The sequence below is a fragment of the Rothia sp. HMSC075F09 genome (assembly GCF_001810515.1).
GTDB lineage: Bacteria > Actinomycetota > Actinomycetes > Actinomycetales > Micrococcaceae > Rothia.
Window position 1 is genome coordinate 170,059 of sequence record NZ_KV801792.1, and the last position, 84,588, is coordinate 254,646.

The following is an 84,588-nucleotide window of genomic DNA, read 5'->3' on the forward strand; positions in this document are numbered from 1 at the left end:
GCGGCGACGCACAACACGTGCCTTCATCGGGAGCTTGTGGATTGCCAGGCGCATTGCCTCGCGAGCCACTTCTTCGGACACACCGGAGAGTTCAAACATGACTCGACCCGGCTTGACATTTGCGACCCACCACTCGGGCGAACCCTTACCGGAACCCATACGGGTTTCAGCGGGCTTCTTGGTCAGCGGACGGTCGGGATAAATGTTGATCCAGACCTTACCGCCACGCTTGATGTGACGGGTCATTGCGATACGTGCAGCCTCAATCTGGCGGTTGGTCACGTATGCGGGCGACAGGGCCTGAATGCCCCACTCACCGAAGCTAACCTCGGTGCCGCCCTTTGCGAGACCACTACGCTTGGGGTGGTGCTGCTTGCGGTACTTTACTCGACGGGGAATAAGCATTTATGCCTCACCGTTCTCTGCAGTCTTGGCCTCGACCTTTGCCGAAGCGTTCTCGTTGCGGCGCTCGCGACGAGGACCACGGTTGCCCTGGCGGCGGCGGTCACCATCGCGGCGGTTGCCACGGCGGTTGTTTGCTGCCTGCTGAGCTGCCAGCTCCTTGTCGGTCAGGTCGCCCTTGTAGATCCAGACCTTCACGCCGATGCGACCGAAGGTGGTCTTAGCCTCGAAGAAGCCGTAGTCGATGTTCGCACGCAGGGTGTGCAGGGGCACACGGCCTTCGCGGTAGAACTCGGAACGGGACATTTCAGCGCCACCCAGACGGCCGGAGCACTGGATACGGATACCCTTTGCGCCTGCACGCTGTGCGGACTGGATTGCCTTCTTCATTGCACGGCGGAATGCAACACGCGATGCGAGCTGCTCTGCGATGCTCTGTGCAACCAGCTGAGCGGAGAGGTCGGGGTTAGCAACCTCGAGGATGTTCAGCTGAATCTGCTTGTTGGTGAGCTTCTCGAGCTCGCCGCGGATGCGGTCTGCTTCTGCGCCACGGCGGCCAATCACGATACCGGGACGAGCGGTGTGGATGTCCACACGCACGCGGTCACGGGTACGCTCGATCTCGACCTTTGCAACGCCTGCGCGATCCAGGTTCTTTGCCAGCAGCTCGCGGATCTTTACGTCCTCGCGGACGAAGTCAGCGTAACGCTCGCCGGGCTTGTTGGAATCAGCGAACCACTTGGAGACGTGGTCAGTGGTGATGCCCAGTCGGAAACCGTTCGGGTGAATTTTCTGACCCATTTAGCGGTCCTCCTCCTTCTCCGGGGTAGCAACTACCACGGTGATGTGGCTGGTGCGCTTGTTGATTCGGTATGCGCGACCCTGAGCGCGGGGCTGAATGCGCTTCATGGTCGGGCCCTCGTTCACGAATGCTTCGCTGATGAACAGCTCTTCCTCGCGGAAGGGCAGACCCTGCTGGGTTGCCTTCTGACGAGCGTTAGCTACTGCCGAAGCAACGATCTTGTATACCGGCTCCGAAGCTGCCTGGGGGGCGAACTTCAGAATCGCCAGAGCCTCTTCCGCCTGCTTACCACGGATCAGGTTGACGACACGGCGGGCCTTCATAGGCGTAACGCGAACGAAACGCGCTGATGCCTTGGCTTCCATTGCCTATCTCTCTTTCGTCTATTGCCGAAAGGGAAACGTTAGCTTATCGGTGTGAACCGATTAGCGACGCTTGCCCTTACGGTCGTCCTTCACGTGGCTGCGGAAAGTGCGGGTCGGAGCAAACTCACCGAGCTTGTGACCAACCATCGACTCGGTGATGAACACCGGCACGTGCTTGCGACCGTCGTACACTGCGATGGTGTGACCGAGCATGTCGGGGATAATCATCGAGCGACGCGACCAAGTCTTGATTACGTTCTTGGTGCCCTTCTCGTTCTGAGCTGCAACCTTCAGGTAGAGGTGCTGATCAACGAAAGGGCCCTTCTTCAAACTACGAGGCATGTTTCAGGCTCCTTAGCGCTTCTTGCCAGTACGACGGCGACGAACGATGAGCTTGTCGCTTTCCTTGTTGGGACGGCGGGTACGACCCTCGGGCTTACCGTTGGGGTTAACCGGGTGACGACCACCGGAGGTCTTACCTTCACCACCACCGTGCGGGTGGTCAACCGGGTTCATGACCACACCACGGACGGTCGGGCGGATGCCCTTCCAGCGGTTACGGCCTGCCTTACCCCAGTTGATGTTGGACTGCTCAGCGTTGCCAACTTCACCAACGGTTGCGCGGCAGCGAACATCCACGTTGCGGATTTCTCCGGAGGGCAGACGGAGCTGACCGTACTTACCTTCCTTAGCAACCAGCTGTACAGAAGCACCTGCGGAACGAGCCAGCTTTGCGCCGCCACCGGGGCGGAGCTCGACACAGTGAATCACGGTACCAACGGGGATGTTGCGCAGGGGCAGGTTGTTACCGGGCTTGATGTCAGCTGCGGGGCCGGACTCGACGATGTCGCCCTGAGCGAGCTTGTTCGGAGCGATGATGTAGCGCTTGGAACCATCGAAGTAGTGCAGCAGCGCGATGCGAGCGGTACGGTTGGGATCGTACTCGATGTGTGCAACGCGTGCGTTAACGCCGTCCTTGTCGTGACGACGGAAGTCGATCAGACGGTACTGGCGCTTGTGGCCGCCACCCTTGTGACGGGTGGTGATGCGGCCGGTGTTGTTACGGCCGCCGGTCTTGTGAAGCGGACGAAGCAGGGACTTTTCCGGGGTGGAGCGGGTGATCTCGGAGAAATCAGCAACGCTCGAACCGCGGCGACCCGGGGTCGTCGGCTTGTACTTACGAATACCCATTTAGATATTTCTTCCTTCGTTAAAGTGGTCTCCGCGGGGCTTATGCCTGCGGACCGCCGAAGATGTCGATGGTGCCTTCCTTGAGGGTCACAATCGCACGCTTGGTGTTCTTGCGAGCGCCCCAACCGAAACGGGTGCGCTTGCGCTTGCCCTGACGGTTGATGGTGTTGACGGAAGCAACCTTGACGTCAAAGATCTTCTCGATGGCCTGCTTGATTTCCAGCTTGTTGGAATCGGTAGCGACCTCGAAGGTGTACTTACCTTCGTCGAGCTGACCGTAGCTCTTCTCGGAAACGACGGGAGCGATAATCACGTCGTATACAGACTTGGTGGAAACGCTCATTACTTAGCGCCCTCCTTCTTCTGAGCTGCAGCAACGAATGCGTCGAATGCTGCCTTGGTGAAGACCACGTCGTCAGAAACCAGCACATCGTAGGTGTTGAGCTGATCTGCGTACAGAACGTGGACGTTCTCCAGGTTACGTGCGGACAGAGCCACAACGTCCTCTGCACGAGCAATCACAAGAAGGATGTTCTTGCGCTCGGTGATAGCTGCGAATGCAGCCTTTGCAGCCTTGGTCGAGGGGGTTTCACCGGAGATGAAGTTCTCGACAACGTGGACGCGGTCGTGACGAGCGCGATCAGAGAGAGCACCGCGCAGTGCAGCGGCGATCATCTTCTTGGGGGTGCGCTGTGCGTAGTTACGCGGGGTCGGACCGTGAACAACGCCACCGCCGGTCATGTGCGGTGCACGGATGGAGCCCTGACGTGCGTTACCGGTACCCTTCTGCTTGAAGGGCTTACGGCCTGCACCGGAAACCTCGCCGCGGTTCTTGGTCTTGTGGGTGCCCTGGCGTGCAGCAGCGAGCTGTGCAACGACAACCTGGTGCAGCAGGGGCACGGATGCCTGCGCGTCGAAAATCTCTGCGGGCAGGTCTACCTTAAGGGTCTTAACAGCCATGATGTATTAGGCTCCCTTCACAGCGGTACGAACCAGAACAACGCCGCCCTTGGGACCGGGGATTGCGCCCTTGATCAGCAGGACATTGTTCTCTGCGTCCACACCCTGGATAGTCAGGTTCAAGGTAGTGTGACGTGCTGCGCCCATACGGCCAGCCATGCGCATACCCTTGAACACGCGTGCGGGGTAGGATGCGCCACCGATGGAACCGGGCTTACGGTGGTTCTTGTGCTGACCGTGAGACGCGCCAACACCCTTGAAGCCGTGACGCTTCATAACACCTGCGAAGCCCTTACCCTTGGTCTTACCAACGACGTCGACCTTCTGGCCTGCTTCGAAGAGCTCAACGGTCAGTTCCTGACCGAGGGAATACTCAGAAGCATCTGCGGTACGCAGCTCGACGATGTGGCGACGGGGGGTAACACCGGCCTTCTCGAAGTGACCAGCCAGGGGCTTGGTAACCTTGCGAGAGTCGATTGCACCGAAACCGATCTGAACAGCTTCGTAGCCGTCAGTTTCCTGGTTACGGATCTGGGTAACAACGTTAGAATCAGCCTTGACGACGGTGACGGGCACGAACTTGCCGTCCTCGTCCCAGACCTGGGTCATGCCGAGCTTGGTGCCCAGCAGGCCCTTCACCTGGCGCTCGAATTTGTTAGTCATTAGATGCGATCCTCTACAGCTTGATCTCGATGTTTACGTCTGCCGGCAGGTCGAGACGCATGAGGGCATCAACAGCCTTGGGGGTCGGATCAACAACGTCGATCAGACGCTTGTGCGTACGCATCTCGAAGTGCTCGCGGCTGTCCTTGTACTTGTGGGGAGAACGAATAACACAGTAGACGTTCTTCTCGGTCGGCAGCGGCACGGGGCCAACTACAGTTGCGCCTGCGCCCTTGACCGTTTCGACGATTTTCCGTGCCGAAGAATCGATGACCTCGTGGTCATAGGACTTCAGACGGATGCGGATTTTCTGTCCCGCCATCTGTCGGACTCTCTTTCTTGATGTATTCCCTGTATCGGAGCTTTTGCCCCTTTGTTATAGCGCTTAAGGAACGCGATATATTCATCACGTGCGCCACTCAGAACGGACTGAATCCGGCTTTGCCGGGTTCCTCACCCCGCCTGAGTACCGACCCCCGAACTCGGGCGTGTCGCCTATTTTCTAGACAAACTCGTCCCGTCATCCTTCGGACCGGGTCATACGTGGGCCTACCTTTAGTGCAGGTAGACGCTTTGACAACGTCGTCAATTCTCTCAGAGTTAGAGCCCTGATGCAATACGAACACAAGTTAAGTGCTTAAGAACACTTAACTGTCGCTGTCAACCTGAGGATACTCCCGCGATGTAACTCTCAGGGAGCTTTCAATCTACTTTCAGTAAGTTCCATGCGCTTTATTGCTCTTAATAAAGCTTTTAGGCCTAAAGACTCTCGTATCGTAGAAGTATCACTACAGCCTAAGGAGAAACCATGTCTCAGCCGACACAACCTCATCAGGCATCCTCTAGCTCTCACTCTTCGTCTCAGAGCCCTCAGTATGCTCAGCCGCAAGGTCTCGGCTTGTACGTTCCCCCGTCCCTATCGAGTCCGTATCCTCAGCCTCCTGCGCAGCGACGCCGGGTCAATGAGGATATCTTCCTCAATATTGTTCTGTACATCGGCTCGCTCCTGCTCATCGGCGCTGCAGGTCTTTTTGTCACCTCGGTGACTTCTTCTCAGGATGAAACGGCTATCTTCCGTGTCCTCGCAATGGCGCTTGGAGCAATTGTCTTCTACGGAGCCGGTCTGCTCACCTACCGTTTCGTAGAGCGCCTGCGTATTGCCTCCTACTCTTTTGCAGCAACGGGTCTTGCGTTTATTCCTCTGACCGGCGTTGCTATCTATGTCCTCAAGATTTGGACTGAAGGACGCTACATCTGGCTCCTCACGTCTCTGGTTGGCACTGCAGCTATTGTTGGAGCCTGCGCCCTCATGCGTAACCGTGTGATGGCGTACCTGCTGATTTCGTTCATCGTTTCGGACTCGTTGGCAGCTACGAAGGTGGCGGCTCTGCCTTTCGTTTGGTATTTCGTTTCTCTGACTGCCGTTGCCACTGTTCTGGGTTTGATTCTGCACTTTGCCCCGAATGCTGCCCCGAAGGGTATCCGCGAAGGTCTTGTTGATTCTTCCCGTATTTTCGTCCCGGCTACTGCCGTCGCCATTTTCTTCTTTACCAACGATCTGAGCTACACGGATGCAGGTATTGCCTTTGCGGTCATGTCTGTGCACGCCATTCTGTTCACCTGGCTGAACGGCACGGCGGATTACTACGCCCAGGCACGCATCTACCCGATTGCATCCATTCTCTCCTTCATCATGGACTCGGATCACGGCCCGTGGTTCCCCAGTATCTTCTTCGTCTCTGTTCTGGTTGTTAACCTGATTTCTGCCTACGTATTTATTCCTCGTCTGCAGAAGACTATTGCTGGTTCCGCTCCTGCTGCCGCTGAACAGTCCGAGCAGGTGCAAAGCACCCCGGCTATCCCCTGGGCGAAGGAAGCTCTTCACCAACCCGCTCGCAAGATAGAGTGGTTGCCGGCAATTGACGCATGCGTCGGCGTATTCTTCTCCTTCTTTGCTCTCCTTGATGCCTTCTACACTGCTCACGTCGCTGATAGCGTTACCTACGCAACGCGCTGGAGCACTTTCCTTCCCTATGCAGAGGGTAATCAAGGTGTCTTCCCCGCGCCCTGGGTTATTGGTGTCCTCTGCATTGTCAGTTTCTTGCTGTACCGCAAGGCAATTCAGCCTCTGGTGCTCATGAGTTTTGTAGCGCTCATCCCGGTCATTGGCATGTATGCTTCCCCTGGCAACCAGGGAACGTTCTACCTCTTCTTTGCCGCGGCTGTAGTCATCTATCTGGTCACTGCTAAGGCTCCCGAGGCACGTACTGCTGGAGCGGTACTGAGCAACATCGGTTATGCCATTGGTATGATTCAGCTCTTCCTCGCTCTCATTCCTGAGATGCAGACTTCTGAGTCACTTTTGATGTTTGCGTTGGTCTGCGCCGCTATTGCGCTACTGACTTTTGTCCTCTCTCAGGGCGTTGCAGCGCAGAACGCAAGCTACCGTCTTGTAGAGATGTCGACGTACCTCTTCTTGGGCGTTTTTGCTCTCTTCGTGGGGTACGTAGCTAACCATGCTGATGGCGGAGCACATGGCCGATTCTGGGTTGGTTTCCCTCTCTTCTCGGGTGCCGTCCTCTTCTTGAGCGTCCTGAGCGCTCTTATTCTGGCCCGCGCGCTACGACTTTCGGATGTTGGTTCCTTCCGCTCCACGCTTGTCATGTTTGTCCGTATCGCGTTCTACGCGACTCTGCTTATCGCGACGATTGGCTCGCGACACTACCTGCTGTACGACTTGCAGAAGGAGTACATTGCTGTAGCATTGCCGGCGCTCCTGACCGTCGTTTATGGTGCGCTTGGTTTCTTTATGCCGGTTGGCTCTTCGATTCGTTCGGAGCTACTCACCGTTGCGCGGTTCCCCATCTGCTGGTCGGTCATTCTGCTCGCGATCACCGGCAATATGAAGGAATCGCTCGTAGACTTCCTCGTACTTGCGCTGCTGGCGGTTCAGGCTCTGTGCAGCGTGCTACTCTACGCGTACTCCAAGCGAAACTACGAAGCATACGCGGCGGCGATTTTCTTCACGCTCGGTTCTGTCCTGAGCGCAGGCCGTTTCATTGGCGATTTTGATAATCTTCTGTTCGCGGTAGCAACTCCTGCTATCTTCATCTCTGTATGGGTGCTTGCCCTTATCTTCAGGGTCTCCCGCATGCAGATTGGTGCCTCCATCAGCATCACGACTTTCTGCATCGGTGCTCTGTGGAATCTCTTCAACACGAGGGAAAGCACAATGGAGATGACTCTTCTGGGCTACTACGCTCTGATTGCCGTCATCATCCTGTTCGTTCTGAAGGTCACGCTCCCGGTTGAGGTCTTCGGTGTGAGGGCAAATGTTCGTCCTCGCATCGCTGTTCCGGCCGGTAATACGATGGTTGATTTGCCGATGCACGGCCCGCTGGGTGCCCCCTACGCGCGTTTCATGTCTCGCCGCCCCCTGAGCCAGGGCATCTATGCACCGGTCAATACGCTGCTGATGATTCCCGCTCTGGTGGTGCTGGGATTCTACACTTTCGTTGGGCTGGCTTTTGAGCCCAAGCAGGTAGAACTCAACGCACTTCTCTGGGGTCTTGGCGCTCTGTCTTTCGTGTCTGTCACCAAGGCGAAGAACCTGCCGACCGTCTGCACTACGGCGTTCAGCCTCTTCATCGCCCGTCTGGTCATTGATTACTCAAAGTCCAATCCCCTGAGCGTCATTCTTGAGGTTGCTCTCCTGATTCTGCTGGCTGTTGTAGCTGCCAAGGTTCTCAAGAACTTCATCGCAAAGAGGCCTGTAGACGAGCAGGTATCGGATTCTCCTCTGTACTGGGCTTTGGGCCTGCAGGTGTTCCTCACCCTGGTAACGTGGGCAGTTCCCGCTGACGGTCCGGATATCGTAGTGCTGGTACTCGGCATTGCCCTGACTCTCCTGAGCGCTCTGCTGCTCGACCGAGTCTGGACCTATATCGCAACTGCGCTAGTCACCCTCGACCTGGCGATTTTGCTCAACGGTCTGAACCCGCTGACCTTGCTGATCATTTCTATTCTGCTCATTGCCGGCGTTATCTGGCGCCTGCTGGTGCGACAGAACAAGCAGGATGCAGCAGCTCCGCACCAGGATTCTGAGCAGCTCGGGAATTTCCCGCACACTCAAGATCAGCCGGATATGTATCCGCAGGGCAACGTCCAGATGCAGCAGCCCCCGGCTCCTCAGCAGGGCTACCAGCCTCTCCACGAGGAAAACCTCTAGCGATCAGCACACATAGGTTCTATTCCTACGGCATTCTGTAGTAGGATTAGCTATGTCCCTTCCGAGGGGCAGTCATTCGAATTGCGGTTCCCAGCCTTCGGGCTGGGAACCGTTTTTCTTTGTCCGCAGATTCTATATTCCATCTACAGGGTCTGTAGTCGCTCCCCCGCCGCAAGCCGGTCCGCATGACCCAGATTCTGTCTCGAGCCAGCAGATCTCTGAACGGAGTAGGCAATCGTTCCCCTACCCAGGTTCTTTCCATGTCCAGCTTCTTTCCATATCCAGGAGTTCAGAATCTACGGCTAGAAGGTACGGACATGTCATACCGCCGCCGAGGAGGGTGTTCCCTGCCGCTACAGATTCACCATGAACTCCGCTATCGGCCACGTATACCCCTTCAGAAGCCTTGAGCGGCTGCTGAGACGAACTGATAACGCTCAGAGCGGGGTTTTTATACAGCCCAGCAGATAATGCCGCTCTCTCCTTCGCCGGAGCCTTCAGCAACCCGCAAAAGGGCATAACAAAAGGACCCCCGCAGATGCGGGGGTCCTTGAGTATCGCTACCTGATGGAGAGTTACCTCTCCGGCAGATCTTTAGCGAATTGTCGTAAATTTACGGCAATTACTTGATGATCTTGGTAACGCGACCCGAACCAACGGTGCGGCCACCCTCACGGATAGCGAAGCCGAGGCCCTCTTCCATTGCGATGGGCTGGATCAGGGTAACGGTCATCTCGGTGTTGTCACCGGGCATAACCATCTCGGTGCCCTCGGGGAGGGTGATAACGCCGGTCACGTCAGTGGTACGGAAGTAGAACTGAGGACGGTAGTTGGAGTAGAAGGGGTTGTGACGGCCACCCTCATCCTTGGAGAGGATGTAGACGTTTGCCTCGAACTCGGTGTGGGGGGTGATGGAGCCCGGCTCCACGACAACCTGACCACGCTCAACATCGTCACGCTTCAGACCACGCAGCAGCAGACCACAGTTCTCGCCTGCCCATGCTTCGTCGAGCTGCTTGTGGAACATCTCGATACCGGTAACGGTGGTCTTCTGAATCGGACGGATACCGACAATCTCGACCTCGGAGTTGATCTTCAGGGTACCGCGCTCTGCACGACCGGTAACAACGGTGCCACGACCGGTAATGGTGAAGACGTCCTCGATGGGCATGAGGAAGGGCTTGTCCTTCTCACGCACGGGGTCCGGAATGTAGGTGTCGACTGCGTCCATGAGCTCCTCGACCTTAGCAACCCACTCGGGGTCGCCTTCGAGAGCCTTCAGTGCGGAAACGCGAACAACGGGAGCGTTGTCGCCGTCGAACTCCTGCGAGGAGAGGAGGTCACGGACCTCCATCTCGACGAGGTCGAGGAGCTCTTCGTCGTCAACCATGTCTGCCTTGTTCAGTGCAACCAGCAGGGTGGGGACGCCAACCTGGCGAGCGAGCAGAACGTGCTCGCGGGTCTGTGCCATGGGGCCGTCGGTAGCAGCAACCACGAGGATTGCGCCGTCCATCTGAGCCGCACCGGTAATCATGTTCTTGACGTAGTCAGCGTGGCCGGGAGCGTCAACGTGTGCGTAGTGGCGCTTCTCGGTCTGGTACTCGATGTGAGCAATGTTAATGGTAATACCGCGCTGGCGCTCCTCGGGAGCGGAGTCGATCATACCGAAGTCGCGCTTCTCGTTCAGGTCCGGGTACTTGTCAGCCAGAACCTTGGAGATTGCTGCGGTCAGGGTGGTCTTACCGTGGTCAACGTGACCAATGGTACCGACGTTAACGTGAGGCTTGGAGCGCTCGAACTTAGCCTTAGCCAAGAGTGTTCCTCCTAGAACGATTGAAAACATGCACGCGGATCTTCGCTCCGGCGCATCCCGTTATAAAACGGTCTAGCGTCTACAATAGCGGATTACGCCGCAGAGATGAAACTGTTCATGCTCTCAATAATGGATTTAATTGAAAATTTTAGCGTGGGCCACAGGTTTTTAGCCCGTGGCCCACGGGTGAGACGCGAAAATTACTCGCCGCGGCTCTTCTGGATGATCTCGTCAGCGACGTTCTTGGGAACCTCGCCGTAGCTGTCGAATGCCATCGAGAACACTGCACGACCCTGGGTCTTACCACGCAGGTCGCCAATGTAACCGAACATTTCGGTCAGGGGCACGATAGCCTTGATGATCTTAACGCCGGATGCGTCCTCCATGGAACGAACCTGGCCACGGCGGGAGTTCAGGTCGCCGATAACGTCGCCCATGTACTCCTCGGGGGTACGAACCTCAACGTCCATCAGCGGCTCGAGCAGGACCGGGTTAGCGCGCTTAGCGCCTTCCTTGAAGACCATCGAACCAGCGATCTTGAACGCCATTTCGGAGGAGTCGACGTCGTGGTATGCGCCATCGATCAGGGTTGCCTTCACGCCCACCATCGGGTAGCCAGCGAGGACACCGAACTTCATAGCGTCCTGGATACCAGCGTCGACCGAGGGGATGTACTCGCGAGGAACGCGGCCACCGGTGACCTTGTCCTCGAACAGGTACAGCTCTTCGCCATCCAGGGGCAGGGGCTCGAAGGAGACCTGCACCTTTGCGAACTGACCGGAACCACCGGTCTGCTTCTTGTGGGTGTAGTCGACCTTCTCGACTGCCTTCTTGATGGTCTCGCGGTAAGCAACCTGAGGCTTACCAACGTTAGCCTCAACCTTGAACTCACGCTTCATACGGTCAACGATGATGTCCAGGTGCAGCTCACCCATACCACCAATTTCGGTCTGACCGGTTTCTTCGTTCAGCGAAACGGTGAAGGTGGGGTCCTCAGCGGAAAGCTTCTGGATAGCGGTGGACATCTTCTCCTGGTCACCCTTGGTCTTGGGCTCAATAGCCACGAAGATCACGGGATCGGGGAAGGTCATCGACTCGAGGACAATCGGGTGTGCGGGGTCGCACAGGGTGTCACCGGTGGTGGTGTCCTTCAGACCGATTGCTGCGTAAATGTGACCTGCGGTAATCTCCTCAACAGGGTTCTCCTTGTTGGAGTGCATCTGGAAGAGCTTACCGATACGCTCCTTCTTACCCTTGGTGGAGTTCAGAACCTGCTGGCCCTGAGCTGCGGTACCGGAGTACACACGGGTGTAGGTCAGCTGACCGTAGAACGGGTGAGCTGCAACCTTGAACGCCAGTGCTGCGAAGGGCTCGTCTGCGGATGCCTTACGGGTCAGCTTCTCTTCCTCGTTGGAGGGGTTGGAGCCGACAACGTCCGGAACGTCCAGCGGGGAGGGCAGGTACTCGATCACAGCGTCCAGCATGGGCTGAACACCGCGGTTCTTGAATGCAGAACCACAGAGAACGGGGAATGCCTCGCCGGAGATAACCAGCTGACGGATACCCGACTTGATCTCGGGGATGGTCAGCTCGCCCTCTTCGAGGTACTTCTCCATGAGCTCTTCGTTGGCCTCAGCAACAGCCTCAACCAGCTCAGCGCGGTACTGCTCAGCCTTCTCAACCAGGTCAGCAGGAATGTCCTGAACCTCGTAGGAGGCACCCATGGACACGTCACCCTTGGCGTCGCCGGGCCATACGTATGCCTTCATTTCGAGCAGGTCAACGACACCGATGAAGTCGCTCTCAGCACCGATGGGGAGCTGAACAACCAGCGGGCGAGCGCCCAGGCGGTCGATGATGGTCTGAACGGTGAAGTAGAAGTCCGCACCCATCTTGTCCATCTTGTTGACGAAGCAGATACGGGGGACGTCGTACTTGTCAGCCTGACGCCAAACGGTCTCAGACTGGGGCTCAACACCTTCCTTGCCGTCGAACACAGCAACTGCGCCATCGAGGACGCGCAGGGAGCGCTCAACCTCAACGGTGAAGTCAACGTGACCGGGGGTGTCGATGATGTTGATCTGGTTGTCCTTCCAGAAGCAGGTGGTTGCTGCGGAGGTAATGGTAATACCTCGCTCCTGCTCCTGAGCCATCCAGTCCATGGTGGAAGCGCCGTCGTGGGTCTCACCGATCTTGTGGTTAATACCGGTGTAGAACAGAATGCGCTCAGTGGTGGTGGTCTTACCGGCGTCGATGTGCGCCATAATACCGATGTTGCGGACCTTGTTAAGGTCGGTGAACACGTCAAGTGCCACGTTATTCTCCCTAAATGAGATACTCCGAAAGCCTGCCGACTCGAATCGACTCGGCAGGCTCTAAACGGAGAATTACCAGCGGTAGTGTGCGAAGGCCTTGTTGGACTCGGCCATCTTGTGAGTGTCCTCGCGACGCTTCACAGCGGCACCGAGACCATTGGATGCATCCAGGATCTCGTTCATCAGACGCTCAGTCATGGTCTTCTCGCGGCGCTGCTTGGAGAAGCCAACGAGCCAGCGGAGAGCCAGAGCGGTGGAACGGCCGGGGCGAACCTCAACCGGAACCTGGTAGGTTGCACCGCCAACGCGGCGGGAGCGAACCTCGAGAGAAGGCTTAATGTTGTCCATAGCCTTCTTCAGGGTTGCGACCGGGTCAGAACCGGTCTTCTTCTCGACGCCCTCGAGGGCACCGTAGACGATGCGCTCTGCGACGGACTTCTTGCCATCCAGCAGAACCTTGTTGATCAGCTGAGTGACCAGAGCAGAACCGTAAACAGGATCGTTTACGAGGGGACGCTTGGGAGCGGGACCCTTACGAGGCATTACTTCTTCTCCTTCTTAGCGCCGTAGCGGGAGCGAGCCTGGCCGCGACCCTTAACACCCTGGGTATCCAGAGCGCCACGAACGATCTTGTAGCGAACACCGGGGAGGTCCTTCACACGACCACCGCGAACGAGCACGATCGAGTGCTCCTGCAGGTTGTGACCCTCACCGGGGATGTATGCGGTAACCTCGACGCCGCCGTTGAGCTTGACACGAGCGACCTTACGCAGTGCCGAGTTCGGCTTCTTCGGGGTGGTGGTGTACACACGGGTGCACACGCCACGCTTCATGGGGTTGCCCTTCAGTGCGGGCGCCTTGGTCTTAACGACCTTGGGAGTCCGGCCCTTACGGACCAGCTGCTGAATAGTAGGCACGTTTTCTCCGTTGCTTGATCGGGTTCTTCGTTAGAAAATCCCGTATAAACTTACTGGCCCCCATCACGTTGGATGGGTGCTCTCGGTTATCAGAAACGCTCGGATGCATATCCGGTTGGTTTCTATAGGTTCCTCGACATCTCGGCGAGTTCTCAAGGCTAAAATTCCCCACCATCAGAGGTGAAAAAGTTTTTGGGCACGCTTAAAAATGGCATTTAGGCGTCAGCAAAAAGCAACGCCAAAGGACGGTATCCATACTGCCATTGATTCATCATGCCCGTGCCCTCGGGAAATATCCCGCGTAAACCCACCGGGGGTGGATCCTTGTGCACCGAGCTCAAGTACTTCGGATAAGACTATACAGGTTAAATCCCGCTTAATCTAGCGCCAGAGCAGGGATTCTTTGCTTTTAAGCCCCCATCTAAGGGTAAAAACTGATGATTTACCTCACTTAATTACATCTTTGGGATTTACCGCTCCCCCGCGGCCTCCTCCACCACCTCTGTTTCTTTTGCCTCTTTGACGCAATTTAAAGCAGAAGGCCGCCAAGAACCTCTCAATGATTCTTGGCGACCCCAACAGATACGGGAGGCGAGCGCATATCTACACCCGCCTCCCGCAAGAGAATATTCAGTTATTGGTCTGCCACAGTAGCTACTGGGCTAGGCCACCTGGAAGAGACTACGCCACCTGGAAGACTCGAGTCTGACCCTCAAACGGGGTGATAGTCTTCGAATTCTTCTTAGCATTGCCGTAGTAGCGGATGCGGTACTGCCCCTTAGGAGTATTAGCCGGCACCTTCCAGCGAACCGTCACCTGAGACGCCGAAACGCCAATGCGCTTCCATTCAAAGAAGGTATCCGGGTTGTTATCCCCGGTGTAGTACCTCCAGGTATTACCCACACGACGCTCAATCACGAAGTAGCTACCATCGTGATGCATGTTGTTATTGGGGTGAGCACCAGCAAAACGAGCCGTTACCTCTTCGCGGCCGGCAATAGCGTCCTGAGGCTGCTGAGTGACCTGGCCGTAACGCATACCAAACATGGGGGTATCGTAGACGACCTTACCCTGCAGGCTGGCTACCGGGCGACGATCATTCGGACGGTCGCCAATACCCAGTGGAGTGCCGTTCTTCAGCGAAGTTCCAACAACATTAATGGTCTGACGGAACGCACTGGAGGTGTAACGACCGAAGAGGGTCGCACCACCTTCATACTGCTGAGAGTCATACTCCTCAGGAGTCGTCACGTAGTGGTCGTAGGCGTTGGTGTAGCCCTGCAGAATAATATGCGATTCGGGAACACCGAAAAGCTTGGCAGCATCCTGGCGGTATTGCACACCTACCGCACCGGTGAACTCACCGGGCATACCCAGCAGGTAGTAGTCACCGAAGCGCATAATCTGCACCGGATACTTTTCCTGAATGATCGTTCCATTTTTTGCAGAGAAGAGAATACCCTTCGGCTGCTGGCAACGCGCCTGCGCGGCGCTCGGAGTGAACACCAAAGTACCCAGAATAGAGGGGCGACCAGAGCCTTCCTTATAAACAGCCCAACCACCACCGCCGTCCTCAGTGGAACCGGCACCAAACGGAGTACCCAGGAAGCCCTGGCAGGTGCGCTCATTATGGCCGCTACCGGTGTACTTGGCATCCACGTTCATACCCGAGAAATTGAAGTACGAAATACGCGAATCCAGACCCTTACCCACCGGAGTACCCGCGCTCTTGAGCTGAGAACGCACAGCATTAGCCTGCTTCTCACCCTGAATCTTCACATTCTTGAACTGGTCATTAGTGGGACCCTGACCAGGCCTCAACCAAGTATTCGGGGAAACATCACCAGCATTAGCATTTGCAAACGCCGCAACGAAACCATCACCGCTACCGGGAACATTGCGATCAACACCATGATCCTGAGTCTCCAGCAGATACTCCGCATAACCCTTGTTATCACTCGAAATCAGAGTATTCTTCGAGGTCAAAGACGTCGGATGAATCGCATACCAGTTCAACACCGCACGAGTCTTACCGTTGCGCTCCAGACGCAGAGTCATATTGGTCGGATCGGTACCGCCGGGCAACTTAGAACGCAACTGGGGAGAATCCAGATTAAACGCCTCGCGGGAACGGTTAGCACCAACACCGGTCAGCTTCGAAGACGAAATCGTCAGGTTACCCGGTGCCAGATCCTTGGTCGCCTGGCGGATTGCCTTCAGCGAACCGTCCACCTGGGCATTGAAGGTGTCCTGATGGAAACCCAGAGTCGTAATGTTGTACAGGCTCTGGTGCGTAATGCCACCCGGAGTCGCATGAGTGTGGGTCGCGGTAATCATAATGTTCGACTCGTCGTACGCGGAGCCAAACTCTGCACGGATGCGCTTCACCAGTTCATCACGCAGAGACTGCCAACCGGTCAGAGAGTCCAGAACAACGATGAGGTTGCGCTTACCCGAGGCGCGATCCACCGCAATAAAAGCACGAGCATACTGGCGAGTATGCACACCGCTACCCTTCTGGGAAGAGTCACCATAGCCCATGAAGCCGACTTCACCGGGCTCACCGGTAATATCCGCCGCACCCGCACCCACCAGGTAGGGGGTGGCGCTAGAGCTCTGAGAAGCAGGGGCTGCGGTCGCAACCTGACCGGCAGGAAGAACTGCGGAAGCCGCAATAAGGCATGCTGCACCAATGCGAGCAAGAGAGTGGGTGGGTGCCTTAAAACGCGAAAAAACAGAGGAGCGCTTTTGCTCCCCTGCAGACAAGGAGGAATTCTGTTCAGACATCTGAGGTCGAGATGCTCCGGAAGACAGTCGGGTACCCTGATTCGTCACCCGTCCGGAAGAGAATGGAGTGATATGCATGCTTTCAAGAATAGAACCTAGTCAAAGGGCTTTCCAAGTTGAATTAGCATTATTCAAATATAGAATATTTATTCTTTATATAACCCAAAGAAAAACGAGCAAGTATTCTATATATGGCATTATTAGGGCGAATTACAAGGGGTCTCACAATATTTGACCGCCATCTAATTTCTTGCCCATTCAAGAAATTTTCCCAGTTTGAAAAATCATGCACTCCAATAATTTTTTCATAAATAAATCCGTCCACTAGGCAAAAAATATGCAACCTTCCCCTGAAGGATAAAGAATATTAAAGTACCGGTTAAAAGAAAGTCGCCTCTCCCCCACCTATTCGTTAAACAACAAAGAACGCGGATACCCGAGACAAACTCGAATATCCGCGTTCTTTATCAAGGACCAAGCCGGGTCTCTAAACCTCCAACCTGCCCCTCACGGCAGAAGCCTTAGTCCAGACCACGACCGTACTCATCCAGCGAAACAGCCATAAAGCCGCCGTTGCCGTAAGTGTACACCTCGTTATCCATCTGGAATGCGCTCGGGTAACCACCAAAAGTGTCCAGAGCCTGCATACGCTCAGCAGTAGCCTGGGCGCTGGGCTCAACCTCAATATCGTTGTAACGTGCCAGACCGGTACCGGCGGGAACCAGCTTACCGATGATCACGTTCTCCTTCAGGCCGAGCAGCGGGTCAGTCTTCGCCTCCATAGCTGCCTGAGTCAGGACGCGGGTGGTCTCCTGGAAGGAGGCCGCCGACAGCCAGGACTCGGTAGCCAGCGAAGCCTTGGTAATACCCATCATTTCCGGACGGCCAGCTGCGGGCTTCTTACCCTCAGCCAGTGCCTTGCGGTTAGCAGTCTGGAAAGCAATGTTATCAACCAGCTCACCAGGCAGCAGATCGGTATCACCGGACTCAATCACGGTCACGCGACGCAGCATCTGGCGAACAATAACCTCAACGTGCTTGTCGTGGATTTCCACACCCTGCGACTTGTACACGCCCTGAACCTCGCTCACCAGGTGCTTCTGAGCCTCACGAGGACCACGAATACGCAGAACCTCCTTCGGATCAACAGAACCGGTAGCCAGCTGATCGCCAACCTGAACGTGATCGCCGTTCTGCAGCTTAGAAGCTGCACGACGCAGAACAGTGTAGGACTGGGGCTCGGAACCATCGTCCGGGGTCACCACAATCTTGTAGGACTTCTCAGTATCCTCAATGGTCACGCGACCAGACACCTCAGAAATCGGGGCAACACCCTTGGGGGTACGAGCCTCGAACAGCTCCTGAATACGGGGCAGACCCTGAGTAATATCGTCAGCCGAAGCCACACCACCGGTGTGGAAGGTACGCATGGTCAGCTGGGTACCGGGCTCACCAATCGACTGAGCCGCAATAATACCAACAGCCTCACCAATGTCCACCAGCACGTTCGAAGCCATCGAACGACCGTAGCACAGTGCACACACACCAATAGCGGACTCACAGGTCAGAACCGAACGGACGCGAACATCCTTCACACCTGCCTTGAAGAGCTTCTCAATGAGCTCATCAGAGACATCGGAACCAGCAGCAGCCAGAACGTTGCCAGCCTCGTCCTTCACGTCAACCGCAAGGGTACGACCGTGAATCGAAGTCTCAACATCCTGGTGCAGACCGCCATCCTCATCAATCAGAGGCAGAACCAAACCGCGGCGAGTGCCACAGTCGTGCTCGCGAACGATAACGTCCTGCGAAACGTCCACCAGACGACGAGTCAGGTAACCCGAGTTAGCGGTACGCAGCGCGGTATCAGCCAGACCCTTACGTGCACCGTGGGTCGCGATGAAGTACTCCAGAACCGACAGGCCCTCACGGTACGAGGACTTAATCGGGCGAGGCATAATCTCGCCCTTCGGGTTCGACACCAGACCACGGATACCCGCAATCTGACGGACCTGCATCCAGTTACCACGTGCACCGGAGGTCACCATACGGTAAATGGTGTTCAGACCACCGTGAGAGCTCAAGTTCTCACGCATAGCCTCTGCAACCACGTCGGTAGCCTCGGTCCAAACCTTAATCAGCTCCTGACGACGCTCTTCGTCATCGATGGTACCAATCTCGAAGTCGTCCTCAATTGCAGCAGCCTGCTTCTCGTAGCGCTCCATAATTGCCGGCTTCTCAGAAGGAGTAGCAATATCGGAAACAGCCACGGTCACGCCCGAACGAGAAGCCCAGTAGAAACCGGAGTTCTTCAGGTTATCCAGGGCACGAGCCACAACATCCATCGGGTAACGCTCAGCCAGATCATTAATCAGGCTACCCAGACCCTTCTTATCTGCCACGCCAGAGAACCAGGGGTAATCCTTCGGCAGAGCCTGGTTGAACAGAACCTGACCAACAGTGCAGTCCAGCAGCACAGAATCGCCGGGCTGGTAACCCTCCGGTGCTTCCCAATCCTCGGGAGCAACAAACTGGTCACCATCAAGGCGAATCTTCACCTTGGTGTACAGCTCAATCTCATGACGATCCATCGCCATCAGAGCCTCAGACACCGAGGAGAATGCATGACCCTCGTTCTTCTGACCATCGCGAGGAGTAGTCAGGTGGTACAGACCAATAATCATATCCTGCGAAGGAACAGCCACAGGGCGGCCATCCGACGGCTTCAGGATGTTGTTCGAGGACAGCATGAGGATACGAGCCTCAGCCTGAGCCTCAGGAGACAGCGGCAGATGAACTGCCATCTGGTCACCATCGAAGTCAGCGTTGAACGCGGAGCAAACCAGCGGGTGCAGCTGAATAGCCTTACCCTCAACCAGCTTCGGCTCAAACGCCTGAATACCGAGGCGGTGCAGGGTAGGTGCACGGTTCAGCAGAACCGGGTGCTCAGCAATAACCTCTTCCAGAACGTCCCAAACCTGCGGGCGGAAACGCTCAACCATACGCTTAGCGCTCTTAATGTTCTGAGCGTGGCTCAGCTCCACCAGACGCTTCATAACGAAGGGCTTGAACAGCTCCAGCGCCATCTGCTTGGGCAGACCACACTGGTGCATCTGCAGCTGAGGACCAACCACAATCACGGAACGACCCGAGTAGTCAACACGCTTACCGAGCAGGTTCTGACGGAAACGACCCTGCTTACCCTTCAGCATGTCAGACAGAGACTTCAGGGGGCGGTTACCGGGGCCGGTCACCGGGCGACCGCGACGACCGTTATCGAAGAGCGAGTCCACAGCTTCCTGCAGCATACGCTTCTCGTTGTTCACGATAATCTCGGGAGCACCCAGCTCCAGCAGACGCTTCAAACGGTTGTTACGGTTAATCACACGACGGTACAGGTCGTTCAGGTCGGAGGTCGCGAAGCGGCCACCGTCCAGCTGAACCATCGGGCGCAGTTCCGGCGGAATAACCGGAACGACATCCAGGACCATACCCAGCGGAGAGTTGTTAGTGGTCAAGAAGGCGTTAACAACCTTCAGGCGCTTCAGGGCGCGGGTCTTCTTCTGGCCCTTACCGGTCTGAATAATCTCCTTGAGAGCCTCAGCCTCAGCCTCCAGGTCGAAGGACTCCAGACGCTTCTTAATAGCCTCTGCGCCCATCGCGCCCTCAAAGTACAGGCCGTACTTATCAATCATGGAACGGTACAGCGCCTCGTCACCCTCAAGGTCAGCGACCTTCAGGTTCTTGAAGCGATCCCACACACGATCCAGGTGCTCAGCCTCACGCTCGTAACGCTTACGTACCGACGCGAGCTGACGCTCAGCGTTATCACGCAGCTTACGCTTCTCAGCAGCCTTGCCGCCTTCTGCCTCAATACGAGCCAGCTCCGCCTCAACCTCACGGCTGATAGCGTTCACGTCAGCGTTCAGAGCAGCCTCAAGCTCCTGCTTCTCACGGTCGTGAGCAGCCTGCAGCATCGGCAGATCCTCGTGACGAGCTTCCTCGTCAACCTTAGTGATCATGTACGCAGCGAAGTAAATGACCTTCTCCAGGTCCTTCGGAGCCAGATCCAGCAGGTAACCCAGGCGGGAAGGAACACCCTTGAAGTACCAAATGTGGGTAACAGGAGCAGCCAGCTCAATGTGACCCATACGCTCACGACGTACCTTAGAGCGGGTCACCTCAACACCACAGCGCTCACACACAATGCCCTTGAAGCGCACGCGCTTGTACTTACCGCAGTAGCACTCCCAGTCCTTGGTGGGGCCGAAGATACGCTCGTCGAAGAGGCCGTCCTTCTCGGGCTTCAGGGTACGGTAGTTGATGGTCTCGGGCTTCTTAACCTCACCAAAGGACCAACGACGGATGTCGTCGGCGGTGGCGAGGCCAATTCGCATCAAACCAAGCGAAGATTCGTTGGACATATCGGTCCTAATCTCTTTCTGTAAGTTTCTGAAGACTTGGGTTAGCGGGCGGGAACCCCACAACGCACGCGAGCGCATGCGGGGTTCCCCACCCTAGAAGGAGGCGGTGCTTATGCCTCGTCGACGGAGCTAGGCTCGTCGTGGGTCAGGCTCACGCCCATATCTTCTGCTGCCCGGAAGCCTTCTTCCTCCGAGTCGCTCATCTCAATAATCTTGCCGTCGGTGGAGAGCACCTCGACGTTCAGGCACAGAGACTGCATTTCCTTGATAAGAACCTTGAAGGATTCGGGGATACCCGGCTCAGGGATGTTCTCGCCCTTCACGATAGCCTCGTAAACCTTCACACGGCCCGCCACGTCATCGGACTTGACGGTCAGGATTTCCTGCAGGGTGTATGCGGCGCCGTATGCCTCCAGCGCCCACACTTCCATCTCACCGAAGCGCTGACCACCGAACTGCGCCTTACCACCCAGGGGCTGCTGGGTAATCATCGAGTACGGACCGGTGGAACGAGCGTGAATCTTGTCATCCACCAGGTGGTGCAGCTTCAGGATGTACTGGTAACCAACCGAAATCGGGTCCGGGAACGGCTCACCGGAACGGCCGTCAATCAGACGTGCCTTACCGGAACGGTTGATCAGACGGTCGCCATCGCGGTTCGGGTTCGAGTGATCCATGAGGTCGAACAGTTCGTCCTCGTGGGCACCGTCGAACACCGGGGTTGCCAGGCGGGTCGGGCCGGATTCCTTCGGGAAGTTCGGCATGTGCTTGAGCCATTCGGGCTCGCCCTCAATCTTCCAACCCTGCTTAGCCAGCCAACCGGTGTGGACTTCCAGAACCTGACCAATGTTCATACGACCGGGCACACCCAGCGGGTTCAGGATAACGTCCACGGGGGTACCGTCTTCCAGGAAGGGCATATCCTCGATCGGCAGGATCTTGGAAATAACACCCTTGTTACCGTGGCGGCCTGCGAGCTTGTCGCCGTCGGTAATCTTACGCTTCTGAGCCACGTACACGCGGACCAGCTGGTTCACGCCCGGGGGCAGATCGTCCTCATCGTTGCTCTCGCGGTCGAAGATGCGGATACCGATGACGGTACCGGACTCACCGTGAGGAACCTTCAGGGAGGTGTCGCGAACCTCGCGAGACTTCTCACCGAAGATTGCGCGCAGCAGGCGCTCCTCGGGGGTCAGCTCGGTCTCGCCCTTGGGGGTGACCTTACCAACCAGGATGTCGCCAGCCTCAACCTCAGCACCGATGTGGATGATGCCGCGCTCGTCCAGAGCCGAGAGAACATCCTCGGACACGTTCGGAATGTCGCGGGTAATCTCCTCGGGGCCCAGCTTGGTGTCGCGGGCGTCAATCTCGTGCTCCTCAATGTGAATCGAGGTCAGCACGTCCTCAGAAACCATGCGCTGGGAGAGGATGATCGCATCCTCGTAGTTCAGGCCTTCCCACGGCATGTATGCCACGAGCAGGTTCTTACCCAGTGCCAGCTCGCCGCCGTCGGTGGAGGGGCCATCAGCAATAACGTCGCGGTATTCGACGCGCTGGCCTTCCTTCACCACAACGCGCTGGTTGTAGCAGTTACCCGGGTTCGAGCGGGAGAACTTCATGATCGGGTAGGTGGAGACAGAGCCGTCGTCGTTACGGACGATAACGGTCTTAGCGTCCACGGAGGAAACCACACCGGGCTTCTTCGCGAGCACGGAGTCACCGGAGTCCAGTGCTGCGTACTTCTCCATACCGGTACCAACCACGGGAGCCTCAGACTCCAGCAGGGGCACAGCCTGACGCTGCATGTTAGCACCCATCAGTGCTCGGTTAGCGTCGTCGTGCTCCAGGTAAGGAATCAGAGCGGTAGCAACAGACACCATCTGGCGCGGGGAGACGTCCATGTACTGAACGGCGCCGGGAGCAACCAGAACAGCTTCGCCAGAACCATCGCCCGCACGGCAGAGAACCTCGTTTTCAGCGAAGGTGCGGTCAGCGTTCAGCGGTGCGTTTGCCTGTGCGATAACAACAGACTTCTCGTCGTCAGCGGTCAGGTAGCGGACCTCATCGGTCACGCGGCCGTCAGTCACCACGCGGTAGGGGGTCTCAATGAAACCGAAGGAGTTGATGCGACCGTAGGTCGCCAGCGAACCAATCAGACCAATGTTCGGGCCTTCAGGGGTTTCAATGGGGCACATACGACCGTAGTGCGAGGGGTGGACGTCTCGAACTTCCATGCCTGCACGGTCACGGGACAGACCGCCCGGACCCAGTGCGGACAGACGACGCTTGTGGGTCAGACCTGCCAGCGGGTTGTTCTGGTCCATGAACTGCGACAGCTGAGAAGTACCGAAGAACTCCTTGATAGCTGCCACGACGGGGCGGATGTTCACCAAGGACTGCGGGGTGATAGCGTCCACATCCTGGGTGGTCATGCGCTCGCGAACCACACGCTCCATACGGGACAGACCGGTACGGATCTGGTTCTCAATCAGCTCGCCCACGGTGCGGATACGACGGTTGCCGAAGTGGTCAATATCGTCGATATCAATCTTGAGGGAGATTTCCTCGCCGTCACGAACACCGGGGATGGTGGTCTCGCCTGCGTGTAGAGCGCAGAGGTAACGAATCATCTGGGCGATGTCGTCCTGGCTCAGAACGGAAGCCTCGGGGGAATCCATGGGAACGTCCACGCCGAGCTTACGGTTCAGCTTGTAACGACCAACCTTCGCCAGGTCGTAGCGGCGCGGGGTGAAGTACATGTTGTCCAGCAGAGCCTGGGCAGCTTCAACCGTCGGGGGTTCGCCCGGACGCAGCTTGCGGTAGATATCCAGCAGAGCCTCGTCGCGGTCCTTAACGGAGTCCTTCTCCAGGGTTGCGCGGATGGAGTCGTACTGACCGAACTCAGCCAGAATCTTGGACTCGGTCCAGCCCAGAGCCTTCAGCAGAACAGTCACAGACTGCTTACGCTTACGGTCCAGACGCACGCCCACCTGGTCGCGCTTATCAATCTCAAGCTCAAACCATGCACCGCGGGAAGGAATCACGCGGGCAGAGTAAATGTCCTTATCGGAGGTACGGTCGGGAGCCTTCTCGAAGTAAGCACCGGGGGAACGCACCAGCTGAGAAACGACCACACGCTCAGTACCGTTAATAACGAAGGTACCGGCCTCGGTCATCAGGGGGAAGTCACCCATGAACAGGGTCTGCTGCTTGACCTCGCCAGTAGCGAGGTTCATGAATTCAGCCTTAATGTACAGCGGAGCCGAGTAGGTTGCGTCGCGGTCCTTGCACTCCTCAACAGAGTACTTGGGGTCAGCAAACTCAGGCTCAGAGAAGGAGAGCTGCATAGTCTCCTGGAAGTCACGGATCGGGGAGATTTCTTCAAAAATCTCAGCCAGACCGGACTGGGCGGGGACAGAATTGTCACCTGCAGCCTGCGCCTTTTCCAGACGCTCCGCCCAGCGCTCGTTACCCACGAGGCGGTCGAAGCTATCGGTCTGGATAGCAAGCAGGTTGGGAACCTTCAGCGGTTCGTTAATCTTCGCGAATGAAATTCGGCGGGAGACGTTCTCCGCGCCGTTAGCGGCGTCATGATTCGAGGTGCTCGAAGCGACCAAAATGGGGATCCTTCCACAGACATGTCTGTTAGCAATCAGCCTCCCGGCGACATTACCGGCGACACGACAACCTCAGCCCCCGAATAAAACGGTGCTCGAAGCTATAGAGTCGGACGGAAAAACGTCACCTTCAGCCCGTGCCCACCGCTATATGAAGGCACAAAGGTTAGGGAAAGCGTAAATACTAACAATACAGGAAGAAAGCCTTTCTGTCTACCACACCCACATCAGGAGTGCAAACCTGCCACGGCATGCACCTAGCATTCCACCACATTCACAGCCAAACCGCCCATAGACGTCTCCTTATAGCGGTGAGACATATCCAAACCGGTCTGACGCATCGTCTCAATCACCTGATCCAACGACACACGGTGCGTACCATCACCACGCAACGCCATACGAGCAGCCGTCACAGCATTCGACGCCGCCATTGCATTACGCTCAATACACGGAATCTGCACCAAACCACCCACCGGGTCACAGGTCAGACCCAAGTTGTGCTCCATCGCAATCTCAGCAGCATTCTCAACCTGCTCAGGAGTACCACCCATCACCTGCGCCAAACCGGCAGCAGCCATCGATGAGGCACTACCCACCTCGCCCTGGCAACCAACCTCAGCACCAGAAATCGACGCGCGCTTCTTATACAGCACGCCTACAGCAGAAGACGCCAAGAAGAAATCAACAACCGCCTGATCACGAGCAGCCTGACCGCAATGGCGAATACCCTGCGTGTAGTTCATCGCATAATGCAACACCGCCGGAATAATACCCGCAGCACCATTCGTCGGAGCAGTCACCACGCGACCGCCAAAAGCGTTCTCCTCATTGACCGCCAAAGCAATCAGATTCACCCAGTCAATAGCGAACTCAGGAGACTTCGAAGGATCCTCCACCATCAAATCGCGATGCCACGCACCCGCGCGGCAACGCACCTTCAGCGGGCCCGGCAAATAACCCACACGTGCCAGGGAAGAGCCAATGCACTCCTTCATCACACGGTAGATATGCAAGATGCCATCACGGACCTCCTGCTCAGAACGCAGAGAACACTCATTCGCCATCTTCAACTGCGCAATCGACAACCCAGCCTCATTCGCCATCTCCAGCAGCTCAGTAGCCGAACCGAACGGATACGGAGGGTTCATCAGCGACGCACCACCGGTCGCCTCCTCATCACCCTCAACAATGAAACCGCCACCAATGGAATAGTAGGTACGCTCCAACAGCAGCTGCTCACCGGCAAACGCCGCGATCTTCATGCCGTTCGTATGGCGCGGAAGAACCGTCAGAGGGCGCAGAGTCATATCCAGCTCACGGTACTTCACCACCGGGCCGTACACCTTCTGCTCCTCACCGCCTGGCGCAGTCACACCGTACGCAGAGGACGGGTAACCAGCAAGCGGCAAAGTACCATCCACGCTATTGCGCTCAATCATCGCCTCAGAATCAGCGATATTGATAGTCTCCGGAACAAAACCACACAGGCCCTTCAACGCAGCACTCATCGTACCGTGACCAGCACCCGTAGCCGCCAACGAACCATACAAATCAACATGCACACCCGTCACACGGTCCAGCAGACCCTCATCAATCAGCTCCGCCACAAAACGGTTCGAAGCGCGCATCGGCCCCACCGTATGCGAACTCGAAGGGCCCACACCAACGCTGAACATCTCAAAAACACTGATGTCATACGGCAGAGCCTCTGCCTTCTTCTGGGCGCTGCTGGGCGCGCTCTGGTTAATAGCCACATTCTGTCCTTCAAATAAATAATGTCTGTGCACCGCACCAAAAGATACGCGCCCCTGAATGGAGGAACCACACATCAATCTGCGGTCTATAAGTGCGGACAATCACCCTTGACTGGCCGCTCTAATCCTAACGCACTTCAGAACCATCACAAACTAAGGTTCAGAACACCTCACGCCCTCCCTCGCTATTCAACGCCCACCTCACGGCGCAGAAAAGGCGCCGTGCCCACACGGGACACGACGCCTCTACCCTACAGATTATCTGCAGAAAAACTCTTACTTCTCACGCTTGTAGAACGGCAGAGCCACAACATCAAACGGAGCACGCTTACCGCGGATATCAACATCCACAGTAGAGCCAACCTCAGAGAACTCACGGTTCACCAGCGCCATAGCAATCGGGAAGCCCAAAGTCGGGGAAGGAATACCGGAGGTAACCTCACCAATCTCATTACCTTCAGCATCCACCAGCTTAGAACCGGCACGAGCAGGACGCTTCGCCTGAGCCTTCAGACCAACCAGGATACGCTTCGATTCACTCTTAGCCAACTCAGTCAGAGCCTCACGACCCACAAAGTTAGCAGCCTTCTTCTCCAGAGCAATCTCAACCAGGCGACCCAAACCGGACTCAAACGGAGTAATCTCAAGACCCAGCTCGTTACCGTACAGCGGCATACCAGCTTCAAGACGCAGGGAGTCACGAGAAGCCAGACCGGCAGGAATCATACCGAAAGGCTCACCGGCAGCAGCCAGCTTATCCCACAGCTCAACAGCGTTCTCATTCGGAACGAACAGCTCGAAGCCATCCTCACCGGTGTAACCGGTACGAGCCAGCAAAACATCAACGCCGGCAACAGTCAGCGGTACCGAAGCGTAGTACTTCAGCTCACGGACAGCCTCTTCATCAGACACGCCAGCAGCCAGCAGAATCTCCTCAGCACGAGGACCCTGAACAGCCACCAGAGAAGTCTGATCCGACTCATTCACAAACTCAACGTTAAAATCGCCCAGGCGCTCGCTCATCGCCGCGAAGTCAGTGTCAATGTTCGAAGCGTTCGGAACGACCATGAATTCCTCATCGCCCAGACGGTAAGTAATCAGGTCGTCAATCACGCCGCCCTTATCGTTGACCAGGATCGAGTACTTCGCCTTACCAACCTTCAGGATGGACATGTTCGACACCAGAGCGTAATCCAGGAACGCACCCGCATCCGGGCCGGTCACACGGAACTCACCCATGTGAGACAGGTCGAAAATACCGGCACGAGTACGGACAGCCTCGTGCTCAGCAACGTCGTTAGCATACTTCAGGGGCATATCCCAGCCACCAAAGTCGGTGAAAGAAGCGCCCAGCTTCTCGTGAACCGGGTACAGGGAGGTCTTCTTGGGGGACATTAGGTTCTCCTCACGCACAGCCTTGTGCTGTTATCGTTCAATCGTCGTAGATTTAGTTCACCCCCACAGACACGAGATACGCTGCGGAGGCGACCCCCACCCGCCCCCAGAAACCTGAGGACGGGTGAGGCAGGTAGACCGCTACAGCCTACCCAGGAGCGTTACAGGCTCCTTATGCTTCCAGGTCGAAAGCCTCCATCGGGGGGCATTCGCACACGAAGTTACGGTCACCGCCAGCGCCATCAATACGACCCACCGAGGTGAAGTACTTGTTAGCGCGCAGGCTCGGGACAGGGAAAGCTGCCTGAGTACGGCTGTAGGGGCGATCCCACTCATCAGCGCTCACCACATCAACGGTGTGCGGTGCGTTGCGCAGAACCGAATCATCCACAGCGACCTTGCCCTCAGCCACCTCGATAATCTCGTCGTAGATGGTCTCCATTGCCTCAATGAAGCGGTCCAGCTCTTCCTTCGACTCAGACTCAGTCGGCTCAACCATCAGGGTGCCCGGAACCGGGAACGCCAGAGTCGGAGCGTGGAAGCCGAAGTCCATCAGACGCTTGCAGACGTCCTCAGCAGTCACGTGAGACTGATCGGTCAGCTGACGCAGGTCCAGGATGCACTCGTGAGCGACCAGACCGCCGGGGCCGGTGTACAGCACCGGGTACTTGTCGTTGAGCTTCTTCGCAATGTAGTTAGCGTTCAGCACCGCGTACTGCGAAGAGTCCTTCAGACCCTGAGCACCAGTCATCGCAATGTACATCCAGCTAATCGGCAGAACACCGGCAGAACCGAAGAACGCCTGAGAAATCGGCAGTGCAGCATCGTTGGGGAGCTTACCTTCAGCATCAGCGCGGTATGCGTCGCCGGGCAGGAACTTCGCCAGGTGCTCACGAACAGCCAGCGGGCCAACACCGGGGCCGCCACCACCGTGAGGAATGGAGAAGGTCTTGTGCAGGTTCAGGTGCGAAACGTCGCCGCCGAACTTACCGGGCTGAGCGAAGCCCATCTGAGCGTTCAGGTTCGCGCCATCCAGGTACACCTGGCCGCCAGCCTCGTGAACCAGCTGGCAAACCTCAGCAACCTGCTCCTCAAACACACCGTGAGTGGAAGGGTAGGTAATCATGATGCCGGCAACCTTGGGGCCGTACTTCTCAATCTTTGCCTTCAGGTCGTCAACATCAATCGAACCGTCAGCCGCAGTTGCCACACCGGCAACCTTCAGACCAGCCAGAGCAGCAGATGCCGCGTTGGTGCCGTGAGCAGACAGCGGAATCAGGACGGTATCGCGCTCGTGGTCACCGTTAGCCTCATGGAAGGAACGGATAGCGCGCAGACCAGCGTACTCACCGGTCGCACCCGAGTTCGGCTGCAGCGAGATAGCATCGTAACCGGTAATAGCAACCAGCCACTCGCTCAAATCCTTAATCAGCTCGTGCCAGCCCTCTGCCTGGTCCTCCGGGACCAGCGGGTGGATGTTCGCGAACTCAGGCCAGGAGATGGGCTCCATCTCAGCGGCCGCGTTCAGCTTCATGGTGCACGAACCCAGCGGAATCATGGTGCGGTCAAGTGCCAGGTCCTTATCAGCGAGGTGACGCAGGTAGCGCATCATCTCGGTCTCGGAGCGGTACTTGTGGAAAATCGGGTGCTGCATGTACTCATCGGTACGCAGCAGCTCAGCGGGCAGATCGTACTGTGCATCTGCCTCACCCAGGGTGCCGCCCAGAGCCTCAACCAGGCCCTTGAGCAGCTCCTCACCATGAGACTCACCCACGGAAATACCAACACGGTTCTCGTCGAAGCGGCGGATGTTCACGCCAGCTTCCAGAGCCTTCGCAACCAGCTCGTCAGCACGGCCAGCAGCCTCCACCACAACGGTGTCGAAGAAAGTATCGTGGGCGATACCGTAGCCCGCAGCCTTCAGCGCGGTAGCAACACGAGCGGCGTTGGTGTGCAGGCGGTTCGCGATAGCGCGCAGGCCCTCAGGACCGTGGTACATCGCGTAAGCGCCAGCAACAATCGCCAGCAGAGCCTGAGCAGTACAAATATTGGAAGTAGCCTTCTCACGGCGGATGTGCTGCTCACGAGTCTGCAGAGCCAGACGGTAAGCAGGCTTACCGGCAGAGTCCTTAGAAACACCCACCAGACGGCCAGGCATGGTACGCTCCATACCCTTGTGAACAGCCATGTACGCAGCGTGGGGGCCACCGAAGAAGAAAGGCAGACCGAAACGCTGAGTATTACCCACAGCGATATCAGCGCCCAGCTCACCAGGGGACTTCAGCAGGGTCAGAGCCAGCAGGTCAGCAGCAACGGTAACCAGAGCGTTACGCTCCTTAGCAGCCTTAATCAACGGCTCAATATCGCGGATATCGCCTTCATTGCCGGGGTACGCCAGGATGACACCGTACAGGTCACCCTCGGGCAGACCCTCAGAGAAATCAGTAATCACGAAAGGAATGCCGAGCATCTCTGCACGTCCACGAGTCACCGAAATAACCTGAGGCAGGCAACGGGAGTCAATAGCGAAGAAGCCGTTCTTCACCTTGCGGTTTGCACGGTGCATCATGACAGCTGCTTCAGCCACTGCGGACGCCTCATCCAGCAGGGAGGAGTTTGCAATCTCCAGGCCGGTCAGCTCCATCACGGTGTTCTGGAAGTTCAGCAGAGCCTCCAGGCGGCCCTGAGAAATCTCAGCCTGGTACGGGGTGTAAGAAGTGTAGAAACCGGGGTTTTCCAGAATGTTACGGCGCAGAACCGCGGGAGTTACAGCGTCATAGTATCCGGCACCAATCATCTGGGCGAGAACCTTATTCTTCGCAGCGTAGCCGGCAATCTTTGCCTGAGCCTCATGCTCCGACAGCGGAGCAGGCAGCTGCAATTCGCCGTCAAGGCGAATCTGGGAGGGGACGACAGCGTCCATCAGCGCATCCAGGGAAGAGTATCCCAGGGTTTCGAGCATCTGCTCTGCGTCTGCGGAACGGGGGCCGAGATGACGATCAATAAAGGACATAGGATTCTCCTATTGGTCGGCGCAAACCGTAGAGGGGTCACGTCGCGCTATTGCGACGAGTCGAACACTTTAAAGTGTCCCACATCTCCACAAAGTTTCGCCAGCTTTACCAACATTCGACATGCCCAAACATCAAACTCTTCTGCCCCGCCAAAGCCCACCCCTGTTAGAGGACAAAACAGCAGAAAAGCACAAAGTCCGGCTCGTTCCCTCCGAAGAGAAAACGAGCCGGACTCAGTCAAAGCAAACTTCATATACACCCTGCAGAAGGATGTACTAGAAGACCCTACTTAGCGTGGTTAGGCTTGCCACCGTGCGGCACGAGGAATGCCGACAGGAAGGCGAGGAACGCGGTCACGGCCAGCAGCATCAGACCGATGAAGTAGTTGTTCTCAGCCTGGTTGTAGGTTGCACCCATCACCAGCGGCGGGAAGAAACCACCCAGAGCGCCAGCAGCAGCAACCACACCGGACACCGCACCAACGTTCTTCGGATCAGCCGCACGAGCCACCCAGCCGAAGACCGAGCCGTGGCCCAGACCCAGAAGAGCAGCCATCAGGATGAAAACAGCACCATACACGTGCTCAGCATCAGGCTGGAACGCGGTAATAACTGCCAGGATCACCACACCACCCAGGGAGATGAGGGTGATAATCTTCGGACCGAACTTATCAGCCAGCACACCACCGAAGGGACGAGCAATCACGGCAGCAGCCGCGAAGCCAGCCGCACGCATACCAGCGTCGTTAGCGTTGAAGTTGTAGATGTTGCTCAGGTAAGTGGGCAGGTAGTTCGAGAATGCCACGAACGCACCGAACACAACAGCGTAGAGGAAGCACAGCTGCCAAGTGGTCTTCACCTTGAATGCCTGAACAATCTTCGGCATCAGCGGAGTAACCTCACGGCCGATGGTTGCCGGAGAATCCTTCAAGAAGAAGAAAGAGATAGCAGCGGTTACAGCACAGATAACAGCAATCAGAACGTGAGTCTGGAAGTAACCAATACCCTGCACCAGGCGGGGGGTAGCGAATGCAGAAATTGCAGTACCCACCATGCCGGCACCGAACACACCGGTCGCAAAACCCTTCTTGGAAGCGTCATACCATGCGGAACTGAAGGGAATACCCACAGCGAACACGGTACCCGCAATACCCAGGAAGAACGCCACAACAAGCAGCATGGGCAGCGAGTTCATCTGACCAGCAACACCAACCAGGAAGACCAGGGGTGCGCTAATCGCCAGAACAGCGGTGAACATAATACGACCACCGTAGCGGTCAGTCAGACCACCAACGGGAATACGGCCGATAGCGCCGATGAAAATCGGCATAGCAACCAGAAGGCTGGTCATACCAGCGTCCAGGTGCATCTGCTTTGCGTACATCTTCGCCAGCGGGCCAACGATGGTCCATGCCCAGAAACCAATGGTCGAGATGAACGTTGCCAGCAGAACGTTACGGAGCTGACCATTCTTCAGGTCGTAGCTCGGTGCAACAGGGGTGCTCATATTTCCTCTTTTGCAATATGGATATGTGTATTAGCGGTCGGCGCGCTCACGCGGGAGAGTACCTACCGGATCCCAACCTCGACGTGCACCAACACGCTGGCCGCCACGAGAGCGGTACACGGTGTAGGGGCGGAAGAGGTAGTGCAGGGGCACAGTCAGTGCGTGCACCAGGCGGGTAAAGGGCCAAATGATGAACAGAACCATAGCCACCACGATGTGAATCTTGAAAGCCACGGGAATATTCACCATCAAAGCTACCTCAGGGTGGAAGTAGAACAGCGAACGGAACCACACAGAAATGGTCTCACGGTAGTTGAAGTGAACCTCGTGACCATTCACCGGAGGCAAACCGCCCGAGGGGTTCACTGCCGAAATCAGAGTAGCCGCAGTACCGGCGAGAATCACCAGAACCAAAACGACATACATGAAAACGTCATTACGAGTGGTAGCCGAACGCACACGAGAGTTCGAAACACGGCGACCAATCAGAACGAACATACCAACAATGGTTGCGACCGCAGCAACAGAACCGCCGACCAGCGCCACAATGTGGTAAGTGTCATCCGAAACGACCAGGTCGGTGAATGCCTTAGGCACCACCAGACCACCAACGTGGCCAAGGAAAACGGCCGCAAGACCGTAATGGAACAGGGGCGAAGCGATGCGCAACAGCTTCGATTCATAGACCTGGGACGAGCGGGTAGTCCATCCGAACTGGTCAGTACGGTAACGCCAAATGGTGCCACCAATCAGAATGACCAGTGCAACATAGGGCAGAACGCCCCACAGCAGGATGTCAACAATACCCGGATCGGCTACAGCCTGTGCAGCATGTCCTGCGTTCTCAGAAGCAAGTACGTACACGTGTTGTCTCCTCACAAGGGATAAAACTAGTTAGAACGAGCCGAAGCCTGCTGGAGCAGCTGATGATCAGCGTAGCCATTCAGGCCAACAGTCTCGACGGGAGGGCCGTAGCCAGCCATCTTCTGGACCTCCTCCTGAGTCTGCGGAGAGACGCCAGGAAGGGTATCGCAGATGCTCTGCAACAACCCGTAGTGGGGCAGATTTCCGTCCTTCATGGACAGACGAAGAAGCTCAAGGGACGGACGGTACGCCTGCAAAGCGGAACGGCCCTTACGGCGATCCACCAACGCACAGAACTCCAGCACCAGCGGCAGGTAGTCCGGAAGCTCACCATTCAAAACGGTCAACATACCGGAGTCGCGGTACATCTGCTTAAAACGCAGAAGAGTCTCACCACGGCGGCGGGTATCGCCATCGGTCCAGTAGGACAGATGCAGAGAATGACGACGCGAAAGGTCGTACTCCTGCACGTACTCGGACTGCACATCCTCCAGGTCCTTAGAAGTCAGCCACTGCTGAACCGCATCAACGGCAGCAATGAAAGCCTCATCCTGGGTGGAAGCGGTAATCTCCACCAGTTCAGGCAGAACCTTCAGAGTCTCCTCATCGGGGTAGCCCAGGAGCATACCGCTCACCTGGTAAATCACCGAGTCCTTATCCTCGCCGGGACCGTAATCGATATCAAACGGGTTCTCCGGCTGAGCCGGCTCCGAGACAGTAGCCTCGGAACCGGCCTTGCCCATGAGCTTGGAAAAGAATCCAGCCACTTATTACTTCTTTCCGGTGGTATTCGGGAAGAGGCCGTCAGGACGGGAAGAACCATCCCAGCTGAACAAGCTGACCTTGTTGTTAGCCTCGTAGACACCGGTGGACACGGGGGTCGGGCGACCCTCCATGTCGTTGAACGCATCGCCGTACATGCCGGGTCCGCCATCCACGCTCAGGGAGCAGCCCATTTCCTCAAGGTTGTGGGCGTCTTCCATGTGAGCCTTCGGAATGACGTAACGCTCGTTGTACTTAGCGATAGCCATCAGGCGGTACATCTCGTACACCTGCTGACCAGTCATGCCAACTGCCTGAGCAATCTCCTCGTTGCCTTCGCCACCGAGGTTGATGTCACGCATGTACGAACGCATCGCAGCCAGGCGGCGCAGAACGTTAGTAACAACCTCAGTGTCACCAGCGGTGAACAGCTCAGCCAGGTACTCAACCGGAATACGGAGAGACTCAATAGCGCCGAACAGGTTGTTGCTGTTCTCTGCATCGTGGCCCTGCTCCTTGAGCAGGTCAACAATCGGAGACAGCGGCGGCACGTACCAAACCATCGGCATGGTGCGGTACTCGGGGTGCAGGGGCAGGGCCACCTTCCACTCCTTCGCCAGCTTGTACACGGGCGACTTCTGAGCTGCAGTAATCCACGCATCGGGGATGTCGTTCTTACGAGCCTGCTCAATCACAGCCGGATCCGAAGGATCAAGCATCAGCGACAGCTGAGCCTCGTAGAGGTCCTTCTCATCCTCAACCGAAGCAGCCTCAGTCACGCGGTCTGCATCGTAGAGGAAGATACCGATGTAGCGCATACGACCAACACAGGTCTCAGCACACACGGTCGGAATACCAGCCTCAATACGGGGGTAGCAGAAGGTACACTTCTCAGCCTTACCCGTCTTGTGGTTGAAGTACACCTTCTTGTAGGGGCAGCCGGTGATGCACTGACGCCAACCGCGGCAACGGTCCTGGTCAACCAGAACGATACCGTCCTCAGCGCGCTTGTAGATAGCGCCGGAGGGGCAAGAAGCCATGCAGGAGGGGTTCAAGCAGTGCTCACAAATACGAGGCAGGTAGAACATGAAGGTCTGCTCGAACTCGAACTTAATCTTGTCCTCAGCCTTCTTGCGAACCTTCTCAACCAGCGGGTCCAGGTGACCGTACTCGGTCGCACCAGCCAGGTTGTCGTCCCAGTTCATACCCCACTCGACCTTGGTGTCCTCACCGGTGATGAGGGAGACCGGCTTAGCAGCCGGGAAGTCATCACCCAGAGGAGCACTGGTCAGGTTCTGGTAATCGTAGGTCCAGGGCTCGTAGTAGTCGTTCAGCTCGGGCTGAATCGGGGAAGCAAAGATCGTGAAGAGCTTCTGGAAGCGGTTACCGCTCTTGAGCTCCAGACGACCGCGCTTGTTCAGCACCCAGCCGCCCTTCCACTTCTCCTGATCCTCGTAACGGCGGGGGTAACCCTGGCCGGGACGAGTCTCAACGTTGTTGAACCAGACGTACTCGGTACCGGCTCGGTTCGTCCATGCCTGCTTACAGGTCACGGAGCAGGTGTGGCAGCCGATGCACTTATCGAGCGCCATCACCATAGCAACTTGTGCCATAACGCGCATTAGAAAGTTACCTCCTGGGACTTACGGCGACGGATGTACGAGACGATGTCTCGCTGGTTACCGGTCGGTCCAAGATAGTTGAAGGCGAACGCCTGGTGAGCGTAGCCACCAATCATGTGGGTGGGCTTCAGAAGAATACGGGTCACCGAGTTGTGAATACCACCGCGCTTACCGGTGACTTCAGACTTCGGGCTAACCATACGCTCCTGAGCGTGGTAGACGTAGCAAACGCCCTCGGGCATACGGTGCGAAACAACCGCACGGCCGACGAAGACACCATTGGTGTTCACACACTCAATCCACTCGCCATCCTTGACGCCAATCTTCTCAGCGTCCTGCGGGCTCATCCATGCAGTCGGACCGCCACGGAACATGCTCAGCATGTAGTGGTTATCGAAGTACTGCGAGTGAATTGCCCACTTGTTGTGCGGGGTCAGGTAGCGAACAGCAACCGAAACACCATCGGTAGTACCGAGCTCAGGCTCGTTGTACAGGCCGGTCATATCCAGCGGCGGACGGTAAATCGGCAGAGCCTCGCCCATTTCGTGCATCCAGTCGTGGTCGAGGAAGAAGTGCATACGGCCGGTCAGGGTGTGGAACGGCTTCTTCTTCTCGATGTTGACGGTGAACGGAGCGTAACGGCGACCACCGGTCTCCGAACCGGACCACTCGGGGGAGGTCATCACGGGCTGCGGTGCGGCCTGGGTCATAGGGAAGGTGATACGACGTTCCTCGTTACCTTCTGCCAGGTCCATCAGGTGCAGACCGGTCTGCTTCTCAAGCTCCTTGAAGCCCTTGACAGCGACCTCACCGTTGGAGGTACCGGAAATCATGAGGATTGCTTCAGAAATCTTCACGTCGGTATCCAGTGCCGGACGGCCTGCGCCCTTACCGGAGTCCATCACGCCGAATTCCTTAGCCATCTTCGCGACTTCGTCCTTCAGGTCGTAAGTGATGAACTTGGTGGTTGCACCGAGCTTATCGAACAGCGGGCCAACGGTGGTGTACATGTCGTACAGTGCGCCGTAGTCGCGCTCGACGGTGACGAAGTTCGGCATGTTCTTGCCGGGTACGCCCACCATACCGGGGGTGTTCTTCCAGTCGGGTGCGTGACCGCCGGGCTGAGCAATCTGGCCGGGGGTGTCGTGCAACAGCGGGACCGAAACGATGTCCTTACGGACGCCGAGGTGCTTCTTAGCCAGGCGGCTGAACTCAAACGCCAGTGCCTTGAAGGTCTCGTGGTCGGTCTTTGCCTCCCACGGCGGGTCAATTGCCGGGGAGAACGCGTGCAGGAACGGGTGCATATCGGTCGAGGAGATATCGTGCTTCTCGTACCAGGTAGCAGTCGGCAGAACGATGTCAGACAGCAGGGTCGTGGAGGTCATACGGAAGTCCGAGGTGACCAGCAGATCCAGCTTGCCCTGAGGCGCGTCCTCAACCCACTTCACTTCGTTCGGCAGCTTCTCCGAGTCGGAGCCCTGGACGTTGTCCATGCTACCGACCAGGTGCTTCAGGAAGTAGCTCTCACCCTTAGCGGAGGAACCGAACAGGTTCGAACGCCACAGGGTCAGGGTACGAGGCCAGTTGACGGGGTTGTCAACGTCCTCAACGGAGAACTCCAGGTCACCGGAGTTCAGGCGCTGTGCAATGTAGTCCGCGTTCGAGGAAGCCTCGCCGCGTGCCACTGCCTGCTCTGCCTTGTCTGCCAGATCCAGCGAGTTCTCGGGGAACTGCGGGTAGAACGGCATCCAGCCCATACGGGTAGAACGTGCCACAACGTCAGCAGTGTGAACGTCGCGCAGCTCGCCCTTAGCCAGCGGGGACTGCAGGTAGTCGGTGGAGTATGCGTCCTGACGGAACTGGTCAGTGTGCATGTACCAGAAGCCGGTACCGATCATGTGACGCGGCGGGCGGCTCCAGTCCAGAGCGTTCGCAATGTTGGTCAGACCGGTCAGAGGACGTGCCTTCTCCTGGCCCACGTAGTGAGCCCAACCGCCACCGTTGCGACCCTGGCAACCGGTCAGGTTCAGCAGAGCGAGGATAGCGCGGTAGGTGGTGTCAGCGTGGTACCACTGGCAGATACCTGCACCGAAGATGACCATGGAGCGGCCGCCGGAATCCAGGGCGCTCTTGGCGAACTCGCGGGCAACGCGAATAACAGCCTCGGCGGGGACAGAAGTAATCTGCTCCTGCCATGCCGGGGTGTTCTGAACGTTCCAGTCCTCGTAGTCCTTAGCCCAGGTACCGGGCAGACCCTCACGGCCCACACCGTACTGTGCCAGCATGATATCGAAGACGGTAGTAACTTCGTGACCATCAACGTAGGTTACGGGCACGCCGCGGGTAATGACGTCGCCGTGACCCTTCGGGTTATCGAAGGTCGGCATCTTAATCTCAACCGCTGCGGACTGGCCCTGAGGCAGGTCGCGAATCGACAGAATCGGCTTACGACCCTGCAAATCCAGGTTCCACTTGCCCTGGTCTTCCTGAGCGTAACGGTGACCCATGGTGCCGTTGGGCACGAAGACCTCGCCAGTCTCGCGGTCCATCAGGACGGGCTTGAAGTCAGCGTTCGGCTGCTCAGCCTCGCCAGCGAGCTTAGCCGCAGTCAGGAACTTGGAGGGAACCTTAATGCCGTCTTCACGGGTTTCCAGGGTGACCAGGAAGGGAAGGTCGGTGTAGGTCAGGGAGAAGTCCTCGAAGAACTCGACACGCTGGTCGACGTAGTTCTCCTTAAGGATGACGTGGCCCATCGCCATTGCCAGTGCCGCGTCGGTACCTGCCTGGGCGGGCAGCCACTCGTCAGCGAACTTGGTGTTGTCGGCGTAGTCGGGGCTCACGGTGACAACCTTGGTACCGCGGTAGCGGACCTCGGAGACCCAGTGAGCATCCGGGGTACGGGTCAGCGGAACGTTTGCACCCCACATGATGAGGTATGCAGCGTCCCACCAGTCGCCGGACTCGGGAACGTCGGTCTGGTCGCCGAAGACCTGCGGGGAAGCCACGGGGAGGTCAGCGTACCAGTCGTAGAAGCTGGTCATGACGCCACCGGCCAGCTGGATGTAGCGAACACCCGCGCTGAAGGACGCCATGGACATTGCCGGAATCGGGGTGAAGCCGGTGTTACGGTCGGGGCCGTAGTACTTGATGGTGTGCACGTGAGCAGCAGCCATCAGCTCGAGAGCCTCAGCCCAGGTCGAGCGCACCAGACCACCCTTACCGCGTGCGTTCACGTAGCGTGCACGCTTGGCGGGGTCGGACACGATGGAGTGGAAGGCGTCCACGGGATCGTTGTGGATTGCCTTCGCTTCGCGGTACATCTCCAGCAGGAGACCGCGAACGTAGGGGTACTTAACGCGAGTGGGAGAGTAGGTGTACCACGAGAATGCTGCACCGCGGGGGCAACCGCGGGGCTCGTACTCGGGGCGGTCGGGACCAACCGAGGGGTAATCGGTTTCCTGTGCTTCCCAGGTGATAATGCCGTCCTTGACGTACACCTTCCAGGAGCAGGAGCCGGTGCAGTTCACGCCGTGGGTAGAGCGAACTTCCTTATCGTGGCTCCAACGGTCGCGGTAGAAGGCGTCACCTTCGCGGCCGCCTTCACGGAAGACGGCGCGGCCGTCTTCAGTCTCATCCCAGCGGGAGAAGAACTTACCGAACTTGATCAGCTGATCGGTAAGGGGGCCGTCCGGGCCCTTAATCTGTGATGCTTGTTCCATACTGCCCAATATATCGGAAATTTGGCATGGAAAATACGAGATAAAAACCTTGCCTAATTCATACGAAATAAGGGTGCTTTAGACCGTAAGCCAGGCGGAAATTCCACCCTCAAGCATGTACACAGAACGCTCCTCCAGGGGCGCTATTTCACGAGCCGCCTCAACCGTTCGGGTGTATCCGGTGCAGTAAATAACGATTTTCTGGGCATTTGCGGGGATTTTACGCTCAATCAGGGCTTTGAGAGAGTCATTTCGAGCCGCTTCAAGCAATTCAGTGAGGGGCAGGTTAATGGCACCGTCAATCGCAAAGGCATTGAACTCCACCTGCTCACGGACATCCAAAAGGGCAATATTTTCACCCGATGACATCTTTTTAAGGTCCTGAGCGCTCATCGAGCGGGGTTTCGAGTCAGCAGAAGAGCTTGTAAAATCCTGAGAAATATTACGAATTGTTACATGATTTTTGGGCTTATGACTCGTTTCTTGGGGCAAAACAGCGCTTTTCTTAGGTACAGCTTGCACGCTAGCTACAAGAGGTATATATTCCCACCTTCCGCTTAATGCCGAATATAGGCCAACCTCACCCATGAGCGGCTCCCCCACCCCGGTCAGCAGCTTCACTGCCTCCATGGCCATCGCAGCACCCACCACGCCAGCCATAGCACCCACCACGCCAGCAGTACTACACGACGGCACGCTACCGGCAGCAGGAGCATGAGGGTACAAATCCTCATACACCGGACCGCGACCAGCCCAAAACACACTCAGCTGCGCATCAAAACCAAGAATCGCAGCCCATACATGCGCAATTCCAGCACGCGCAGCCGCCGCCGACACCACATAACGCGACTCGAAATTATCGCTACCATCCAGCACCAGGTCAGCACCAGACAGAAGCTCATCAACATTCACCTCCGTCAAACGCTCACACACAGGCACAACCTCAATAAAAGGATTCAGCGAGCGCAAAGACTCTGCGGCAGACTCAGCCTTAGAATTACCCACTCTGGCGTGCGTATGAATCACCTGGCGGTGCAGATTCGAGGCATCCACGACGTCATCATCAACCACCACAATCTGACCGACCCCGGCACCCGCCAGGTACAGCAGCGCGGGAGCACCCAAACCGCCAGCACCCAGCACCACCACGCGTGCGCGTTTGAGCGCCAGCTGAGCCTCGTAGCCCATTTCGGGCAGAATCAGCTGACGAGAATAGAACGCACGCTCAGCGGCAGAGAGCTCGCCCGTGCCGGTTGAAGGCTGAGAAGACATAGGGATTCCTCGCGTCTAGTAGTAGAGGTGACTTGAGCTTTCAAGGAGAATAAGCCTGCCCGAGAGAAATCCCCCTGACAGGCTTATATAGAGATATCAGAATATTCAGAAGGCTAAGCAGGCGAAGTATCCACACCAACCCACTCGATGCTTCCATCGAGCAGTTCCTGTTCCTTCCAAATCGGCACACGAGCCTTCACCCGGTCAGCCACCAGCTCACAGGCATCAAACGCGCGGCCACGGTGAGCAGCCGCCGCCATCACGGTCAGAGCCGACTCACCAATAGCAATCGGCCCCACACGATGCACAGCCCACAGACGCACACCGTCCAGCTCGGCAGCAACCTCGGCGGCAACCTCCGCAATATACTCACGAGCCTGCGGATGCGCGCTATAGGACAGCCCGCGAACCGCACTACCGTGATCATGGTTACGTACAATGCCGTCAAAAATTACCAGGGCACCCATGGCGTCGGTCATGACCTCAGCCTTAGCCGCAGCGTACAGCGGCTCCAGGGGCGCCTCCGTAATATCGGTGAACACCACGGTCGAGCCGCTCGGCTCAACACCGTGCGCACCCGAATGGTCCAGGGATTCTTCGTTCTGCGGCTTAGTGGTCATGGTAGTCCTCCATCTGACGGCAAATGTGCTCAACAAGCGGGTCGAGGGTTGCCACGCCGTCCTTCACGCCACCGCGCGAACCGGGCAGGGTCATCACGAAGGTGCGGTCAATGACGCCCGCCACGCCGCGTGAAAGCACCGCCGCGGGAATGTTCTTCAGACCGTTCATCCAGAAGGCATGCATAACGCCGGGAACTTCCTTGTCCAGGTGGGGGCGAACCGCCTCCACGGTCTGGTCGTCAGAGTTCAGACCGGTACCACCGCTGGTCAGGATGAAGGTCGGCAGGTTACCGTTCTTCTTACCTTCGGTCACCAGGGTGTTGAAGTACTCGACAATATCGCGGTCTTCAATGACCACGGCATCCGGGGTGTCGAAGCCGCGCGAGCGCAGCCACTCCACGGCGATGGGGCCGGACTTATCCTCGTACACGCCGCGGGCTGCGCGGGTGGAGGCGACAATAACCAGACCGGTGAGGTTCTCGGGCATGGTGTAGTCTTCGCTACTCATTGGCTTTCCTTTTCTGTATCTATCAGGTGACAGTGGGGTCGGTGGGGGCGGTGTGCCGCCGTAGCTTAAGATTCCTCGCGGACGGACCAGTCGCCGGACTTGCCGCCGCTCTTCTCCAGAACACGGATATCGGTAATGACGGCGTACTTATCGACTGCCTTGATCATGTCGAAAACGGTCAGTGCCGCCGAGGAGACGGCGGTGAGCGCCTCCATCTCTACACCGGTGACGCCGCGGGTCTTCACGGAGGCTTCAATACGCACAAAGTCGGTGCCGCGCTCAAAGTCCACCGTAATCTTGCCCAGGGGCAGCGGGTGGCAGAGGGGAATGATTTCCGGAGTGCGCTTAGCACCCATAATGCCCGCAACGCGTGCGACGGGAAGGGCGTCACCCTTGGGCAGGTCAGCGTCAAAAATCATGGCAATCACGTCTTCGCGGGTGCGCACGGTTGCCTCCGCCAGGGCGGTTCGGGTGGTGACCGACTTCTCCGTAACGTCCACCATGTGTGCTGAGCCGTCGGCGCGCACGTGGGTCAGTTCCTGGTTGGGCTGCGAGGTAGAGGTCATCGTTTCTCCTGGCTTCAGCGCGGTATTCTTCTGCCGCGAATCGTTACTTAGTATGAGTCTCAATTACTCCTTGTCGTTCACGCAAGGAACAACGCGGGTGTGTTTCGCTTAGTTATCGGTGAGGCGAATGCGGTGGTAGGGCACTGCCTCTCCCCCGGTGTAGGTGGTTCCGGGCGCCAGCTCGATGAGCACGTCCGCCTGGGCGGCTCGGTGTAGCAGGTGCGAGCCTGAGAGGACGTCCGGGTAGAGCTCCACCCGGTAGGTTCCGGGTTCCACCTCGACCATGGCGAGGGTGCCGCGCAGGAACTGGCGTTTGGCCGCCGGTGCGGTGAGCGGGGTTTCGGTGACGAGCACGCCTCGCGGTGCGTTATTCAAGGTCGCTTGTTCGGAGGCGACCGCGTAGGGCACACCGTAGGGACCGCCAGCACGCAGGTAGGGGCGCAGAATCAGCGCGTACGAGATGAGCGTGCTCACCGGGTTTCCGGGGAAGGAGATCATGGGCACGCGGTGGCCCTTGAAGTCGAGCAGGTTCACGCCCTGGGGGCCGCCGGGCTGCTGGCTGACGTGGCCAAACCAGGAGACGGGCACCAGAATATCGGCTTCGTGTGCCTTGGCGATGGCGTTACGGACCACCTCGTATTTGCCGTGGCTAATACCACCCGAGGTGATGATGATGTCCGGTTTGAAGCTCTCGTACTCTGCTACGAGGCGGTGCACCAGCTCTACCGGGTCGTCACCGATAGCGATGCGGCGCACCTCCGCTCCGTCTTCGCGGAGCATGGCGGTGAGCATGGGTCCGTTGGCGTCAAAAATCTGGCCCTGGCCAAGTTCCTGAGTGGTGGCGCTTCCATCTTCTTCAACGCCGGAGAGGATCTCGTCGCCGCCGGTGCACACGAGCACGCGAGGACCAGCCGCAACGGTCAGGCGTGCGTAGCCCTGGGATGCGAGCGCACCAAGCATGGCGGGGGTGATGCGTTCACCGGCGCGTGCGAGGACCTGGCCGGTGACGACGTCTTCGCCGCGGCGGCGCACGAATTGTCCGGGCTTGCCGGGGGCGAGTTTGACCTTTTCGCTGGGGCGGCCGAAGGACTCGGGTAGGTCGGGATATTCGATGCGTTCAGACTGTTCGACGGGGATGACGGCGTCGTAGCCCTTAGGCATGGGCGCGCCGGTCATGATGGGGTAGGTCAGGTCGTCAGAGGAGCGGGAACGTTGGAGGGGGCGGCCAGCGGGGATTTCGCGTCCGACGGTGAAGATGCGGTCTTCGCGTTCTGCGGCTTCGGCGGTGAGGGCGTAGCCGTCCATTTGGGAGTTGTCGAAGCTGGGTACGTCCATGCGTGCGGTGACGTCTTGGGCGAGGATGCGTCCTGCCGCGTGGTAGAGGGGAACCGTTTCTGCGGTGCCGATGAAGACTTCGCGCAGCAGTAGCGCCAGGTAGGCGCGGTATTCCTCGGTGCTGGGGGTTCCGTTGAATTCGGGGGCAATCATGGCGGTTCCAATCGTGCGGCGGCGGTTATGACTAGTGTAGGTGTGTTTTTGTGGGCTGGTAAATGCAGTTTCGCCTAAGGACCGGTATGCTCCCGGTGGTGTGCGGGGCAAGCGACGGGGTGGTTTATCGGGTGCTTTCGCGTAGTTTTTTCAGAGCGCGGATCAGGCCGAGGACCCCGAAGATTCCTAGGTAGAGGCTGATGAGAATCAGGGCGCTTCCGAGGGCGCTGGGGATGTCGCTGCTGTTGATGGCCAGGTCGATGGCGAGGGGTATGGTTTGGGTTTTGCCTTGCACGTTGCCGGCGAAGGTGACGGTTGCGCCGTATTCGCCGAGGGCACGGGCGAAGGAGAGCAGGAAAGCGGTGGCAAGGCCGGGCGCAGCGAGGGGTAGCAGCACTTTGAAAGTAATTTCTGCGGGTTTAGCGCCTTCGACGAGGGCAATTTCTTCGTATTCGCGGGGAATAGCCTGCAGGGTGGTGACCGCAGTGGCAACGAAGAAGGGTAGGGCGACGAATACCTGGGCGATAATCACCGCGTTGGGGGTGAATGGAATAGAGATTCCCGACTGGTAGAGGTAGGTGCCAATCATGCCTTTGCGTCCCCAGAAGAAGAGTAGCCCGAGGCCGGAGACAACCGGAGAGAGAATCACCGGGGTGTAGATGATGGCGTAGAGGACCGACCCAAACCGGTGTAGCCGCGAGCGATTGAGCACTTTGGAGAGCACAAGCGCCAGGGGCGCGCCGAGAAGCCCGCAGATGAGGGTGGATGCGGCGGCGGTGCTGAGGGAGAGGTTCGCCGCCCCGAGCACCTGCGGGGTGAAGATACTGCCGAGCTGGCTCCAGGGGATGTTGAGGAAGAGCCCGAGGAGCGGTCCGGCAATGAGGAAAATACCCAGCGACGCCGGAACCAGGAAGAGCACGGGCACGGAGGCGAAGAGTCTGCTTCCGGGTGTGCTTGAGGTTCCGGCGTTGCGGCGGGTAGCGGTAGTGTCTGTCATGGGTGGTGAGACGCGGGTTGTTCCCTACTGTGTTGAATTACTGTGCGGTGTTGAAGCCGTACTCGGTGAGGATCTTCTTCGCCTCGTCGGAGTTCTTCAACCATTCGTTGAACTTCTTCGCGGTTTCGGAGGAGGAGCCGGTCTTGCTCAGCGCTGCGGGGTATTCGTTGCGTTCCACGTCGGTCAGTTCGACGGATCCGAGGTTGACGCCCTTCTTCTTGGCTGCGGCGAGGTCGGTGGTGTAGATGAAGCCCGCATCGGCGTTACCGGTGGTGACCTTGGTTGCTACGTCGGTGACCTTGCTTTCGGTGGTTGCGTTCTTGAGGGTGATGTCGTGCTTCTTCAGTTCCTGGTGGGCGATGGTGCCGCAGGGGACGTCTTCTTTGCAGACTGCGACGACGCCGTCGGTGGTCTTGAGGTCGTCGAGGCTGTTGATCTTGCCGGGGTTGCCTTCAGCGGTGACGAGCACGAGCTTATTGGTGACCAGAACGTTGGTTTCGGAGCCGGAGAACTGGTCGAGTTTCTTTGCCTTGTCCATGTTCTTGGTATCTGCGGTGATCAGCAGGTCGGGGGTTGCGCCCTGCTCAATCTGGTTGACGAGCTTTGCGGAGCCTTCGTAGACGAAGGTGACGTCCACGCCGGGGTTGGCGGCTTCGTATGCCTTTTCGAGGTCTGCGCCGGCGTTGTTCAGGGAGGCTGCGGCGAAGACTTCGATCTTGCCGGAGGCTGCCTGACTGCTTGCCGCAGACGAGGAGGAAGATGAGGAGGAGCTCTGGGGGGCGCCGCATCCGGTGAGAGCGAGGGTTGCGGCGGCGAGCGCGCTGAGGGCTGCGAGGGGGGTCTTCATGAAATTTGTTTCCTTGATGGTTTCGTACTCTTGCGGTGGTGAGGTGCGTCCATGTGTGGGCTCTGTATGACGTTTTGTGTACTTCCCTAGCTTGTACACGTTGTTTTCCTCGTGGTGGTCTGCGGTGGCGCAGTTGTAACTTACCCTGCACACACTATGTACGGGGCGCCGGAACATGGAATAATCATATTGTCACCTGAAATATGCAAATTTTCCACATAGGTTTTACATGGCGTACACGGCAAATTCGACCTCTTCTGAGCTCATTGCGGGCCCAACGTTAAGCACCTTATCTTCTGCGGAGGGTAACGGGGCTGCTTTTGTGACACCCCAAAAATCTGAGAATGGCGTAAATGTACAGCGTAAGCTCCCGAATATTACGAATAGCGGTCCGCTCTTGGACCGTTGGGGTCGTGTGGCGACTGATCTTCGTATCTCGCTGACCGATAAATGTAATCTTCGTTGCATTTATTGCATGCCGGCGGATGGTTTGCAGTGGCTCCCGAAGGAGAATCTGCTCTCCGCCGAGGAGATTGCGCGCCTTGCCGATATTGCGATTACTGAGCTGGGCGTTGAGGAGATCCGCTTTACCGGTGGCGAGCCGCTGGTGCGCGCCGATTTGGTGGATATTATTTCCCGCATCCACCAGGCGCATCCGGATGTTCCGCTTGCTATTACGACGAATGGTATTGGTTTGGAGAAGCGTGCCGCCGCGCTGGCGGAGGCTGGTCTGACCCGCATCAATGTTTCTCTGGATACGATTTGCCGTGAGACCTTTGCCGAGCTGACCCGCCGCGATAAGCTCGACGCCGTGCTCAAGGGCATCGATGGTGCAGCGGAGGCTGGCCTGTGGCCGATCAAGATTAATGCTGTGCTGATGCCGGGTCTGAATGATGATCAGGCTCCGGAGCTTCTGCGTTGGGCGTTGGCGGGCGGCTATCAGCTGCGTTTCATTGAGCAGATGCCGCTGGATGCTGATAACCGTTGGACCCGTGAGGGCACGATTACCGCCGCTGAGATTCGCGAGAAACTGTCGGCTGAGTATGTTCTGGGTTCGGTGGCGGAGGCGCGCGGCGACTCCCCCGCTCAGCTGTGGGAGGTGTACCCGCTCGGTACTGCCCTGGATGAGGCGGGCTTCCCTGCTGACGGTACCGAGTCGCTGGGCCGTGTGGGTATTATCGCCTCGGTCACGGAGTCGTTCTGCAATGCATGCACCCGCACCCGCCTGACGGCGGACGGTAAGATTCGTTCCTGCTTGTTCTCCGACACCGAGACTGATTTGATGCAGCTTCTGCGTTCCGGTGCTGACGATAAGCAGCTGGCTCTGCGCTGGCGTGAGGGCATGTGGTTTAAGCCGCGCGCCCACGGTAAGGAAGACGCTGACTTCGATATTGAGGAGTTCGCTAAGGCGAGCCGCTCGATGAGCGCTATTGGTGGCTAGGAAAGCCGCTGATTCATCAGCCGAAGGTGCGCGGATAAGGCTTTTTATTGGCATCTTGCGCCCGTGATTTTCGGCTGTCCCCTGACTTAGGATTGAGGAGCATTATGCAGGTTCATTTTTTCGCTGCCGCACGTTCTGCGGCGGGTACCACGCAGCTGTCGGTACCTTTGGCTGAGTTACCGTCGGCAACTCTTGGCGCGCTCGTTGAGCATCTGGGTCAGAGCTTGGAGGGTACGACCCCGTCGGGTCTGACTCTTGCGCAGGTGATGGAGCAGTGCTCGTTCCTGGTCAATGGTGCCCGCTCGGATGCGCAGGCACCTCTGCAGGATGCCGACCGTGTGGACGTTCTGCCTCCCTTTGCGGGTGGATAATGCGGGCGGATAAGATACCCGGTTCTGTACTTCCCGCTGGGGGCGATTTTTCGTGCGCCGCGGTCGTTGTTGCCGGAGGTGCTTCTCGCCGCCTGAACCACGTGCCGAAGGCGTCCCTGTCTGATGGTACGAATACTCTGCTGGATTGTGCTCTGGAGGCGGTGGCCGCCGCATCCCCGCGCGTGGTGGTGGGTCCTGAGAGCCTGCCCTTGCCTACCGGGGTGTTGCGTACTCGTGAGGATCCGCCGTTTTCGGGTCCTGCCGCGGCGATTCATGCCGGTTTGGAGTGCATTGCGGCCGATTGCGAGCGCTCGCAGATTCCTGTGCCCGACTGGTGCCTGATTTTGGGTGTGGATACTCCGCGTATTGCCCCGGCGGTTCAACAGCTGATTACTGCGGCGCAAAGTGCTGAGCGCACGGCGGGCTTCTCCCCTACTGATTCTGAATCATTTGAGGGTGCTGAATCATCTGCAGGTTTCTGGGGTGTTTCTGAGGGTATCTATCAGCCGCTGGTGGGTATTTACCGTTTTGAGGCAATTCGTTCGGTCTTTTCGGCCGGCACCACCAACGCTTCTGTTCGTTCTTTTTTGCGTCGTCTGAACCCTACTGCGGTTCAGATGTCTGCCGCTGATACCGCCGATGTTGATACGTGGGAGCAGGCGCAGGCGCTGGGTTATACGACGTCGCTTTGGTCAAGCTATTAGTAGCTGAGCTACCGCAGTGTGATATTAGGGCCTGACTACGAGTACCCTAGGTGATAAGTCTTGGCTTTAGATACCGTGTACATGTAGCGTTTTTGAGCTCGCGCGCTGTTGCGCGTCCCGCACACACTTTTACGAGGTACGATGTCTCACCATATTCCTTCTGTTTCGTGGCAGCAGGCCCGCCAGATTTTGCATGAGCAGGGCCTGGAGATTGCACACCATGTGAAGACGGAGTCTTTGCCGCTGCTGGCGACAATTGACCACTATTTGGCGGATGATGTTTATTCGGTGATGCCGGTGCCCCACTACAGCTCTTCCGCGATGGACGGTTACGCTGTGGCGGGTGTGCCTCCGTGGCGTCTGGTGACTCCGGCGTATCCGGAGGATTCTCGCGCTAATATTCACCGTCTGACGGTGCCGATTGCTCCGGGTGAGGCGACCCCGATTTTGACGGGTGGTTTGCTCCCTGAGGGCGCTGAAGCGATTGTGCGCGAGGAGCATTCGCGCCTGTATGAGGGTGCGGAGGCTTCGTCTCGCCCTGGTGTAGCTGCTCATTTGGAGACTCAGTCCAGTATTCATTACCTGGATATGGCGGAGGGTTTTGAGCCTCCGGCGCCGGGTGCTGATATTCGCCATGCTGGTGTTGAGCTAGAGCGTGGCGAGCTGTTGGCACGCCACGGCGACCGTATCTCTGCGCGTATGGCGGCGTTCTTGGGCACGAATGGTTTTGATGAGTTGCCGGTGTACGCCCCGATTCCGGTACGTTGCGCGTTTACGGGTAATGAGGTCATTACCTTTGGTGTGCCTGCGCCTGGTCAGGTGCGTGATGCGTTTGGCGGCTTTATGGAGCATGCGATTATTTCTGCTGGCTGCGAGGCGCGCCCTTCGATTCGTTTGGCGGATGTTGAGTCTGAGTTCCGCACGTTCTTGTCCACGTCGACGGCTCGTGTGCTGGTGTTTACGGGCGGGTCGAGCACCTCGGGTGTTGATTTGGTGCGTAAGGTGCTCAACGACATGGGCGCAACCTATTTGTTTGAGTCGGTGGATGTGCGTCCGGGGCATCCGGCATTGGCTGCGCGTTTGCCGGTTCCGGAGACGGGCCCGAATTCTGGTCGTGAGCGTTTTGTGTTGGGTCTGCCGGGTAATCCTTTGGCAGCGTACACGGCTTTGTATTCGTATTTGCCGCCGCTTTTGGCTGGTATGAGGGATATGCCCCTACCGGAGCTGGATTCGGCTGTTTTGGGTGAGCCGGTTGATACTTTGCGTAAGCCGGCGGGGGTTCGTCTGTTGCCGGTGTCGGTGCGTGATGGTGTAGCGTATCCTCTACCGAAGTCGGCGTCGCATATGTTGTCGTCGTTGGCAGCGGCTACTCATTGTGCGGTGTTGGATGATTCTTCGGTTCGGGGTTCTGCCCATGAGGTGGGAGCTCGGGTTCCGATTATTCCGGTGCTGTAGTAAGGCGCTATTTTCCGGCGTTGAAATGTTTATGCGGTATGCGGTCGGGGTATAGTAGAGAGATATGTCAATCGTTTAGCATACCGAAGGGAGCCCCCGTGGCTAAGCCCAAACTCAGCGACGTTGCAGCCCTGGCGGGAGTCTCCCCCACCACGGTCTCCCGCGTGCTCAACAACCGCGGCTACCTGAGCGAAAGCACCCGCACCAAGGTCCACGAGGCAATGCGGGAACTCGGCTACCGCCCCAACGCCATCGCCCGCAGCCTGCAGGGCCAGCGCTCGCAGATGGTGGGCCTCATCTTCCCCACGGTCGCAAACCCCTTCTACGGGGAGATGGTGTACCGCCTCGAAAGTTACCTTGCCGAAGCAGGCTACCGGGTCATTCTCTGCAATAGCGATGACCACCCCGAACAAGAGAAGCGCTACCTGGAGATGCTTTTCTCCAATCAGGTGGACGGCATCATCAGCGGCGCCCACTCTGACGCGCTGGTCAATATTCCGCACGCCCAGGCTCCCCTGGTGACCGTGGACCGCCTCGAAAGCGGCTTTTACCCGAATGTCCGCTCCGATAATTACGGAGGCGCCCGCGCCGCCACGGAGCATCTGATTGCCACGGGTGCGCAGAATATTGTGCACGTGACGTCGACCCTGGGTAAGCACAATGAGCGTCAGCGCGGATACCGTGAGGCAATGCTCGAAGCCGGACTCATGCCGGAGTTCCTGGAGCTGGGCTTCCGTCCTTCACTGGGTATTAAACGTGAGGTGCTCTACCGCTACCTTGATGAACGCGCCGATAGTCCGGAGCCGGTGGATGCGGTCTTTGCCTCCAACGATAATTACGCCGCGTTGGCGCTGGGCTGGGCGCGCGCACGCGCTATTCGTGTTCCGGAGGATTTCCAGGTGATTGGTTACGATGGCACGCAGAGCGTTCAGCTGCTCATGCCGGAGTTGGCGACCGTGGTTCAGCCGATTGAGGGCATGGCAGAGCGTACCGCGCAGCGTCTGCTGGAGCTCATTGAGCTACAGCAGGAGGATTCCTCAGAGAAGACCACTCCCCCAATTACCCAGCCCGAGGATGTACTCCCGGTTGAGCTCCATCTGGGGGCTACGGTGCGTTCTATCCCGAATCTGGATCAGATTCAGCCTGACACCTCCGCCCCGGACGAGCTCCAATAGACGAGCTCCAATAAGAAGCTCCTCTTCTGACGATAAAAATCCGCCCCACCGTGCGAGTGCTCACGGTGGGGCGGATTTTGCATATACATTTATCGGTTTTGTGCGCGTCCGGAAGTTTAGGAGGTGCGCTGCACAATCTCGGTGGGACCGGTGCCGGGGTAGACCATACCAACGGCGTGTGCCTTGGAGAAGATTCCGTGGAGCGGGCCGAGGGAGAAGAATCCGCGGCGCTCATAGAGACGGGCACTATCGTAGGTCGATGCTTCGAGGTAGGCGGGGTAGTCGCCGATGCGTTCGGTACCGTAATCGAGTAGCTGCGAGCCGATACCGCGGCCTCGGTACTCTTCGAGGACACCAATGTTGAAGAGGTACCAGTGCTTGTACGCGGGGCGGTACTTGAGCAGGTGTAGCTCCATCAGGACTGCCCTCAGCAGGGTCTTGCAACCGAGTGCCTTGTAGTAGGCGCCAATCTGCTTGAGCTCGTTAGCGAAGGAACCCTCATGGGATTCAGGGGTGTTCCAGAGACAAACACCCACAATCTTGCCGGTAGAGTCGTCAATAGCAATGTCGATACGGCCGCGACCCTGGAAGTTGCCGTAGACCTGAAGGGTCATAATGGCGCGGAGCCTGGCGAGTTCCTGTCGGCGGCTACCGCCTGCAATGACTGCCATCATGGCGGGATCTCCGTCAAACGCGGCAATCAGGACTTCGAGCGCTTCGGCATATTCATGAGGCTCGGCGGTGCGGACAGCATAGGAAGCTGAGGTCATATTCACCCTTTACAAAAGCTTGAAACTATACATAAATATTAGCTGGATTATTCACTCCTGGCTAATAAATTCTGCCTTATCAAGACATTTTTCACGGTCATGCATTAATGTGTGCCAGCTTATATTGCACCATTATGCATAATTTTAGTGCATATTTATTCATATCTTTTTTGCATGTTTTTGCAGGAAAAATTGAACACCCCGCACCAACTCTAGGAAGAGGGGTACGGGGTGTACATCACGTTGAGGTTATCTACTCATTAAGAGTGCAGACTATGCGTTAGCCTTTGCCTTCAGTGCAACCTTCAGCAGCGAATCTGCGCTGGTCACCGATGCGCCCGAAGCCTGAACATCTTCAACCGAAGCAGCCGCCTTCTTGGCGTTGGTAATCACCATGGGGGTTGCCAGCGGGTAGCCAGCAGCCTTGATGGCGGGGATATCGAACTCAGCGATGACGTCGCCGCGCTTGACGGTGTCACCCTTAGCAACCTTGGGCTCGAAGTGCTTGCCGTCGAGCTCAACGGTGTCCATGCCGATGTGCATCAGCAGATCCAGGCCGTCCTCGGTGCGCAGACCGTATGCGTGGCCGGTAGGGAATGCAACGGTGATCTTGCCGTCAGCCGGTGCGTAGAGCTTACCTTCGGTGGGCTCCACTGCGGTGCCTGCACCCAGTGCGCCGGAGGAGAAGGTGGGATCCTTGACGTCAGCCAGCAGAACCACGGAACCGACCATGTGGGAACCGATTTCGACGCTCTCGCCAGCCTCAGATGCTACAGCGGCGGCGGGAGCTGCGGCAGCAGCTACGGTGGCAACGGGAGCGGCAGCAGCGGGTGCAGCGGGTGCCTCAGTGTTGCCAGCCTCAACCTTCTTACCCCAGATAAAGGAGGCAACGAAAGCGATAACGGTGGTCAGGATGAGGCAGCCGAAGAAGCCAGCCCAGCCCGCGCCGGTAGTGGGGCTAATGGAGGGGAAGCCGATGTAACCAGCGGCGCCCAGAGCAATTGCCTTCACATTCAGGATGGAAGCGACCATTGCACCGATACCTGCGGAAACAATAGCAATGTAGAAGGGCCAGCGCAGAGCCAGGTTCACACCGAACATTGCGGGCTCAGTAATACCCAGGAATGCCGAGGGTGCAGATGCCGAAGCAATACCCTTAATCTTCTTGTTCTTGGTGGTCAGCGCAACACCGGCTGCAGCAGCACCCTGCGCCACGTTAGACATCGACGCGACAACAAAGATGAAGGAACCACCGGTAGCCCACAGGCTCATCTCGATGGGCGGGAATGCCTGGTGCATACCGGTCATCACGATGAATGCGTAGAAGGTACCGAAGACCAGACCGCCGAGCGGGCCGGCAACGGTGTAGAGCCAGTTCACGCCCTCGCCCAACCAGGTACCCAGCTGGAACATCGGGGGACCGACCAGAATAAAGGTCAGGAAGCCGGTGATGAGGATGGTCAGAGTGGGGGTGAAGATGAAGTCGATGGTGCCCTTGAGGACCTTGTGGAAGAACTTCTCGATATTCGCCAGGATGAAGGCGACCAGCATAATGGGCAGCACGGTACCCTGGTAACCCGCTTGCTGAACCTGCAGACCGAAGAGGTTCCAGTACTTCATCGGGTCGGTGCCTTCAGCACCCGCCAGGGATGCTGCGACACTGTAGCCGTTCATTAGGGCCGGGGAAACCATCGCGGCACCCATGGTCAGACCGAGGTAGGGGTTACCACCGAAGACCTTAGTAGCGGAGAAGCCGACCAGCACGGGCAGGAAGGCGAAGGGAGCTGCGGAGAGCAGGTTGATGATGTCTGCAAAGTCAGCCCACTCGGGGTGCATTGCGATGAAGCTCTCGGGACCAAAGATACCCTTGGAGGTCAGCACGCTGTTGATTGCCATCAGCATACCGCCACCGACCAGAACCGGAATCAGCGGGACGAAGATATCAGCAATGGTCTTAATGAAGCGGGAAACGATGTTGCCCTGCTTGGAGGCGATTTCCTTGAGATCATCCTTAGATGCTTCGGGTGCGCCAGCGGCGATAAGGTGCTTGTGTACCTCGTTAACGTCGCCGGGGCCGACGATAATCTGGAACTGGCCAGCATTGAGGAAGCTGCCCTTAAGATCCTCGTCGTTGTCGATTGCTGCCTGGTCGACCTTGTCCTGGTTCTTCAGGACGAGGCGAAGGCGGGTTGCGCAGTGTGCGGCTGCAACGATGTTGCCGGCGCCACCGACGTCCTTCAGCACGCGCTGTGCCACTGACTTGTGGTCCACGCTCGCTCTCCTTTGTTTGGAGCACCACCGTATGATGCTTTGTAAATGGGGTGGGGTGACATGTCTGTGTGTGCATGTCATGTATATGTCATACGTTTGACATATCAGATGTAAAACATGGTATCACGGGAAAGTTCTTAAAAGCGAGGGCCCACTCTCCACACGGAGAGTGAGCTCTCAAACATATTCAGAAATTACCGGAAACTACCCGCATAGGCGGCTCCCAACGCCTAGAAAATGGCTTAGAGGCGGCCATACTCCAGGGACAGCACCTCGCCACCGGTCAGGCGGACGCGGCGCTTATCGCCCTTGAAGAAGGTGCGAGCGGTCATAACCTCAGCGCCCATGGAGGCAACCAGCTTGCCACCCACGTACAGTTCGGTAGCCGAACCGTCCACAAGCAGGTCAAACTCGCGAATCTTCGAACGCTTCAGGGTTCGACGGCGCAGGCTGCCACCCTCGGTGTAGCGGGTACCGCCACGGTCCATCTGCACAAAGTCCTTATCCAGAACGATGCTCAGTGCCACGCCGTGGGTGTCCTTGATCTTCAGCTTCACGCACTCGTCAGAGACGTTCACGCGGCCGCGCAGACGGAAGGTCAGGGCATTCTTCAGCTCGACGAGCTTACCCTTCTCCTCCTCGCGGTACAGCGGGGTCATCTTCATCGCGTCGTTCAGCTGCGGAACCGGGCGCTGGAAAATCTTGCCGTTGCGCAGGTGCAGCTCACGCGGGTAGGTGAACATGTGCACCCAGCGGTGGCTCCACGAGGGCAGGTCGTCCTGGTCAGCATTGCCCAGCCAAGCAATCATCACCGGGGCATCACCGCATACATCGTGCGGTGCCTTCGGGTCGGCGGTCAGGCCGGTACCGGAGATGGTCTGCGGTGCGTAGAACTCGAAACCTGCATCCAGCTCGGTGAAGGGGGTCTCCACAGTGAACTTGAGAGTCTCGTTATCCAGCGAGCCAACAATGTAGCCGCTCTGGAAAATGTTGTTGTACTTCTCGCCGAGGGGCTGCATGCCCTGCGGGCTGAAAATCAGCACGTCACGAATCTCGCCGGTCAGCTCATCGCGCATGCTCAGCAGGGAGGGGCATTCGTACATGTAGGTGCCCTTGAGGCTCTTATCCTTAATACCCAGCTCGCCGCGGAAGGTCCACTCGCGGCGGTCAGCGGAGGTGTACACGACCACGGCGCCGGTCTTGTCTTCACGCTGAGCACCAATAACCATCCACCACTCGCCGTTACGCTCAAAGACGTGCGGGTCGCGGTAGTGCGCGGTGTAGCCCTTCTCAGGGCCGGAAATCAGCGGGGGCAGCTGACGGGTCGGCTTCGCGTCCTCACCCGCAGTTGCGAGAATCTGGTAGGTTTCACGGTTGCCCTTCTCGTCCTTCACGTTACCGGTGTAGAAGAACTCAAAACCGCCGGGCACCTTGATGCCGGAGCCGGAGTAGCAGCCGTGCGAGTCGTAGCGGCTGTCGGGAACCAGGGCGGTACCCTCATCGGTCCAGTGGGTCAGGTCCTCACTCACGGCGTGGCGCCAGTAGACCATACGCTCCGGGTGCAGGGGCGAGTACTGGTAGAAGGCGTGGTAGCGCTTGCCGTCAAAGACCAGGCCGTTCGGGTCGTTCAGACGGCCCACGGGAGGGGCCAGGTGCAGTGCCGGGTAGTCGCGGTCTTCACGCACACCGGCGCCGAAGGCGTCCAGGATCTGCTGTGCTTCAGCCGCCAAGTCGCGGTCGGGTCGCTCGGTTGCGCTCTTCTTCTTTTTCTTCTGCTCGCTCATGTCTATCCGTTTTCGTGCAAGGGGAATGTCTGGGTTGTCTCATCCCATCATACGGCACCTCTGACCCGTTGCCGGGCTCTAGGAGAGAGGCACCACAGTGCTCTCAGCCTCTCTCAGTTGAGGCACAGGGTGGTCACAGGGGCCTCTTCGCCGTGGGCATCACTAGGTACTAACAAAAACACTCCGTAAGCTACCGGAGAAGGTAACCGACACTCCAAACATAATGCGAGCATAGTAAAGCCCCGAGACCGCCCCCGCCGTAATGTCGGGGAAGGTTCGGGGCTGTTAAATGCCGCGAGGCGGCGCATCCGATGGATGCACCGCCCGCGTAAGAATCGAGAAGAAGTCGATTACTTGAGGGTGATGGTTGCGCCAGCAGCCTCGAGCTGCTCCTTAGCCTTCTCAGCGTCTTCCTTGGAAACGCCCTCGAGCAGAGCCTTGGGAGCGCTGTCAACCAGGTCCTTTGCTTCCTTCAGGCCGAGGGAGGTCAGGGCACGAACTTCCTTGATCACTGCGATCTTCTTGTCGCCAGCGGACTCCAGGACAACGTCGAACTCGGACTTCTCTTCAGCAGCCTCGCCTGCTGCGCCGCCTGCTACAACTGCAACGGGAGCAGCTGCGGTGACGTCGAACTCTTCCTCGAATGCCTTGACGAACTCGGAAACCTCAACGAGGGACAGTTCCTTGAATGCTGCAATGAGTTCTTCGATGGACAGCTTAGCCATTGTTTGGCTCCTTCACTATCTGGTGCGGGCTGACGCCCGCGGTGTAAATCTTCAGTACCTACCCGAGAGGGTCGGTCAAATTTAGGGTGCGTTACACGCTATTCGCGTTCACGCTGCTGAGTATCTCAGCGCTGGTGCAGTAGCACGAAAGGGGCTTATGCCTCTTCCGAAGCCTCCTCGGCAGCAGCGGGAGCTGCGCCTTCCTGCTCCTCCAGCTTGACGCGCAGTGCGTCCACAACCTGTGCGATGCGTGCGATGGTAGCCTTTGCACCACCTGCAACCTTGGACAGCAGAACCTCGCGGGATTCCAGGTCAGCGTAGCGCTTGACGTCGTCCTCGGTCAGAGCGGCACCTTCGTAGTAACCGTTCTTCACAATCAGCTGGGGGTTAGCCTTGGCAAAGTCACGCAGGCCCTTAGCAGCATCGATCAGGTCGCCCTTGATGAATGCCAGTGCGGAGGGACCCTGGAGGTGGCCTTCGAATGCGTCGATGCCAGCTTCCTTAGCTGCGATAGCAGCCAGCGTGTTCTTCACCACGGCGTATTCGGTCTCTGCACCGAGTGCGCGGCGCAGCTCCTTGAGCTGTGCAACAGTGAGACCGCGGTATTCGGTCAGGATGACTGCGTTCGAAGCTTCGAAGAGTTCCTTCAGCTCGGATACTGCAGCGATCTTTTCCTGAGTCGCCATGGTAGTTCCTTCTTCCGATTCTTGTAAGGTCGCCGGTAGAGCCTCGAAGCATTTATTGCAAGCAATAAAAAATGCCCCGACGCGTAGGCGTACGAGGCACGATAGGCGGCACCTAAATCAGGGCAACGACTATTCACTTCGAGTTACCTACGCGGGCGGCGATTTCTAGTGAAATCTGCTCTTATCAGAACTCTGTTCTTCGTCTCCACCGAGGTGGCGATAAAGGACATAGTTCTAGACCGGCGGTCTTTGGTTCATTCATCATCTCAGGTTAAAGCCCGAGTCGCAAGTTAAAAACGCGATTAAGCGGGGTTAATCACTTAAAGCCCCTCTTTAAGTCGATTAACCCGCGCTTTCTCCCACCTAAAAGGCCCGGCTGAAAAACCCAGAAACCGTGTTCTAGAGGTAAAAGCGCTTTCCGTCCGAGAACAAGAAGCAGCGCTCAGCAGCCACCCCCAGGTGCACCTGCTCCCCTACGCTGAGCGAGGCGCCAATCAGGGAGGTGCCCTGCGCATCCGAGATAAAGAACTCAAGCTCCTGACCGGCACGCACTCGGGCACTCAACTCAGAATCCACCGAAGCCCGTCGAGATTCCAGAGGTAGGGACACCGCCTCTAACAGACGCGCACTGTACAGCATGCCGCCCACCAGATGGCGGCTGCCAAGCACCTGCACCGGCAGAGCATGAGCAGCGTCTGCAGCCACAGGGCACAGCGCGGTCGCACGAATCGCCAGCTCACACCCGGCAGGAAGCGACTCAGAATCCTCAAGATTCAAAAGGTTCAGCGCGGGCGCCGCCAAAAGCTTAGCCACCTGCAGAGTATGCGGATGCGCCAGCAGCCGCTCCGGAGTATCCACCTGCACCAGGTAGCCAGCATCCATCACCGCCACCCGCTGACCCAGCATGAGCGCCTCATTCTGATCATGGGTCACGTACAGGCCCGTAAAACCGTAACGCTCATGCAAGCGCACAATATCGGCGCGGATACTCGCGCTCATCTGCTCATCCACACTCGCCAGCGGCTCATCAAAAAGAACCACCGGGGCACGACGAATCAAAGCACGCGCAATACCCACACGCTGCGCCTGACCACCCGATAGCTGCGAGGGCTTACGAGACTCCAACCCCTCAAGCTTCAGAGCCTCCAGCAGTTCACGGTAGTAGTCCGCGTCAACCCGACCGGCGAACGCGCCCAGCCGGGTCGGGAACAGAATATTGTCCTTCACGCTCAGATGCGGGTACAGAATAGGGCGCTGAAACACCACACCCACCGAGCCGCGCTCCAGAGGCTGACCGGCATAAGTCACCCGACCGGCGCTCGGCTCCTCCAAACCGGCAATAATACGCAGCAGAGTGGACTTACCCGTACCGGAAGAACCCACGAGGGAAATCAGCTCGCCGGGGTGCACATCCAGGTCAATCTCATTCAGAACCGTCGTATCAGTGCCAAAGGTCTTAGCGACACCTCGAATACGCAGGCCTTCAAAAGGCTCCGCCGCGGCAGAAGAGTAGGATGCAGAAGTCATTCCCCCATTATCGCCGAAACTTGTGCCCGGCACGCGTGCAGAAGATAAGCACCGTCATAAAACAGCGCGCGAACCTCGCACCAGAGTCTCATGTGAGCGCCCTAGCTCGGTCGTACCAGCAAACGCCCCTTCAACGCCAAATGCAGCGTACCCACCCACAGGAAAATGAGGAAAGCCGTACCCGCCACCGTTAGCGCAGGACCCACCAACCCCAGCGAGCCAGCAGCCGTCAAGCGAATACCGCTCGCCGCCATGGAAGCCATACCGAACGAGAAACCCCACATGCTCATCGAGAAACCACCCTCAAGAGTCCACGGGAGCAAACGCATCAAGAAGAACAACTGCAGAATGCCATAACCGGTCAGCACCAAAAAGAACCAGTCCACCATACCGCCATTAGCCGCCAGGTACGCGTTACCACCCACAAAAGGCGGCGCCATCTGAATACCAATAATGCCGCGCTCCCCCTGAGGTAGCGGGGCCAGGGTGCGCAGGCGGCTCAGAATCGCGGCCTCGACACTGAACCACGAAATCAGACCCGCACCGAAGAAGAGCATCGCCATATCGTGCCACCCCACAAAACCCATCGCCGTAGCGGTCGCAAAATTTGTCGCCACAGTCGGCAGATACAGCACCGGCGAGGCAGCCTCAGGCACATACCCACCACGCCACGTACCGGCAATGCGGTGAGAGGCAAAGTACAGCTGCCCCACAGCTCCCAGCACCACCAGAGTCAGCGCCGGAACCTCCGCATACGGGTAGAGAGCCGCACCCACCTGCGCCGTCGTCGCCGGAATCAGCGAAAAGAAGCAGGTACGCGCCGGATGCTCCCAAAAACTACGCACCCACGCACGGTACTTCACCACCGAATGAATCAAAAACCCCACAAGGAGCAGCCACACCACAGCGTTAAAAGCCAGGATACTCTCCCCCACCCAATCAGGTGCCATTCCCTTCGACGCACCGGTACGCCAGGCAGCACCCAAAGCACCGGTGCCCAGCGCCACCGCAAAATAATTGACCGGCACGCTGAGACCGCGACGGGCGCTCTGCTCGTTCTGAAGGGAAGAAGGCATTAGGTTTTACCTCTCATAGTTGTAGGGCAGGATGGGGGCACGCAACCCCAATAGGTGTTTCGACAGCCCGGAACACGGACAAGGCCAAAGCCAGCCGGAGCCAGGACTCGGAGCCAGCAAGTCGCTCCATATTTTAAGCCTATAAAAAATCGCCCCCGACGCCTAAACGTCGGGGGCGATTACTAGCTAACGCTAGAAGCTACAGGTGCATACCTTAGGCAGCAACGGCAGCCGGATCAACGGGGATGCCGGGGCCGAAGGTGGTAGCAACGGTTGCCTTGGAGATGTAACGACCCTTAGCCGAAGAGGGCTTCAGACGGTTAACCTCTTCCAGAGCTGCCTGGAAGTTCTCCTCGAGCTGCTCAGCGGTGAAGGAAGCCTTACCGATGATGAAGTGCAGGTTGGAGTTACGGTCAACGCGGAAGTCGATCTTACCGCCCTTGATGTCTGCAACAGCCTTTGCAACATCCATGGTCACGGTACCGGTCTTGGGGTTCGGCATCAGGTTACGGGGACCCAGGATCTTACCCAGGCGGCCGACCTTGCCCATCATGTCGGGGGTTGCAACCGCTGCGTCGAAGTCAGTCCAGCCGCCAGCGATCTTTGCGATCAGCTCGTCGGAACCAACGTAGTCAGCGCCAGCTGCCTCAGCCTCAGCAGCCTTGGGGCCTGCTGCGATAACGACCACGCGAGCGGTCTTACCGGTGCCGTGGGGCAGGTTCACGGTACCGCGAACCATCTGGTCTGCCTTACGGGGGTCAACGGACAGACGCATTGCAACCTCAACGGTTGCGTCGGTCTTGGTGGAAGAGGTTTCCTTCGCCAGGGCAACTGCCTCAGCGGGGGTGTAGAGCTTACCCTCTTCAATCTTGGCTACAGCTGCCTTGTACGCCTTGCTGCGCTTTGCCATCTGCTTTTCTCCTTATGCAGTTGTGGTCTCGTGAGCCGCGCTCGGCTCTGCCACATCCCGTCCATACGACGGGCATTTACAAGTTCTGTGTAGAAAAATCTACGGTGCCGATTACTCGGCTATTCGGCGAGCCGAAATTACTCGACGGTGATACCCATGGAACGAGCGGTACCTGCGATGATCTTGGAAGCAGCATCCAGGTCGTTTGCGTTCAGGTCGGGCATCTTGGTCTCAGCGATCTCGCGCACCTGAGCCTCGGTCAGCGAACCAACCTTGGTGGTGTGAGGAACAGCGGAGCCCTTAGCAACGCCAGCAGCCTTCTTGATCAGCTGGGAAGCCGGAGGGGTCTTGGTGATGAAGGTGAAGGAGCGATCCTCGTAGACGGTAATCTCAACGGGGATGATGTTACCGCGCTGCGACTCAGTTGCAGCGTTGTATGCCTTGCAGAACTCCATGATGTTCACACCGTGCGAGCCCAGTGCGGGGCCGACGGGGGGAGCCGGGTTAGCGGCGCCTGCCTGGATCTGCAGCTTGATGAGGCCAGTGACCTTCTTCTTGGGAGCCAATGTAGGGTCCTTTTCTTAGCTGGGAACCGACGCACAGGAGCGTACGCCGGCAAGACGGTGACCGTGGCGCGGTCACCCGTGCATCCACATGAAAGCGTGACATGCGCATACACAAACCAATATTCTAGCGTTAATCAGCGACTTAATCCAGCGCCAGCTAGCAGAAAGATTAAACCTCGTCTGCACAACTAATGCCGCTTACAAAGCCGACACAAAATATGAGCCCCGCACCAACAGTGCGAGGCTCATATTCACACGCTAGAAGCGTTAAATCTTTTCGATCTCGGTGAAGCTCAAGGTCACCGGGGTATCGCGGCCGAAGACGGAAATCATCACGACAATCTGCTGGGACTCGCCCTTGATCTCCGAAACGGTAGCGTCCATGCCCTCGAAAGCACCGGACTTCACGCGGACATTCTCGCCCACAGTGTAGTCGGACTCGATAACGGGCTTGGAAACAGGCAGACCCTGGCTCTGCTGCTGCTCTTCGAAGACCGGCAGGAGCATGTCGAAGACCTCGTCCATGCGCAGCGGGACCGGGTTGTACGCATCCTGACCCACGAAGCCAGTCACACCGGGGGTGTGGCGGACAACGCCCCACGAGTGGTCGGTCAGTTCCATACGAACCAGAACGTAACCGGGAACACGCACGCGGCGGATGGTCTTCTTCACGGTGTTCTTGAACTCAACCACGGTCTCCATGGGAACCTGAACCTCGAAGATCTCATCTTCAGCTTCCAGGTTCTGGATACGGGTCTCGATACCGGTCTTCACCTTGTTCTCGTAGCCGGAGTAGGTGTGAACCACATACCAGTCGCCCATCTGACGGCGCAGCTTGGACTTGAATTCTTCCAGAGCGTCGACTTCCTCAGCAGCCTCAGCAGCTGCTTCAGCCACCTCGACAGCCTCGGTAGCTTCCTCAGCCTGCTGCTCAATAGCTGCAGACTCCTCAGTAGCCTCAGCAGCGGCTACCTCGACCTCTTCAATCTCGGATACCAGTTCCTGCTCGGACACGTCGCTCCTACTTTCTATCGTTAATCATCTAGAGGGGACTTCCACTCGCCAATGCGCTGAGGGAAATCACTGATGGGGCACCCCAGATAAGGATGCAACCAGTACTAGTTACGCTGAATCGTTCCGTTACCGAAAATCCAGAATGCTCCCTGGCCGAAAAGATAATCCAGACCAGAAATAAGAAGGAGCATCACCACGACGAAGAACAGAACTCCGAAGAAGTAACCAACCAGTTCACGTCCGGTGGGAGTAGTAACCTTCTTCAACTCCGCAATGACTTCACGGAGGAATGCAAAAATACGGCCGAAGAAACCGAGCTTCTTATCGCTCTTCGATGATGCGCCGGGCTTAACAACCTTCTCGGCGGTAGCAGACGATGCCATTTCTTCTGCCCCTTTCTGAGTCTAAAAAAGTACGCCCGGGGAACGGGCGTACAAAGATGTTATTGAGGCAATAAAAGCAGGGCGGACAGGACTCGAACCTGCAACCTGCGGTTTTGGAGACCGCTGCTCTACCAATTGAGCCACCACCCTTTGAAGCGTTAACTTCAGGTGTGAGAGTTGCTTCTCACGTGTCTACTCCTCCATTGCCTCCTAAGCCGTGGCTTTAGAGGGGCAAACAATTACACCCTTGCGGGTGCAGAACTAACTGTAAACCATCTTTCGGGGCTGATGCAACTTCAGAATGTAATATTTTTCGAAAAACCTCTTGAGATACCTTGACGAGGGGTTCCGGATCGCTACTAGTGGACCGTATCCTATTACAAGGAACGCCGCACACACCCGCGCCCATCACGCGCGGATTGGTCCCACACGTGCATTCCCATCACCTATTTCCTTGTCGACTTCACGCCGGCAGCGCACAAGAAGAAAGAGAAGAGAGCCCCATGGCGCGTATTTCAAGCCGCATCGGTGCCATCGCACCCTCCGCAACCCTTGCCGTCGACGCAAAGGCAAAAGCACTCAAGGCTCAGGGACGCCCCGTCATCGGTTTCGGCGCAGGCGAACCGGACTTCCCCACCCCCGCGCACATTGTGGACGCCGCACGCGAAGCGCTCAACGACCCCAAGAACTTCCGCTACTCCCCCGCCTCCGGTCTTCCCGAGCTGAAGAAGGCAATCGCGGAAAAGACCCTGCGCGACTCCGGCGTAGAGATTGACCCCTCCCAGGTTGTCATCACCAACGGCGGCAAGCAGGCGGTCTACCAGGCATTCGCAACCGTCATTGACGAAGGCGACGACGTCCTGCTGCCCGCACCCTACTGGACCACCTACCCCGAGTGCATTCGCCTGGCTGGCGGTAACCCTATCGAGGTTTTCGCCGGTAGCGACCAGCACTACAAGGTCACCGTCGAGCAGCTCGAAGCGGCCTACACCCCCGCCACCAAGGCGCTCATCTTCGTCTCCCCCTCCAACCCGACCGGTGCCGTCTACACCGAAGAAGAAACCCGCGCCATCGGCGAATGGGCACTTGCCAAGGGCATCTTCGTTCTGACCGACGAAATCTACGAGCACCTCACCTATGACGGTGTTCAGGCTGTCTCCATCCTGAAGGCAGTGCCCGAGCTCGCTGACCTGTGCGTCATCCTCAACGGCGTGGCAAAGACCTACGCCATGACCGGTTGGCGTGTGGGCTGGATGATTGGCCCGCGCGACGTCATCGCCGCAGCCTCCAACCTGCAGTCCCACATGACCTCCAACGTCAACAACATCGCCCAGCGCGCAGCTCTTGCCGCTCTGACCGGTCCGCAGGACGACGTGGAAATCATGCACGCCGCCTTCGACCGCCGCCGCCGCACCATCGTCGACGGCCTGAACGCTATTGAAGGCGTGCACTGCCCCGTACCCACCGGTGCGTTCTACGCATACCCGGACGTACGCGAACTGCTCGGCAAGGAAATCGCGGGCGTACGCCCCCAGACCTCCGCAGAGCTGGCTGAGCTCATCCTCGAAAAGGCTGAGGTCGCCGTAGTTCCCGGCGAGGCATTCGGCCCCAGCGGCTACCTGCGCCTCTCCTACGCCCTGAGCGACGAGGACCTGGCAGAGGGCCTGGCACGCCTGCAGAAGTTCCTCGGTCAGGCACGCGACTAGTTCCGTCTCCCTCTGAGCGCGCCTGCTAAACCTGCAATTCACCCGGTGGGAAGCGGTTCAGACGTGGGATAAACCGGTGCGAAACGATCAATCACAGGACTATTGACCGTTTTTTGCCCTAAAAACGGAGAATCCCACAAATATTTAAAAATATTTTTAAAACGAATGAGGCTTCCCGCATCTTTACAGATGTGAGGAAGCCTCATTCGCCTCTTCGGTGCGATAGGTGGGAAAGGGCGGCTATTTGTGTTTCGAACCCAAACATACAGGTACTAAAAACCTGAACTTTTCAGCACCAAAACGGGTGTTCCCACGGCTTTCCACCACTACCCACACAACCCAAACATCGCTAAAATAGAGACCAAGAGAACGACCTCCCGACCGGCGAACATTCGCGTGCCGAATTCGTGGAGGTCATAGTTATATACACGCGCGCACAACACCTAAAATGCGCAGACATTAGGAGCCAACCATGAAGATCGGTCTGCTTACTTCCGGCGGCGACTGCCCCGGCCTGAACGCTGTCATCCGCGGCGCTGTCCTCAACGGCGTCAAGAAGTACGGCTACGAGTTCGTCGGCTTCCGCGATGGCTGGCGCGGCGTCGTTGAAGGCGACTACATGGACCTGCCCCGCCAGAAGGTCCGCGGCCTGGCATCCCAGGGCGGCACCATCATCGGTACCTCCCGCACCAACCCCTTCGACGGCCCCAACGGTGGCCCCGAGAACATCGAAATCATGATGGAACGCCACGGCATCGACGCAATCGTCGCTATCGGTGGTGAAGGCACCCTCGCAGGCGCAAAGCGTCTGGCAGACGCAGGCCTGCCCGTCATCGGTGTTCCCAAGACCATCGACAACGATTTGCGCGCAACCGACTACACCTTCGGCTTCGACACCGCAGTGTCCATCGCAACCGAGGCAATGGACCGCATCCGCACCACCGGTGAATCGCACCACCGCTGCATGGTCGCAGAGGTCATGGGCCGCCACGTCGGTTGGATCGCCCTGCACTCCGGTATGGCTGCAGGTGCACACGCAATCCTGATCCCCGAGGTCAAGGTCTCCATGGAGCAGGTTGCAGAGTGGGTCAAGGAAGTACACGACCGCGGCCGCTCTCCCCTGGTTGTTGTGGCTGAAGGCTTCATCCCCGAAGGCTTCGACGACGTCATGGCAAACAAGGGTACCGAGAAGGACGGTCGTCCCCGCCTCGGTGGTATCGGTGAGTACATCACCCACGAAATCGAGAAGATGACCGGCGTCGAAACCCGTAACACCATCCTGGGCCACATCCAGCGCGGTGGCGCACCCACCGGCTACGACCGCGTGCTCGCAACCCGCCTGGGCATGGGCGCAGTCGACATGGTCGCTCAGAAGCAGTGGGGCAAGATGGTCTCCGTTCAGGGCACCGAAATCAAGTACGTACCCCTCGAAGAGGCACTGGACGGTCTGAAGTCTGTACCTCAGGAACGTTGGGAAGAAGCAGCCGTCCTCTTCGGCCGCTAAACCCCACAGCCTCAGCGCATTAGCTGGGCACACATACTAAAACAACCGCGGAGGCGGGCACTCGTAACGGGTGTCCGCCTCCGCGGTTCTAGTTGGGATGGGTTCTAGTTCAGGCGGTTTTGGGTCGGGAGCGTCTAGCGCTTCAAGAAGTCCTGACCCGCCAAAGAACGACGCGCAACCTCACCGGACTCCGGCGAAACCACCGTCGTCTGAGCCACCGCATACTCGGTAGCCGGTGCCGGCGAACCATCGGGCAGGAAGTCGCCGCCGTCAACCGCGCGCAAAGGCGCCTGCGGATCAACGCCACGCTTAATCACAGCCAGCGCAATCGGGCCCGCCTCGTAATGCAACGCCACCGAGGTAATACGACCGACCGGGCGGGACTTGCCCTCCACGAACAGCTCGCTACCTGCCGCCGGCAGGGTGTGCTCAGAACCATCAATATCCAAGAACACCAGGCGGCGCGGTGGGCGACCCAGGTTATGCACGCGGGCCACCGTCTCCTGCCCCTTGTAGCAGCCCTTATCGAAATGCACCGCCGTACGGGTGTAATCCAGCTCCTGCGGGATGGTCTTATCGTCAGCTTCAGTGCCGTAGCGGGGGCGCCACGCCTCAATACGCAGAGCCTCCGCAGCCCACAGACCCGCAAAACGCGCGTCCGCAGATTCAGCCAGGGCGGGCAGAACAGAACGCGGCACAATGCTCAAGAAACGCACGTAGTCCGCACCCGGGTGAGCATCGCCCGCCTCATCGTAGCGGTAGCTACCCGGTGCCGGAGTGTGCCAAGGGTCCTCCCACACCAGCGGCTTGCACTCAGCGAGCGCCGGATGCACCGAACCGTCCTGCAGGATCGGGTTGCGGGCACTCTCCAGCACCGCGTACTCGTCGCTGAGGTTCTGCACCTCAACGCGCATCATGAACCTCATGCGGTTTAGGTAATCGGTCAGCGGCTGAGCCTGGTAGCCCTCAACGATCAGCCAGAGCGCCTCGCCGTCTTCAATTGCGGCGGGTGCGTACTCCACGCGGCCCTGAGGGGAAAGCAGCAGGAACTCGCGGCTCTCCCCGGCGGTCATACCGGTCAGAATCTGCGAGGCGATAGAAGTCAGCCAGGTCTGGCGGTCCGCACCCTCAATGCGCACTACGCCCAGGCAGGAGCGATCCACTAGCACCAGCGGTTCGCTTGCCTCGGCGGAGCGGTCGAAGCTGAGGGCGCGCTGCTCCAGCATGGGGTTGCCGTAGTGTGCGGCGACGCCGGCATCCAGCCCGGAGGCGGCAAAAGCGCCGTGCAGGCTCAGCAGGGGGCTCACCGGGCGGGAGGCATCGGGCTGGGGTGCCTCAGCCTGAGGCGCTTCAATCGAAGATTCAGTCACGGAAGGTGCACCTTTCACGCAAAGAGTCTGCCCCGCCGACCAGCGGGGCAGACACAAGTTAGTTATTAGGCTTAGTTATTAGGCGGTGGGCTCAGAGCCGGGCTCGCCGGTGGGCTCTTCGCCGTCCAGGGAACCGAACATCGAAGTGCCCAGGGAGTCGCCGGTCATCGAAGAGGTCTTACGCAGCTCAGCGGAAGCGTGCTTGTGCAGCTTGCCCTCGGCGTCTGCGACCTCCCAGTCCCACATGAGGTTGCCGTTGACCAGGCCCCACAGTCGCACGGAGCCTGCGTATTCGTGGGAAATGTCGTCGCGCAGTAGGTTGCCGGTCTGCATGCGGATGACCGGACCCTTAACCATGCCCACGTAGTTTTCGCTAATACCGCCGGGGTGCGCAATGGTTGCCAGCAGGGAGAAGCCGTCGTCGGCGTTGCGGAGAGTCTCTACGCTTGCCGCGTCAGCGAAGGCGGGAACAACGTCCTTGGGGACGATACCGAAGCCGCCGTCAGCGTCGGTGAGGGGGCGGTCAATCTGCCAGAAACCGGTTTCAACGGTGATGGGGCGCAGCTTCTGACCCTCGTCATCGAGCAGGAAAGACTCAGCGCGGTATTCAATGAAGGGCAGACCATCCTGCTCAAAAGTAATAATCTGGCCGAAGGGGGTGTTTTCCTGGCCTTCGTACCACATGGTTCCGGTGCCTTCCCAGGTGCCGAGCAACCATGCGAAGGGAACAAGTTCAGGGGTTAGGTTGGTAGGGATTTCAATAGCCATACCTTCCATTTTAGTATCCTGCGTACAACAGTAGCCTGTTCGTTCGCTCACGGCACGGGGTAGCACCGCCGTCTGCAGAGTAAACGGTACGGCGGGCAGCATAAAGAAAACCCCCAACCGGAGGGGACCGGGTGGGGGTTCACGCCGCCATTGGCGAGGCGGTACGAACCGTACGACCGCCTAAAGCCCTGTGTGGGCGATGCTTCTGCTCTGTGCGGGAAGACTACTTCTGTCCGCTGAAGAGGCCACGCAACACTGCGAATGCACCGATACCGATGCACACGGAGATGATAGCCATCAGCGACATGAAGAGAGCTTCAAGAGCCATAAGATTGTTTTCCATGCCTTAAACCTACCATAGACCCGCCCCGAAAGGGCGAGAATCAGCGGCAGAAACATAGTGAACAGCACGATTCTCAACAGGCATACGCCCCACCCGGCGCCAGCAAGATATTAGCCCCGCAGAATCCGGGTAGGTGCCCCATCATAGCCAGCTGAGAAGCCTGTACGAACAGTCCGGAATACGATATTCGGCCCGGTCTACACCGGCGCCCACAGCCGCGTCACAGCCTGGCGAGTACACTAGAAAGAGCCAAAAGTTTTACACGGGAAATACCTGGGAAAGGAGAGGGTGTGTACCGTATTGCGCTTCTGAGCGATACCGCCGCGCAGGATATGATTCCCTCGCTGAGTCTACTCAGCCACAAGGTACACGTTTTCCCCCTCGACACCGCCCATACGGCTCTCGAAACCGAGACATTCGACCTGCTCATGGTCGATGCCCGCACCGCCCTCGTTAAAGCACGCCACTGCGCCCAGCTACTGCGCGCCGCCGGCGTACAGTTGCCGCTCATCGCACTCCTGAACGAAGGTGGCATGGCGGCTGTTGCCGCCTCCTGGCAGGTGGACGATATTGTCTCTGACCAGGCCTCCCCTTCCGAAATGGATGCGCGTCTGCGTCTTGCCATCAAAAGGGAAGCAACCGCTGAAGAAGAAAACCAGCAGGAACGAGTGGTACGCGCAGGCAACCTCGTGATTGACGCCCAGGCGTACTCCGCGCATCTTTCCGGTACCGCACTGAACCTGACCTTCAAAGAGTTTGAACTGCTCAAATTCATGGCGCAGCACCCCGGACGGGTCTTCTCCCGCGCCCAGTTGCTCTCCGAAGTGTGGGGTTACGACTCCTACTACGGCGGTACCCGCACCGTGGACGTGCACGTGCGTCGTCTGCGTTCCAAGCTCGGTACCGAGTACGAGCAGATGATTTCGACCGTGCGTAATGTGGGGTATTCCTTCAATAGCACCCGCTAAATTTCGCGGCGCCAACCCCTCATTTGGTGTACCCGCTCTGCGAGTTGCCCCGGTGCTGCGCCGAGTACCAGAATGCGTAAATGTTCCGGTTCTTGTCATATTCGCCCAGGACGGAGAACAAACTCTCCAAAGAGCAACTATCCCCGGTAGAGTTGAATCAGAAGGCTACGAAAGAAGGCGATGATGGTAGACAACCAGACACCCGAAACCTCCACCCTGTCCACTGCAAGCACCCCGGTCTACGCAGAACCGCAGCTCACCGAAGAGCTGCTGGAACGCTTCGATTCCTTCGCGCAGAAGGTTGCCCGCCATGACGGCGTCTCGGCGTTCTCCGAGCAGACCCGCATTGAGCTGAGTAAGGCACTCCGCGAAAGCACCCTGACCCCTCCGCGTTTCTTTGTCGCCGAGGATAACGGCACCCTCGCTGCCGTCTTTGTGGCGCTCACCCCCGCCAACGACGAAGATACCGGCGTGATTGAGGCAGCCGTCGCCCCCGAATACCGCGGACAAGGCGTAGGTAGCGCATTCTTCGACCACGCCGTCCGCCAGCTGGGCGATGACGCGACCCGCTACCGCCTCTGGGTTCACGGTAGCGCCACCGACACCGGTATTGAAAGCCCCGCCCACGCGTTTGCAACCCTGCACGGTTTCGAGCCGGTGCGTGTGCTGTACAAGATGGTTCTGCCCCTGGACGCGCAGACCCGCGAAGAGCTTGTGGAACGCTCCGATGCGCGCACTCTGCCGGAGAACCTGCGCATGCGCACCTTCACCGGCGCGGACGAATTCCCCTGGCTTCGCGTGAACGCCGCCGCTTTTGCGCACCACCCGGAGCAGGGCAAACTCACCCTTGCTGATTTGCGCGAGCGCACCGGCTCCCCCTGGTTCCGCCCCGAGGGTTTCTTCATCGCCTCCGAGGTGGATGATGACTCCGCCATTGCGGCATTCACCTGGACGAAGATCCCTACCGGTCAGGAGCAGGGCGAACTATCCCCCTCCGGCGAGATTTATGTGGTGGGTGTGAGCCCGCAGGCTCAGGGAGGCGGCTTGGGCCGCACCCTCACTCTGCGCGCGCTGGCATACCTGGCGTGCGCTGAGGATGAGAACGGCGAGCCGCTGCGCGCCATTGACCTGTACGTGGACGCCGATAATGACACCGCCTACGCCCTCTACACTTCCCTGGGCTTTGGTGTGGCGACGGTTGATCGCATGTACGCTCCCGCGCAGCAGGATGAGCCTGCCGCATAGTTTCTGTACGCCGTCTTTGGCGTGCGTCTTCACGACTTATCCCCGATCAGAAAGGCAAGTACAGTATGGTACCCGCCCCCAATGGCCTGAATAAGGCGCCTAAGCCCAAGCCGTCTGAGCCTGCGCCCATGACCGGTGTCATTCACATTGGCCACGATATTTCGAAGATTGAGCGCGCCGAATCTCGCGGTGACCGCATTGAGAAGGGTGAGAAGCGCTCCTACTTCAGCTTGGAAGAGGAGTTCGGTCCAGATCGTTTCTTTGACCGTGAGAGCAGCTGGCTGGATTTCAACACCCGCGTGCTGGAGCTCGCGGAGGACCCGAACCTGTTCCTGCTGGAGCGTCTGAACTTCCTGGCGATTGTGGCATCTAACCTGGACGAGTTCTTCATGGTGCGTGTGGCGGGTCTGAAGCGTCGCATTGCGACCGGTCTGGCGGTTCCTTCGGCTGCCGGTCTGAGCCCCGAGGAGCAGATGGAAGAGATCGCTGAACGCGCCCACCAGCTGCAGGCTCGTCACGCTGATGTGTTCCACAACCAGGTTCTTCCGGCTCTGGAGGAGCAGAACATCCGCATTGTGGGTTGGAACGACCTGGATGCGGATGCTAAGCAGCGTCTGCGTCAGGATTTCATGCGCGACATTTTCCCGATTCTGACTCCGCTGGCGGTTGACCCGGCGCATCCCTTCCCCTACATTTCGGGTCTGTCGCTGAACCTTGCGGTGCTGGTGCGTAACCCGCAGACCGGCAAGGAGCTGTTCGCGCGCGTGAAGGTGCCCGATCAGCTGGACCGTATGGTCTCTGTGGATGGTTCGCGCGCCGCCAACACTGCGGGCCGCGAGAGCCGCTACATTGCTCTGGAAGACATCATTGCTGAGCACCTGGATACCCTCTTCCCGGGCATGGAGGTTGTGGAGCACCACGTCTTCCGCGTGACCCGTAACGAGGATCTTGAGGTGGAAGAGGACGATGCAGAGAACCTGCTGAAGGCTCTGGAGAAGGAGCTTCTGCGCCGTCGTTTCGGTCCGCCGGTCCGACTGGAGGTTGAGGACACCATCAACCCGACCATCCTGGATCTGCTGATTTCTGAGCTGAACATCGACGAGTCCGAGGTGTACCGCCTGCCGGCTCCGCTTGATCTGCGCGGCATGAGTGCGATTGTTCGCGCGAACCGCCCGGCTCTGCACTACCCCAAGCACATTGCGCACACTTCCCGCTGGCTCAATGCTACCGAGACTGCGAAGGCTGCAGACGTTTTCGCTGCCGCCCGCGACCACGACGTGTTGCTGCACCACCCGTACGATTCGTTTGCGACCAGTGTGCAGGCGTTCCTGGCGCAGGCTGCCGCTGACCCGCGTGTTCAGGCGATTAAGCAGACTCTGTACCGCACCAGTGGCGATTCCCCTATTGTGGATGCGCTGATTGAGGCAGCTGAGGCTGGCAAGCAGGTTGTGGCGCTGGTGGAGATTAAGGCTCGCTTTGATGAGGAAGCCAACATCTCGTGGGCTCGTAAGCTGGAGCGCGCTGGCGTGCATGTGGTGTACGGCATCGTGGGTCTGAAGACTCACTGCAAGCTGTCTCTGGTGGTACGCCGCGAGGGTAACCACCTGCGTCGTTACGCTCATATTGGTACCGGTAACTACCACCCGTCGACGGCTCGTTTCTACGAGGATTTGGGCATCATCACCTGCGATGAGCAGATTTGTGAGGATGTCTCCCGCCTGTTCAACCAGCTGTCTGGTTACGCGCCGAAGACCAACTACCAGTCGCTGCTGGTGGCGCCGCGTACTCTGCGTAGCGGCCTGATTGAGTGCATTGATCAGGAGATTGAGAACCACAAGGCGGGCCGTCCGGCGAAGATTCAGTTCAAGTGCAACTCCATGGTGGATGAGGCCGTCATCGATTCGCTGTACCGCGCTTCGCAGGCTGGTGTGCCGGTGGATGTGGTGGTTCGCGGTATTTGCGCGCTGCGCCCGGGCGTTAAGGGTCTGAGTGAGAATATTCGCGTCCGTTCGGTGCTGGGTCGTTTCTTGGAGCACTCGCGCGTGTTTGCTTTCGAGAACGGCGGCGACCCGATTGTCTACATTGGCTCTGCCGATATGATGCACCGCAACCTGGACCGCCGTATTGAGGCGCTTGTGCCGGTGAAGGATCCGCGCCACGTGAAGTATCTGCGTGATATGTTCACCATCTACATGAGTGATTCTTCGCGTACTTGGCACCTGGATTCTGAGGGTAGCTGGACCCGCCACGACACCGACGATCAGGGCAACCCGCTGCAGGATGTGCAGTCGTACTACCTGAGCTCGCGTTCCCGTAAGAACGTGGTGGATAAGGTCTAAGGATGTGCCGCTGACCTACCGGTGATTTCTGGTGATGAGCCCCGTCTGTTCTCGCGCTTTGTGGCGTGGGGCAGGCGGGGTTTTCCGCGTGTCGTGCAAAAACGTACGGTGGACTAGTGCACTTAACGCAAAAGTGAACAACAGGTTACGTTGAGATTACAACTTGACCGTTCTCTCGCCTACAATTAGACGCGGAGCATGGTGCCCCCTGGCATTGTGCACAAGCCTAGCGAAGAGGTTCAGAGAGAGATATGGCACCGCTGGATTCCCCCTCCATCTACTACTCGGCACGACGTTTTGACGCGGTCAACAGCATTGACCGTTCCCCCGCGAACACTGCGGATATTGTTGCTTCTGGCGCACTGATTTGGCGTATGCGCGATGGTGCGCTTGAGGTCCTGATCATTCACCGCCCTCGTTATGACGACTGGTCCTGGCCTAAGGGCAAGCAGGATCCGGGCGAGTCCCTTGCTGAGACCGCTATTCGTGAGATTCGCGAAGAGGTCGGTCTGCAGGTTGTTCTGGGTGTGCCCCTGGCGGTGACTTCCTACCCGGTGGGTGGCCGTCCGAAGGATGTTTTCTACTGGGCTGCTGAACTGCCCGACGGTGCCCGCGCCCTGGCTGATGAGGGTGAAGTGGATGAGCTGCGCTGGGTAACCACTGACGTGGCTCGCGCTCTGCTGACTAACGAGGATGATTTGGCGCCTCTGGAATCTCTGGAAGCCCTGGCTGAGGCGGATGCACTACGTACCCGCCCGATTCTGATTGCCCGCCACGCGAAGGCTAAGCCGCGTTCGAACTGGGCTGCTGCTGAGGATGACCGTCCGCTCGCGGCTACCGGTAAGCGTCAGGCGCTGGCTTCTAGCCGTCTCTTTGCGGCGTGGGCTCCGAGCCGCATTATTTCTTCCCCGTGGCTGCGTTGCGTTCAGACCGTGACCCCGTATTCGGTGGATTACGGTGTTTCGGTAAAGGAGAAGAAGTCCCTGTCGGAGGCTGGGGCTCAGCGTCACCCGGCGCGTACTGCCCGCGTGGTGGCTTCGCTGTTCGATAAGGATTCTTCATCCCTGCTGTGCACCCACCGCCCGGTACTGCCGCAGGTGATGGATGTTCTGCGCGAGTACCTGTTTGAGGGTTCCGCGGAGGTCCTTCCGACTGAGGACCCGTACCTGGAGCCCGGCGATGCCCTGGTCCTGCAGGTGACCGAGGGCGATGACCCGCGTATTGTCTCGGTGGAGCGTGTACGCGCGGCACTGGACTAGCATCCATATCTTTTATCTTCTAACGGCGAGCGCGCTGGGCTTTATGCTCAGCGCGTTTGCTCTACCTGCACCCCGTTTGCGGGTTGTACAATAGAGGGGCGGTTGCTTCTTTGCCGTCTCTCACGTCTACTGACAGGATTCAAGGTTTTTCTTATGACTCACGCAATCCCCACGCCCTATGAAGATCTTCTGCGCGAAATCCTCGAGGAGAACAAGGACGCCATTACGGCGGATGCGCAGCGTTCCGACCGTACCGGCACCGGCACCTTCGGTGTTTTCGGCCGTCAGATGCGTTTTGATCTGCGTGAGTCGTTCCCGCTGATTACCACCAAGCGTGTGCACTTCAAGTCGGTTGCTATTGAGCTGCTGTGGTTCTTGCGCGGTTCGTCGAATGTGCGCTGGTTGCAGGAGCGCGGCGTGACCATTTGGGATGAGTGGGCTGATGAGAACGGCGATTTGGGCCCGGTGTACGGCGTGCAGTGGCGTTCGTGGCCGACCCCCGATGGCGGCACGATTGACCAGATTGCGAAGGTTATTGAGTCTCTGAAGAACAACCCGAGCTCTCGCCGTCATATTGTTTCGGCGTGGAACCCCGCCGAGGTGGATAGCATGGCGCTTCCGCCCTGCCACGCGCTGTTCCAGTTCTACGTGTACGAGCGTCCGGACGGTGTGAAGGAGCTGTCCTGCCAGCTGTACCAGCGTAGTGCCGACATGTTCCTGGGCGTGCCCTTCAACATCGCCTCGTATGCATTGCTGACCTACCTGATTGCTGAAGAGGTCGGCATGGTGCCGGGCGAGTTCATCTGGACCGGCGGCGACTGCCACATCTACTCGAACCACCTGGAGCAGGTGAAGAAGCAGCTGGGCTACGGCACCGACCCGGAGGGTAACCCCTACCCGCCGCGCGAACCCTACCCGTACCCGAAGCTGGTTATTAAGACCAAGAAGCCTTCTATCTTCGATTACGAGTATGAAGACTTTGAGCTGGTGGATTATAAGCACCATCCCGGTATTGCCGCACCGATTGCGGTCTAACTGTAGGTAGTTCTAGGAGGCATGATGTATCGTCTGGGTGCTATTTGGGCTCAAACCGATGCCGGCATCATTGGTCGTGACGGGGATATGCCCTGGCGCGCCCCGGAGGATTTGGTGCATTTCAAGAAGGTGACGCTGGGTGCTCCGGTGATTATGGGTCGCCGCACGTGGGAGTCCTTCCCGCCGCGTTTTCGCCCTCTGCCGGGCCGTACGAATATTGTGATTAGCCGTTCTGTGGCCGAGGCGCAAGAGCGTGATGGCGCCCTGTGGGTTCCTTCGCTGGATGCGGCGCTGTACGCGGCTCGTGACGCCGTGGGCGCGCCGGTTGAGGATACCCCCGCGGATACCGTTACCGCGGATACCCCCGCAGTCGACGCCTGGATTCTTGGCGGCGGCTCCGTGTACGCGGAGGCGCTCTCCCGCACCAACCTGCCCGCTTTCGGTCGGGTGAAGACGGTGGAACGGACCCTCTTCTACTGCCAGGAGGGCAACGAGATTACCGGCGATACGCGAGCGCCCGAGCTGCAGCTTGCAGATTCTCAGGGTAACTGTGCGTGTATCTCCCCGAACGGGTGCTGGCGGACGGTCTCCGAGAGCGCCTGGGAGAAGAGCGAGAAGGGCTACCTGCTCGATGAGTCGGGCACGAAGAACCCCATGTACTTCTCGTTCCAGCGCCTCGAACGTATCTAGCTCAAGCTTCCCTCGTTCACTCGCCGATATAGACATGCATTTCAAGCCTGCGGCTACTCCACCCGGAGCGCCGCGGGCTTGAGTGCTTTTAACGCCTCCGCGGTGCATAACCGGTACCGAGACCAGCGCCTCCGCAGAATATCCCGTTCCGAATATCAGATTTTTTGTACGGTGTTAGTCCGCACCCGCCAGCCTGAGAGTACACTGGGAACCATGAACTTTAATCCCGGTGACTCTGTAGGTTTTGTTGGCTGGCGCGGCATGGTGGGCTCCGTCCTCATGAAGCGCATGGTTGAGGAAGGCGATTTCGAGGGCATTACCCCCGTCTTCTTCACCACCTCTAATGTTGGTGGCGCGGCGCCCACCTTCGACGGCGTAATTGAGCCGTCCGAGCTGAAGGACGCATACGACATTGACGAGCTGCGTAAGCACTCGATTATTGTGACCGCTCAGGGCGGTGGCTACACCGAGGCTGTGCACCCGAAGCTGCGTGCAGCTGGCTGGGACGGCCTGTGGATTGACGCCGCTTCCACCCTGCGCATGAACGATGACTCCATCATCGTGCTGGACCCCATCAACCGCGACGTCATCGACCGCGGTCTGGCATCCGGAGTGAAGGACTTCGTCGGCGGTAACTGCACCGTCTCCTGCCTGCTGATGGGCCTGGGCGGCCTCTTCAAGAACGACCTGGTCGAGTGGGCAACCTCCATGACCTACCAGGCTGCTTCCGGCGGCGGCGCACGCCACATGCGTGAGGTGCTCGCACAGTTCCGCGACCTGGGCAACGAGGTCTCCGAGGAGCTGAACGACCCCGCATCCGCAATCCTGGACATTGACCGCAAGGTTCTCGCTAAGCAGCGCTCCGGCGAGCTGGATTCTTCCCAGTTCGGTGTGCCGCTCTCCGGCTCTCTGATTCCCTGGATTGACTCCGACCTGGGTAATGGCCAGTCCCGCGAAGAGTGGAAGGCTGAGGTCGAGACCAACAAGATTCTGGGCCGCCCCGAAGACGACAAGATCACCATGGACGGCCTGTGCGTCCGTATCGCTGCAATGCGCTCGCACTCTCAGGCGCTGACCATCAAGCTCAAGAAGGACCTGCCGCTGGAGGAGATCGAGCGCATCATCGCCGAGGATAACCCCTGGGTTCGCTTCGTGCCGAACGAGCGTGAGGCGTCCATGGAGCAGCTGACCCCCGTGGCTGCTTCCGGTTCTCTGGAGATTCCGGTCGGCCGCGTACGTAAGCTCGCTATGGGCCCCGAGTACATTAGCGCGTTCACCGTGGGTGACCAGCTGCTGTGGGGTGCTGCTGAGCCGATTCGCCGTATGCTGCAGATTGCTATTGGCAAGCTCTAAAGCTCACTGACAAGCTATAAGAAAGCCCTCGCTACCGTTCTTTTCGGATGGGAGCGAGGGCTTTTTGTGCCTGCGTATAGCGCGTGTGGGGTTAGCGCGAGCTGGTTTAGCGCTGGTTTGCGGCGGCGGCTTTGCGTTCTGCCTTACGTGCGGCTTTGCGTTCCTTGCGCTGCTGTCGCCAGGCGCGGTAGCGGTACCAGGCGGTGAGCACCACGTGCTTCATAAAAATATTGGCGCGGCGTGCCCAGGTGAATTCGGTACCCCAAATGCCCAGGCCGATAAAGATGAACAGCCAGCCGGGGCCGGGGGTGACGAGCATAATCAGTCCGGCGATAAAGCAGAAGGCGCCCACGCCGATGACGAGGGGCTTGTAGAGATGACGCATGACCGGATGCGCGTGCATGCGCTCCTTGCGGGCTTCGAGCCAGCGGTGGAAACGACTGGTTTCGCTTTCCTTGACTTCATCTTCGAGGGTTTTCAGGGTTGGTCCTTCCAAACGTGCCGTAGGTGAGTTTCACCGGGCGGCGGTGGTTAGAGAATAGCACCTACCGCTGGGCGACGGCTGTGAAAGATTTCTTCATGTTGAGATTTTTCCGTCATCTTCAAAATTTTTTCGTTTCAATAGTGTTCAAGTCGAAAGTACCTTTATACACTGTAATGGAACAATTCACCCGGCACTTGTGCCTAAACACTAAGGAAGCGACCCACTACCGTGTCCTCCTCACGTCCCGCATCGACGGACTCACACCGCACCAACGCTGTTGCACCCGCTGGTACCTCTGCACCCGCTACTGAACGCAACGCCGCACCGACCCTCAACGAACGCCTCGAAAACCTGCCCTTCACCCGCGCCCACGGCAAGCTCCTGGGCATCTCGGGTCTCGGCTGGGCGCTGGACGCCATGGACGTCGGCCTCATCTCCTTCGTCATGGCGGCACTCATCAAGGAATGGCAGCTCAGCCCCACCGAAGCCTCCTGGCTCGGATCCATCGGATTCGCCGGCATGGCGCTCGGCGCAACCTTCGGCGGCCTACTCGCCGATAAGCTCGGCCGCCGCTACATCTTCGCCCTTACCCTGCTGATTTACGGTCTGGCGACCGGTGCCTCCGCCCTGGCAACCTCCCTGGGTGTGCTGCTCGTCTTCCGTTTCCTGGTTGGTCTGGGTCTGGGCGCGGAACTTCCCGTGGCGTCCACCCTGATTTCTGAGTTCTCGCCTCGCGCTATCCGCGGCCGCGTCGTGGTCGCCCTGGAGGCTTTCTGGGCTCTGGGCTGGATTCTCGCCGCTCTCATCGGTACCTTCATCGTTCCGCAGGCGAACGGCTGGCGTTGGGCGCTTGCCATCGGTCTGATTCCCGCCATCTACTCTCTCGTGATCCGTATAGGAACCCCCGAGTCCGTGCGCTTCCTGGAGTCGGTCGGCAAGCACGATCAGGCACGCCAGGTGGTCGAACGTTTCGAGGCCTCCCCCGCGCTTTTCTCCCGAACCGGTAAGAAGCAGACCGAAGACGCTTCCGCACACGGTGCCGCAGAAAGTGCCGACAACGCAGAATCCGCGAAAATCCACTCCATCTGGGCTGCCGGTCAGCGCCGCAAGACCATCGCCCTGTGCGTCATCTGGTTCTGCATCAACCTCTCCTACTACGGCGCGTTCATCTGGATTCCGGCGCTGCTGAACGCTCAGGGCTTCAGCCTCGTGAAGTCCTTCGCGTTCACGCTCATCATGACCCTCGCCCAGCTGCCCGGATACGCGGTCGCCGCCTACCTCATCGAAAAGTGGGGCCGACGCGCAACCCTGGCGACCTTCCTTCTCGGCTCCGCACTGGCGGCTGCTGGCTACGGCATGGCGCACTCCGAGGTATTCATTATCCTCGCCGGTTGCATGCTCTCCTTCTTCAACCTCGGCGCGTGGGGTGCCCTCTACGCCCTGAGCCCGGAGATCTTCCCGACCCACCTGCGCGGAACCGGCACCGGTGCCGCCGCCGGTATTGGTCGTATCGCCTCCATCGCGGCGCCGCTCATTGTGCCGCCGCTGGTCGCTTTCGGTGGAACCCCGCTGCTCTTTACGCTCTTCTCCACCGCGTTCCTGGTAGCGGCAACCACCGTGTTCCTGCTGCCTGAACGCCGCGGCGAATCCCTCTAAACGAGCGGCACGCCCTACAATATGAGCTGTCCCTCCTGAACGCTCTTTCCGAGCAATCAGAAGGGACAGCTCATTTGTCATTTAAGCCCTCTAACCGTGCGCCACAACCTCAAACTATGAGAGGATACGTTCTATGCTCGATTCCTTCCTCTCCAACCCCTACCGCACAGAGTTCAGCCCCTGGCCCGTGAGCGAACACTACGCCACCGAACGTGCCGGCGGCGTGCCCGAAGCCATGCTGCTGCCGGGCGAACTCACCGTGCACCGTAGCGATGGGGCAAAAATGAGCTACTACTTGGACTGGCCCGAGGAATTCAACGAATATACCCGCGCAATCACCCTGCGCCCGCGCACCAAAAACGGCTACCCACAGGACTTTACGCTCAGCGTCGCCGTACGCGACGGCCAGGCTGTCTTCACCGCAACCGCCCTCAGCTTCTGGGAACAGCGCGACGGCCGCCCCTACGACCGTGAGCCCATCGCCCGCGGCTACGTGGACGTCGTAGCCTACGAATCCTGCGAGGAATACGCAGGCAATTCCGCCGCGCCCGCCCTCATCGGCTGGGATATCGCAGACCTCTACCCTGCACGCATAGCGCTCATCCGCGCCCTCTGCGAAGGAATCGCCAGCAGCATCACAATGGGCACCCAAATCCTCGCGGACGGGCAGGTACAGGTCGACCACAAGGACGGGGATTTGCTCGCCCTACACGTAAACGCGATCAGCACCGTAGGCGGCATGGTCCGCGCCCTCATCATCGAGCAGGACCGCGTGCCCAGCGGCGTATCCACCGGCACCACTACCGGCGCCTCCGAGCGTGCCGATCTGCAGACGCGCGCCTACTACGCCAACGTGCTTTCCCCCGTTCCCGGCGAGTTCGGCAACCTTGTCTGGTCGCACAGCGAGGATGCGGAATACTACCCGTACCGGCCCACGCGCCATAAGCCGATTTTCCACGCCCCCAGCCCGCCGCAGAAGCTTCCCCTGGCGGTTCAGGTACTGATGGAGCACCTGCCCGCCGCTCCCCTTGCGGCAACGCGCACAGCGCCCAAGCGCAGGCCCTACCTGCCGGGGCAGGCACGTATCTCCTCCCCTCGCCACTAGCTCAGCGGGTCAATACAACGCTTCGGGCGGCCTCTTTATCAGAGACCGCCCGAAGCGTTTATTCTGAAGCGTTTATTCTATGCGTCCTAGCGCTACGAAAGGCGAGAAGTTAAGCGTTTAGATTTCGCCGTTGACAACGACAGGCTCAGGAACCAGGGTCACACCAAAACGTTCACGCACGCCGTCGCGCACAGCGCGGGCGATAGCGAAGATGTCCTCAGCGGATGCGCCGCCGCGGTTCGTAATCGCCAGGGTGTGCTTGGTCGACAGGCTCGCACGGCCCTGAGCAATCTCGCGAGACTCACCCTCCAGGCCAAAGCCCTTCTCGAAACCGGCGTGCTGAATCAGCCAAGCAGCCGAAAGCTTCACGTGATCGGGGTCCTCGACACCCGCGGTGAACGGGGAAGTCTTCACGACCACCGGGAAGTTCGGGGCGCCCTCGGGCAGGGAATCCAGGGTCGAGCGCGGAACAATCGGGTTGGTGAAGAAGGAACCGGTGGAGAAGGTGTCACGGTCCTCGGGGTTGAGCACCATACCCTTGGAGCCGCGCAGCTCCAGCACCTTTTCGCGTACCAGTGCGGATTCGGCGCGCTGACCGGGCTCAACGCCCAGGCTCTTCGCCAGCTCGGCGTAACGAATCGGGGAGGACAGGCTACCGAGGGTGAACTGGAAATCAACGGTCAGCACCACGTAGCGGGGCGAGCCGTTGACGGTTGCCCGCTTGAGCACCGAGTCGCGGTAGCCGAAGCGCAGGTCTGCGCTCGCGAAGGTCTTCCGAGTGTTCTTTTCACGGTCCCAGGTGCGTACGGAGGCGATGAACTCGCCCACCTCAACGCCGTATGCGCCGACGTTCTGCACGGGGGTTGCACCCACAGTGCCGGGGATGCCGGAGAGAGCCGCGGGGCCAACCCATTCGTTCTCGATGCTGAGCTTCACGAAGTCGTCCCAGATGGTGCCCGCCTGCACGCGCACGTTCGCGCCGCCGCATGCGGGGATGGGCAGGACCTCTACGCCTTCGGAGGCGATGTGCACGACGGTTCCGTTGAAGCCTTCGTCGGAAACCAGCAGGTTGGAGCCGCCGCCCACGATGAGGACGGGTTCGCCTGCGGCGTCTGCAGCGGAGACTGCTTCGATAATTTCTGCTTCGGAGGTGGGGCGGACGTAGGTCTTAGCGGGGCCGCCTACCTGGGCGGTGGTCAGTTCGCTCAACAGCTTTTCAGTCATAGGTTAAGAATACCTGTCGTTGTGCGGGGTCAACACCCGCCACGCGTTAAAGTCACGAAAACCTTATGGTGATTTTGCCTTCATTTTCCGGCGCGCCTCCCGCAGAAAGAAGCGCCACCACCTGCGTCGGTGAGCGCGCTGCCGAGCACACAGCCGAGCGCACAAAAGCCCCGGCACCACCTCATCGGGTAGCGCCAGGGCTTTCACATAATTGCTTTCACACGGCTATCTGCAAGCACAGAAACTCTATGCCGAGAGACGAACCACAGCCTGGCTCTTCATCAGAACCTTCTGCTCCTTGCCTTCCTCATCACGAGCGGTGACGGTCAGGTCAATGCGGGCGGTGCGCTCCTCCTCGTTCAGGGCGCCCACCTTACCGCTGATGGTCAGGGCGTTCGTGGGGGTGTCGGGGTTTTCGCCGCCGGGTGCATCCGCCACGGGAACGGGCTTGGTGAATCGAGTCTGGTAGTCCACGATCGCGCCAGGGTCGCCCGCCCAGTCGCTCACGAGCTGCACGGCGGTACCCATGGTCAGCATGCCGTGAGCGATCACGCCGGACAGGCCCACCGACTGAGCAAAACGCTCGTTCCAGTGAATCGGATTGAAGTCACCGGATGCGCCAGCGTAACGCACCAGCGAAGCGCGGGAGAGCTCCACGGTACGCGAACCGATGTCCTGGCCCTTTTCAAGCTCTTCAAAACGCACCATTAGTTTTCCTCCTCAGCACGAACCAGCAGGGAAGAAATGCAGGTGGTGACCGGCTCGCCCTGCGCGTCAACGATTTCTTCACGGGTAGTCAGCATTGCGCCGGCACCCATAACGCGCACGGAGTCCACGTGAACTTCGGTGCGCAGCTCATCACCGGCAACGATGGGGCGGTGGTGGGTGAAGCGCTGGTCGGCGTGCACCACGCGGGAGAAATCAATACCGGCGGAATCGTCGTTGATGAGTGCCGCGTCAGCTGCCTGCGCCAGGATAATGGCGAAGGTCGGCGGGGCAATCACATCTGCGTACCCTGCCGCGCGGGCTGCCTCAACGTCGTGGTGGAGGGGGTTTTCTGCGTGAACTGCTCGGGCAAATTCGCGGATCTTTTCGCGACCGACAACGTAGGTGTTCTCGGACGGGTAGACCCTGCCCACAATCTCAGGGTTAATGCTCATGATTTCAGTCTACCGTTCTTGTGCACAGTGTTCAGCTCAAACGTACAGAGTGGACAGACCACTGTACAGGTAACCGGCGTGCAGGCGTGCAGTATTTCGTCGCATTTTTACCTGCTAGCGAAGGCCCCTACCCATCCAGCCCAAGCAGGCGTAGGCTGGACGGGTACCCGCAATCTATTTCAGAAGGAAAAGTTATGTCTTCCAACGTAAAAATTTCGGTGCTTGACCTGATGCCGCACCGCCCCGACCAGAGCCAGCACCAGACCATGCTCAACACCATCGATGCCGCCCGCGCGGCTGAGTCCTACGGGTACGAGCGTTTCTGGGTCGCCGAGCACCACAATGCCGGCTCCCTGCTGTCCTCGGCGACCATCGTGGTCATGGCGGAGATCGCTGCCGCAACCGAGCGTATTCGCGTGGGTTCGGGCGGCATTATGCTCCCCAACCACGCACCCTACGTGGTGGCGGAGCAGTTCGGTACCCTCAACGCATTCCACCCCGGCCGTATTGACCTGGGTGTGGGCCGTGCGCCCGGCACCGACCCGATGACCGCCGCCGCTCTGCGCCGCGACGATTCTGCCGCCATGAGCTTCCCCGCCGAGGTGCAGCAGCTGCAGCGCTTCCTGGGCGAGCCCTCCCCCATGCACCGCGTGCACGCCATTCCCGGCCAGGGCTCGAAGGTGCCCCTGTACATTCTGGGTTCTTCCCTGTTCGGTGCGCAGCTTGCCGCACAGCTGGGTCTGCCCTACGCGTTCGCTTCGCATTTTGCGCCCGCAATGCTGCAGGAGGCGGTAGACACCTACCGCGCAAACTTCAAGCCCTCCGAGCACCTGGAACAGCCCTACGTCATGGTGGGTGCAACCGCAATGCTCGCCGATACCGACGAGCGAGCACGCTACCTGTACACGACCCAGCAGCAGCATTTCCTGGGCGTGGTGCGCGGCAATCTGTCTTTCGCACCTCCCGTGGAAGATATGGACGCCGTCTGGACCGACGCGGAGAAGATGCACATTGAACGCATGACCGCCGAAGCAATCGTAGGCTCCCCCGCCACCGCACAGGCTCGTATTGAGGACCTGGTGGCGCGCACGGGCGCTGACGAGCTCATCGTCATGACCGAGGCGTGGGAGCACGAGGACCGTCTGCGCTCCTACGAGCTGCTGTCCCAGCTGCCGGTGGTGCGCCGCGCCTCCTAACGCTTCGATCAGAGCATAAAGATGAAGCCCCCGAGTATTTTTCTCGGGGGCTTTGCTATGCCCGGCATCGGGCCGCGGGGCTGAGTACCTATTGAGCACATGCAGACCGGGCTTCAGGCAAAGAAAATAGGCAGACAAAATGGCAAACAAAAAAGCCTGCCTCCGAAGAGACAGGCTTATCTGAGCCCCGACCGGGAATCGATCCCGGGACCTCCATCTTACCAAGATGGCGCTCTACCACTGAGCTATCGGGGCGTAGCGGTGGACGGGCTCGATCCGTCGACCTCACGATTATGAGTCGTGCGCTCTAACCAGCTGAGCTACACCGCCACATCATTAATACGTGCTCTCGCATGAATTAATGAGAGAGCCCCGACCGGGAATCGATCCCGGGACCTCCATCTTACCAAGATGGCGCTCTACCACTGAGCTATCGGGGCAACAGGTAAAACTATACAGGTCTTCAAGAATGCTCGCAAGCGGAGAAGCTATGGCATGCACCACATTTAACGTTTTCCTGTTCTCCGCCCTGCCGCACGATAGCCCAGCAATGACCAGGCGCCCCAGTAATGATCAGGCACCACCGCAACAGCTGACGCAAACACATCAACACCCATATACATAAAGACCGGCAGGAGAGCTTATCGCTCCCCTGCCGGTCTTTGACTCATCTGCGGATGACAAGGCTGCTAGCCGATAGACTCAGCAAGCCCCTCATATCGCAGATTCAGGCTTAGCCGAAATCTTAGTAGCGCTTGCCGCGGCCGCCGAAGTCACGGCCACCGTCACGGTTACCGCGGTAGCCGCCATCGCGACGATTATCACGGCCACCGAAGTCGCGACCACCGAAGTCACGACGCTTGAAGTCGCGGTCACCGCCGAAGTCACGGCCACCGTCACGGTTACC

66 protein-coding genes and 4 tRNA genes (1 of these 70 only partly in view) are annotated in these 84,588 nt (G+C 58.4%); 18 read left to right on the plus strand and 52 right to left on the minus strand.

What is annotated here, in order from left to right; genetic code table 11:
* The 9 genes in view from rplP to rpsJ are tightly spaced (at most 60 nt apart) and all read right to left on the minus strand, a layout consistent with a single transcriptional unit that may run on beyond the window.
* Nucleotides 1-405, minus strand: the 5' portion of a protein-coding gene (gene rplP / locus HMPREF2749_RS05810; protein WP_005504968.1) for a 50S ribosomal protein L16. It extends 15 nt beyond the left edge of the window; 405 of the gene's 420 nt are visible here — the first part of the coding sequence; it begins with the start codon at nucleotides 403-405; the stop codon falls past the left edge of the window.
* Nucleotides 406-1,203 carry a 30S ribosomal protein S3 gene (gene rpsC, locus HMPREF2749_RS05815; protein WP_005504966.1) on the minus strand — a complete coding sequence of 266 codons (798 nt, stop codon included), beginning with the start codon at nucleotides 1,201-1,203 and terminating at the stop codon, nucleotides 406-408.
* Nucleotides 1,204-1,569: a 50S ribosomal protein L22 gene (rplV, locus tag HMPREF2749_RS05820; RefSeq protein ID WP_005504964.1), complete on the minus strand. Its 366-nt coding sequence runs from the start codon at nucleotides 1,567-1,569 to the stop codon at nucleotides 1,204-1,206.
* Nucleotides 1,570-1,629: 60 nt separating this feature from the next.
* Nucleotides 1,630-1,911 (minus strand): 30S ribosomal protein S19, encoded by a 282-nt coding sequence (gene rpsS / locus HMPREF2749_RS05825; protein ID WP_004005282.1) that lies wholly within the window; start codon nucleotides 1,909-1,911, stop codon nucleotides 1,630-1,632.
* A 12-nt stretch (nucleotides 1,912-1,923) separates the two neighbouring features.
* Nucleotides 1,924-2,760 carry a 50S ribosomal protein L2 gene (gene rplB / locus HMPREF2749_RS05830; protein ID WP_005504961.1) on the minus strand — a complete coding sequence of 279 codons (837 nt, stop codon included), beginning with the start codon at nucleotides 2,758-2,760 and terminating at the stop codon, nucleotides 1,924-1,926.
* Between the two features lie 40 nt (nucleotides 2,761-2,800).
* Nucleotides 2,801-3,103: a 50S ribosomal protein L23 gene (gene rplW / locus HMPREF2749_RS05835; protein WP_005504959.1), complete on the minus strand. Its 303-nt coding sequence runs from the start codon at nucleotides 3,101-3,103 to the stop codon at nucleotides 2,801-2,803.
* A complete protein-coding gene (gene rplD, locus HMPREF2749_RS05840) occupies nucleotides 3,103-3,720 on the minus strand; it encodes a 50S ribosomal protein L4 (protein ID WP_005504957.1) in 618 nt (205 codons plus the stop codon). The genes rplW and rplD overlap by 1 nt, the downstream gene beginning before the upstream one ends.
* 6 nt (nucleotides 3,721-3,726) lie before the next feature.
* Nucleotides 3,727-4,383 (minus strand): 50S ribosomal protein L3, encoded by a 657-nt coding sequence (gene rplC, locus HMPREF2749_RS05845; protein ID WP_005504955.1) that lies wholly within the window; start codon nucleotides 4,381-4,383, stop codon nucleotides 3,727-3,729.
* A gap of 13 nt (nucleotides 4,384-4,396) precedes the next feature.
* On the minus strand, nucleotides 4,397-4,705 hold the full coding sequence (gene rpsJ / locus HMPREF2749_RS05850; RefSeq protein WP_004005287.1) for a 30S ribosomal protein S10: 309 nt from the start codon (nucleotides 4,703-4,705) through the stop codon (nucleotides 4,397-4,399).
* Nucleotides 4,706-5,281: 576 nt separating this feature from the next.
* On the opposite strand from rpsJ, the gene HMPREF2749_RS05855 reads away from it, so the two are divergent.
* Complete coding sequence (locus HMPREF2749_RS05855; protein ID WP_239665121.1) at nucleotides 5,282-8,611, plus strand: Fe2+/Zn2+ uptake regulation protein; 3,330 nt, start codon at nucleotides 5,282-5,284, stop codon at nucleotides 8,609-8,611.
* A gap of 622 nt (nucleotides 8,612-9,233) precedes the next feature.
* Here the strand turns inward: HMPREF2749_RS05855 and tuf are convergent.
* The 22 genes from tuf to modA form a co-directional block, all read right to left on the minus strand.
* On the minus strand, nucleotides 9,234-10,424 hold the full coding sequence (tuf, locus tag HMPREF2749_RS05860) for an elongation factor Tu (protein WP_005508397.1): 1,191 nt from the start codon (nucleotides 10,422-10,424) through the stop codon (nucleotides 9,234-9,236).
* A 200-nt stretch (nucleotides 10,425-10,624) separates the two neighbouring features.
* Nucleotides 10,625-12,739: an elongation factor G gene (fusA, locus tag HMPREF2749_RS05865; RefSeq protein WP_049349249.1), complete on the minus strand. Its 2,115-nt coding sequence runs from the start codon at nucleotides 12,737-12,739 to the stop codon at nucleotides 10,625-10,627.
* Nucleotides 12,740-12,811: 72 nt separating this feature from the next.
* Nucleotides 12,812-13,282: a 30S ribosomal protein S7 gene (gene rpsG / locus HMPREF2749_RS05870; protein WP_005504941.1), complete on the minus strand. Its 471-nt coding sequence runs from the start codon at nucleotides 13,280-13,282 to the stop codon at nucleotides 12,812-12,814.
* A complete protein-coding gene (rpsL, locus tag HMPREF2749_RS05875; RefSeq protein ID WP_005504939.1) occupies nucleotides 13,282-13,656 on the minus strand; it encodes a 30S ribosomal protein S12 in 375 nt (124 codons plus the stop codon). Before rpsL ends, rpsG begins: the two co-directional genes overlap by 1 nt.
* 681 nt (nucleotides 13,657-14,337) lie before the next feature.
* Nucleotides 14,338-16,443 carry a neutral/alkaline non-lysosomal ceramidase N-terminal domain-containing protein gene (locus tag HMPREF2749_RS05880; RefSeq protein ID WP_049349247.1) on the minus strand — a complete coding sequence of 702 codons (2,106 nt, stop codon included), beginning with the start codon at nucleotides 16,441-16,443 and terminating at the stop codon, nucleotides 14,338-14,340.
* 521 nt (nucleotides 16,444-16,964) lie between these two features.
* On the minus strand, nucleotides 16,965-20,867 hold the full coding sequence (locus HMPREF2749_RS05885) for a DNA-directed RNA polymerase subunit beta' (RefSeq protein WP_049349245.1): 3,903 nt from the start codon (nucleotides 20,865-20,867) through the stop codon (nucleotides 16,965-16,967).
* Nucleotides 20,868-20,977: 110 nt separating this feature from the next.
* The gene (gene rpoB / locus HMPREF2749_RS05890) at nucleotides 20,978-24,484 is read right to left on the minus strand and encodes a DNA-directed RNA polymerase subunit beta (RefSeq protein WP_070506927.1); all 3,507 of its coding nucleotides are present in this window, start codon (nucleotides 24,482-24,484) and stop codon (nucleotides 20,978-20,980) included.
* 257 nt (nucleotides 24,485-24,741) lie between these two features.
* Nucleotides 24,742-26,238, minus strand: coding sequence for an L-serine ammonia-lyase (locus HMPREF2749_RS05895; protein WP_070593731.1), 1,497 nt, complete (start codon nucleotides 26,236-26,238; stop codon nucleotides 24,742-24,744).
* A gap of 276 nt (nucleotides 26,239-26,514) precedes the next feature.
* Nucleotides 26,515-27,633: a glycine cleavage system aminomethyltransferase GcvT gene (gene gcvT / locus HMPREF2749_RS05900; RefSeq protein WP_070593732.1), complete on the minus strand. Its 1,119-nt coding sequence runs from the start codon at nucleotides 27,631-27,633 to the stop codon at nucleotides 26,515-26,517.
* Nucleotides 27,634-27,805: 172 nt separating this feature from the next.
* On the minus strand, nucleotides 27,806-30,646 hold the full coding sequence (gene gcvP, locus HMPREF2749_RS05905; RefSeq protein ID WP_049356342.1) for an aminomethyl-transferring glycine dehydrogenase: 2,841 nt from the start codon (nucleotides 30,644-30,646) through the stop codon (nucleotides 27,806-27,808).
* 286 nt (nucleotides 30,647-30,932) lie between these two features.
* On the minus strand, nucleotides 30,933-32,153 hold the full coding sequence (locus HMPREF2749_RS05910; RefSeq protein WP_049347292.1) for an MFS transporter: 1,221 nt from the start codon (nucleotides 32,151-32,153) through the stop codon (nucleotides 30,933-30,935).
* Nucleotides 32,154-32,183: 30 nt separating this feature from the next.
* The gene (narI, locus tag HMPREF2749_RS05915) at nucleotides 32,184-33,017 is read right to left on the minus strand and encodes a respiratory nitrate reductase subunit gamma (RefSeq protein ID WP_049347293.1); all 834 of its coding nucleotides are present in this window, start codon (nucleotides 33,015-33,017) and stop codon (nucleotides 32,184-32,186) included.
* A 26-nt stretch (nucleotides 33,018-33,043) separates the two neighbouring features.
* Nucleotides 33,044-33,784: a nitrate reductase molybdenum cofactor assembly chaperone gene (narJ, locus tag HMPREF2749_RS05920; protein WP_005504922.1), complete on the minus strand. Its 741-nt coding sequence runs from the start codon at nucleotides 33,782-33,784 to the stop codon at nucleotides 33,044-33,046.
* 3 nt (nucleotides 33,785-33,787) lie between these two features.
* Nucleotides 33,788-35,401, minus strand: a complete 1,614-nt coding sequence (narH, locus tag HMPREF2749_RS05925; RefSeq protein ID WP_005504921.1) for a nitrate reductase subunit beta — start codon at nucleotides 35,399-35,401, stop codon at nucleotides 33,788-33,790.
* Complete coding sequence (locus HMPREF2749_RS05930) at nucleotides 35,401-39,120, minus strand: nitrate reductase subunit alpha (RefSeq protein WP_049341117.1); 3,720 nt, start codon at nucleotides 39,118-39,120, stop codon at nucleotides 35,401-35,403. The genes narH and HMPREF2749_RS05930 overlap by 1 nt, the downstream gene beginning before the upstream one ends.
* Nucleotides 39,121-39,198: 78 nt before the next feature.
* Nucleotides 39,199-40,392: a ThiF family adenylyltransferase gene (locus tag HMPREF2749_RS05935; RefSeq protein WP_049341115.1), complete on the minus strand. Its 1,194-nt coding sequence runs from the start codon at nucleotides 40,390-40,392 to the stop codon at nucleotides 39,199-39,201.
* Between the two features lie 113 nt (nucleotides 40,393-40,505).
* Nucleotides 40,506-41,012 (minus strand): molybdenum cofactor biosynthesis protein MoaE, encoded by a 507-nt coding sequence (locus HMPREF2749_RS05940; RefSeq protein WP_049341113.1) that lies wholly within the window; start codon nucleotides 41,010-41,012, stop codon nucleotides 40,506-40,508.
* The gene (locus HMPREF2749_RS05945; RefSeq protein ID WP_049341111.1) at nucleotides 41,002-41,520 is read right to left on the minus strand and encodes a MogA/MoaB family molybdenum cofactor biosynthesis protein; all 519 of its coding nucleotides are present in this window, start codon (nucleotides 41,518-41,520) and stop codon (nucleotides 41,002-41,004) included. Before HMPREF2749_RS05945 ends, HMPREF2749_RS05940 begins: the two co-directional genes overlap by 11 nt.
* 65 nt (nucleotides 41,521-41,585) lie before the next feature.
* Entirely contained in the window at nucleotides 41,586-42,086 is a 501-nt protein-coding gene (gene moaC / locus HMPREF2749_RS05950) for a cyclic pyranopterin monophosphate synthase MoaC (RefSeq protein ID WP_049341109.1), read from the minus strand.
* A gap of 108 nt (nucleotides 42,087-42,194) precedes the next feature.
* The gene (locus tag HMPREF2749_RS05955) at nucleotides 42,195-43,574 is read right to left on the minus strand and encodes a molybdopterin molybdotransferase MoeA (protein WP_044150194.1); all 1,380 of its coding nucleotides are present in this window, start codon (nucleotides 43,572-43,574) and stop codon (nucleotides 42,195-42,197) included.
* 124 nt (nucleotides 43,575-43,698) lie between these two features.
* Complete coding sequence (locus HMPREF2749_RS05960) at nucleotides 43,699-44,571, minus strand: ABC transporter permease (RefSeq protein ID WP_012903025.1); 873 nt, start codon at nucleotides 44,569-44,571, stop codon at nucleotides 43,699-43,701.
* Nucleotides 44,572-44,608: 37 nt separating this feature from the next.
* Nucleotides 44,609-45,418, minus strand: a complete 810-nt coding sequence (modA, locus tag HMPREF2749_RS05965; protein WP_070593734.1) for a molybdate ABC transporter substrate-binding protein — start codon at nucleotides 45,416-45,418, stop codon at nucleotides 44,609-44,611.
* A gap of 229 nt (nucleotides 45,419-45,647) precedes the next feature.
* Between modA and moaA the strand changes: the two genes are divergently transcribed.
* The 5 genes from moaA (at nucleotide 45,648) to HMPREF2749_RS05990 (ending at nucleotide 50,564) form a co-directional block, all read left to right on the plus strand.
* Nucleotides 45,648-46,859, plus strand: a complete 1,212-nt coding sequence (gene moaA, locus HMPREF2749_RS05970; RefSeq protein ID WP_012903023.1) for a GTP 3',8-cyclase MoaA — start codon at nucleotides 45,648-45,650, stop codon at nucleotides 46,857-46,859.
* A gap of 104 nt (nucleotides 46,860-46,963) precedes the next feature.
* Nucleotides 46,964-47,230 carry a MoaD/ThiS family protein gene (locus HMPREF2749_RS05975; protein WP_049338071.1) on the plus strand — a complete coding sequence of 89 codons (267 nt, stop codon included), beginning with the start codon at nucleotides 46,964-46,966 and terminating at the stop codon, nucleotides 47,228-47,230.
* Nucleotides 47,230-47,934 (plus strand): molybdenum cofactor guanylyltransferase, encoded by a 705-nt coding sequence (locus tag HMPREF2749_RS05980; RefSeq protein WP_070593736.1) that lies wholly within the window; start codon nucleotides 47,230-47,232, stop codon nucleotides 47,932-47,934. The genes HMPREF2749_RS05975 and HMPREF2749_RS05980 overlap by 1 nt, the downstream gene beginning before the upstream one ends.
* A gap of 141 nt (nucleotides 47,935-48,075) precedes the next feature.
* Nucleotides 48,076-49,389: a molybdopterin molybdotransferase MoeA gene (locus tag HMPREF2749_RS05985; RefSeq protein ID WP_070506949.1), complete on the plus strand. Its 1,314-nt coding sequence runs from the start codon at nucleotides 48,076-48,078 to the stop codon at nucleotides 49,387-49,389.
* A 98-nt stretch (nucleotides 49,390-49,487) separates the two neighbouring features.
* The gene (locus tag HMPREF2749_RS05990; RefSeq protein ID WP_049349213.1) at nucleotides 49,488-50,564 is read left to right on the plus strand and encodes a LacI family DNA-binding transcriptional regulator; all 1,077 of its coding nucleotides are present in this window, start codon (nucleotides 49,488-49,490) and stop codon (nucleotides 50,562-50,564) included.
* Nucleotides 50,565-50,680: 116 nt separating this feature from the next.
* Here the strand turns inward: HMPREF2749_RS05990 and HMPREF2749_RS05995 are convergent, their stop codons facing one another.
* From HMPREF2749_RS05995 to HMPREF2749_RS06050, 12 genes are all read right to left on the minus strand, one after another.
* Complete coding sequence (locus HMPREF2749_RS05995; RefSeq protein ID WP_049349211.1) at nucleotides 50,681-51,334, minus strand: GNAT family N-acetyltransferase; 654 nt, start codon at nucleotides 51,332-51,334, stop codon at nucleotides 50,681-50,683.
* 273 nt (nucleotides 51,335-51,607) lie between these two features.
* Nucleotides 51,608-53,605, minus strand: a complete 1,998-nt coding sequence (locus HMPREF2749_RS06000; protein ID WP_049349209.1) for a PTS sucrose transporter subunit IIABC — start codon at nucleotides 53,603-53,605, stop codon at nucleotides 51,608-51,610.
* Nucleotides 53,606-53,847: 242 nt separating this feature from the next.
* Nucleotides 53,848-55,389 (minus strand): glycoside hydrolase family 32 protein, encoded by a 1,542-nt coding sequence (locus HMPREF2749_RS06005; RefSeq protein ID WP_049353359.1) that lies wholly within the window; start codon nucleotides 55,387-55,389, stop codon nucleotides 53,848-53,850.
* A 350-nt stretch (nucleotides 55,390-55,739) separates the two neighbouring features.
* Complete coding sequence (gene rplL / locus HMPREF2749_RS06010; protein WP_005508362.1) at nucleotides 55,740-56,114, minus strand: 50S ribosomal protein L7/L12; 375 nt, start codon at nucleotides 56,112-56,114, stop codon at nucleotides 55,740-55,742.
* A gap of 155 nt (nucleotides 56,115-56,269) precedes the next feature.
* A complete protein-coding gene (rplJ, locus tag HMPREF2749_RS06015) occupies nucleotides 56,270-56,800 on the minus strand; it encodes a 50S ribosomal protein L10 (RefSeq protein ID WP_005504882.1) in 531 nt (176 codons plus the stop codon).
* 399 nt (nucleotides 56,801-57,199) lie between these two features.
* Nucleotides 57,200-58,327 carry an ABC transporter ATP-binding protein gene (locus HMPREF2749_RS06020; RefSeq protein WP_049349205.1) on the minus strand — a complete coding sequence of 376 codons (1,128 nt, stop codon included), beginning with the start codon at nucleotides 58,325-58,327 and terminating at the stop codon, nucleotides 57,200-57,202.
* 101 nt (nucleotides 58,328-58,428) lie between these two features.
* Nucleotides 58,429-59,403: a TDT family transporter gene (locus HMPREF2749_RS06025; RefSeq protein WP_049347325.1), complete on the minus strand. Its 975-nt coding sequence runs from the start codon at nucleotides 59,401-59,403 to the stop codon at nucleotides 58,429-58,431.
* Nucleotides 59,404-59,617: 214 nt separating this feature from the next.
* Complete coding sequence (gene rplA / locus HMPREF2749_RS06030) at nucleotides 59,618-60,313, minus strand: 50S ribosomal protein L1 (protein ID WP_005504876.1); 696 nt, start codon at nucleotides 60,311-60,313, stop codon at nucleotides 59,618-59,620.
* Between the two features lie 137 nt (nucleotides 60,314-60,450).
* On the minus strand, nucleotides 60,451-60,879 hold the full coding sequence (gene rplK, locus HMPREF2749_RS06035; protein WP_005504870.1) for a 50S ribosomal protein L11: 429 nt from the start codon (nucleotides 60,877-60,879) through the stop codon (nucleotides 60,451-60,453).
* A gap of 267 nt (nucleotides 60,880-61,146) precedes the next feature.
* The gene (gene nusG, locus HMPREF2749_RS06040; RefSeq protein ID WP_049338063.1) at nucleotides 61,147-61,893 is read right to left on the minus strand and encodes a transcription termination/antitermination protein NusG; all 747 of its coding nucleotides are present in this window, start codon (nucleotides 61,891-61,893) and stop codon (nucleotides 61,147-61,149) included.
* Between the two features lie 104 nt (nucleotides 61,894-61,997).
* On the minus strand, nucleotides 61,998-62,276 hold the full coding sequence (gene secE, locus HMPREF2749_RS06045) for a preprotein translocase subunit SecE (RefSeq protein ID WP_012903011.1): 279 nt from the start codon (nucleotides 62,274-62,276) through the stop codon (nucleotides 61,998-62,000).
* Between the two features lie 77 nt (nucleotides 62,277-62,353).
* Nucleotides 62,354-62,426 (minus strand) — tRNA-Trp (locus HMPREF2749_RS06050).
* A gap of 353 nt (nucleotides 62,427-62,779) precedes the next feature.
* Between HMPREF2749_RS06050 and HMPREF2749_RS06055 the strand changes: the two genes are divergently transcribed.
* Together HMPREF2749_RS06055 and HMPREF2749_RS06060 are read left to right on the plus strand one after the other, a co-directional pair.
* Nucleotides 62,780-63,982: a pyridoxal phosphate-dependent aminotransferase gene (locus HMPREF2749_RS06055; protein ID WP_049349203.1), complete on the plus strand. Its 1,203-nt coding sequence runs from the start codon at nucleotides 62,780-62,782 to the stop codon at nucleotides 63,980-63,982.
* A gap of 472 nt (nucleotides 63,983-64,454) precedes the next feature.
* Nucleotides 64,455-65,486: a 6-phosphofructokinase gene (locus HMPREF2749_RS06060; protein WP_049347329.1), complete on the plus strand. Its 1,032-nt coding sequence runs from the start codon at nucleotides 64,455-64,457 to the stop codon at nucleotides 65,484-65,486.
* A gap of 134 nt (nucleotides 65,487-65,620) precedes the next feature.
* Here the strand turns inward: HMPREF2749_RS06060 and HMPREF2749_RS06065 are convergent, their stop codons facing one another.
* Nucleotides 65,621-66,856, minus strand: coding sequence for a CAF17-like 4Fe-4S cluster assembly/insertion protein YgfZ (locus HMPREF2749_RS06065; protein ID WP_049349201.1), 1,236 nt, complete (start codon nucleotides 66,854-66,856; stop codon nucleotides 65,621-65,623).
* A gap of 78 nt (nucleotides 66,857-66,934) precedes the next feature.
* Entirely contained in the window at nucleotides 66,935-67,624 is a 690-nt protein-coding gene (locus HMPREF2749_RS06070) for a nitrobindin family protein (protein ID WP_049349557.1), read from the minus strand.
* Nucleotides 67,625-68,257: 633 nt separating this feature from the next.
* On the opposite strand from HMPREF2749_RS06070, the gene HMPREF2749_RS06075 reads away from it, so the two are divergent.
* From HMPREF2749_RS06075 to asd, 7 genes are all read left to right on the plus strand, one after another.
* Nucleotides 68,258-68,935, plus strand: a complete 678-nt coding sequence (locus HMPREF2749_RS06075) for a winged helix-turn-helix transcriptional regulator (protein WP_080977137.1) — start codon at nucleotides 68,258-68,260, stop codon at nucleotides 68,933-68,935.
* A 180-nt stretch (nucleotides 68,936-69,115) separates the two neighbouring features.
* Entirely contained in the window at nucleotides 69,116-70,180 is a 1,065-nt protein-coding gene (gene mshD / locus HMPREF2749_RS06080) for a mycothiol synthase (protein ID WP_049349198.1), read from the plus strand.
* Between the two features lie 65 nt (nucleotides 70,181-70,245).
* Nucleotides 70,246-72,519, plus strand: a complete 2,274-nt coding sequence (locus tag HMPREF2749_RS06085; RefSeq protein WP_080977136.1) for an RNA degradosome polyphosphate kinase — start codon at nucleotides 70,246-70,248, stop codon at nucleotides 72,517-72,519.
* 251 nt (nucleotides 72,520-72,770) lie between these two features.
* Nucleotides 72,771-73,778 (plus strand): NUDIX hydrolase, encoded by a 1,008-nt coding sequence (locus HMPREF2749_RS06090; protein ID WP_049341087.1) that lies wholly within the window; start codon nucleotides 72,771-72,773, stop codon nucleotides 73,776-73,778.
* A 153-nt stretch (nucleotides 73,779-73,931) separates the two neighbouring features.
* On the plus strand, nucleotides 73,932-74,813 hold the full coding sequence (locus tag HMPREF2749_RS06095; RefSeq protein ID WP_049341085.1) for a thymidylate synthase: 882 nt from the start codon (nucleotides 73,932-73,934) through the stop codon (nucleotides 74,811-74,813).
* Nucleotides 74,814-74,837: 24 nt separating this feature from the next.
* Nucleotides 74,838-75,503 carry a dihydrofolate reductase gene (locus tag HMPREF2749_RS06100; protein WP_049347341.1) on the plus strand — a complete coding sequence of 222 codons (666 nt, stop codon included), beginning with the start codon at nucleotides 74,838-74,840 and terminating at the stop codon, nucleotides 75,501-75,503.
* Nucleotides 75,504-75,716: 213 nt separating this feature from the next.
* Nucleotides 75,717-76,856 carry an aspartate-semialdehyde dehydrogenase gene (gene asd, locus HMPREF2749_RS06105; RefSeq protein WP_049349196.1) on the plus strand — a complete coding sequence of 380 codons (1,140 nt, stop codon included), beginning with the start codon at nucleotides 75,717-75,719 and terminating at the stop codon, nucleotides 76,854-76,856.
* A gap of 106 nt (nucleotides 76,857-76,962) precedes the next feature.
* On the opposite strand, the gene HMPREF2749_RS06110 is transcribed toward asd, so the two are convergent.
* Complete coding sequence (locus HMPREF2749_RS06110) at nucleotides 76,963-77,352, minus strand: PGPGW domain-containing protein (RefSeq protein WP_049360511.1); 390 nt, start codon at nucleotides 77,350-77,352, stop codon at nucleotides 76,963-76,965.
* 216 nt (nucleotides 77,353-77,568) lie between these two features.
* Between HMPREF2749_RS06110 and HMPREF2749_RS06115 the strand changes: the two genes are divergently transcribed.
* Nucleotides 77,569-78,996, plus strand: coding sequence for an MFS transporter (locus HMPREF2749_RS06115; RefSeq protein WP_049360513.1), 1,428 nt, complete (start codon nucleotides 77,569-77,571; stop codon nucleotides 78,994-78,996).
* Nucleotides 78,997-79,129: 133 nt separating this feature from the next.
* On the plus strand, nucleotides 79,130-80,101 hold the full coding sequence (locus HMPREF2749_RS06120; protein ID WP_070593739.1) for a histidine kinase: 972 nt from the start codon (nucleotides 79,130-79,132) through the stop codon (nucleotides 80,099-80,101).
* 117 nt (nucleotides 80,102-80,218) lie between these two features.
* Here the strand turns inward: HMPREF2749_RS06120 and HMPREF2749_RS06125 are convergent, their stop codons facing one another.
* The 3 genes from HMPREF2749_RS06125 to HMPREF2749_RS06135 all read right to left on the minus strand — a co-directional run bounded on the left by HMPREF2749_RS06125 (nucleotide 80,219) and on the right by HMPREF2749_RS06135 (nucleotide 82,485).
* Entirely contained in the window at nucleotides 80,219-81,325 is a 1,107-nt protein-coding gene (locus tag HMPREF2749_RS06125; protein WP_070593741.1) for a UDP-N-acetylmuramate dehydrogenase, read from the minus strand.
* A 246-nt stretch (nucleotides 81,326-81,571) separates the two neighbouring features.
* Nucleotides 81,572-82,033, minus strand: a complete 462-nt coding sequence (locus tag HMPREF2749_RS06130) for a MaoC family dehydratase (protein ID WP_049356309.1) — start codon at nucleotides 82,031-82,033, stop codon at nucleotides 81,572-81,574.
* Complete coding sequence (locus HMPREF2749_RS06135; RefSeq protein WP_005504824.1) at nucleotides 82,033-82,485, minus strand: MaoC family dehydratase N-terminal domain-containing protein; 453 nt, start codon at nucleotides 82,483-82,485, stop codon at nucleotides 82,033-82,035. Before HMPREF2749_RS06135 ends, HMPREF2749_RS06130 begins: the two co-directional genes overlap by 1 nt.
* 194 nt (nucleotides 82,486-82,679) lie before the next feature.
* Between HMPREF2749_RS06135 and HMPREF2749_RS06140 the strand changes: the two genes are divergently transcribed.
* Complete coding sequence (locus HMPREF2749_RS06140) at nucleotides 82,680-83,681, plus strand: LLM class flavin-dependent oxidoreductase (protein ID WP_070593743.1); 1,002 nt, start codon at nucleotides 82,680-82,682, stop codon at nucleotides 83,679-83,681.
* A 183-nt stretch (nucleotides 83,682-83,864) separates the two neighbouring features.
* Here HMPREF2749_RS06140 and HMPREF2749_RS06145 read toward each other — a convergent pair.
* The 3 genes from HMPREF2749_RS06145 to HMPREF2749_RS06155 all read right to left on the minus strand — a co-directional run bounded on the left by HMPREF2749_RS06145 (nucleotide 83,865) and on the right by HMPREF2749_RS06155 (nucleotide 84,121).
* A tRNA-Thr gene (locus HMPREF2749_RS06145) sits at nucleotides 83,865-83,936 on the minus strand.
* Nucleotide 83,937: 1 nt separating this feature from the next.
* A tRNA-Met gene (locus tag HMPREF2749_RS06150) sits at nucleotides 83,938-84,011 on the minus strand.
* Between the two features lie 38 nt (nucleotides 84,012-84,049).
* Nucleotides 84,050-84,121: transfer RNA gene (locus HMPREF2749_RS06155), tRNA-Thr, on the minus strand.
* Nucleotides 84,122-84,588 lie beyond the last annotated feature (467 nt).

What these genes read in the sequence shown, in the direction of transcription:
- rpsC (WP_005504966.1), bottom strand. Translation starts at nt 1,203, where the DNA reads ATGGGTCAGAAAATTCACCCGAACGGTTTCCGACTGGGCATCACCACT.
- rplV (WP_005504964.1), bottom strand. Translation starts at nt 1,569, where the DNA reads ATGGAAGCCAAGGCATCAGCGCGTTTCGTTCGCGTTACGCCTATGAAG.
- rpsS (WP_004005282.1), bottom strand. Translation starts at nt 1,911, where the DNA reads ATGCCTCGTAGTTTGAAGAAGGGCCCTTTCGTTGATCAGCACCTCTAC.
- rplB (WP_005504961.1), bottom strand. Translation starts at nt 2,760, where the DNA reads ATGGGTATTCGTAAGTACAAGCCGACGACCCCGGGTCGCCGCGGTTCG.
- rplW (WP_005504959.1), bottom strand. Translation starts at nt 3,103, where the DNA reads ATGAGCGTTTCCACCAAGTCTGTATACGACGTGATTATCGCTCCCGTC.
- rplD (WP_005504957.1), bottom strand. Translation starts at nt 3,720, where the DNA reads ATGGCTGTTAAGACCCTTAAGGTAGACCTGCCCGCAGAGATTTTCGAC.
- rplC (WP_005504955.1), bottom strand. Translation starts at nt 4,383, where the DNA reads ATGACTAACAAATTCGAGCGCCAGGTGAAGGGCCTGCTGGGCACCAAG.
- rpsJ (WP_004005287.1), bottom strand. Translation starts at nt 4,705, where the DNA reads ATGGCGGGACAGAAAATCCGCATCCGTCTGAAGTCCTATGACCACGAG.
- rpsG (WP_005504941.1), bottom strand. Translation starts at nt 13,282, where the DNA reads ATGCCTCGTAAGGGTCCCGCTCCCAAGCGTCCCCTCGTAAACGATCCT.
- HMPREF2749_RS05880 (WP_049349247.1), bottom strand. Translation starts at nt 16,443, where the DNA reads ATGTCTGAACAGAATTCCTCCTTGTCTGCAGGGGAGCAAAAGCGCTCC.
- HMPREF2749_RS05885 (WP_049349245.1), bottom strand. Translation starts at nt 20,867, where the DNA reads ATGTCCAACGAATCTTCGCTTGGTTTGATGCGAATTGGCCTCGCCACC.
- gcvT (WP_070593732.1), bottom strand. Translation starts at nt 27,633, where the DNA reads ATGTCCCCCAAGAAGACCTCCCTGTACCCGGTTCACGAGAAGCTGGGC.
- gcvP (WP_049356342.1), bottom strand. Translation starts at nt 30,646, where the DNA reads ATGTCCTTTATTGATCGTCATCTCGGCCCCCGTTCCGCAGACGCAGAG.
- HMPREF2749_RS05910 (WP_049347292.1), bottom strand. Translation starts at nt 32,153, where the DNA reads ATGAGCACCCCTGTTGCACCGAGCTACGACCTGAAGAATGGTCAGCTC.
- narH (WP_005504921.1), bottom strand. Translation starts at nt 35,401, where the DNA reads ATGCGCGTTATGGCACAAGTTGCTATGGTGATGGCGCTCGATAAGTGC.
- HMPREF2749_RS05930 (WP_049341117.1), bottom strand. Translation starts at nt 39,120, where the DNA reads ATGGAACAAGCATCACAGATTAAGGGCCCGGACGGCCCCCTTACCGAT.
- HMPREF2749_RS05935 (WP_049341115.1), bottom strand. Translation starts at nt 40,392, where the DNA reads ATGTCTTCTCAGCCTTCAACCGGCACGGGCGAGCTCTCTGCCGCTGAG.
- HMPREF2749_RS05940 (WP_049341113.1), bottom strand. Translation starts at nt 41,012, where the DNA reads ATGACCACTAAGCCGCAGAACGAAGAATCCCTGGACCATTCGGGTGCG.
- HMPREF2749_RS05945 (WP_049341111.1), bottom strand. Translation starts at nt 41,520, where the DNA reads ATGAGTAGCGAAGACTACACCATGCCCGAGAACCTCACCGGTCTGGTT.
- moaC (WP_049341109.1), bottom strand. Translation starts at nt 42,086, where the DNA reads ATGACCTCTACCTCGCAGCCCAACCAGGAACTGACCCACGTGCGCGCC.
- HMPREF2749_RS05955 (WP_044150194.1), bottom strand. Translation starts at nt 43,574, where the DNA reads ATGATTGCCCCCGAATTCAACGGAACCCCCAGCACCGAGGAATACCGC.
- HMPREF2749_RS05960 (WP_012903025.1), bottom strand. Translation starts at nt 44,571, where the DNA reads ATGACAGACACTACCGCTACCCGCCGCAACGCCGGAACCTCAAGCACA.
- modA (WP_070593734.1), bottom strand. Translation starts at nt 45,418, where the DNA reads ATGAAGACCCCCCTCGCAGCCCTCAGCGCGCTCGCCGCCGCAACCCTC.
- moaA (WP_012903023.1), top strand. Translation starts at nt 45,648, where the DNA reads ATGGCGTACACGGCAAATTCGACCTCTTCTGAGCTCATTGCGGGCCCA.
- HMPREF2749_RS05975 (WP_049338071.1), top strand. Translation starts at nt 46,964, where the DNA reads ATGCAGGTTCATTTTTTCGCTGCCGCACGTTCTGCGGCGGGTACCACG.
- HMPREF2749_RS05980 (WP_070593736.1), top strand. Translation starts at nt 47,230, where the DNA reads ATGCGGGCGGATAAGATACCCGGTTCTGTACTTCCCGCTGGGGGCGAT.
- HMPREF2749_RS05985 (WP_070506949.1), top strand. Translation starts at nt 48,076, where the DNA reads ATGTCTCACCATATTCCTTCTGTTTCGTGGCAGCAGGCCCGCCAGATT.
- HMPREF2749_RS05995 (WP_049349211.1), bottom strand. Translation starts at nt 51,334, where the DNA reads ATGACCTCAGCTTCCTATGCTGTCCGCACCGCCGAGCCTCATGAATAT.
- HMPREF2749_RS06005 (WP_049353359.1), bottom strand. Translation starts at nt 55,389, where the DNA reads ATGAGCGAGCAGAAGAAAAAGAAGAAGAGCGCAACCGAGCGACCCGAC.
- rplL (WP_005508362.1), bottom strand. Translation starts at nt 56,114, where the DNA reads ATGGCTAAGCTGTCCATCGAAGAACTCATTGCAGCATTCAAGGAACTG.
- rplJ (WP_005504882.1), bottom strand. Translation starts at nt 56,800, where the DNA reads ATGGCGACTCAGGAAAAGATCGCTGCAGTATCCGAGCTGAAGGAACTC.
- HMPREF2749_RS06020 (WP_049349205.1), bottom strand. Translation starts at nt 58,327, where the DNA reads ATGACTTCTGCATCCTACTCTTCTGCCGCGGCGGAGCCTTTTGAAGGC.
- HMPREF2749_RS06025 (WP_049347325.1), bottom strand. Translation starts at nt 59,403, where the DNA reads ATGCCTTCTTCCCTTCAGAACGAGCAGAGCGCCCGTCGCGGTCTCAGC.
- rplA (WP_005504876.1), bottom strand. Translation starts at nt 60,313, where the DNA reads ATGGCAAAGCGCAGCAAGGCGTACAAGGCAGCTGTAGCCAAGATTGAA.
- secE (WP_012903011.1), bottom strand. Translation starts at nt 62,276, where the DNA reads ATGGCATCGTCTGCTACCGCCGAGAAGGTTGTTAAGCCCGGCGCATCA.
- HMPREF2749_RS06055 (WP_049349203.1), top strand. Translation starts at nt 62,780, where the DNA reads ATGGCGCGTATTTCAAGCCGCATCGGTGCCATCGCACCCTCCGCAACC.
- HMPREF2749_RS06060 (WP_049347329.1), top strand. Translation starts at nt 64,455, where the DNA reads ATGAAGATCGGTCTGCTTACTTCCGGCGGCGACTGCCCCGGCCTGAAC.
- HMPREF2749_RS06070 (WP_049349557.1), bottom strand. Translation starts at nt 67,624, where the DNA reads ATGGCTATTGAAATCCCTACCAACCTAACCCCTGAACTTGTTCCCTTC.
- mshD (WP_049349198.1), top strand. Translation starts at nt 69,116, where the DNA reads ATGATGGTAGACAACCAGACACCCGAAACCTCCACCCTGTCCACTGCA.
- HMPREF2749_RS06085 (WP_080977136.1), top strand. Translation starts at nt 70,246, where the DNA reads ATGGTACCCGCCCCCAATGGCCTGAATAAGGCGCCTAAGCCCAAGCCG.
- HMPREF2749_RS06090 (WP_049341087.1), top strand. Translation starts at nt 72,771, where the DNA reads ATGGCACCGCTGGATTCCCCCTCCATCTACTACTCGGCACGACGTTTT.
- HMPREF2749_RS06095 (WP_049341085.1), top strand. Translation starts at nt 73,932, where the DNA reads ATGACTCACGCAATCCCCACGCCCTATGAAGATCTTCTGCGCGAAATC.
- HMPREF2749_RS06100 (WP_049347341.1), top strand. Translation starts at nt 74,838, where the DNA reads ATGTATCGTCTGGGTGCTATTTGGGCTCAAACCGATGCCGGCATCATT.
- asd (WP_049349196.1), top strand. Translation starts at nt 75,717, where the DNA reads ATGAACTTTAATCCCGGTGACTCTGTAGGTTTTGTTGGCTGGCGCGGC.
- HMPREF2749_RS06120 (WP_070593739.1), top strand. Translation starts at nt 79,130, where the DNA reads ATGCTCGATTCCTTCCTCTCCAACCCCTACCGCACAGAGTTCAGCCCC.
- HMPREF2749_RS06125 (WP_070593741.1), bottom strand. Translation starts at nt 81,325, where the DNA reads ATGACTGAAAAGCTGTTGAGCGAACTGACCACCGCCCAGGTAGGCGGC.
- HMPREF2749_RS06130 (WP_049356309.1), bottom strand. Translation starts at nt 82,033, where the DNA reads ATGGTGCGTTTTGAAGAGCTTGAAAAGGGCCAGGACATCGGTTCGCGT.
- HMPREF2749_RS06135 (WP_005504824.1), bottom strand. Translation starts at nt 82,485, where the DNA reads ATGAGCATTAACCCTGAGATTGTGGGCAGGGTCTACCCGTCCGAGAAC.
- HMPREF2749_RS06140 (WP_070593743.1), top strand. Translation starts at nt 82,680, where the DNA reads ATGTCTTCCAACGTAAAAATTTCGGTGCTTGACCTGATGCCGCACCGC.